104 protein-coding genes, 1 pseudogene and 1 riboswitch (2 of these 106 running past the window's edge) are annotated in these 114,685 nt (G+C 69.6%); of the genes and pseudogenes, 50 read left to right on the top strand and 55 right to left on the bottom strand.

Going from position 1 to position 114,685, the window contains the following annotated elements; genetic code table 11:
• Together H4281_RS07015 and H4281_RS07010 are read right to left on the bottom strand one after the other, a co-directional pair.
• A protein-coding gene (locus H4281_RS07015) for a class I SAM-dependent methyltransferase (RefSeq protein ID WP_182890015.1) crosses the window boundary here: on the bottom strand, positions 1–96 show its 5' end (the start). It extends 600 nt beyond the left edge of the window; only the first 96 of its 696 coding nucleotides appear in the window; the start codon lies at positions 94–96; the stop codon falls past the left edge of the window.
• Positions 93–2,057 (bottom strand): sensor histidine kinase, encoded by a 1,965-nt coding sequence (locus H4281_RS07010; protein WP_182890014.1) that lies wholly within the window; start codon positions 2,055–2,057, stop codon positions 93–95. The genes H4281_RS07015 and H4281_RS07010 overlap by 4 nt, the downstream gene beginning before the upstream one ends.
• A gap of 143 nt (positions 2,058–2,200) precedes the next feature.
• Between H4281_RS07010 and H4281_RS07005 the strand changes: the two genes are divergently transcribed.
• Positions 2,201–3,367, top strand: coding sequence for an alpha/beta hydrolase (locus H4281_RS07005; RefSeq protein WP_182890013.1), 1,167 nt, complete (start codon positions 2,201–2,203; stop codon positions 3,365–3,367).
• On the opposite strand, the gene H4281_RS07000 is transcribed toward H4281_RS07005, so the two are convergent.
• The 3 genes from H4281_RS07000 to H4281_RS06990 form a co-directional block, all read right to left on the bottom strand.
• A complete protein-coding gene (locus H4281_RS07000) occupies positions 3,346–4,026 on the bottom strand; it encodes a response regulator transcription factor (protein ID WP_182890012.1) in 681 nt (226 codons plus the stop codon). The two genes, H4281_RS07005 and H4281_RS07000, sit on opposite strands and share 22 nt — an antisense overlap.
• A gap of 118 nt (positions 4,027–4,144) precedes the next feature.
• Complete coding sequence (locus H4281_RS06995) at positions 4,145–4,753, bottom strand: alpha/beta hydrolase family protein (RefSeq protein WP_182890011.1); 609 nt, start codon at positions 4,751–4,753, stop codon at positions 4,145–4,147.
• Positions 4,750–5,505 (bottom strand): SOS response-associated peptidase, encoded by a 756-nt coding sequence (locus tag H4281_RS06990; RefSeq protein WP_182890010.1) that lies wholly within the window; start codon positions 5,503–5,505, stop codon positions 4,750–4,752. Before H4281_RS06990 ends, H4281_RS06995 begins: the two co-directional genes overlap by 4 nt.
• Before the next feature lie 63 nt (positions 5,506–5,568).
• Here H4281_RS06990 and rsgA point away from each other — a divergent pair, with 63 nt between their 5' ends.
• The 4 genes from rsgA (at position 5,569) to H4281_RS06970 (ending at position 9,632) form a co-directional block, all read left to right on the top strand.
• On the top strand, positions 5,569–6,639 hold the full coding sequence (rsgA, locus tag H4281_RS06985) for a ribosome small subunit-dependent GTPase A (protein ID WP_370648127.1): 1,071 nt from the start codon (positions 5,569–5,571) through the stop codon (positions 6,637–6,639).
• Positions 6,640–6,711: 72 nt separating this feature from the next.
• Positions 6,712–7,503: an SCO4651 family lipoprotein gene (locus H4281_RS06980; RefSeq protein ID WP_182890009.1), complete on the top strand. Its 792-nt coding sequence runs from the start codon at positions 6,712–6,714 to the stop codon at positions 7,501–7,503.
• 282 nt (positions 7,504–7,785) lie between these two features.
• Positions 7,786–8,682: an SCO4651 family lipoprotein gene (locus H4281_RS06975; protein ID WP_182890008.1), complete on the top strand. Its 897-nt coding sequence runs from the start codon at positions 7,786–7,788 to the stop codon at positions 8,680–8,682.
• Positions 8,683–8,834: 152 nt separating this feature from the next.
• Positions 8,835–9,632: an SCO4651 family lipoprotein gene (locus tag H4281_RS06970; RefSeq protein WP_182890007.1), complete on the top strand. Its 798-nt coding sequence runs from the start codon at positions 8,835–8,837 to the stop codon at positions 9,630–9,632.
• 35 nt (positions 9,633–9,667) lie between these two features.
• Here the strand turns inward: H4281_RS06970 and H4281_RS06965 are convergent, their stop codons facing one another.
• Both H4281_RS06965 and H4281_RS06960 read right to left on the bottom strand, forming a co-directional pair.
• Positions 9,668–10,159 (bottom strand): DUF6912 family protein, encoded by a 492-nt coding sequence (locus H4281_RS06965; RefSeq protein WP_182890006.1) that lies wholly within the window; start codon positions 10,157–10,159, stop codon positions 9,668–9,670.
• Positions 10,156–11,553 (bottom strand): WS/DGAT/MGAT family O-acyltransferase, encoded by a 1,398-nt coding sequence (locus H4281_RS06960; protein ID WP_182890005.1) that lies wholly within the window; start codon positions 11,551–11,553, stop codon positions 10,156–10,158. Before H4281_RS06960 ends, H4281_RS06965 begins: the two co-directional genes overlap by 4 nt.
• A gap of 34 nt (positions 11,554–11,587) precedes the next feature.
• Between H4281_RS06960 and H4281_RS06955 the strand changes: the two genes are divergently transcribed.
• The gene (locus tag H4281_RS06955; protein ID WP_182890004.1) at positions 11,588–12,352 is read left to right on the top strand and encodes a TrmH family RNA methyltransferase; all 765 of its coding nucleotides are present in this window, start codon (positions 11,588–11,590) and stop codon (positions 12,350–12,352) included.
• On the opposite strand, the gene H4281_RS06950 is transcribed toward H4281_RS06955, so the two are convergent.
• The gene (locus tag H4281_RS06950) at positions 12,345–12,728 is read right to left on the bottom strand and encodes an HAD-IA family hydrolase (RefSeq protein WP_043832906.1); all 384 of its coding nucleotides are present in this window, start codon (positions 12,726–12,728) and stop codon (positions 12,345–12,347) included. The genes H4281_RS06955 and H4281_RS06950 overlap by 8 nt on opposite strands.
• A gap of 182 nt (positions 12,729–12,910) precedes the next feature.
• On the opposite strand from H4281_RS06950, the gene H4281_RS06945 reads away from it, so the two are divergent.
• Positions 12,911–13,390, top strand: coding sequence for an Rv3235 family protein (locus tag H4281_RS06945; protein ID WP_220506773.1), 480 nt, complete (start codon positions 12,911–12,913; stop codon positions 13,388–13,390).
• Positions 13,391–13,875: 485 nt separating this feature from the next.
• Here H4281_RS06945 and secA read toward each other — a convergent pair.
• From secA to mtrA, 6 genes and pseudogenes are all read right to left on the bottom strand, one after another.
• Positions 13,876–16,432, bottom strand: a pseudogene (gene secA, locus H4281_RS06940) (preprotein translocase subunit SecA); the annotation flags it as partial.
• A gap of 262 nt (positions 16,433–16,694) precedes the next feature.
• Positions 16,695–17,378: a ribosome hibernation-promoting factor, HPF/YfiA family gene (hpf, locus tag H4281_RS06935; RefSeq protein ID WP_182890001.1), complete on the bottom strand. Its 684-nt coding sequence runs from the start codon at positions 17,376–17,378 to the stop codon at positions 16,695–16,697.
• 759 nt (positions 17,379–18,137) lie between these two features.
• Entirely contained in the window at positions 18,138–18,782 is a 645-nt protein-coding gene (locus tag H4281_RS06930; RefSeq protein WP_182890000.1) for a ComF family protein, read from the bottom strand.
• A gap of 62 nt (positions 18,783–18,844) precedes the next feature.
• Positions 18,845–20,602, bottom strand: a complete 1,758-nt coding sequence (locus H4281_RS06925) for an LpqB family beta-propeller domain-containing protein (protein ID WP_182889999.1) — start codon at positions 20,600–20,602, stop codon at positions 18,845–18,847.
• Complete coding sequence (mtrB, locus tag H4281_RS06920; protein WP_182889998.1) at positions 20,599–22,329, bottom strand: MtrAB system histidine kinase MtrB; 1,731 nt, start codon at positions 22,327–22,329, stop codon at positions 20,599–20,601. Before mtrB ends, H4281_RS06925 begins: the two co-directional genes overlap by 4 nt.
• A gap of 7 nt (positions 22,330–22,336) precedes the next feature.
• Positions 22,337–23,014, bottom strand: coding sequence for an MtrAB system response regulator MtrA (gene mtrA, locus H4281_RS06915; RefSeq protein WP_037355684.1), 678 nt, complete (start codon positions 23,012–23,014; stop codon positions 22,337–22,339).
• Positions 23,015–23,187: 173 nt separating this feature from the next.
• Between mtrA and H4281_RS06910 the strand changes: the two genes are divergently transcribed.
• The 3 genes from H4281_RS06910 to solA all read left to right on the top strand — a co-directional run bounded on the left by H4281_RS06910 (position 23,188) and on the right by solA (position 27,514).
• Complete coding sequence (locus H4281_RS06910; protein ID WP_182889997.1) at positions 23,188–23,973, top strand: IclR family transcriptional regulator; 786 nt, start codon at positions 23,188–23,190, stop codon at positions 23,971–23,973.
• A gap of 182 nt (positions 23,974–24,155) precedes the next feature.
• Positions 24,156–26,393 carry an FAD-dependent oxidoreductase gene (locus H4281_RS06905; protein ID WP_182889996.1) on the top strand — a complete coding sequence of 746 codons (2,238 nt, stop codon included), beginning with the start codon at positions 24,156–24,158 and terminating at the stop codon, positions 26,391–26,393.
• A complete protein-coding gene (gene solA, locus H4281_RS06900) occupies positions 26,390–27,514 on the top strand; it encodes an N-methyl-L-tryptophan oxidase (protein WP_182889995.1) in 1,125 nt (374 codons plus the stop codon). Before H4281_RS06905 ends, solA begins: the two co-directional genes overlap by 4 nt.
• Here the strand turns inward: solA and H4281_RS06895 are convergent.
• Positions 27,504–28,406 (bottom strand): SDR family oxidoreductase, encoded by a 903-nt coding sequence (locus tag H4281_RS06895; protein WP_182889994.1) that lies wholly within the window; start codon positions 28,404–28,406, stop codon positions 27,504–27,506. The two genes, solA and H4281_RS06895, sit on opposite strands and share 11 nt — an antisense overlap.
• 84 nt (positions 28,407–28,490) lie before the next feature.
• Between H4281_RS06895 and H4281_RS06890 the strand changes: the two genes are divergently transcribed.
• Positions 28,491–29,063 carry a TetR family transcriptional regulator gene (locus H4281_RS06890; RefSeq protein ID WP_182889993.1) on the top strand — a complete coding sequence of 191 codons (573 nt, stop codon included), beginning with the start codon at positions 28,491–28,493 and terminating at the stop codon, positions 29,061–29,063.
• On the opposite strand, the gene H4281_RS06885 is transcribed toward H4281_RS06890, so the two are convergent.
• On the bottom strand, positions 29,060–29,701 hold the full coding sequence (locus tag H4281_RS06885) for a dTMP kinase (protein ID WP_182889992.1): 642 nt from the start codon (positions 29,699–29,701) through the stop codon (positions 29,060–29,062). The genes H4281_RS06890 and H4281_RS06885 overlap by 4 nt on opposite strands.
• Before the next feature lie 26 nt (positions 29,702–29,727).
• Positions 29,728–29,988: a hypothetical protein gene (locus tag H4281_RS06880; RefSeq protein ID WP_237597180.1), complete on the bottom strand. Its 261-nt coding sequence runs from the start codon at positions 29,986–29,988 to the stop codon at positions 29,728–29,730.
• Between the two features lie 354 nt (positions 29,989–30,342).
• Here H4281_RS06880 and H4281_RS06875 point away from each other — a divergent pair, with 354 nt between their 5' ends.
• The gene (locus H4281_RS06875; RefSeq protein ID WP_220506772.1) at positions 30,343–31,305 is read left to right on the top strand and encodes a hypothetical protein; all 963 of its coding nucleotides are present in this window, start codon (positions 30,343–30,345) and stop codon (positions 31,303–31,305) included.
• 1 nt (position 31,306) lies between these two features.
• On the opposite strand, the gene H4281_RS06870 is transcribed toward H4281_RS06875, so the two are convergent.
• Positions 31,307–31,951 carry a TetR/AcrR family transcriptional regulator gene (locus tag H4281_RS06870; RefSeq protein ID WP_182889989.1) on the bottom strand — a complete coding sequence of 215 codons (645 nt, stop codon included), beginning with the start codon at positions 31,949–31,951 and terminating at the stop codon, positions 31,307–31,309.
• 104 nt (positions 31,952–32,055) lie between these two features.
• On the opposite strand from H4281_RS06870, the gene H4281_RS06865 reads away from it, so the two are divergent.
• Positions 32,056–32,835: a glucose 1-dehydrogenase gene (locus H4281_RS06865; RefSeq protein ID WP_182889988.1), complete on the top strand. Its 780-nt coding sequence runs from the start codon at positions 32,056–32,058 to the stop codon at positions 32,833–32,835.
• Positions 32,836–32,940: 105 nt separating this feature from the next.
• Here the strand turns inward: H4281_RS06865 and H4281_RS06860 are convergent, their stop codons facing one another.
• Positions 32,941–33,405: a YbaK/EbsC family protein gene (locus tag H4281_RS06860; protein WP_182889987.1), complete on the bottom strand. Its 465-nt coding sequence runs from the start codon at positions 33,403–33,405 to the stop codon at positions 32,941–32,943.
• A gap of 47 nt (positions 33,406–33,452) precedes the next feature.
• On the opposite strand from H4281_RS06860, the gene H4281_RS06855 reads away from it, so the two are divergent.
• Positions 33,453–33,995, top strand: coding sequence for a helix-turn-helix domain-containing protein (locus tag H4281_RS06855; protein WP_182889986.1), 543 nt, complete (start codon positions 33,453–33,455; stop codon positions 33,993–33,995).
• A gap of 184 nt (positions 33,996–34,179) precedes the next feature.
• Here the strand turns inward: H4281_RS06855 and ahcY are convergent, their stop codons facing one another.
• The gene (gene ahcY / locus H4281_RS06850) at positions 34,180–35,652 is read right to left on the bottom strand and encodes an adenosylhomocysteinase (protein WP_182889985.1); all 1,473 of its coding nucleotides are present in this window, start codon (positions 35,650–35,652) and stop codon (positions 34,180–34,182) included.
• A gap of 128 nt (positions 35,653–35,780) precedes the next feature.
• Between ahcY and H4281_RS06845 the strand changes: the two genes are divergently transcribed.
• Positions 35,781–38,018, top strand: a complete 2,238-nt coding sequence (locus H4281_RS06845; protein ID WP_182890261.1) for a hypothetical protein — start codon at positions 35,781–35,783, stop codon at positions 38,016–38,018.
• A gap of 268 nt (positions 38,019–38,286) precedes the next feature.
• Here H4281_RS06845 and H4281_RS06840 read toward each other — a convergent pair whose 3' ends face one another.
• From H4281_RS06840 to H4281_RS06805, 8 genes are all read right to left on the bottom strand, one after another.
• Complete coding sequence (locus tag H4281_RS06840) at positions 38,287–39,006, bottom strand: LPXTG cell wall anchor domain-containing protein (protein ID WP_182889984.1); 720 nt, start codon at positions 39,004–39,006, stop codon at positions 38,287–38,289.
• A 293-nt stretch (positions 39,007–39,299) separates the two neighbouring features.
• The gene (locus tag H4281_RS06835; protein ID WP_182889983.1) at positions 39,300–40,844 is read right to left on the bottom strand and encodes an amino acid permease; all 1,545 of its coding nucleotides are present in this window, start codon (positions 40,842–40,844) and stop codon (positions 39,300–39,302) included.
• 78 nt (positions 40,845–40,922) lie between these two features.
• Positions 40,923–41,837, bottom strand: coding sequence for a cation diffusion facilitator family transporter (locus H4281_RS06830; RefSeq protein ID WP_182889982.1), 915 nt, complete (start codon positions 41,835–41,837; stop codon positions 40,923–40,925).
• Between the two features lie 94 nt (positions 41,838–41,931).
• On the bottom strand, positions 41,932–43,164 hold the full coding sequence (manA, locus tag H4281_RS06825; protein WP_182890260.1) for a mannose-6-phosphate isomerase, class I: 1,233 nt from the start codon (positions 43,162–43,164) through the stop codon (positions 41,932–41,934).
• Positions 43,165–43,246: 82 nt separating this feature from the next.
• Positions 43,247–44,332 carry a hypothetical protein gene (locus tag H4281_RS06820; RefSeq protein ID WP_182889981.1) on the bottom strand — a complete coding sequence of 362 codons (1,086 nt, stop codon included), beginning with the start codon at positions 44,330–44,332 and terminating at the stop codon, positions 43,247–43,249.
• Between the two features lie 2 nt (positions 44,333–44,334).
• The gene (locus H4281_RS06815) at positions 44,335–44,562 is read right to left on the bottom strand and encodes a Trm112 family protein (protein WP_101437810.1); all 228 of its coding nucleotides are present in this window, start codon (positions 44,560–44,562) and stop codon (positions 44,335–44,337) included.
• 68 nt (positions 44,563–44,630) lie between these two features.
• On the bottom strand, positions 44,631–45,986 hold the full coding sequence (locus H4281_RS06810) for a phosphomannomutase/phosphoglucomutase (protein WP_182889980.1): 1,356 nt from the start codon (positions 45,984–45,986) through the stop codon (positions 44,631–44,633).
• 75 nt (positions 45,987–46,061) lie between these two features.
• Positions 46,062–46,415, bottom strand: coding sequence for a DUF3499 domain-containing protein (locus H4281_RS06805; RefSeq protein ID WP_037718335.1), 354 nt, complete (start codon positions 46,413–46,415; stop codon positions 46,062–46,064).
• 79 nt (positions 46,416–46,494) lie between these two features.
• On the opposite strand from H4281_RS06805, the gene H4281_RS06800 reads away from it, so the two are divergent.
• The gene (locus H4281_RS06800; protein WP_009083045.1) at positions 46,495–46,959 is read left to right on the top strand and encodes a metallopeptidase family protein; all 465 of its coding nucleotides are present in this window, start codon (positions 46,495–46,497) and stop codon (positions 46,957–46,959) included.
• Between the two features lie 106 nt (positions 46,960–47,065).
• On the opposite strand, the gene H4281_RS06795 is transcribed toward H4281_RS06800, so the two are convergent.
• Positions 47,066–50,368 (bottom strand): glycosyltransferase family 2 protein, encoded by a 3,303-nt coding sequence (locus H4281_RS06795; RefSeq protein ID WP_182889979.1) that lies wholly within the window; start codon positions 50,366–50,368, stop codon positions 47,066–47,068.
• A 453-nt stretch (positions 50,369–50,821) separates the two neighbouring features.
• A complete protein-coding gene (locus H4281_RS06790) occupies positions 50,822–51,145 on the bottom strand; it encodes a WhiB family transcriptional regulator (RefSeq protein WP_037355639.1) in 324 nt (107 codons plus the stop codon).
• A gap of 223 nt (positions 51,146–51,368) precedes the next feature.
• On the opposite strand from H4281_RS06790, the gene H4281_RS06785 reads away from it, so the two are divergent.
• Positions 51,369–52,127 carry a site-2 protease family protein gene (locus tag H4281_RS06785; RefSeq protein ID WP_182890257.1) on the top strand — a complete coding sequence of 253 codons (759 nt, stop codon included), beginning with the start codon at positions 51,369–51,371 and terminating at the stop codon, positions 52,125–52,127.
• A gap of 4 nt (positions 52,128–52,131) precedes the next feature.
• On the opposite strand, the gene H4281_RS06780 is transcribed toward H4281_RS06785, so the two are convergent.
• The 3 genes from H4281_RS06780 to mshB are packed head-to-tail and all read right to left on the bottom strand — an operon-like array spanning position 52,132 to position 54,141.
• Positions 52,132–52,923, bottom strand: a complete 792-nt coding sequence (locus tag H4281_RS06780) for a hypothetical protein (RefSeq protein WP_182889978.1) — start codon at positions 52,921–52,923, stop codon at positions 52,132–52,134.
• Positions 52,916–53,317, bottom strand: a complete 402-nt coding sequence (locus H4281_RS06775) for a hypothetical protein (RefSeq protein ID WP_182890256.1) — start codon at positions 53,315–53,317, stop codon at positions 52,916–52,918. The genes H4281_RS06780 and H4281_RS06775 overlap by 8 nt, the downstream gene beginning before the upstream one ends.
• The gene (mshB, locus tag H4281_RS06770; RefSeq protein ID WP_182889977.1) at positions 53,314–54,141 is read right to left on the bottom strand and encodes an N-acetyl-1-D-myo-inositol-2-amino-2-deoxy-alpha-D-glucopyranoside deacetylase; all 828 of its coding nucleotides are present in this window, start codon (positions 54,139–54,141) and stop codon (positions 53,314–53,316) included. The genes H4281_RS06775 and mshB overlap by 4 nt, the downstream gene beginning before the upstream one ends.
• Before the next feature lie 658 nt (positions 54,142–54,799).
• Between mshB and H4281_RS06765 the strand changes: the two genes are divergently transcribed.
• The 5 genes from H4281_RS06765 to H4281_RS06745 all read left to right on the top strand — a co-directional run bounded on the left by H4281_RS06765 (position 54,800) and on the right by H4281_RS06745 (position 60,790).
• The gene (locus H4281_RS06765) at positions 54,800–56,548 is read left to right on the top strand and encodes an ABC transporter family substrate-binding protein (protein ID WP_182889976.1); all 1,749 of its coding nucleotides are present in this window, start codon (positions 54,800–54,802) and stop codon (positions 56,546–56,548) included.
• Between the two features lie 187 nt (positions 56,549–56,735).
• Entirely contained in the window at positions 56,736–57,716 is a 981-nt protein-coding gene (locus H4281_RS06760) for an ABC transporter permease (RefSeq protein ID WP_182889975.1), read from the top strand.
• On the top strand, positions 57,709–58,668 hold the full coding sequence (locus H4281_RS06755) for an ABC transporter permease (RefSeq protein WP_237597182.1): 960 nt from the start codon (positions 57,709–57,711) through the stop codon (positions 58,666–58,668). Before H4281_RS06760 ends, H4281_RS06755 begins: the two co-directional genes overlap by 8 nt.
• Positions 58,665–59,762, top strand: a complete 1,098-nt coding sequence (locus H4281_RS06750) for an ABC transporter ATP-binding protein (protein ID WP_182889974.1) — start codon at positions 58,665–58,667, stop codon at positions 59,760–59,762. Before H4281_RS06755 ends, H4281_RS06750 begins: the two co-directional genes overlap by 4 nt.
• Positions 59,759–60,790, top strand: a complete 1,032-nt coding sequence (locus tag H4281_RS06745; protein WP_182889973.1) for an ABC transporter ATP-binding protein — start codon at positions 59,759–59,761, stop codon at positions 60,788–60,790. The genes H4281_RS06750 and H4281_RS06745 overlap by 4 nt, the downstream gene beginning before the upstream one ends.
• A 60-nt stretch (positions 60,791–60,850) precedes the next feature.
• Here H4281_RS06745 and H4281_RS06740 read toward each other — a convergent pair whose 3' ends face one another.
• Both H4281_RS06740 and typA read right to left on the bottom strand, forming a co-directional pair.
• Positions 60,851–62,554, bottom strand: coding sequence for an ABC transporter family substrate-binding protein (locus H4281_RS06740; RefSeq protein WP_370648229.1), 1,704 nt, complete (start codon positions 62,552–62,554; stop codon positions 60,851–60,853).
• 243 nt (positions 62,555–62,797) lie between these two features.
• Positions 62,798–64,729: a translational GTPase TypA gene (gene typA / locus H4281_RS06735; RefSeq protein WP_182889971.1), complete on the bottom strand. Its 1,932-nt coding sequence runs from the start codon at positions 64,727–64,729 to the stop codon at positions 62,798–62,800.
• A 188-nt stretch (positions 64,730–64,917) separates the two neighbouring features.
• On the opposite strand from typA, the gene H4281_RS06730 reads away from it, so the two are divergent.
• Positions 64,918–65,112, top strand: a complete 195-nt coding sequence (locus H4281_RS06730; protein ID WP_182890284.1) for a hypothetical protein — start codon at positions 64,918–64,920, stop codon at positions 65,110–65,112.
• Positions 65,113–65,464: 352 nt separating this feature from the next.
• Here the strand turns inward: H4281_RS06730 and H4281_RS06725 are convergent, their stop codons facing one another.
• Positions 65,465–65,767, bottom strand: coding sequence for a YciI family protein (locus H4281_RS06725; protein ID WP_182889970.1), 303 nt, complete (start codon positions 65,765–65,767; stop codon positions 65,465–65,467).
• Between the two features lie 173 nt (positions 65,768–65,940).
• On the opposite strand from H4281_RS06725, the gene trpS reads away from it, so the two are divergent.
• Complete coding sequence (gene trpS, locus H4281_RS06720) at positions 65,941–66,906, top strand: tryptophan--tRNA ligase (RefSeq protein ID WP_182889969.1); 966 nt, start codon at positions 65,941–65,943, stop codon at positions 66,904–66,906.
• Between the two features lie 52 nt (positions 66,907–66,958).
• On the opposite strand, the gene H4281_RS06715 is transcribed toward trpS, so the two are convergent.
• From H4281_RS06715 to H4281_RS06700, 4 genes are read right to left on the bottom strand one after another with little or no spacing between them, the layout of a single operon-like run.
• Entirely contained in the window at positions 66,959–67,381 is a 423-nt protein-coding gene (locus H4281_RS06715; protein ID WP_182889968.1) for a YfbO family protein, read from the bottom strand.
• Between the two features lie 16 nt (positions 67,382–67,397).
• Positions 67,398–67,790, bottom strand: a complete 393-nt coding sequence (locus H4281_RS06710; RefSeq protein WP_182889967.1) for a (deoxy)nucleoside triphosphate pyrophosphohydrolase — start codon at positions 67,788–67,790, stop codon at positions 67,398–67,400.
• Between the two features lie 23 nt (positions 67,791–67,813).
• Positions 67,814–69,139 carry a sensor histidine kinase gene (locus tag H4281_RS06705; RefSeq protein ID WP_182889966.1) on the bottom strand — a complete coding sequence of 442 codons (1,326 nt, stop codon included), beginning with the start codon at positions 69,137–69,139 and terminating at the stop codon, positions 67,814–67,816.
• Positions 69,136–69,846 (bottom strand): response regulator transcription factor, encoded by a 711-nt coding sequence (locus H4281_RS06700; protein ID WP_182889965.1) that lies wholly within the window; start codon positions 69,844–69,846, stop codon positions 69,136–69,138. Before H4281_RS06700 ends, H4281_RS06705 begins: the two co-directional genes overlap by 4 nt.
• A gap of 145 nt (positions 69,847–69,991) precedes the next feature.
• Here H4281_RS06700 and H4281_RS06695 point away from each other — a divergent pair, with 145 nt between their 5' ends.
• Genes H4281_RS06695 through H4281_RS06685 form a run of 3 tightly spaced genes read left to right on the top strand, consistent with a single transcriptional unit; the run spans position 69,992 to position 72,968 of the window.
• On the top strand, positions 69,992–71,089 hold the full coding sequence (locus H4281_RS06695; RefSeq protein ID WP_182889964.1) for a LolA family protein: 1,098 nt from the start codon (positions 69,992–69,994) through the stop codon (positions 71,087–71,089).
• Positions 71,086–72,093: an ABC transporter ATP-binding protein gene (locus tag H4281_RS06690; RefSeq protein WP_182889963.1), complete on the top strand. Its 1,008-nt coding sequence runs from the start codon at positions 71,086–71,088 to the stop codon at positions 72,091–72,093. The genes H4281_RS06695 and H4281_RS06690 overlap by 4 nt, the downstream gene beginning before the upstream one ends.
• Complete coding sequence (locus tag H4281_RS06685; RefSeq protein ID WP_182889962.1) at positions 72,090–72,968, top strand: ABC transporter permease; 879 nt, start codon at positions 72,090–72,092, stop codon at positions 72,966–72,968. Before H4281_RS06690 ends, H4281_RS06685 begins: the two co-directional genes overlap by 4 nt.
• A 9-nt stretch (positions 72,969–72,977) precedes the next feature.
• Here the strand turns inward: H4281_RS06685 and H4281_RS06680 are convergent, their stop codons facing one another.
• From H4281_RS06680 to H4281_RS06670, 3 genes are read right to left on the bottom strand one after another with little or no spacing between them, the layout of a single operon-like run.
• Complete coding sequence (locus H4281_RS06680; protein WP_182889961.1) at positions 72,978–73,985, bottom strand: ABC transporter ATP-binding protein; 1,008 nt, start codon at positions 73,983–73,985, stop codon at positions 72,978–72,980.
• Entirely contained in the window at positions 73,985–75,622 is a 1,638-nt protein-coding gene (locus H4281_RS06675) for an ABC transporter permease (protein ID WP_182889960.1), read from the bottom strand. The genes H4281_RS06680 and H4281_RS06675 overlap by 1 nt, the downstream gene beginning before the upstream one ends.
• Positions 75,598–76,665: a thiamine ABC transporter substrate-binding protein gene (locus H4281_RS06670; RefSeq protein ID WP_220506881.1), complete on the bottom strand. Its 1,068-nt coding sequence runs from the start codon at positions 76,663–76,665 to the stop codon at positions 75,598–75,600. Before H4281_RS06670 ends, H4281_RS06675 begins: the two co-directional genes overlap by 25 nt.
• Before the next feature lie 31 nt (positions 76,666–76,696).
• Positions 76,697–76,808, bottom strand: a riboswitch (TPP riboswitch).
• Between the two features lie 24 nt (positions 76,809–76,832).
• On the opposite strand from H4281_RS06670, the gene H4281_RS06665 reads away from it, so the two are divergent.
• On the top strand, positions 76,833–77,123 hold the full coding sequence (locus H4281_RS06665; protein ID WP_182889958.1) for a 4a-hydroxytetrahydrobiopterin dehydratase: 291 nt from the start codon (positions 76,833–76,835) through the stop codon (positions 77,121–77,123).
• Between the two features lie 383 nt (positions 77,124–77,506).
• Here H4281_RS06665 and H4281_RS06660 read toward each other — a convergent pair whose 3' ends face one another.
• Positions 77,507–78,484: a GlxA family transcriptional regulator gene (locus H4281_RS06660; RefSeq protein ID WP_312872073.1), complete on the bottom strand. Its 978-nt coding sequence runs from the start codon at positions 78,482–78,484 to the stop codon at positions 77,507–77,509.
• 102 nt (positions 78,485–78,586) lie between these two features.
• Here H4281_RS06660 and H4281_RS06655 point away from each other — a divergent pair, with 102 nt between their 5' ends.
• Positions 78,587–79,177 (top strand): cysteine hydrolase family protein, encoded by a 591-nt coding sequence (locus H4281_RS06655; RefSeq protein ID WP_182889957.1) that lies wholly within the window; start codon positions 78,587–78,589, stop codon positions 79,175–79,177.
• Positions 79,178–79,225: 48 nt separating this feature from the next.
• On the opposite strand, the gene H4281_RS06650 is transcribed toward H4281_RS06655, so the two are convergent.
• Together H4281_RS06650 and ychF are read right to left on the bottom strand one after the other, a co-directional pair.
• Positions 79,226–79,522: a hypothetical protein gene (locus tag H4281_RS06650; RefSeq protein WP_182889956.1), complete on the bottom strand. Its 297-nt coding sequence runs from the start codon at positions 79,520–79,522 to the stop codon at positions 79,226–79,228.
• 280 nt (positions 79,523–79,802) lie between these two features.
• Entirely contained in the window at positions 79,803–80,885 is a 1,083-nt protein-coding gene (gene ychF, locus H4281_RS06645) for a redox-regulated ATPase YchF (RefSeq protein WP_182889955.1), read from the bottom strand.
• Positions 80,886–80,987: 102 nt separating this feature from the next.
• Here ychF and H4281_RS06640 point away from each other — a divergent pair, with 102 nt between their 5' ends.
• Positions 80,988–82,397 carry a DNA-3-methyladenine glycosylase 2 family protein gene (locus H4281_RS06640; protein WP_220506769.1) on the top strand — a complete coding sequence of 470 codons (1,410 nt, stop codon included), beginning with the start codon at positions 80,988–80,990 and terminating at the stop codon, positions 82,395–82,397.
• Positions 82,398–82,410: 13 nt separating this feature from the next.
• The gene (locus H4281_RS06635) at positions 82,411–82,914 is read left to right on the top strand and encodes a methylated-DNA--[protein]-cysteine S-methyltransferase (RefSeq protein WP_182889954.1); all 504 of its coding nucleotides are present in this window, start codon (positions 82,411–82,413) and stop codon (positions 82,912–82,914) included.
• A 220-nt stretch (positions 82,915–83,134) separates the two neighbouring features.
• Here the strand turns inward: H4281_RS06635 and H4281_RS06630 are convergent, their stop codons facing one another.
• Entirely contained in the window at positions 83,135–86,098 is a 2,964-nt protein-coding gene (locus H4281_RS06630; protein ID WP_182889953.1) for an AAA family ATPase, read from the bottom strand.
• Positions 86,095–87,249: an exonuclease SbcCD subunit D gene (locus H4281_RS06625; protein WP_182889952.1), complete on the bottom strand. Its 1,155-nt coding sequence runs from the start codon at positions 87,247–87,249 to the stop codon at positions 86,095–86,097. The genes H4281_RS06630 and H4281_RS06625 overlap by 4 nt, the downstream gene beginning before the upstream one ends.
• 229 nt (positions 87,250–87,478) lie before the next feature.
• Here H4281_RS06625 and rmuC point away from each other — a divergent pair, with 229 nt between their 5' ends.
• A complete protein-coding gene (gene rmuC / locus H4281_RS06620; protein ID WP_037816668.1) occupies positions 87,479–88,393 on the top strand; it encodes a DNA recombination protein RmuC in 915 nt (304 codons plus the stop codon).
• Positions 88,394–89,621: 1,228 nt separating this feature from the next.
• Complete coding sequence (locus H4281_RS06615; RefSeq protein ID WP_182889951.1) at positions 89,622–90,527, top strand: DUF6542 domain-containing protein; 906 nt, start codon at positions 89,622–89,624, stop codon at positions 90,525–90,527.
• 300 nt (positions 90,528–90,827) lie between these two features.
• Here H4281_RS06615 and H4281_RS06610 read toward each other — a convergent pair whose 3' ends face one another.
• Entirely contained in the window at positions 90,828–91,838 is a 1,011-nt protein-coding gene (locus H4281_RS06610; protein ID WP_182889950.1) for a 4-hydroxy-3-methylbut-2-enyl diphosphate reductase, read from the bottom strand.
• 150 nt (positions 91,839–91,988) lie between these two features.
• On the opposite strand from H4281_RS06610, the gene H4281_RS06605 reads away from it, so the two are divergent.
• The 7 genes from H4281_RS06605 to H4281_RS06575 all read left to right on the top strand — a co-directional run bounded on the left by H4281_RS06605 (position 91,989) and on the right by H4281_RS06575 (position 96,873).
• The gene (locus H4281_RS06605; protein WP_182889949.1) at positions 91,989–92,621 is read left to right on the top strand and encodes a lipid droplet-associated protein; all 633 of its coding nucleotides are present in this window, start codon (positions 91,989–91,991) and stop codon (positions 92,619–92,621) included.
• The gene (gene xseA / locus H4281_RS06600) at positions 92,618–93,883 is read left to right on the top strand and encodes an exodeoxyribonuclease VII large subunit (RefSeq protein ID WP_182889948.1); all 1,266 of its coding nucleotides are present in this window, start codon (positions 92,618–92,620) and stop codon (positions 93,881–93,883) included. Before H4281_RS06605 ends, xseA begins: the two co-directional genes overlap by 4 nt.
• A complete protein-coding gene (locus tag H4281_RS06595) occupies positions 93,883–94,272 on the top strand; it encodes a hypothetical protein (RefSeq protein WP_182890252.1) in 390 nt (129 codons plus the stop codon). The genes xseA and H4281_RS06595 overlap by 1 nt, the downstream gene beginning before the upstream one ends.
• A 155-nt stretch (positions 94,273–94,427) precedes the next feature.
• Positions 94,428–94,661, top strand: a complete 234-nt coding sequence (locus H4281_RS06590; protein ID WP_182889947.1) for a hypothetical protein — start codon at positions 94,428–94,430, stop codon at positions 94,659–94,661.
• Positions 94,662–94,731: 70 nt separating this feature from the next.
• Positions 94,732–94,953: an exodeoxyribonuclease VII small subunit gene (locus H4281_RS06585; RefSeq protein WP_182889946.1), complete on the top strand. Its 222-nt coding sequence runs from the start codon at positions 94,732–94,734 to the stop codon at positions 94,951–94,953.
• Between the two features lie 89 nt (positions 94,954–95,042).
• Positions 95,043–96,101 carry a class II fructose-bisphosphatase gene (gene glpX, locus H4281_RS06580; RefSeq protein WP_043828132.1) on the top strand — a complete coding sequence of 353 codons (1,059 nt, stop codon included), beginning with the start codon at positions 95,043–95,045 and terminating at the stop codon, positions 96,099–96,101.
• 19 nt (positions 96,102–96,120) lie between these two features.
• A complete protein-coding gene (locus tag H4281_RS06575) occupies positions 96,121–96,873 on the top strand; it encodes a S1 family peptidase (RefSeq protein ID WP_182889945.1) in 753 nt (250 codons plus the stop codon).
• Between the two features lies 1 nt (position 96,874).
• Here the strand turns inward: H4281_RS06575 and H4281_RS06570 are convergent, their stop codons facing one another.
• On the bottom strand, positions 96,875–97,846 hold the full coding sequence (locus H4281_RS06570; RefSeq protein ID WP_182889944.1) for an NAD(P)/FAD-dependent oxidoreductase: 972 nt from the start codon (positions 97,844–97,846) through the stop codon (positions 96,875–96,877).
• Between the two features lie 112 nt (positions 97,847–97,958).
• Here H4281_RS06570 and H4281_RS06565 point away from each other — a divergent pair, with 112 nt between their 5' ends.
• Positions 97,959–99,356, top strand: a complete 1,398-nt coding sequence (locus H4281_RS06565) for a class II fumarate hydratase (RefSeq protein ID WP_182889943.1) — start codon at positions 97,959–97,961, stop codon at positions 99,354–99,356.
• A 3-nt stretch (positions 99,357–99,359) separates the two neighbouring features.
• Here H4281_RS06565 and H4281_RS06560 read toward each other — a convergent pair whose 3' ends face one another.
• Entirely contained in the window at positions 99,360–100,259 is a 900-nt protein-coding gene (locus tag H4281_RS06560) for a DMT family transporter (protein ID WP_312872072.1), read from the bottom strand.
• 88 nt (positions 100,260–100,347) lie between these two features.
• Here H4281_RS06560 and pdxR point away from each other — a divergent pair, with 88 nt between their 5' ends.
• The 5 genes from pdxR (at position 100,348) to H4281_RS06535 (ending at position 107,386) form a co-directional block, all read left to right on the top strand.
• Complete coding sequence (pdxR, locus tag H4281_RS06555) at positions 100,348–101,709, top strand: MocR-like pyridoxine biosynthesis transcription factor PdxR (RefSeq protein WP_182889942.1); 1,362 nt, start codon at positions 100,348–100,350, stop codon at positions 101,707–101,709.
• Positions 101,710–101,799: 90 nt separating this feature from the next.
• Entirely contained in the window at positions 101,800–103,479 is a 1,680-nt protein-coding gene (locus H4281_RS06550) for a PstS family phosphate ABC transporter substrate-binding protein (RefSeq protein ID WP_182889941.1), read from the top strand.
• 69 nt (positions 103,480–103,548) lie between these two features.
• Positions 103,549–105,165: an ATP-dependent DNA ligase gene (locus H4281_RS06545; RefSeq protein ID WP_312872071.1), complete on the top strand. Its 1,617-nt coding sequence runs from the start codon at positions 103,549–103,551 to the stop codon at positions 105,163–105,165.
• 157 nt (positions 105,166–105,322) lie between these two features.
• The gene (locus H4281_RS06540) at positions 105,323–106,627 is read left to right on the top strand and encodes a S53 family peptidase (protein ID WP_246411449.1); all 1,305 of its coding nucleotides are present in this window, start codon (positions 105,323–105,325) and stop codon (positions 106,625–106,627) included.
• A gap of 111 nt (positions 106,628–106,738) precedes the next feature.
• The gene (locus H4281_RS06535; RefSeq protein WP_182889940.1) at positions 106,739–107,386 is read left to right on the top strand and encodes a Pr6Pr family membrane protein; all 648 of its coding nucleotides are present in this window, start codon (positions 106,739–106,741) and stop codon (positions 107,384–107,386) included.
• Here the strand turns inward: H4281_RS06535 and H4281_RS06530 are convergent.
• Positions 107,346–108,566: an NADH:flavin oxidoreductase/NADH oxidase family protein gene (locus H4281_RS06530; RefSeq protein ID WP_182889939.1), complete on the bottom strand. Its 1,221-nt coding sequence runs from the start codon at positions 108,564–108,566 to the stop codon at positions 107,346–107,348. The two genes, H4281_RS06535 and H4281_RS06530, sit on opposite strands and share 41 nt — an antisense overlap.
• A 94-nt stretch (positions 108,567–108,660) precedes the next feature.
• Here H4281_RS06530 and H4281_RS06525 point away from each other — a divergent pair, with 94 nt between their 5' ends.
• Positions 108,661–109,284 carry an MBL fold metallo-hydrolase gene (locus H4281_RS06525; RefSeq protein WP_182889938.1) on the top strand — a complete coding sequence of 208 codons (624 nt, stop codon included), beginning with the start codon at positions 108,661–108,663 and terminating at the stop codon, positions 109,282–109,284.
• Between the two features lie 76 nt (positions 109,285–109,360).
• Here the strand turns inward: H4281_RS06525 and H4281_RS06520 are convergent, their stop codons facing one another.
• A complete protein-coding gene (locus tag H4281_RS06520; RefSeq protein WP_182889937.1) occupies positions 109,361–109,831 on the bottom strand; it encodes a DUF309 domain-containing protein in 471 nt (156 codons plus the stop codon).
• A 67-nt stretch (positions 109,832–109,898) separates the two neighbouring features.
• Between H4281_RS06520 and guaB1 the strand changes: the two genes are divergently transcribed.
• Positions 109,899–111,338 carry a GMP reductase gene (guaB1, locus tag H4281_RS06515; protein WP_182889936.1) on the top strand — a complete coding sequence of 480 codons (1,440 nt, stop codon included), beginning with the start codon at positions 109,899–109,901 and terminating at the stop codon, positions 111,336–111,338.
• 53 nt (positions 111,339–111,391) lie between these two features.
• Here guaB1 and phoH2 read toward each other — a convergent pair whose 3' ends face one another.
• Entirely contained in the window at positions 111,392–112,678 is a 1,287-nt protein-coding gene (gene phoH2 / locus H4281_RS06510; protein WP_093573301.1) for an RNA 5'-3' helicase PhoH2, read from the bottom strand.
• A 735-nt stretch (positions 112,679–113,413) separates the two neighbouring features.
• On the opposite strand from phoH2, the gene H4281_RS06505 reads away from it, so the two are divergent.
• Positions 113,414–113,662 (top strand): hypothetical protein, encoded by a 249-nt coding sequence (locus H4281_RS06505; protein WP_067576545.1) that lies wholly within the window; start codon positions 113,414–113,416, stop codon positions 113,660–113,662.
• 105 nt (positions 113,663–113,767) lie between these two features.
• On the opposite strand, the gene H4281_RS06500 is transcribed toward H4281_RS06505, so the two are convergent.
• The gene (locus tag H4281_RS06500) at positions 113,768–114,526 is read right to left on the bottom strand and encodes an isoprenyl transferase (protein ID WP_182890249.1); all 759 of its coding nucleotides are present in this window, start codon (positions 114,524–114,526) and stop codon (positions 113,768–113,770) included.
• Positions 114,527–114,631: 105 nt separating this feature from the next.
• Between H4281_RS06500 and trhA the strand changes: the two genes are divergently transcribed.
• Positions 114,632–114,685 carry the 5' end (the start) of a PAQR family membrane homeostasis protein TrhA gene (trhA, locus tag H4281_RS06495; RefSeq protein ID WP_199817900.1) on the top strand. It continues 621 nt past the right edge of the window, so the window shows 54 of its 675 coding nt (coding positions 1–54); its start codon is at positions 114,632–114,634; its stop codon lies beyond the right edge, outside the window.

Here is a 114,685-nt window from a genome sequence, read left to right as displayed (position 1 = left end):
GAGAATCGCGGGGCGCGTGTAGTAGGCGTTGATGAGACTGTGCTCGGTTTCGATCGCGTACGCCTCGCCGAACGTGTCGTAGTCGTTGGCAGTCATGGGATCCACCCTGGCACGGGCGCGCTTTCCCGGACCGGCAGCCGAGCGCGCACCGTAGTGCCCGAGTCCGGCCCGCTGACGATGGTCAACCGGCCGCCGACCGTGTCCGCGCGATCGTGCAATCCGGCCGGACGGGAATCCGGAGGGAAGCCCCGGCCGTTGTCGCGGATTTCGAGGCACAACTCCCCTGCCTGGAGCGAAAGCCGGATAGTCGCCTGCGTGGCCTGGGCGTGTTTGAGCATGTTGGCCAGCGCCTCGGAGACGATGAAGTAAGCGGCTTCCTCAAGGTCGACCGGGAACCGCGTCGTCCGCACCTCCGGATCGGCGTCGACCTCGACCGGAACCGGCATCCGGCGCGCACGGGATTCCACCGCGGTCGCCAAGCCCTGATCGGTCAGCTCGGCCGGGTGAATGTGGTGCGCCGCCTCGCGGACTTCCTCGACGACGCGGCACAGCGCCTCCTGCGCCTCGCCGAGTGCCGGATCGACCTGGCCGGGATCGCGCCGGAGCTGGTTGCGGGCAAGCCGAAGCGAGGTCAGCAGGACGATCAGCTCCTGCTGGATGCCGTCGTGCAGCCGTCGCTGGATCCGCCGCCGCTCGCTGTTCTGGGCGTGCACGATGCGGGCTCGCGACGCCTCCAGCTCACTGGCCTGGCGTTCGATCTGCTCCAGCCGGGCCAGGAGTTCGGCGGAAAGCCTGGCGTTGCGCACCGCCAGCGCGCTCTGCCGGGCGAGAGTGGCGACCAGTTCCTCGTCCGCGGCGGTGAACTCGCCCTCGGTTTTGGCACCGCATTCGAGCACGCCGAGGTCGTCGCCACTGTGCCGGAGGACGACTTCCAGCCGAGCAGTCGCACTTGGCTCGCCCGCGATCGCGACGACCGGCTTCGGCGACCGCAGGCGCACCCGTGCCCAGCTCAGGTCCAAGACCTCGCGCAGCCCGCCGGCCAGCTGATCGGCGAGCGCCGGCAGGTCGAATGCCTGCTCCAGCGTCCCGCCGAAGTGCACCAGGAGTTCGTAGCTGCTCGGGCGACGTCCGAACACCCGGCGAGCGGCGGCGCGGGAAAGCCGAGTCCGGATCGGCAGAACCGCCAAGGTCGCGGCAACGGTGACCAGCAGCGCGGGCCAGAGCGAGAGGAAACGGCTCGCGGCGAGGCTCAACCCGGCCACCACGCCGATGTACCACAACGCGATGAGCAGCCAGAGCAACCGGTACCGGGTCGAACGCCGGACCTCGACGCCGAGCATCCGGTAGCGAAAAGCCGCCACCGCCAGCGCGACCGGAACGGCCATCGTCGCCACCAAGACGAGGATCGGCGTGAGCTGCCCCGGCCCCAGCCTGCTCGCGGTGACCAGCGGCACCAGCACCGTCGCGCCGACGAGCACCGCCATTCCCAGCAGCCAGCGCAGGAGACGCCGTTGTGCCCTCGGCAGTTGGAAATACCTTGCGGCCAGCAGAATCGGTCCCAGCACGAGAAGCCACAGGCCCACCGGAATCGGGCTCACCGGAAGCGGTCCGCCCGCGTAGGTGAGCACCAGCGCGAACGGCACCACCAGCCACAGCGAACGCAGCACCGCCTTCTCGTAGACGAACCGGTAGCGCCCGTCCGGCAGCAACCCCACCAGCCGCACCACCGCCACGATGAGAACGGCCGCGATCCCGCCGATCAGCACTCGCCACATCCGGGGCAGCTGAACGAAATCGAACGCATTGCCCTCCGCCGCGGCGAGGAACGCGACTGCCGCCAGCATCGCGAACAGCACGCCGGTGGCCAGCGCCTGCCGCGCGACCGGATGCTGGGGCGCAAGCCGCCACGCGAAAACCCCGACCAGCCAGCTCGGCAGCGGCCCAGCGACCGCGACCGCCACCGTGAGCGAACTGTCCAGCACGGTCAGCGCCGCGACCACCGACCAGAGCACACAGATCGCGCCGAGCAGCGCGGACCCGCGGAGCAACCACCGCATGTTCCCTCCCCAGTGTCCACCATGGTCGCCGGGCCCGCCGCTAGAAGCAAACCTCCACCGGGAGGCCAGGCCTGCCGGATGTTCTAGGCCGCGGCGACCCGCGAGAGTTCTGGGCCGGACCCCAAACCGTTGCGGGAGAAGAAATGTTTCGTGGATTGCTCGCGTTCGTCACCGCGTCACTGCTCGCGGGAAGCACCGTCCCGCCCGCACAATCGCTCGTCCTCGATCTGCCAGCACCGACCGGTCCGCATCAGATCGGAGTCACCGCGCTCCACCTGGTCGACCGCACCAGAACGGACCCGTGGGACGCCAAACTGGGCTTTCGAGAACTGATGACCACCGTGTTCTATCCCGCCGCTGACACTCACGGCTACCCGCTCGCCCCGCAAATGACCCCTGCCGCGGCCGGGCTGTTCTCAGCAATAGACGTCCCCTACCTGCATCCAGAGCTGCCGCGCTCAGGGGTGGATTGGGCAGCCACGATGACGCACGCGTATACCGGCGCACCCGCCGAACCGGTCCGGCGGCCAGTAGTGCTCTACAGCCCGGGCTTCGGCGACCCGCGCACGCTCGGCACCAGCGTCGCCGAAGACCTGGCCAGCCACGGCTATGTGGTGGTGACCGTCGATCACCCAGGCGAGACAAGCGAAGTCGAGCTTCCCGGCCGGATGCGCACCATCAAGGAACTGCCTGCCGATCCGCGCACCAGTCCAGCAGTCTTCCGCACGATGCTCACCACGCGCTTCGCCGACCTCCGGTTCACCCTTGACGCGCTGGAATCCCTTGCCGCGGGCCAGAATCCGGACGCGGAGAAACGCACCCTGCCGCACGATCTCGGCCGCGCCCTGGACCTTCGGCGCGTCGGGATGTACGGCCACGGAGCAGGCGGTGCGGCGGCGACCGAGGCGTTGTACGAGGACCGGCGAGTCGATGCGGCCGCCGATATGGACGGGTACCTCGACTACCTGCCGGACTCTCCCGGCCAAGACGGCGAACTGCTCCCGGTGGCCGCACACGGCGTGCATCGGGCGGTGTTGCTGCTGGGCACAGCCGGATTCCGGGACGCACGGATCACCCGGACCTGGTCCGCGCTGCTCGCCCACCGGGGCGGTTGCACCCGCTGGTCGCAGATCGACGATGCCGCGCACTGGGCACTCACCGACTTCGGCACCGAAGCTCCCCAACTGGCAGCCGCAGGGCTGATGAGCTCTCCGGACCGGAACAAACTCATCGGAACCATCGCGGATGCCGAAACCGTGGTGCGTGATCGCGTGCTGTCGTTCTTCGATCAGCACCTGCGCGTCTCGTGACGAAGATAAGCCAGAACCGCCGCGACACGATGGTGCAAGCCGGGCTCCTCTGCCAGACCGAGCTTCGCGAAAGTCGAGTTCACATGCTTCTCGATCGTCGACTCCGCCAGCCCCAAGGACTCGGCGATGCCCCGGTTGTTCCGCCCCTCGGCCATGAGCCGCAGCACGTCGAGCTCGCGGGGAGTCAGCCGGGCCAGCGGCGAAGCGGTGCCACGCGCCCGGCTGTCCACGAGGACTTCCACAACGCGCGGATCGACCACCGACCCGCCCGCGGCGACTTCGCCGAGAGCACGGACGAGTTCGTCGACGTCGCCGATCCGTTCCTTGAGCAGATAAGCCAGCCCGGAGGTGCCGTGCTGGAACAGCGCGAACGCGTACTGCTCGCTGGCGTGCTGGGACAGCACCACGACCCCGATCCCGGGATGCCCGGCTCGGACGGCGTGCGCGGCGGTGATGCCTTCGAGGTGCTGGCCGGGCGGCATCCGGATGTCCGTGACGACCGCGTCCGGACGTTCGCGTTCCACGGCGGCGAGCAGGTCCTCGCCGGTGCCGACCGTGGCGAGGACCGTGACGCGGCCAGAGTCCTCGAGAAGCTTCCGGGTGCCTTCCCGGACCAGGTAGTGATCCTCGGCGAGCACGACGCGCAGCTGATCGGTCATGAGGCGGTCTCCGAATCTGCCCGGCGGCAGTTGCCCACAGGCTCGCGAACCTGTGGATAACTCAACTCAAGGAGCACTGACCTGCGGTTTTGCCGCGCCGAACTATCCACAGCCAGCGTCACAGATGCGGCCGGACAACCCGTCCCAGCCACTCCGCGGCAGCCCGCGCCACCGCGTCCAGATCGCTGGCCAGCGTGTGGTCCCCCGCCACCACGACGATCTCGTGGTGCGGAGCCGCCGAAGGCCGCCCGAACGGGTCCCGCTCCCCCTGGATCACCAGCGCGGGCACCTCGACCGCGTCCAGCTCCGCCTGCCGCGACTTCTCCGGCTTCCCCGGCGGATGTTCCGGAAAAGCCAGGCACAGCACCGCGACCGCCTGCCCGGCCGAAGCCGTCCGGCAGGCCACCCGCGCACCGGAAGAACGACCGCCGAACACCAGCGGCAGATCGTCGAACCGGGCGGAGATCTCGTCCGCCACCGTCAGCCACGCCGTGTCCAGTTGCTTGGCCGGAGCCGGGGCCCGGCGGCCGGCCACCCGATAGGGCTGTTCCACCAGCGCCACATGCATCCCGGCCGCCTTCGCCGCCTGGGCTACCGCGACGAGATCCTTCGCCCCGATGCCGCCGCCCGCGCCGTGGCCGAGCAGCAGCACCGCGTCGCCGTCGGGCGCGCAATGCAGTTCGGCTCGCGCGAGCCCGTGTTCGGTGTCGATCTCCAGCGTGGTCATGGCAGGTCGAACAGCGAATCGACGGGCTGTTCGGTTTCCGTGCGCCGCAACAGTTCCGGGCCGTTGTTGCGGACGTTGTTCACCAGGCTCGACACCGGCCGCAGCTCCAGCGATTCCACGACCGCGGGCGACGTCGGCGCCATCAGTTCGTCCACTTCGGACCGGTCCGGGTCGAGCCAGCCCGCCCAGTTCTCGTGCGGCACGATCAGCGGCATCCGGTGGTGGACGTCGGTGAGCTGCCCCGCGGCGTCCGTCGTCAGGATCGAGAAGGTGATCAGCGGTTCGGCGTCCTTGTCGTCCTTCGGCCGCCAGCTTTCCCAGATTCCGCCGAAGGCGAGCGATTTCCCGGAGGGATCCGTCATGTAGAACGGCTCCTTCTCCTTGCCGGTGCGCCGCCACTCGAACCAGCCGTCGGCGGGAACCAGGCAGCGCCGCGACGCCAGCGCACGTTTGAACGCGGGCTTCTCCTTCGCGGTTTCCGCACGGGTGTTGATCATCCGCGACCCGGCCGAAGGATCCTTGGCCCAGAACGGAACCAGGCCCCACCGCATGATCCGCAGCGAGCGCTCCGCCGGCTCGTCTTCCAGCACGAGCCCGTCGGCGTCGCGGGGATGCCGCTGCACCACGGTCACGACGTTCTTGGTCGGCGCGACGTTGTGGTCCACTCGCGCCCGGCCCTCGGTCAGGTCGACCGCGGCGAACTCCTCGACCAGCTTCGCCGGGTCTTTCGTCGCGGCGTAACGGCCGCACATGCCAACCTCCTCGGGGTGCCTCGCGGCCATCGTCGCACGCAAACCGGGCCCGGCGCGACTGGCATGGGATCATTCGACCAGGCAAAGGGCGACCGGGAGGACGTGGGCGGCTTGGGGCGAGGCGACTGGAGGCGGCTGGACGAATCCGACGTGCGGGTGCGTCCCGGCAAGGGCACCAGGCCACGCAGCAAGCGCAGGCCCGAGCACGCCGACGCGGTCACCGCGATGGTGATCGGCAAGGACCGCGGCCGCTGGACGTGCGCGGTCGACGCCGATCCGGATCGCGTCGTGATGGCCATGCGCGCCCGCGAAATGGGCCGTGTTTCAGTGGTCGTCGGGGATATGGTCGCGCTGGTCGGCGACGTGTCCGGCCGGCCGGACACCCTCGCCAGGATCGTCCGCGTCGACGAGCGCGCCAGCGTGCTGCGCCGCACCGCCGACGACACCGACCCGTACGAACGCGTGGTCGTCGCCAACGCCGCGCAACTGCTGATCGTCACCTCGCTCGCCGACCCCCTTCCCCGGCCCGGATTCATCGACCGCTGCCTCGTCGCGTGCTACGCCGGCGGCCTGGAACCCGTGCTGTGCCTGACGAAAGCCGACCTCGCCAGCCCGGATTCGCTGCTCGCCGGATACGCGGGCCTCGACGTCCCGGCCATCGTCACCCGGCACGACGAGGAACCCGAGGGCCTGCGCGAACGCCTCGCCGGCCGGATCACTGCCCTCGTCGGGCACTCCGGAGTCGGCAAGTCGACATTAGTCAACCGCCTGGTGCCCGCCGCCGAACTCGCGACCGGCGACGTCAGCTCGGTCGGCAAAGGACGGCACACCTCGGTCGCCGCGGTGGCGCTGCCGCTGGCGGACGGCGGCTGGGTGGTCGACACCCCCGGCGTCCGATCGTTCGGGCTCGCGCACGTGACCGCGGACGACATCGTCAACGCCTTCGAGGAGTTCGCCGAGGCCGCCGAGGAATGCCCGCCCAATTGCGGCCACCTCGGCCCGCCCGAGGACCCGGACTGCGCGCTGGACGACGTGGTCGCCGACGGAAACGCCGGAGCCGAGCGGCTCGCGTCGCTGCGCAGGCTCCTGGTGTCGCGCTCGGGCGGCGGCGGGGACATCCGCACCGAATCGTGACCTGAACGGCGTAACCCCTGGCCGCGGCTGGCGATACGGAGTGCGACAGCATCGAAGTCCAGGGGGAACTGAATGCGGCTCCGCGTTGGTGCCGCGGCCGTTTGCGCCGCGCTCGCGCTGGCTGGGTGCGGCGCGCCCGCGTCATCGGCGGCGAGCCCGTTCACCGATCTCGGGTCGCTCGCCGCGGCTGTCCGCCAGAGCCTCGGAAAGACCGGCACGGTGCGGCTGATCATGTCCTCGAAGAGCGGCAAAGGATCGGCCGACGTCGAGGTCGGCCTTCTCTACAACGGCCCGCACACCGCCGTCGACCTGCGCCTCTCCAACGACAGCGAAGTACGCATGACCGGGGAGACGCTGTTCTTCAAGCCGCCCAGCGCACAGTCCGATTCCGCTCGCCGGTGGATCCGGTTCTTCCCGCTCGCCGCCGACATGTACTCCAAAGCGTTCTGGACGCTTGCGAAGCAAACCGCCGAACAGACCGACCCGCTGCGCACCGTCGACCAACTCGTCCAAGCCGGCGAACTGACCGGGTCCGAGCAGATCGAACTCGACGGCCGCAAGCTCACGCACTACCGCGTGCAGCTGGATTTCGAGCGTGTCTCGAACCATCTGATCGGCTTCATCGCCGACGAATCGCAGTACCGGATCCGGACGCGCTTGGCCGGAAAGGGGGTCCGGATCCCGCTGGACCTGTGGCTGGACGATTACCAGCGACCGGTCAAGGTCGTCCTGGACCAGCGGCCGATGGCCCGGTTCGACCCCGACGAGACCGGCTCCGTGCTGACCGTCCAGTACCGCCGCTGGGGCACTCCGGTCGACGTCGCGGCACCGGCTGCGGATCTGGTGGACGACATGGGCGGATAAGATACGGTGCCGGTCATTGCCAATCCGACCACAGTCACGGCCTACTGGCTTCGCAGCAACGGTTACCGGCCGCGCGGGGGGGGGCGGCCTGCTTTGGCCGGATTGGCAAACCGGAAGAAACCTCTCCGACGGAGGGAACCTTTTCCCGCCGGACGGCGTCACAGAAGCAACCTCGCGGAGTCACCCCGCCAGTGGCCCGCGCGCCGGACCGCAAGGACGCGGCCCCAAGGCCGGCCGGCGACAACGCAGGTGAAAGACCGATTCCTTCCTAGGGGGAGAACCATGCGCAAGACCACGACGTTCGCTGTCGCCGCCGGTGCGGCGCTGGCGCTGGTGCTGACGGGCTGCGGCTCGAGCGCCGAGAACGGCACCGCGTCCCCGGCCGGGCAGTCCAAGGACGGCGGGTCCGGCCTGGCGTCGCCGTTCAGCGACGCGCTGAAGCTGGCCGACGCGGCCAAGCAGGGCACGGAGAAGGCCAAGTCGGCGAAGATGACGATGGAAATGATGGGCCAGAAGGCCGAAGGCTCGATGCGCTTCGACGGCGAGAACTCGTCCATGACCATGACGATGGACAGCCCGCAGGGCCCCACCGAAATGCGCTACGTGGACAAGACCCTCTACATGAAGGTCCCCGCCTCGCAGTCCAAGCAGTTCGGCAGCGACAAGCCGTGGCTGAAGATCTCGCCGGACGCCACCGACCCGATGTCGCAGTCGTTCAGCAAGATGATGTCGCAGTCGACCCAGCAGAGCGACCCGACCCAGATCCTCGACCAGGTCTCGAAGGCGGGCCGGATCGTCTCGGCCGATCAGGTCGACCTGAACGGCGAGAAGGTCAACCACTACAAGGTCGAGCTGGATGTCAGCAAGTCCATGGAGACCTACGCCAAGGGCATGCCCGAAGAAGTGAAGACCCAGATGAAGAAGATGCTCGACGGCAAGAGCATCCAGATCCCGGCCGAAATCTGGATCGACAAGGACCAGCTCCCGGTGCAGATCACCATGGACCAGACGGAGATGATGAAGCAGCTCGGCGCCTCGACCGGTTCGCCGGCGGCGGCCGCGGCAGGCGGCAAGATCGACGTCAAGTACAGCGACTGGGGCAAGCCGGTCGACGTGACCGCGCCGCCCGCCGACCAGGTCACCGACTTCGGCGAGCTGATGAAGAAGATGGGGCGCTGATCCCCGCCGCTTTTCGCGGGCCCCGAGCCGCTCCGGCTCGGGGCCCGTTTTTTGTGCGCTACTGCCGGTAGCACACGTTCCCCCGAACGGGGCGGACCCGCCCGTTGTGCTTGGCTTGAGGCACTTTACGGCCGGTCAGAGAGGGTTTTCGGATGCGCAGGACGGCCGTGGCGGGTGTCGCCGCGCTGCTGGCGATCGTCTCGGCGGGTTGTTCCAGCGCCCCGGAACCGCAGCGCTTCACCGACGCCCGTGCGCTCGCGGACGCCGCCTCGGCCGCGACTTTGGCCGGGCACACCGCGAAGTTCACCGCTGACGTCACCACCGGCACCCTCGTGTCCCACGGGCAGGGCCAGGCGAAATTCGACCCCGCCGGGACGTCGCTGTCGATGACGACGGACTACGTCGGCGAGCCGCTCGAGCTGCGCCTGGTGGACAAGACGCTGTACGCGAAGGTCCCGGAAAGCGCGCGTGACCAGGTCAGCGACCACAAAGCGTGGGTGAAGGTGTCCCCGGACGGCACCGACCCGCTCTCGCAGGTGCTGGGCGGCAGCCTGGCCCAACTGGCCGAGCAGAACGACCCGGCGCGCACCCTGGCGCAGGTCCGCACGGCGGGAACCGTGGCGTCCAGCGAGGAAACCACCCTCGACGGAGCCTCGGCCGAGCACTATCACCTGACCGTCGACCTGGCGAAACTCGGCTCCCAGCTGCCCGGCGGCCTCCCGGCCGAAGCACTGACCCGGCTCGGCGACCGCGGCAAGACGGTGCCGTTCGACCTCTGGCTGGATCAGCAGCACCGGCCGATGCAGCTGGTCCTGGACCTGACGCCGGTCATGCAGGCCACCGGCCAGACCGGCGTCGCCACGGTCAAGGCGCGCTACACGGACTGGAACTCCCCGGTCACCGTCAACGCCCCTGCCCCGGCGGAGATCGGCGTCCTCACCGGCGGCTGACCGCACCCGCGGCTTGGCCATGCCGTGGAGGATCGCTAAAGCAGCTCGAGCAGGAAGGGCAGCTCCTGCAGCGCGTACCAGGCCAGCTCGTGGTCCTCGGCGTCGCCGAGGGTGAACTCGGCGTCCTCGTCGCCAAGGTCAGCGGCGTCGATCACCGCCGCCGCGGCGGCCACCGCGTCCTCCGCCTCGGCCGAGTCTACGTGGATCGCCGCGATCTGGGACTTCGGCACCGGACCGGCAAGGCGCACGACGGCCGCGTCCAGGTCCGGCCGCAGCGTCGCGTCGTCGACGTCCACCGAGACCACGGCGCGCCGCGGCTCGGCCTTTTCCTCAGCCGCGATCAGGCGCAGCGAAGCACGGGCCGCGTCCAGCAAAGCCGCGTATTCCAGCTCCTCGTCGGACCCGCTCGCATACGCCTCGCGCAGAGCGGGCGTCAGCGCGAAACCGGTGCCGCTGCGAGCGCGGAACTCGCCATTGGCCTCCAGGTCGCGCAGCATCGCGATCGTCGCAGGCAGATAAACCCTCACCAGTGCGCACCCTTCAGCTCTTCCAGTGCTTCTTCGATCATCCCGCCGAGCAGCCCGACGTCGAACGCGGCCTTGCGGTCGCCGTTGAGTCCGAAGTAGACACCGCCGTGGTAGGAGGTGACCCCGATCGCCAGCGCCTGCGTGCGCATCAGCGGCATCACCGGGAACATCTCCACCAGTCTCGCCTCTCCGGCGTACATCGGCACCTGCGGGCCAGGCGAATTCGTGATCATCAGGTTGAAAATCCGCCCGGACAGCGATCCGCCTGCCCGCGCGCCGAGCGAATGCAGCGTCGCCGGCGCGAACCCGCTCACCTTCAGCAACCCGCGCGCGGCCACCGATCTTCCCGAATTCAGGTGCTCGGCCATCGCGTGGCCGATGTGCTGCAGCCGCAGCACCGCGCTCGGCTCGCCGACCGGCAGGTCGACCAGGTACGCCGCGACCTCGTTGCCGACCAGCGCGGGCGTCGCGAACTCGGCGGTTTCGGCGTCGGTGACCGCCATCGGCACGAGCGCGCGCACGGTCTCGGTCGGCGTGAGGTTCTCCCCGCGCGACAGCAGCCATTCCCGCAGCGCACCGGTGATCGCGGCGAGGATGACGTCGTTGACCGTGCCGCCGTGGTCCGCGCGGATCTTGCGGAAATCCTCCAGCCGCGTGCGCACGACCGAGAACACCCGGCCGCCGGACACCCGCACGTTCAACGGACCGGGCGGAGCGGGCCGCGTGATCGTCGCCGCGACGCCACCGAGCGTCTCGACGGCCTTGCTCACCGTGGTCACCGCGTCGCCCGCGATGGAGCGCACGTTCTCGATCAGCTCGCCGGGGCGTTGCACGGTCTCGCTCATCGCGTCGAGAACCAGTTGCGCACGGCTCGGCTCGCGCCGCGGCGCCCACATGTCCTCGAACGGCTCGGGCGGTTCCGGAGTCTCGTCGAGGATGAGCTGGCCGAGGTCGATCGTGCCGACACCATCCACAACGGACTGGTGCGTTTTCGTCACCATCGCGACCCGGTCGCCTGCCAGCCCCTCGACGAAATACGCCTCCCACAACGGGCGTTCCGGTGCCAGCCGCCGCGACATGAGCCGCGCGACCAGGTCGAACAACTGCTCGTCGCTGCCCGGCTGGGGCAGCGCGGAGCGGCGGACGTGGTAGTTCAGGTCGAAGTCGGCGTCGTCCACCCACACCGGGCGCGCGAGGTGCCCCGGCACGCCGAGCACGCGCTGCCGGTAGCGGGGCAGGAACGCCAGCCGCGCGCCGACGAGGTCGAGCACCTGCTCGTAGGTGAACCCGGACGACGGCCGTTCGAAGATCGCCACGCCCCCGACGTGCATCGGCGTCGTCTGGTCCTCGACGTACAGGAACGAGGCGTCCAGCGCGGACAGGCGGTCGGGCATGAGCCGATCCTTACACAATGCGAGACTGGCCGGTGTGGGTGATGAGCTGGCGGGTTCGCCGAAAGACCGCTTCCTGACCGTATACGGGCGCAAGCCCGTGCTGGAGGCGCTGGGCGATCCGGACCTGCGCGTGGACAAGGTGATCCTCGCCGACACCGCGCGCGGCCCCGCCGCCGCGGAGATCCAGCGCGCCGCGAAAGCCGCCGGGGTGCCGGTGCAGCGCGCGAGCGCACACCGGGTGAAAGTGCTGGCCGGCAACGGAAAACAAGACCAAGGCGTACTGGCCGACGTCGTCGCGCCGCGGATGCGCGCCCTCGCCGCGGCCCTGGACGACCGCCGCCCGCCTGCCCGGCTGCTGCTCCTGGACGGCATCACCACGCCGGCCAACGTCGGGATGATCCTGCGCACCGCGACGGCCGCCGGCTTGTCGGGCGTGATCGTGCCGCGCCGGGGCGTCGCCGCGCTGGATCCGATGGTGGTGAAATCCTCGGCGGGCGTTGCCTTCCGGGCACCGGTACTGCGCTGCGGATCGGCACGCGAGGCGGCGGAAATGCTGGTGGAAGCCGGATACAGCCTGTTCGCGCTCGGTGCCTCAGCGTCGACGTCGGTGTTCGACGTCGAGCTGCCGCAGCGTTCGGCGTTCGTGCTGGGCGGCGAGACCGAAGGCGTCGGCGAGGCTGTCGCCGAGTTGGTGACGGAGTGGGTGTCGATCCCGATGCCCGGAGACGTCGAATCACTCAACGTCTCCGCCGCGGCTGCCGTGCTGTCGTTCGAATTGGTGCGACGCGGGGTCAGCTGAACAAGGCCGCCAGCTCGTCGAGAGTTTCGGCGATGCTGCGGTGATGCACGCCGACCATGCCCGCGGCCACTGCCCCGCGCACGTTGCGCTCGGCGTCGTCCACGAACACACACCTCGGCGCGGCCAGCCCGATCCGCTCGGCCGCGACGAGGTAGATCTCGCGGTTCGGCTTGGCCACGCCGACCTCGCCGGAGAAGACGAGCGCGTCAAAGTATTGCGCCAGCTCAGTTTTCACCCCCGGGGCGGCTCCGGGCGCGTTCGAGACGAGCGCGGTGCGAGTGCCGTTCGCGCGAGCGTCGCGGAGGTATTCGTAGAGAAGCGCGGCGTCCGGGTCGGTTAGCACTCCGGCGTAGTCGACGAGCAAGCCTTTCAGCACTTCGCCAGCCTATCTGCTTGTTTGGGGCGGCAAGGCGGCGCGAAGCTCCCTTTAGCGCATCGGCCACATCCCGTCTGCGCCAATCTGCCCTTTTCGCCGGATCAGGCACTCAACGTCCCATCCTCCTGCTCCAGGACGCACTAACCCGCGGGTGGACGTCCATGTTTCGGGGAGGGAACTCAATGACGAACCACAGCCTCCGGCCGCTGGCCGCTGTTCCGGAGGTCAACGGCCGACGTGTGCATCGCCGCAGCCGGTGGCCGTCGCCGGATGACCTGCCGCCCGCTGGGCATCGGTTGGTGCGGCTGACTGACCCGCCTACCGGGCAGCGACTCACTCAGCGACTCAACGCCATCCTCGAAGTCCTCGCCGGACGGCGGGCGGCCGGGCAGATCCGTCCGCTCGTGGACGAGGCGTTGTTTTCCCGGCTCAGCAGCCAAGGGTTGCTGCCGGGCATCCGCCACCACGTCGCCGGGGACCTGCGGATCTGCCGTCCGGCGGAGACCGTGCTCGAGACCAGCACGATCATCCATTCCGGGCCTCGGGTGCTGGCGCTGGCGGCGCGGTTCGAGCGGACGCGGACGGGGTGGGTGTGCACGCGGTTTCACGTGCTCGCACCGCACGTCGAGATCGCGCAGTCCGGCCGGCACTCAGTGGCCTGAATCTGGCTGGGACACGCGTCCTAAAAGCTAGGACACCAGGTCCGTTATGGAGCCAAAAAGAACGGCAGCACGAGTGTTCTCGTGCTGCCGTTCTCGATCAAGCACAGTCCATAGTGGACAGCGTCAGCGACGCGGGCCCTTCTTGCCCTTCTTCGCCTGCGCCCGCTCAGCAGCCCGTCGTTCGCGGCGGGTGCCGCCCGCGGCTCCGGAGTCCGAGTCGTTCGCACTGTCCGAATGGGACTCGACGCCGCCGCCCTCGGAGGGGCCGGACATGGTCAGTCCGGATTGGACACCGCCGCCGAGTCCCTTGCCGCGCAAGGCGGACGGGACCGAATCGGAGTCGGTGGCCGGGGGCTGCGGCGGGGCCGGACGGGCGTGCTTGCCCTCGTCCTCGCTCTGGTTGCCGAAGGCGCCCGCGGCCGCGGCGGTAGCGGAGGTGACGCCGCCGGGAAGCGCCGACGGTTCCGGCTGCTGCACGGTTTCCGGCTCGGCGCGCTCGACCTGGAGGTTGAACAGGAAGCCGACGGCTTCCTCCTTCAGCGAGTCGAGCATCGCGCGGAACATGTCGAAGCCCTCGCGCTGGTACTCGATCAGCGGGTCGCGCTGCGCGAGCGCCCGCATGCCGATGCCCTCCTTGAGATAGTCCATCTCGTAGAGGTGCTCGCGCCACTTGCGGTCCAGCACGGTGAGCATGACCTGGCGCTCGAGGCGGCGCATCGAGCCTTCCTCGCCGACCAGTTCGTCGATCTCGGCCTCGCGCTTGGCGTACGCGTCGAGCGCGTCGTCGACCAGCGCCTGACTGAGCGATTCCGCGTCGAGGTCGCCGTCCTCGATCAGGTCGTCCCAGTCGAGGCTCACCGGGTACAGCGTCTTCAACGCGGTCCACAGCTGCTCGTGGTCCCAGTCCTCGGCGTAACCCTGGGAGGTCGCGCCCGAGACGTACGCCTTCACCACGTCGATGATCATGTGCTCGATCTGCTCGCGCAGGTCCTCGCCCTCGAGCACGCGGTGCCGCTCGGCGTAGATCACCTTGCGCTGCTCGTTCATGACCTCGTCGTACTTGAGGACGTTCTTGCGGGTCTCCATGTTGAGCTGCTCGACCTGGGTCTGCGCGCTCTTGATCGCCTTGGAGACCATCTTGTGCTCGATCGGCACGTCGTCCGGCAGCCGCATGGTGGTCATGATGCGTTCGACCAGCACCGCGTTGAACCGGCGCATCAGGTCGTCGCCCAGCGACAGATAGAACCGCGATTCGCCGGGGTCGCCCTGTCGTCCGGACCGACCGCGCAGCTGGTTGTCGATGCGCCGCGACTCGTGCCGCTCGGTGCCGAGCACGTAGAGCCCGCCCGCCTCGCGGACCTCGTCGGCCTCGGCGCGCGCCTCTTCCTTGATCTCCTCGAGCACCTTCGGCCACGCGGCCTCGTACTCCTCGGAGTTCTCGACCGGGTCGAGCCCGCGCTCGCGCAGCACCTCGTCGGCGATGATGTCCGGGTTGCCGCCGAGCACGATGTCGGTACCGCGGCCCGCCATGTTCGTGGCGACGGTGACCGCGCCCTTCCGGCCGGCGCGCGCGACGATCAGCGCTTCCTTGTTGTGGTACTTCGCGTTCAGCACCTCGTGCGGCACGCCCAGCTTGAGCAGCAGCTTCGACAGGTGCTCGGACTTCTCCACGCTCGTGGTGCCGACCAGCACCGGCTGGCCCTTTTCGTGCCGTTCGGCGATGTCCTCGGCGACGGCCTCGAACTTGGCCTGCTCGTTCTTGTAGATCAGGTCGGCGCGGTCCGCGCGGACCATCGGCCGGTTCGTCGGGATCGGCACCACGCCGAGCTTGTAGGTCTGGTGGAACTCGGCCGCCTCGGTCTCGGCGGTACCGGTCATGCCGGACAGCTTCTTGTAGAGCCGGAAGTAGTTCTGCAGCGTGATCGTGGCGAGCGTCTGGTTCTCCGCCTTGATCTCGACGCCTTCCTTGGCCTCGATCGCCTGGTGCATGCCCTCGTTGTAACGGCGGCCCACCAGGATGCGCCCGGTGAACTCGTCGACGATCATGACCTCGCCGTCGCGGACGATGTAGTCCTTGTCCTTGTGGTAGAGCTCCTTGACCTTCAAGGCGTTGTTCAAGTAGCCGACCAGCGGGGTGTTCGCCGCCTCGTAGAGGTTCTCGATGCCGAGCTGGTCCTCGACGAACCGGACGCCCTTCTCGGTGACCGCCACGGTGCGCTTCCGGACGTCGGTCTCGTAGTGGTACTTCGAGTTGATCAGGTTGGCCTTCTCGACCCGTTCGCGCGTGCCCATCGTGGTGGTGTCGATGCCCTGCATCAGCGGCGCGAGCCGGGCGAACTCGACGTACCACCGCGACGACTGGTCCGCGGGGCCCGAGATGATCAGCGGGGTGCGCGCCTCGTCGATGAGGATCGAGTCGACCTCGTCGACGATCGCGAAGTTGTGCCCGCGCTGCACGCATTCGTCGAGCGACCAGGTCATGTTGTCGCGGAGGTAGTCGAAGCCGAACTCGTTGTTCGTGCCGTAGGTGACGTCGGCGTTGTAGTGCTTGCGCCGCTCCTGCGGGTCCTGCTCGGCGACGATCACGCCGACCTCGAGACCGAGGAAGCGGTGGATGCGGCCCATCCACTCGGCGTCGCGCTTGGCGAGGTAGTCGTTGGTGGTGACGACGTGCACGCCGTCCCCGGGGATGGCGTTCAGGTAGGCCGCGAGGACACAGGTCAGCGTCTTGCCCTCGCCGGTCTTCATCTCGGCGACCTGGCCGAGGTGCAGTGCGGCCCCGCCCATGAGCTGGACGTCGTACGGCCGCTGGCCGAGCACCCGGTGCGCGGCTTCCCTGGCGACGGCGAACGCCTCCGGCAGCAGCTCGTCCAGGGATTCGCCCTTGCCGTACCGCTCGCGGAACTCGTCGGTCTTGGCCCGCAGTTCGGCGTCCGACAGGTCCTTCACGTCGTCTTCGAGGGTGTTGATGTGATCGGCGATGTTGCGCAGCCGCTTCACCATCTTGCCCTCGCCCGCGCGGAGCAGGCGGTTCAGCACCATCCGGTCGACCTCACTAGCTGATCATGATCGCGCCCAGGCCGTTCCCGGGCAGTAAATCGCCACGGCTGGCGCCCGTGTGCGCCGCCGCCGTCTCCCCCATCGTAGGGAACGCGGGCTGGTCCGCGCACGCACGTCGTCGCAGAAGGTCACGGAAGGTTTGCACAGGTCCCGACGAAGGTCGTGCCGCGGGTCGTGCTCCGGGCACGCGGACGGCCCGCACGCGTTCGCGTGCGGGCCGCCGGTGCTGTTGTCCCGGACTGGATCAGCCCAGCCGGATCACGCCGTAGTCGAAGCCCTTTCGCCGGTAGACGACACTCGGCCGGCCGGCCTCGGAGTCGTTGAACAGGTAGAAGTCGTGGCCGACCAGCTCCATCTCGTAGAGAGCCTGGTCCACCGTCATGGGGTCCGCGGCGTGTTGCTTCTCGCGGACGACGCGGCCGGGCTGATGGCCCAGGTCCTCGTCTTCCCATCGCCCCTGCCGGGGAATGTCGCCCGCACTCGTCGCCGCGAAACCGTTCACCATGGGTTCGGTCGCGTCGGGTGCGTCCAGTACGGCCGTGCCCATGGCGGGCCCGGCGACGGCATCGGATCCGCCGACCATCGACGTCGCCTCGGCGACCGATTCAGGACGGCTGCGTCCGTAATGCACGCGCCTGCGGTCGTGTGTCCGCCGGAGCCGGTTTTCCAGCTTGGTGACGGCGGAGTCGAGCGCTGCGTAGAAGTCGGCTGCGCTCGCTTCCGCGCGAACAGCCGGACCGCGGCCCTTCCCGGTGATCTCGACGCGCTGGCAGCTCTTGGCCTGCCTGCGGTTGGGCTCGTGGAAGAGCTCCACGTCGTAGCGGATGACCTTCTTGTCGTAGCGCTCAAGGCGGGCCAGCTTTTCGCTGACAAGCGCCCGGTAATGCTCGGGCACCTCCACGTTGCGGCCCTTAACGACGATGTCCATACACGACCTCCCTCGCTGAGGAAACTGCGAGCTGTTGTGTTCTCACGGCACCGGTACTGAACGGCTACTGCACGGGTTCGGCGGGCTGATAAAGAATTCGCGACCGGATCACGACGTCTCGTGGCGGTAGCGCGAACGCGGACTCAGCGGGCCGCCGGCGCCAGGGACATGGGCTGCACACCTCCCTGCCTGCGGGTTTTGCTGATAGCGGAGCACGTTAGCTTCATCACGCCGTCCGCAACAGCCCCCGAGCCGGGGGATGTCACGATCCGGGAACTCGTCACGCGGCGCAGTGAATCATGCGTGCGCAGCCCGGAACCGCCGCTCGGAAGGCCGAGCGCGCGTGCCCAAGTTTCACGCGGACGGCGCAACAAAGCGGCACCTCGGACGCCGAGGGTGACCGGCCCCTTCGGCACAGCCGCCACCTCGGTGGACTGCCCCGGTGCGGGGGTGATTCCGGCCCTGACCCTCATGCCCGGACAACGGGCGGCGAGGGCAGGAGGTTCCCTCTTGACATCACTCGTGTAGGTGACACCTGGCGGTAGTGGTCGTTCGAACGCGAGTTGCCTCCCTGGCGAGAAAGCGGGCGGAAGTTTTCGGGCGGACCGTTTTTGGAATCGTTCCGTTGTGGACAGGCGCGGAGCGGACGATCGGTTTCCGCGCAACCGGATTTCGGTTTCCGGGCTCGCGGGACTCGGTGCGCGGCGGATTCGCGGCGGCCAGGACGCGTTCGGGTTTCGGACGTGGGACAGGCTCCTTTCAGACTGTCGCCAGCAGGGCGAGTACCGCCACCACCGGCACGCCCGCGTTTTTCAACGCCGTGACGCAAGCGGCGGACGTGGCGCCTGTGGTGATCACGTCGTCCACCACCACGACCCGGGCACCTGGCGGCGGACGGCCTGCCGCGGCGAACCGCAGCCGCCCCTCCAGATTGGCCATCCGTTCCGCCCGGCTCAGCCCGACCGCGTCCCGTCCGCCCTTCAGCACCAGGGCAGGCGCGACATACGCCCCCGTCAGCCGGGCGGCTTCCGAAGCGATCCGCTGGACGTGTGGACCTCCACGCACCCGCGAAGCGACCCGCCGGCTCGGCGCCGGAACGAGACACCACGGACTCGCGCGAGGACCGCCAGAAGGCAACGCCATCAGCCCAGCCGCCAGCACGCGGCCCAAAAACGGGGCCACATCCCGACGGCGACGTTCCTTGCAGGCGATCAAGGTCCGCTTGGCGACACCCGCGTAGCGAGCCAGGGCATAGGCGGGAACCAAGGCCGCCAGCGGCGCGCGAAACACCGCAGTGGGGGACCCCCACGTCGTGGCGCATCCGGCGCACACGGCCGCGCCGCGGGTCTCACAGCCCGCGCAGTAGGTGGGCAGAAGCAGGTTCAGGAGCAGTCTCAGCAACATGACTCCGAGTGTGCACCCGACCACCGACAGTTTTCGGCCGTGCGGGCACCGGAGCCGGAGCATCACCCCGGATAGAACGGATCCGCGTTCTGCATCGTGTGTGCCTGCGGCCGCCACACCTCGCCCAGTTCGGTCGCCGTCCACAGCCCTCCGGCGTCCGCGACGACGATCGGCTGGCTCGGGGCGGACGCGACCGCCCGCACCGGCGCGGTGAGGTTCGAGCTGTTGTAAGCGTCCATCCGCCGTCCGTCGATCGAGAGCCGCTGGACCGGCTGCGAGGGCGAGGACGTCGCGGCCACCAAGGTGTCCGGCGTCGAGCCCCAGTCCACGTCCAGCACGTCGGTCAGCACGCCGGGCTGCAGCACCCGCGGCTCGCGCAAGGTGACTGTGTCGCCGCTGCGCACCACCGACGCCACGACCAGCTGGCCGTTCACCGTCGCGGCCACGCGAGCGCCGTCGCGGGAAAGCCGCAGGACACCGATCTGCCCCAGGGCCAGCAGATCGTTCGCGTTGACGCTCTGGCGCAGCCAGTGGCCGTTCGGATCAAGGACCATCCGCGCGATGATCGAATGGTCGACGACCGTCCACACCTCGTTCGACGGCCCGGCCCCGCTCTGCGCCGGACGCCAGGTCGGGCGGCTCAGCGAACCGCCGCCAAGCTCGACCGTCGGCAGGTCGCGGCCGAGGTCGCCGATGCGCAGCCGTACGCGGTCGCCGTCCTGCTCGACCACCGCGAGGCGTTTGCCGTCGATCGACTGGGCCGCGCTCACCACCGGGTACGCGCCGTTGCCCACCGCGCCCGCGATCGGCGCGCCGTCGCTGAGCGAGCGGACGCGGCCGCCGACTGTCATCAGGCCGTTCGGCGACGACGAAGCGTTGTACGAGGGCAAATCGCTGCCGCGCCAGTATTCGTGGCCGGCCACGAGCGGCGCGCCGTCGGCGAGCAGCCGGATCCGGGTGGACGTGACAGTCTGCATCGACAGCACGATCTGCGCGGCGATCAGCGACCGCGTCTCCGGGCCGACGCCGGCGAGCCCGCTCAGCTGCACGGTCAGCGAGCCGTCGTCGTTGGTCTTCACGTTGTTCTCGAGCGACACCCCGTCGCCGAACAGGTTTTTCACCGCGCCGGTGAGCCCTGCGGACGGGCCCTGGAGGATCAGGTCCATCACCCGGCCCGGCATGCCCGACTGCGGTTTCGCCGGGACGTAGCGCAGGTCCGGCACGAAGGATCCGGAGTCGGCGGAGTAGAAGCTCACCGAGACCGGGTTGTAGTTGCCGTCGAACTCGTCGTCGGTCACCAGCAGCACCGGCGGGGGCGGGCTGGAGATCCGCCATTGGCCGTCGGCCTGCTTGCGCACCTGGAAGGTCTGCTCGGCGGGGCCGCTGCCGGGGATGAACGCGGAGTCCGCGCTCAGCGTGCCGAGCACCGAACCGCGCACGGTGACCGTGCGGACGTTCGGGTCCGGCGCGCTAGCCGACGGAGTGGACGTCGTGGTGGCGCCGGTGCTGGCCGTGGGGTCGTAGACCGTGCTGAAGGTCTTGTCGATGATCGTGAACGAGCGGTTCGGCCGCCACGCGCCGCGCTGTTTGTCGTCGAGGAACGCCCGCGAGGCCGCGTTGCCCGACCGCGGATCGGCGTTGGCCTTGATGAACAGCCGCACGATGTCGAGCGGTTCGGCGTTGGCGGGCGGTTCCGGCGCGTTGTTGGCCTGCTGTGGCGCTTTTTCGACCGACACCACGACCGGCAGCGATTCCTGCGGAACGTTCGCGCAGCTCACGAGCACCAGTGCGCAGGCGAGGAATACGAGCACTCGCCTCACTGACCGACCTCCTCCCGGTCCGGAGCCGGATCGGCGAGGATCGCCTCCGGCGCGGGGTGCAGTTCGGCGACCGACGACGGCGACAGCGTGATCTCCGAAACGGCGTCCGGCGGCGGCAGCACCAGCGGGCTGTCCGCGATCGGCACGCCTTGCCTGCGCGGCACCACGAGCCGGAAGCACGCGCCGTGTCCCGGTTCGCCCCACGCGTCGAGGACGCCGCCGTGCAGCCGCGCGTCCTCCTGGCTGATCGCGAGGCCGAGCCCGGTGCCGCCGGTGCGCCGGTTGCGCGACGGGTCGGCGCGCCAGAACCGGTTGAACACCAGCTCGGCCTCCCCCGCCCGCAGGCCGACGCCGTAGTCCCGGACGGTGATCGCGACCGCGGACTCGTTCACCGCGACCGTCAGCACCACCGGTTTGCCCTCGCTGTGGTCGACGGCGTTGGCCAGCAGATTGCGCAGGATCCGTTCGATGCGCCGCGCGTCCACCTCGGCGGAGGTGTCCTCGTCCGGCAGCACCAGTTCGACCGCGCTGCCCGCGGTCCCGGCGAGCACCCGCACCTGTTCGACCGCGCGCGTCGCGATCGGCCGCACGTCGATGTACTCCGCGGACAGCTCCTCGACGCCCGCGTCGAGCCTGCTGATCTCCAGCAGGTCGCCGAGCAGCGCCTCGAACCGGTCCAGCTCGTCGACCAGCAGTTCGGTCGAGCGGGCGAGGCCGGGCGGGAACTGCTCGCGCGACGCGTGCAGCACGTCGGCGGCCATCCGCACGGTGGTCAGCGGGGTGCGCAGCTCGTGCGACACGTCGGAGGTGAAGCGGCGCTGGAGCCCGCCGAATTCCTCGAGCTGGCGGATCTGGTTCTGGATGCTGGCCGCCATGCTGTTGTAGGACACCGCGAGTTTGGCGAGGTCGTCCTCGCCCACGACGGCGAGCCGCTGGTCGAGGTCGCCGCCCGCGAACTGCTCGGCCGCCGCGACGGCTTGCCGGACTGGCCGCACCACCTGGCGGACCACCAGGTTCGTGATGCCGGCGAGCAACAGCAGCAGCACGATCCCGGCGACGAACAGCGTGTTCTGCACCGTCGACACGGTGGTCTGCTCGCTGGTGAGCGGGAACAGCAAATACAGCTGCAGCGGACTGGCCGCGGTCGCCAGCGGGGTGCCGACGATCAGGTACGTGGTCCGGACGCCGTTCTCGTCGACTGTGTGCTCAAGCCGCGCGAGGTGGTCGGCCTCGACGAACTGGCGCAGCCGCTCCGGCACCGAGGGGAACGGCCCGACGTACACCGGATCGGTGTCCGATTGGCCGCGGCCGACGCTGGCCAGCACCGGCTCGAAGGTGCCCGCGGTGGAACCCGCGCGCGACGAGGACGTGGTCGAGATCTTCTTGAGCGCGTTCTGCAGGCGCGTGTGCAGCGCCTCCGGGGACTCGCCGCCGATCCCGACCAGTTCGCGCGCGGCGGTGTCGGCAAGGGCCTGGGTCTGCTCGATCGCGGCGCGGCGCTTGGTGTCCAGCAGCCGTTCGGTGATCTGGTTCTGCAGGACCATGCCGAGCACGAACACCACGGCAGAGGACAGCGCGAGCGTCGAGATCGTGACGCGGAACTGCAGCGAGTGCTTCCACAGTTCGTTGAACGCCACCGCGCGGCGGCGTGCGAAAACCACGACCCGGGCCGACAGCCGAGCCGTGGCGCGGGCGGCGGCGCGAAGCCGCCCCGCGAAACCGGTCATCGCACGCTCACGGCGGGCCGGCCTTGTACCCGACTCCGCGCACCGTCAGCACCACCTCGGGGTGCTCCGGGTCCTTCTCCACCTTCGAGCGCAGGCGCTGGACGTGCACGTTCACCAGCCGGGTGTCGGCCGCGTGCCGGTAGCCCCACACCTGTTCCAGCAGCACCTCGCGGGTGAACACCTGGCGCGGCTTGCGGGCCAGCGCCACGAGCAGGTCGAATTCGAGCGGCGTCAGCGGGATCGCCTTGCCGTCGCGGGTGACCTCGTGTCCGGGCACGTCGATCGCCAGATCGCCGATGGTGAGCGATTCGGCGGGCTCGGCCTCGGTGCGGCGCATCCGGGCGCGCACGCGAGCGACGAGTTCCTTCGGCTTGAACGGCTTGACCACGTAGTCGTCGGCGCCCGACTCGAGCCCGAGCACGATGTCCACGGTGTCGCTCTTGGCGGTGAGCATGACGATGGGCACGCCGGACTCGGCGCGGATCGCCTTGCACACGTCGATGCCGTTCATGCCGGGCAGCATGAGGTCGAGCAGGACCAGGTCCGGTTTCAGCTCCCGCAGCGCGGGCAGCGCCCGCGAACCGTCCGCGACCACCGCGGTGTCGAACCCTTCGCCGCGCAGGACGATGGTGAGCATCTCCGCCAGCGCCGGGTCGTCGTCGACCACCAAGACACGTGCCTTCATGACCACATGTTCGCACTACCGCCCGCACCCGTGCGCACGACCCGCGCGTTTGACCACCGGAAAGATCAAGATCACCGACCCGGTTGGGCCATCCGGACGCCTCGCGCGTCCGGCCGCGACCGGATTCGCCCGCTCAGCCGAACAGATCGCAGCCGAACGGTTACTGTTGCGCTATGCGGAACCAGGACTCGGGAAACGCAACGGGAAGCGCGGTGCAGTCCGTCGACCGGGCGATCACCGTCCTGGAGCTGCTGGCTCGCAACGGCGAAACCGGCATCACCGAGATCGCCGGAGAGCTGGGCGTGCACAAGTCCACCGCGTCCAGGCTGCTGAGCGTGCTGGAGGCGCACGGGCTGGTCGAGCAGCTGGGCGAACGCGGCAAATACGCGATCGGATTCGGCGTCGTCCGGCTGGCTGGCGCCGCGACCGGCCGGATGGACCTGGCGAAGCTCGGCAGGCAGACCTGCCAGACGCTCGCCGAGGAACTGGGCGAGACGGTCAACATCGCGATCGCCGACGACGGCGTCGCGATCAACATCAGCCAGGCGCGCGGTTCGGCGGCGATCACCACGCAGAACTGGACCGGGCAGCGCACGCCGCTGCACGCCACGTCCAGCGGCAAGGTCCTGCTGGCCGCGATGGACGACGCCGAGCGCAAGCGGATGCTCGCGCACGAACTGGAGCAGTACACGCCGCGCACCACGGTCGACCGGGACGAGCTGGCGGCCGAACTGGACCGCGTCGCCGAGGACGGTTACGCGGCCTCCTTCGAGGAGCTGGAACTGGGCATGCACGCGGTCGCGGTGCCGGTACGCGGCCCCGGCGGCGAAGTCGTCGCGGCGATGAGCGCGTCCGGCCCGTCCTACCGGCTCTCGAAACAGCGGATCCGGCAGATCGTCGCGCCGATGGCGGACGCGGCCCGGGAGCTTTCCGCTCAGCTTGGCTACTTTTCCGCGTGAACCCGGCGGCCGCGGCGGCTCTCTTGACAGCACGCCCGCGATCCCGCAATTTGTGAGTTGCAGCAGACGGAACATCGATCTCCATCCGCAACGCGTCCGTTCCCCGGCGGGGGCGTTCCGGCATGCCTGTCTCGTCCCGAGCCGGGCCGTCGCGACGGCCGGCAGGCAGGAGGTACCTCGCGATGGCAGTGCGACCGCGGGTGGTTGTGCTCGGCGCCGGGCTCCTCGGCTGCGCGGTCGCCGACGAGCTGACCGAACGCGGCTGGACGGACGTCACCGTCCTGGAACCGGAACCGGCGATCGCTTCGGCCGGACCGGGGCTGCTCTTCCGCACGCACGCCGACCGCACGGCGTCCGAGTTCGCCAAGTACACCGCGGAGAAGTACAGCGGGCTGACCGTCGACGGCGGCTGGTGTTTCCAGCCGGTCGGGAGCCTGGAACTCGCGACCACGCCCGAGCAGCTTTCCCGGCTGCGGCAACGGCTTGGCTGGGCGACGTCGTCCGGCGTGCGCGGCTATCTGCGCGAACCGGGCGAATGCGCCCAGCTGCACCCGCTGCTCGACTCCGCGAAGGTGTTCGGCGGCCTGCACATTCCCGGCGACGGGCTCGTCAAACCGATCCGCGCGGCGCTCGCCCAGGCGCGCCGCGCGAAGGAGCGGGGCGCGAGATTCCTTACCGGACAAGAGATTGTCGAGATCGTGCGCACGGCGGGCCGGGTGACCGCGGTGGCGACCGCGACCGATCGGTTCCGCGCAGATGTGATCGTCTCGTGCGCCGGAGTGCGCGGACCGCAGTTCGGCCGGCTGGTCGATCTCGCCGTCCCGGTGGTGCCGATCGCCGTCGACCACGCACGCACCACGCCGTTGGCGCAGCTCGCCGGGGACAACGACCACTTCACCGAGGCGGACAAACCGATCCTGCGCGGAGCCGGGCTGTCGCTGCGGGAGCACGTCGACCGGCTGGGCATCAGCGCACTGGGCCCGGTCGAAACCGACGCCGCGTTCGCTCCGGCGGGCTTCGAGGAGTCGTGGACGGCCGCGCTCGGATTGGTGCCCGCGCTCGCCGACGCGAAGGTCGAGGAGGGCGTCCGGCAGCTGGTCCCGGGGACGCCGGACGGGTTGCCGCTGCTGGGCGAACATCCGGACCTCGACGGGTTCTGGGTCGCCGAAGCGGTGGACTGCGCGTGGTCCGCCGGGGTCGCGCGAGAGCTGACACGCTGGCTCATCGAGGGGCAAGCGCATCTCGACCTGCACTCCGTCGACCTCGCCCGGTTCGACCGGCTGCAGCTCGCACCCGGCCGCGTGCGGGAGCGGAGTTTGGCGGCGGCGGGCCATCAGCGACCGGTGACGGAACTGCTGCGGACCACGCCCTGTTACGAGCGCGAAGTCGCGCTGGGCGCGGAGTTTCGCGAGGAAGACGGCTGGGCACGACCGCAGCGGTACCCCGCGGGAGGACGCGCGGAGGCCGTCGCGGCTCGAAGCCGGGTGGCGCTGTTCGACCTGACCACGCGGCGACGGCTGGAGATCACCGGCCGCGGCGCGCTGCCGTTCCTGCAGACGATGACGACGAACCAGCTCGACCGGCCGTCCGGGTCGGTCACCACCACGTTGCTGCTCGGCGAAGACGGCGGGATCCGCAGCGAGCTGACCGTCGCCCGGCTCGGCGTGGAGCAGTTTCACGTCGCCGCGCACCATCATCGGGACGTCGCCTGGCTGCGCCGTCATCTGCCCGGCGACGGCTCGGTCCAGCTGCGCGAAACCACCGGCGGCACCTGCTGCCTCGGCTTGTGGGGGCCGCTCGCCGAACAGGTGCTGCCCGAACTGTCCACATCGGACTCCCGGGCGTGGCGGACGTACGTCGGCGACGTGCCGGTCACCGTGCTGCGCGTGTCTGACGTGGGCGAACCCGGCTGGGAACTGCACACCGGCGCGGATCTCGGCCGGTCGCTGTGGGACGCGCTCTGGTCGGCCGGGCAACCGTACGGGATCGTCGCGGCCGGCGAGGACGCGCTGCGCAGCCTCCGGATGGAGGAAGGGCACCGAACCTGCGGCATCGACGTGACCACCGAGCACGATCCGTACGAGGCGGGCCTCGGCTTCGCGGTGCGGATGGACAAGGGCTATTTCCTCGGCCGCGACACGCTTCTCCACCGTTCCCCCTCGACCGTCCGGCGGAAACTGGCGTGCTTGACCGTCGACAGCGCGCATTCGGTGCTGCGGGGCCGGGAGCCGGTGTACGTCGACGGCCGTCCGGCGGGATACGTCACGAGCGGCGCGCATGGCTACACCGTCGACAAAAACCTGGCCTATGCCTGGCTTCCCGTCGAGGACGCCCGGCCGCGGACGCCAGTGGAAATCGAGCACTTCGGGAAACGGCTCTCGGCGAAAGTGGCCGCGGAGCCGTTGAGGAGCAGCGAATGACGCACTACGACGTGATCGTGATCGGTCTCGGCGGCATGGGCAGCGCCGCCGCGTACCGGCTGGCGCGACGGGGCCAGAAGGTGCTCGGGATCGACCAGTTCGCGCCGGTGCACAACCTCGGTTCCAGTCACGGCGGTTCGCGGATCACGCGGCAGGCGTATCTCGAAGGTCCGGATTACGTACCGCTGCTGCTGCGCGCGCACGAGATGTGGGACGAACTCGAACGCGACTCCGGACGGTCGCTGTTCACCCGCTGCGGCGCGGTGATGGGCGGGCCGCCGGAGTCGCGCACGATCGCGGGCAGCACGCTTTCCGCGGAGAAGTTCGACGTTCCGCACGAAATCCTGGACGCGGCCGAGATCCGGCACCGGTTCCCCACCATCACCCCGGCCGAGGACGAGGTGGCGCTGTGGGAACCGGGCGCCGGTTTCGTGTCACCCGAGGGAAGCGTCGCCGCACACCTGCAACTCGCCGCGCGCCACGGCGCCGAACTGCACCACGAGGAGCAGGTATTCACGTGGACCAGCACGGAAACCGGCGTGCGCGTCGGCACCGCTTCGAGCTACTACACCGCCGAGCGGCTCGTGCTGTGCCCCGGCGCGTGGGCGCCCGTGCTGCTCGCGGACCTTGGCGTCGACTTCGAGGTGCGCCGCCAGGTCCAGTACTGGTTCGAACCAGCGGACGTCCGGCCGTTCGTCGATCATCCCGTCTACCTTTGGGAAACCGCTGAAGGCGGCCAGTTCTACGGTTTTCCCGCGCACACCGCACAAGGCGTCAAAGTCGCCGTGCACCTCGGCGGCACGCCGTGCACCGCCGACACGATCGACCGGCGGATCCACGACGACGAGGTACGCGCGGTCGCGGACGTCGTCGGCTCCCGGATCCCGGCGCTCCCGGCGGCCTTCCGCCGCGCGGCGACCTGCCTTTACACGAACACCCCGGACGAGCACTTCGTGATCGCCCCGCATCCGAAGCATCCGCGCGCAGTGGTGGCGTGCGGGTTTTCCGGGCACGGGTTCAAATTCGTGCCGGTGGTCGGGGAAATCCTCGCCGACCTGGTGGTGGACGGCGCGACGCGGCACCCGATCTCGCTGTTCGACCCGGCGAGGTTCACGCCGTAGCGAAGTAGTGCTCTTCAGCCAGGTCTTCAAGCAGGCCAGGGTGTTCCGGCTGCCAGCCGAGGAGTTCACGCGTGCGTGCGGCGGACGTCGGCGCGTCCGACTGCACCATCGGCGCCAGAAACGCGAAGTGCGCCGCGGCCTCTTCCGGTGCGATGGACTTCGCCGGGACACCGAGCCGCGCACCGATCGTCTCGGCGATCTGCCGAAGCGAGACGGCTTCGTCGCCGACGGCGTGCAGCATGGCCCCGGCCGGAGCCTTCTCCAGCGCCAGCCGGTAGAGCCGGGCCGCGTCGAGCGTGTGGCCGGCGGACCAGCGGTTGGCGCCCTCGCCGACGTACGGCGAAACACCGGCCGCGCGGGCGAAACGGATCATGGTCGGGACGAAGCCGTGCTTGTCGAGCGAACTGTGCACGGACGGCGGCAGCCGCACGACTGACGACCGGACACCGCGGTCAGCGAGCCCGAGCACATAGTTCTCCGCGTCCACGCGCGGGCCGCCGGGGAGCCGGTCGTCCTCGGTGCCGGCGCGGCCAAGTCCGGCGAACATCAGGGTTCCGGAGGTCGAGACCAGTGGCTTGCCGGTGCCGGCGAGGGCTTCGCCGAGCGCTTCGAGCGCGGAGAGGTCCGCGTCGACCGCGCTGGCGAACTCGCCGCTGGCCATCAGGTCGTGCTTGAACGCCAAGTGCACGACTCCGTCCGCCTCGGCGGCCGCCGCGCGCAGGCCGTCGAGATCGTCGAGGTCGCCGCGCCGTACCCGTCCGCCGCGTTCGGCGAGCGCCGCGGCGGAGGCGTCCGACCGGGCGAGCCCGACCACCTCGTGTCCGGCGGAGAGCAGTTCGGGAACGAGGGCCGAGCCGACGTGGCCGCTGGCCCCGGTGACGAAAACCCGCATGGGCTGTCCTTCCACAGTTGATGACACCTAGTGCCATCACCGTACGCCTGATGTCATCCGGTGTCATCACCTAGACTGGACGGCATGGGCCGCTGGGAACCGAACGCACGCCAACGCCTGGAGAAGGCCGCGCTCGACCTGTTCACCGAACGCGGCTACGACCTGACCACGGTCGCCGAAATCGCCGAACGCGCCGGGCTCACGAAACGGACCTTCTTCCGCTATTTCGCCGACAAGCGCGAAGTGCTGTTCGGCGGGCAGGAGGAACTGACCCGGCTGTTCTCCGAGGGCATTGCCGGGGCGCCAGCGGGCGCGACGCCGCTCGAAGCGATCGGCAGGGCATTGGATGCCGTGGCGGGGATTTTCACCGGCGAGCGGCTGGCTCAGGCCCGGGCGCGGCAGCCGGTCGTGGCGGCGAACAGCGAACTGCTCGAACGCGAATTGCTGAAGCGCACCAAGATGGTCCAGGCCATGCACGACGCACTCGCCGCGCGCGGAGTCAGCGAGCCGACCGCACGCGTCGCGGCGGAATTGGGCTGCCTCGCGTTCGGGACGGCTTTCCACCGCTGGGTCGAAGCAGGCAACCGACGGGAATTCGGCGCGCTCGCGGTCGAAGCACTCAGCGAATTGCGCACCGCGACCGCGGCCCTGGGCTAAGCGAGCAGGGATTTCGCCAACGTCGGCAAATCAACGCCAGCCACGCCGTCCAGCACATGCCACGGCGCGAGCCACGAAGCCGCGGCCAGTTCGTCGTACACCTCGGCACAACGCTGCTGCAGCGAATCGTCCGACTCGAAGGCGTCCCGCGCCCGCGCCGCGTCCGATTCCGCGCGGCGCACTGCCCGCTCGGCAGCGACCTCCGGACTCACCCGCAGCAACAGATGCGCGTCCGGCCGCGGCAAGCCGAACCGCGTCACCTCGAGGTCCCAAACCCACTGCACCACAGCGCCGTCCGCGTGCTCGCGCAGGCGCGCGGCGGCGTACGCGGCGTTCGAAGCGACGTAACGATCCAGCAGGACCACGTCGTTGGCCGCGAGCAGCGCGCGGATCTCGTCGGCCGCACCGCTGCGGTCGAGGGCGTAGAGCAGTGCCATCCCGTACACCGAGTCGGCGAGATCGCCGTGCCCGCGATGCAGCGCTTCCCGCACCAGATCGGCGTGCACGCTGCGGCCGTAACGCGGGAAGGCGAGACTGCCGACGCTCGCGCCGGCGTCTTCCAGCGCAGCAGTCAGCCCCTCGGACAGCGTCCGCTTGCCCGCGCCGTCCAGACCTTCGATTACGACCAGTCGCCCCACGCCGTCGAAGATACTTGGTGGCGCGCTCAGGCCGTCTCGCGGCGCGCTCGGACGTAGCCGAAGTAGCCCACCGGCACCGCGACCAGCAGCCCGGCGAGGCAGAGCAGCGGAATCCAGTCGTCGCCGTGCGGCTGCGCGGGCGTGCTCTGGCCGCCGTCCCTCGGCACCACCTCGCTGCGAGGTGCCGCCGTAAGGTGGGCGTTGCCGGTGTCAGCGGGCTGCGCCGCGCCCGCGCCCGGAGCCGACACCGGCAACGCCAGGCCCGTGAACGCCGTGAGGAGCAGCAAGCGTCCGACGTGCCTTCGGCAAGTGGTCGAGGACCGCCGGACCCGCCCGGCAGTGCTCTCCACGTGATTCGGTTTCCCTGTACCCACGACGCACCTCCCGCCTAGACGTGGCCAGTGGTGGTCACAACGGTGAACTGGTCGATCACTCCGAGCAAGATGCCCGTCCGGCAACGAGGGTGTTCCGGGTCGGCGGTGGAATACGGAACGGTTACCCTTCCGTGGCCAAGCACACCAAACGGGGGCCGGACCCGTGACCGCGCGCTGCTAACGTGAACGTTCCGCGGCATTCACGCCCAGCGCACGGGCGGCGTTGAAGGGACAGCGGTGGCACGAGACGGGGATGGCCCACTGATCATGGAACCTGGCCGGCGCGGCGCGAGTGAACTGCCGCCCGAGCTCGGCGAAGCACTGCGATCCGGAGAATTCCATCAGGCGCTGCGGCTCGCGATCGCGCATCGCGGCCTGTCGCTCGCCCGGCTGCGGGCGCATCTCGCGCTCCGCGGCGTCCACATCGGACAGTCGACGCTGAGCTACTGGCAGCGCGGACTGCGCCAGCCGGAGGTGCCGAAGGCGCTGCCCGCGGTCCGCGCGCTGGAGTCAGTGCTGCAACTGCCCGCGGACTCGCTCGTGGTGCTGATCGGCCCGCGCACGGCCCGTCCACGCGGGCACCAGGCCGCGGCGTCGTTCCACGACCTGCGCTCGGGCGAGATGGGCGCGATCGTCGAACAGCTGATGAGCGACCTCGGCGCGCCGCCGACGTCCCGGCAGTCGAACTCCGACCTGGAAATGCTGTCGGTGCACGACCAGATCACCATCGACGAACAAAAACATCAGGTGAAATTCCGGACCCGGCTGGTCACCCGCGCGCGGCGGCACGGACCGGACCGGTACGTCGCGGTCTACAACGGCGACCCCGGCTGCCGGATCGACGACGTCGAACTGATCACCGCGGAAGGCTGCCGCGTCGGGCGGATCCGCAGGCATCCGGCGCGCGAGACGATGGCGACGGAGCTGCTTTTCGACCGGAAGCTCGCCGAGGGCGAGATCCACGTTTTCTGCTTCGAAATCCACGACAATTCCGCCGTGACGTTCCCCGGGTACTACCGGATGCTGCGCGACCAATGCGCGAGCTATCTGCTGCAACTGCAGTTCGCGCCGACCGCGATGCCCGCCCGGATCACCCGCGAGGTTCGCGCCCGCGACGACGCCCTGCCGGTCGAGGCGGAGGAATTGCCGTGCGACACCGGCGGAGTGACGAGCGGGTATTTCCGCGACACCGGACCAGGGCTGGCCGGCATCGCGGTGGAATGGAACTGACTCAATCGCCGGCGGACGCGCCCGGTCCATTCACCGCGTACCGGGCGGCGGTGGTGCGGACGGCCTCGTCGACTACCTGAGCGACGCGTTCGGCGCTCACTTCCCAGTCCGGCACCAGAAGTGCCGGCCAGAAGACGTAGTTGGAGATCATGCCCAGGAACTGGGTGGCGGCGAGGTCCGCGTCCTCGATCCGCACCGTTCCCGCCTCGTGCTCAGCCAGCAGATAGCTGCGCACGGACTCGAAGCAGGGCATCTTGCCGCGCGAAAACTGCGCATGGGCCAGCTCAGGGAATCGCGGCAGCTCCGCGATGACGATCCGGAACAGGTCGGTCATCTGGGCCCGGCCCAGCAACTGGGCGTACCGGCGGCCGATGACGCTGAGCCCGTCGACGACGTTGCCCGCGGGCGGCGGATCCTCCTCGTCAGCGGTCGACCATGACTCGGTCACGATGGCGTCGAACAGCGCGGCTTTGCTCGGAAACTGCTTGAACAAGGTGGCCCGCGAAACGCCCGAGCACTCCGCGATCTTCGCCAGCGACGTCCGGTCGTAGCCCAGTTCGAGAAACAGCGCGGTCGCGGCCGCCACGATCAGCGCGCGCTTTTCCTCGGCGACGCGCTGGTGATACGTCGGCACGACCTTGTTCATGGGCCGAGCATACGAGGCGAGTGGCTTGACTCACCACTGCGGGCGGCCTAGCTTCAGAGTGGTGAGTCGACCGACTCACCACCCCTGCGCCGAAGGACCATCCGATGTCCCGCTTCGACAACCAGACCGTGCTCGTGACCGGTGGAGCCGGCGGCCAAGGCTCGAGCCACGTACGCGCCTTTCACGCGGAGGGAGCGAACGTGGTGATCGGCGGCATCGACACACAACGCGGCACCGCTCTCGCCGACGAACTCGGACCCCGCGCCCTCTTCACCCGCCTTGACGTAACCGACGAGAGTTCGTGGTCTGCCGCCGTGCTAGCCGCCGAAAGCGCCTTCGGCGCCTTGAACGTGCTCGTCAACAACGCGGGCGTGCAGAATCCGCCGGCCACAATCGAGAACACGGACCAAGCGACGTGGGCGCGCATCCTCGACGTCAATCTCACCGGGATCTTCCTCGGGATCAAGATCGCGACCCCCGCTTTGCGCCGCGCAGCGGGAGGAGCCATCGTCAATGTCGCCTCGATCATGGGCCTCGGCGGCACGGCGCACTACGCGCCGTACGTCGCCAGCAAGTGGGCCGTGCGGGGCCTCACCCGAACGGCTGCACTCGAACTCGGTCGCGACCGCATCCGCGTGAACACCATCCACCCCGGCGTGATCTCGACCCCCTTCATCCACGAACCAGCGGCAGGCGCCACCGCGGCGATCGCCGACTTCTACTCGCCCGAGCCGTTCGCCGTGCCCCGGCTCGGGGAGCCTGCCGACGTCACCCGGCTTCTCCTGTTCCTCACGTCATCGGACGCGTCGTTCGTCACGGGGTCGGAGTACGTCGTCGACGGCGGGCTCCTCCTCGGCCCCGCCCTTCCGGCCGAGGCCGCATGAGCAGTCCAGACACGACCGGGGCGAACGACTCCGCACGAGCCATCCGGCCGCGCCAGAAGCCTCTCAAGATTGGCGAGTTCAACACCCTGAACCGTGAAGAGCCGTTTACCCGTCCACCCGCTGCGGCGTGCCCTTGGTGATCCGCACCAGTTCGTCGAACGTCGTCGGAAAGACGGCGTTCGGCGTACCGGCCGCCGCCCACACCTCGCTGTACTGCCGCAATGCCTCGTCGACCACGGTCTCCAGCGGAGCCGGATGCCCGACCGGCGACACCCCGCCGATCACCTGCCCCGTGGCCGCGCGCACCTCGTCCGGCTTGGCCCGGCGGATCCGGCCGCGGTGGAGCCGCGCGGCGAGCGCTTCGACGTCCACGCGGTGCGCGCCGCTGGTCAAGACCAGCAACGGGGCGTCGTCGGCCATGAAGACCAGGCTGTTCGCGATCGCGCCGACCGGACAGCCCAGCGCGTCCGCCGCCTCCGCCGCCGTCCGGGTGGACTGCGGGAGAGTTCGCGCCCGGCCTTCGACGCCCGCCGCGTCGAGCGCGTCCTGCACGTTTTGCACTGCCGACATCTGCACACCTCCAGCTGTTCTGTAAATAGAACACTAGACTAGGCCCAATGTCGACGTCACCCGCCCCGGACGGCCGCGCCCTCGCCGCGGCGGTCGGTACCCGCATCCGGACGCTGCGCACCCGCGCGGGCGTCGGCCTGACCACGCTCGCCGCCGACAGCGGACTCGGCAAGGGAACGCTGTCAGAGCTGGAAAACGGACGCCGCAACCCGACCCTGGACACACTGTTCGCCATCGCCACCGCGCTCTCGATCCCGTTGAGCGACTTGCTCTTCGGCGACGACGGCGTAGCCGAGGCACACGGCGACAGCGTCGCGGCGACCCTCCTCGGCCGATGGGAGGACCCCGATGGCGTGACCGAGGTGTACCGGCTGACGATCCACGAGCGGGTTCAGGTGTCGCATCCGCACAGCCCCGGGGTGCGAGAGGTGCTGACCGTGCTCACCGGAACGGCGGAGGTGGGCCCGGCTGACGCGCCGGTGACGGTTTCCGCGGCGGGGACGCATACGTTTATCGCAGAAACGAACCATGTTTATCGCGGAATCGGCGGACCGGCGACGGCGGTGCTGACGATGCGGTATCCACGTTAGCTATTCAGGAGTTCAGCGACATTTGCCGGTCACCACTCGGCCCTGGTCCAGTCGAGTGCCTCATTGACCGCAGTGGCCCACCCGACGAGAGTCGCTCGCGCCCTCCGCAACAAAGCGCTCAAACTATTCCGTTGCAGACAAAGCCGCCCCGAAACGAATTTCGGGGCGGCTTCAGCGTCAGCGATCAGTAACGGTAGTGCTCCGACTTGAACGGGCCCTCGACGTCGACGTCGATGTATTCCGCCTGTTCCTTCGACAGCTTCGTCAGCTCGCCGCCCAGCGCCTCAAGGTGAATCCGCGCGACCTTCTCGTCCAGTTTCTTCGGAAGCCGGTAGACCTCCTTGTCGTACTCCTCGGTCTTCGTGAAGAGTTCGACCTGCGCGATGACCTGGTTCGCGAAGCTGTTCGACATCACGAAGCTCGGGTGCCCGGTCGCGTTGCCGAGGTTCAGCAGCCGTCCCTCGGACAGCACCAGGATGCTCTTGCCGTCCGGGAAGACCCACTCGTCGACCTGCGGCTTGATGTTCACGCGCCGCACGCCGGGGTAGCGGGCGAGGCCGGCCATGTCGAGCTCGTTGTCGAAGTGGCCGATGTTGCCGACAATCGCCTGGTGCTTCATCCGCGCCATGTGCTCGACCATCACCACGTTCTTGTTGCCGGTGGTGGTCACGTAGATGTCGCCCTCGTCCAGCACCGTCTCCAGGCGCTTGACCTCGTAGCCGTCCATCATCGCCTGCAGTGCGCAGATCGGGTCGATCTCGGTGATGATCACCCGGGCGCCCTGGCCGCGCAGCGATTCCGCCGCGCCCTTGCCGACGTCGCCGTAGCCGCAGACCACCGCGACCTTGCCGCCGATCAGGACGTCGGTGCCGCGGTTGATGCCGTCGATCAGCGAGTGGCGGATGCCGTAGCGGTTGTCGAACTTCGACTTCGTCACCGAGTCGTTGACGTTGATCGCCGGGAACAGCAGCTCGCCCGCGGCCGCCAGCTGGTACAGCCGCAGCACGCCGGTGGTGGTCTCCTCGGTGACGCCCTTGACGCTCTGCCCGATGGCGGTCCACTTGCCCTTGTCCGCCGCGACCGACGCGCGCAGCAGCTCCAGGAAGACCTTCCACTCTTCGGGGTCCTCGTCGTCGGCGGGCGGAACCACGCCCGCCTTCTCGTACTCGGTGCCCTTGTGCACCAGCATGGTGGCGTCGCCGCCGTCGTCGAGGATCATGTTCGGGCCTTCGCCCTCCCACGTGAGCATCCGCTCAGTGCACCACCAGTATTCCTCGAGCGTTTCGCCCTTCCACGCGAACACCGGGACGCCCTTGGGCTCCTCGGGCGTGCCGTGCGGTCCGACGACGACCGCGGCCGCGGCGTGGTCCTGGGTGGAGAAAATGTTGCACGAAGCCCAGCGCACCTCCGCGCCGAGCGCCACCAGCGTCTCGATCAGCACCGCGGTCTGCACGGTCATGTGCAGCGACCCGGCGATTCGCGCCCCGCGCAGCGGGTAAACCTCAGCGTATTCGCGACGCAGCGCCATCAGGCCGGGCATCTCGTGCTCGGCGAGCCGGATCTCCTTCCGGCCGAACTCGGCGGCCTCGAGATCGGCGACGGCGAATTCGATGCCGCCCCGGGTGTCGTGCCGCTTGACAACGCTTTCGGGGGTCATAGTGCGGTTCCTCCAAGGTTTGATGGCACCTGAACAGTACCGTTGTCGGCTCGACCCTGACTCGAACGGATGAGGAGAGAATCACCGTGCCCGCCCCGCTCCCCGGCCCTGACACCCGCATCGTCGAAATGAGGGTGTCCGGACTCGTGGGCACGAGCGGCGAGACGCTCCTCGACACGGTCCAGACCGTCGACGTCGCCGGCGACGAACTCGGCCGCGTGGTGCGCCCGGCCGACCGGCTGCGGCGCCCGGCTCCCGGTCCGGTGGTGCCCGCGCTCGGCCGGTCGATCCCGCGCACCGTCGAAGGCTACCTGTGGAGCGGCATGACGTCCGGCGGCGTCGCGAAGGCCGCCTGGGCGCTGCTGTTCCCGTTCTCGCTGGCCAACGTCGCGTTCTGGATGCTGCCGCCGGTCCACCGCGGCCGCTGGCTCGGCGGCCTGTGCCGCGGCCTGCTGCGGATCGCCTCGGTGCTGCTCACCATGCTGCTGGTCAGCCAGGTCGCGGCGGCGGTGCTGGACCTCGTGGCGACGCAATGCCTCGCTCCCGGACGCGCCTGTCTCACCTGGGTGACCCCGGAACTGCGCAAGGGACCGCTGCGGATCGGCGCCGGCGTCGCCGTGCTTCTCGCGCTGGTCTACGCCCTGCACCGGATCTCGTCGACGAACTGGCGCGTCCGCCAGCCCGAGCATCCCGGCCGCAAAGGCGTCCCGATGCGGTTGCGCGCCGATCCGGAAGCGCCCGGAATGTCCGCGACGCACGCCGTCGCCGCACTCGCCTGCATCGCCCTGCTTTTGCTGGGCGGACCATTCCACGTGCCCACGAAAATCCCGCAATTGATCGCGTGGATTTGCACCCTCGCCCTGGTCCTCGCGGTTTTGCTCGGAGGCGCGATCGGCAGCGACACCGGAGTCATCGCGCGCCGGAGCTTGATCACCTTCGCGACCCTGCTGGTCATCTACGCCACCGTGCTGGCCGCGCCAGTCGACAACCGGTTGCCCGGTGTCGACAACACCGTCGAAGGACTCGGCGGCTCTCTGCTCGTAGTCACCCTGCTCTTCGCGCTCGCGCTGATCCCGTCGGCACTGCTGGCCCGCCCAGCCTGGCGCGACCGCCCGCGCCGGCTCCGCCCGTGGCTCGGCGGCTGGGCAGCGGCCCCGGTACTCGCGCTCGCGGGCCTTCTCGGCGGCGGTTTCGGCGCCGGACTGGCGATCGCCGTCCGAAAACTGCTCCGCACCGAGAAGCTGGCCCTGCCGACGACGTACGACCTGGTCACCGTTCTGTGGGGCGGCGGACTGGGCCTGATGGCCTTGCTCGCCATCGCCGGATACGCCATCGCCGTCCCCCTGCGCCGCCGCCGACGCGGCGTCCCGCCCATCGTCGAACTGATGGAACACGACGAACAACAGGAACAGGACGCCGCCCGAGCCTGGGCACGCTCGGCTTGGGAACGCCGCCACCTGCACCACCTGGCCGTGATCGTCGCCCTCGGCCTCTGCGTCGGCGCGATCGCCCTGTTAGTCGTGCGGTTCGGCTTCAACCTGCAACCAGGCTGGTTCACCACGGTCTCGGCGATCGGCGTATTCGCGCTGGGCGCGCTGGCCGCAGGTCTGCTGCGAGTGGTCTACTCCGCCGCCCGCTCCCCCCAACGAAGCCGCCACCTGGGCGCACTCGCGGACCTGGTCTCTTTCTGGCCGCGCGCCGCCCACCCCGGCGTACCCCCTTGCTACGCGCTCAAGGTCGTCCCCGAACTGGCAGCACGAGTGAAGGAACACTTAGCCGAACCCGGCACCCGAGTCGTGCTGTCCGGCCTGAACCTCGGCAGCATCCTCACCGTGCTCACCGCGGCTCAACTCAACGCCGAACTCCCCCAGGACGAACGCGACCGAGTCGGCCTTCTCACCGCAGGCTCCCCCTTGCAGTGGGGCTACCAGCGCGCGTTCCCCGCAGTCCTGCCGCAGGACTCGCTGGCCGACTTGTTCTCCGCATTGGACGGCCGCTGGCGCGCACTGTGCCGAGGCACCGACATCTTCGGCGGCGGCGTGACCACCTGGCGCCACCAAACGAGCAACGGCCACCTGCTGGGCGAGGGCTACCTCCCCGAAGGCAAATGGGGAGCCCTGGAAACCACCCCGGACGACGCAGGAGTTCTCATCCTCGGCGGCGACCACTGGGTCCCCGATCCCCTGCGCGCCCCCGACGGCCGCAGCCGCTGGGCCCCCGGAGTCCTCAAACACACTGAATACCTGGCCGACCCGGAGTGGGACAACGCCGTAGCGATGGCCGCAGGCCTAGGCCGCCCCAACGGCCGCGCCAGAACCCTAGGCGAACAAGGCTCCCTGTTCGGCGACCTGCCCCGCCCCCGCTAGCTCCGCCGGCAGGGCAGTAAGCGCCACCCTCAGGAACTCAGATTCCCTCAGCCCTGAAACCGGCACCAGCGCACCCAGCGGACCCAAGCACCCACACCGCCCCCGCACCCCGATACGAAGCCTCCCTGCGGTCGGTGGGTGCTTGTCAAGGCATCTTTCCCGCCTTGACAAGCACCCACCGACCGTCAGCACAATCAAGCTTCGGGGTGCGGGGCCAACCCCAAGCGCAATGTCGCCCGCCAGGGCGACGAGCCGCCCCCGAGCGAGATCAGTTAGTCCCGCGACGCCGCACCTTCAGCAGCACCAGCAACGCGCCACCGCCAACGATCAACACCCCGCCAACCCAGAACAGCCAAGCGTTGTCGAACCCGGTGTTGGCCAGACCGCCCCCGGTCCCGTTCTCGTTCCCGGCCGGAACAACAGCCGGAGCACTGGTCGTGGCAGGCGCAGACGTCGCACCAGCCGGAGCCGAGGAGGTAGCCGAGGCACCAGGCGAAGTGGTCGGCGCCTCCGAGGTCGGCTGCGACGGAGTCGTGGTCGGCGTCTCCGAAACCGGCGGCTTGGTCGGCGCGGTCTTGGTGCCGCAGGCGAACCAGTGGCTGATCGTCGGCAGCTGCTCGCCGCGGTTGAACGGCGAGCGCAGCTTCTCCCACGGCGGCGTGGCCGACATGCCGCGCTTGCCCGGCACGTACACGTTGTAGCCAGGCCCGCCCTTGACCACGATCGCGGTGACCGTGACGCCCTCGCCCACCGCGGTGACGTTCAGGTATTTGTCCTTCTGCGTGCCGCCGGTGACGGTGAGGTCGCCCGCGCCGAGCAGGTCGCCGGACACCTTCGCCTCGACGCAGGTGGTCGCGTTGCCCTCGACCGGCTTCGCCCGGTCGTCGTCGGTGGTGCAGGCGAGCGCCGAGGTCGCGGTGCCGAGCAGGGCGAGTCCGGCCACCGCGGCGACCGTGAAACCGGCGCGCAATCTGGTGCTGATGGGCATGGAGTTACTCCTCAGGGAAAAATCCGAACGGGGGATAACACACGCGGAGAACTGCGACCCTCCGTAGGAACCCCGACCACTGTTCGTGCGAATTACCCGAGAGTGATTAACCCGTCAGAGGGAAGACGACGCGGAGGGTATCGCACCGCCACGAGTCCTTTCCCCCAGGGACCGGGTCGCCGCCCGAACCGAGATCCGCGAGTTGCGCATCCGTGACCACCGGTTCCCCGACCGCACGAAAACGGCCCGCCGTCCAAGGTGGACGGCGGGCCGCGGGAACGACGATGCGCGGGTCAGTCGGCGACCGGCGGCGCGGGTTCGGAAACCGCCCCGCCCTGCTCAACGCCCGACTGCCGCTTCCCGAGCAGCGAATGCCGCCGGCTGTAGGCGAAGTAGATGACCACGCCGATCACCATCCAGGCGACGAACCGCAGCCAGGTCAGCACGGTCAGGTTCAGCATCAGCCACAGGCACGCCAGGATCGCCAGCGGCGCGATGACCCACACGCCCGGCACGCGGAACGCGCGCGTCAGGTCCGGGCGGGTCTTGCGCAGCACCAGCACGCCCGCGGACACGAGGATGAACGCGAACAGCGTGCCGACGTTGACCATTTCCTCGAGCTTGTCGGCCGGGAAGAACGTCGCGCCCGCCGCGACCAGTGCGCCGACCACGAGCGTCGCGCGCTTCGGCGTACCGCGGTCGCTCGTCTTGGCCAGCGAACGCGGCATGAGGCCGTCGCGGGACATCGCGAAGATGATCCGCACCTGGCCGAGCATCAGGACCATGACGACGGTGGTCAGCCCGGCCAGCGCCCCGACGGAGATGACGTTCGCGGCCCAGTCGACGCCGTTCGCGGAAAACGCGGTGGCGAGCGTCTTGTGGCTGCCGTCGCCCGCCGAGGTCGACAGGTCGGTGTAAGGCACCATGCCGACGACCACGAGCGACACCGCGACGTACAGGACGGTCACGATCGCCAGCGAGCCGAAAATGCCGCGCGGCACGGCCTTCTGCGGGTTGCGGGTCTCCTCCGCGGTGGTCGCGACGATGTCGAATCCGATGAACGCGAAGAACACGATCGACGCGCCGGCCAGCAGGCCGAAGATGCCGAAGGAACTGCTGCCGCCGCCGGCGAGGAGCGAGAACAGCGACTGGTCGACGCCGCTCGACCCGGATCCGGCGGGCTTGCCCTCGGGAACGAAGGGCGTGTAGTTGCTCGACTTGATGTAGAAGAAGCCGAGGATGACCACGAACAGCACGACGGCGACCTTGATGCCGGTGATCACCATCGAGAACCGCGACGACAGCTTCGTGCCGAGCACCAGCAGCGTCACCAGCGCGGCCACGACGATGAACGCGCCCCAGTCGATGCCGAAACCGCCGCCGAGATCGATCGACGTCTTGGTTCCCTTGCCGAAGATGTACTCCAGCACCGTCTGCAGATAAGACGACCAGCCCTTGGCGACCGCGGCGGCGCCGACGGCCAGCTCAAGGATCAGGTCCCAGCCGATGATCCACGCCATGAACTCGCCGAAAGTGGCGTAGGAGAACGTGTACGCGCTGCCCGCGACCGGGACGGTGGAAGCGAATTCGGCGTAGCACAACGCGGCGAGCGCACAGGCGATCGCCGCGATCACGAACGCGACGGACACCGAAGGACCGGCGAAGTCCCCTGCGGTGCGCGCGGTGAGCGTGAAGATGCCGGCGCCGATGACCACCGCGACGCCGAAGACCGTGAGGTCCCAAGCGCTCAGGTTCCTGCGGAGTTTCGTCTCCGGTTCATCGGTGTCCGAAATGGACTGCTCGATTGACTTAGTGCGCCACAACCCAGTGCCGGGCAACGTTGACCTCCTGCGGTGACCTTCGTGGGGACCGGGCGCCACCCTAGCCTGTCAGTTGGGCGCCAGCTGTCCGGACAGTCAGCGCGTCTCGCGGTCGAGGTCGGGCTCCAGGTAAATCAGCGTCGCGACGGGGACTTTCGCGCGCACGCGGGCCTCGGCGTCGTCGATCGCACCGGCGATCGCGGCGGTGTCGAGACCGGGCACGAGCGCGAGCTTCGCCGCGACGAGCAGCTCGTCCGGGCCGAGGTACTGGGTGCGGATGTGGATGACGCGCTCGACCTTGCCCGCGGCCAGCTCGTCCACAATGGTCGCGAGATCGGTTTCGGTCGCACCTTCGCCGATCAGCAGGCTCTTCATCTCGACGATCAGGATGATCGCGATGACGCCGAGCAGCACCCCGATGAAGACGGTGCCGATGCCGTCGAACACCGGGTTTCCGGTCAGCACCGAAAGCCCGACGCCGAGCAGCGCGAACACGAGGCCGAGCAGCGCGCCGGAGTCCTCCAGCAGCACCACCGGCAGCTCGGGCTCCTTGGCCTGGCGGATGAACCGCCACCAGCTCGCGTTGCCCTTGATCTTGCGCGATTCGCCCATCGCGGTGAGGAAGCTGTAGCCCTCGAGACAGATCGCGACGACCAGAATGACCACCGCGACGACCGGCGTCTCCAGCGGCTGCGGCTCGATGATCTTGTGGATGCCCTCGTAGAGCGCGAACGCCGCGCCGAGGGTGAAGAGCATGAGCGCGACGATGAACGAGTAGAAGTACCGGTCCCGGCCGTAGCCGAACGGATGCTCCTTGGTGGCGCGCCGCTTCGAGGTCTTCTGCCCGAGCAGCAGCAACCCCTGGTTCGACGTGTCGGCCAGCGAGTGCACCGCCTCCGCCAGCATCGACGACGACCCGGTGACCAGGAAGCCGACGAACTTGGCCACCGCGATCCCGGCGTTGGCGGCGAGCGCCGCGATGATCGCCTTGGTTCCCCCGCCAGCTGACACTTCCCGCTCCCTGCTCCGCGCCCGAATTGCCCGGTGGGAGCCTAGAGGAGCCTCGATGGAGGGAAGCGCCGGGCCTGACAATCAGCTGGTCAGATCACAGCTCGCAAGCCCCGGCGGTAGCCCGGAACAGCTGCGACCGCTCCCCGCCCAACGGCCGCACCCGCACCGCGGGATCCGCGGCGGGCAGCCACACCGACTGCCCCCGGCGCAATTCCACCTGCTCCCCGTCCGAGGCGAGCACCAGAAGATCCCCTTCGGTGCACAACAGGATCTGCGGACCGGCCGAATCGACCTCGATCTCGGCGTCGTCGCCGGCCGCCCATTCCATTCGGGACAGTTCGAATTCCGGGGCGTCCGTGTGGTACACCGCCATCCGCTGGCCGGCGCATTCTCCGTGCTGCACCGGCATTTCTCCGCACGCGAAGTCGACCACGCGCAACAGCTCCGGCACGTCCACGTGCTTCGGGGTGAGGCCGCAGCGCAGGATGTTGTCCGAGTTCGCCAGGATCTCCACCGCGGTGCCGTGCAGGTACAGGTGCAGGTTCCCGGCGGGCAGGTAGATCGCTTCACCGGCGCGCAGGGTCAGGCGGTTGAGCAGCAGCGCGGCCAGCACGCCTGCGTCGCGCGGATGGGTCTCGCCCAGTTCCAGGATCGTGCGGCATTCCGTCGCGAACTCGCCGTGGTCCTGGACGTGCCGGACACACGCGTCGAGCACCTCCGGCAGCAATTCGTCCAGCGCGGACTGCGGCAGCGTGATCCAGGTGGTGAACAGCGCACGCAGACCGGCCGGATCCGGTTGGGCTTCCAGCAGGCCGGTGTACTTGCCCAGCCCCGGCGTCTCGATCGCCTTCAGCAGCTTGACCGTGCGGTTCGGGTCGCGGAACCCGGCGAGCGCGTGGAACTCCGTCAGCGCGCAGACCAGCTCCGGCTTCGCCGTCGGGTCGGGGTAGTTCCGGTTCGCGGCGTCGCGCGGGATGCCCAGCTTCTCCTCGCGGGCGTGTCCCTCCGCGGCCTGCGCCGCCGACGGGTGCGCCTGCATCGACAGCGGTTCTTCTGCGGCGAGGATCTTCAGCAGGAACGGCAGCCGGTTGCCCCAGCGCCGCGCGCAGTCCTCGCCGAGCTGGCCGACCGGATCGGCGTCGACGAGTTCGAGCAGGCTCAGTTCGGCGCCGTCCGGGCCGAGCACGTGCGACGGGTCCCCTGGGTGCGCTCCCATCCACAGCTCTGCCTCGGGGTGCGGCGCCGGCACCGGACGTCCCTGCAGCTGCGGGATGGCCGTTCGCGATCCCCAGGCGTAGGGCCGTACGGCGTTGCGCAACAGCTCCACTGTCAACTCCCAATCCTTCCCGTCGGCACTGGGCCGACGCACGCGGCGGCGGAACCGCCTGCCCGCGTTCCCCCCTGCTCCCTCAGGCGGAGGCCGGTTCGTATCTCCCGGCCCCGCCGATGCTGCCCGCCGCCAGCCCCAGGTACACCGCGGCCAGCTCGAACCGCAGCGCCAGCACCGCGGCGCGGACGATCTCGTCGGCCTCGATCTCCTCGGCGGGCGCGATCAGGTCCGCGCCCGGCAGGAACTCCTCGGCTTGGTACCGGGCCGCCTCGGTGGCCGGACCGGTCCGCACCGACAGCAGCAGCACCCGCGTCGCGACTCCACCAGGAGAGTCGTCCGGATCGGCGAAAATGTCTCGCTCCGCGCCGCCCGATTGTGCGACGCGGCGCAAAGCCGGCCGGGCCAGCGCCTGCCGGTAGTCCTCCACGTCGCACACCAGCGCGGCGTGCGCGGCGAACGCGTGCGCCGCGTGCTCGCCGACCGCCACCGCGACCGGGTCGAGCCCCCACAGCAGCGGCACCCGGTCCGCGACCCGCAGCGCGAGCGCTTTCGCCGGATTGGCGAACGACTCGCGAGCCAGGTAGTCCTTCTCCGCTTCGAGGTCGAGCTGGTCGGCGAGCGCCTGCACGTCCGCGACCAGCAGGCCGAGCGCGTTCGCGGTGAGCAGCCCGGCGGCGAGCCCGCGCGGGAACGCCAGCTCCGGCGGCACCGGCACGCGCGGCGCGAGCAGCACGCCCTTGCCCGCCACCGACGCCGCGACCGGTCCTTCGGCGGGCCCGGACAGCACCACCGACGCGCCGAACCGGGCGGCACGCTCCAGCGAAGCGGCCAGCTCGCGGTCGCCCGCGTCGTCGGTGTGCGCGAACACCACGTCCAGCGCGCCGATCCAGGCCGGAACCGATTCGGCCACCACGACCGGCACCGGGCACGACGGCGTGAGCAGCGCGGCCAGCAGCCGGGTGAGCGTGCGGCTCACCCCGGGCCGGTCGATGAGCACCAGCGAACGCGGCCGCCCGACGTCCAGCCGTTCGCTCAGCTCCAGTTCGGCCGCCGCCTCGGCGGTGGCCCGCACCTGCGCGCCCGCCATCGCGGCAGCACGCAGCAACCCCGCGCGGTCGGCGTCGGCCAGCCGCGCGGAGTCGTCGAGCAGGGAATCGTCAAGCATGGTCAAGCACTGTCGCCGTGGTCAGCGTCGGGCCCGGCCGAGCCGGGCAGCGTCGCCTCGTCGAGCAGCAGCACCGGGATGCCGTCGCGCACCGGGTACACCCGGCCGCATTCGGTGCAGGTCAACGCGTCGGCCTCGGCGTCGTCGGGCGTGCCGGGACGCAGCGGCGCGTGATCCGGCGACGGGCACGCGAGGATCTCCAGCAGCTGTGCGTCAAGCGTGATGGCCATAGTTCCTCCATACCACGCGTTGTTGGGGTGTTGAGGGCGCCTTCCGGACACAATCCGGCGCCAGCCGGTCAGGCCCGGACAATGGCCAGCACCTCGGCGGTGAGCGCCTCGACCGCGGCCCGGTCGGCGGCCTCCACGTTGAGCCGCAGCAGCGGTTCGGTGTTGGAGGGGCGCAGGTTGAACCACGCGCCGCCGGGCAGCTGCACGGTGAGCCCGTCCAGCTCGTCGATCTGGACGCCGGACTTGCCCGCGTACGCGTCTTTCACCGCGAGCATCCGCGCGACCTGATCGCTGACCGTCGAGTTGATCTCGCCGGACGCCGCGTAGCGCGAGAAGTCCTGGGTGAGCGCGGACAGCGGGCCGTTCTGCTCGCCGAGCGCGGCCAGGACGTGCAGCGCGGCCAGCATGCCGGTGTCGGCGCGCCAGAAGTCGCGGAAGTAGTAGTGCGCGGAGTGCTCGCCGCCGAAAATCGCACCGGTGCGGGCCATCTCGGCCTTGATGAAGGAGTGCCCGACCCGCGTGCGCACCGGCTTGCCGCCGTGCTCGGCGACGATCTCCGGGACGCCCTTCGACGTGATCAGGTTGTGGATGACCGTTCCGCCCGGCTCCTTGGCCAGCTCGCGCACCGCGACCAGCGCGGTGATCGCGCTCGGGGAGACCGGCTCGCCGCGCTCGTCCACGACGAAGCAGCGGTCCGCGTCGCCGTCGAACGCCAGCCCGGCGTCCGCGCCGACCTCGCGCACCTTGGCCTGCAGGTCGACGATGTTGGCCGGGTCGAGCGGGTTGGCCTCGTGGTTCGGGAAGGTGCCGTCGAGCTCGAAGTACATCGGCACGACCTCGATCGGCAGTCCCTCGAAGACGGTCGGGACGGTGTGCCCGCCCATGCCGTTGCCCGCGTCGACCACGACCTTGAGCGGCCGCGAGCCGGAAAGGTCGACGAGATTGCGCAGGTAAGCGGCGTAGTCGCTGAGGACGTCACGCTCGGAGACGGTGCCGCGCTGGCCTTCGAAGGCGGGGACGCCCTGCTCGACGGTGTCGCGGATCTCAGCGAGGCCGGTGTCCTGCCCGACCGGCGAGGCTCCGGCGCGGCACATCTTGATGCCGTTGTACTTCGCGGGGTTGTGGCTCGCGGTGAACATCGCGCCCGGCAGGTTGAGCGAGCCGGAGGCGAAGTAGAGCTGGTCGGTGCTGGCCAGGCCGATCGACACCACGTCGAGGCCCTGGGAGGTCACCCCGTCGGCGAACGCCGCGGACAGCTCCGGCGACGAATCGCGCATGTCGTGGCCGATCACCACGGCCGGCGCCTCGGGTTTGATGAGCAGCGCGAACGCGGCCCCGAAGTCCCGGACGAGGGCGGCGTCGAGCTGTTCGCCGACCACGCCGCGAATGTCGTAGGCCTTCACGATGCCCGAAAGGTCTGGCACGCCTTCTCCCCGCCGCTAGTTCCGTGGCGACGCCACTCGCGCCGCGGGCGAAAGCCTACCGGTCGGGGGGACGGCTCAGGCGCGCCCCGGGAGGACGCGCAGATGGCCGCGCCTGCCGGAGGGCCCTTCGGGCTCGGGCTGCGCGGGCGGGACGTCGGAGCGGCCGGCCTCGCGGACCGCCTCGGCCAGCGCGGTCAGCTCGTCGGCGGACTGCTCAGGAGCGGCGAAGGCCCCTTCGTGGCGGACGACTTCCCAGCCCTTCGGGACGGTCAGCCGCAGCGCGTGGGCCTCGCAGAGGTCGTAAGAATGCGGTTCGGAAGCGGTGGCCAGCGGCCCGACGACCGCGGTCGAGTCCTGGTAGGCATACGTGAGCGTGGCGACAGCGGGTTCGAGGCAACCCGTTCGCGAACATTTCCGTACGCTCCGCACGATCCGAAACGATAGCGCGTCGCCGCAAGCGAGTACCGGCGACACGCGCGTTCCCCTGGCGACCGCATAGACTTGGACGGTGGCGACGGCTCGTGACTACCGACAACGGCAGCGGCTGCGACGGGACCGGCACGGCCGGGGCCTGCGCGGAACGCTCTATCCGGCGTCCCTGCCCGCGGCCGCGAGCCGCGCGGAACGCTTCGACGCCCTGGTGCTGGACGCCCTGGAGCCCATCGAAGCCCGCTGGCGGCACGAGCTGACGAAACTGGACGTAGCGGTAGACGACGTCCCCGAAGTCCGCATGGACGGCCGAGCCCCCGCAGACGGCGTGCTCCACGACGGAGCAGTCCCCCTGTCCCGCCTGGTGCCCGCCGGAGTCGACCGAACCGGCCTGCCCACGCGCGCCCGCATCGTCCTCTACCGCCGCCCGCTCGAGGCCCGCGCCAAAGACCCGTCCGAACTGGCGGACCTAGTCCACGACGTCCTGGTCGAGCAGGTCGCCGGCTACCTGGGCGTAGAACCAGACGTCATCGAAGGCGACTGACCCTCCGCCTACGGACCGCAGCCGATCCGAAGCCGCCCAGCGCAATCAACCTTCGGGGTGCCCCACGCCCACCCGGGTGCAATGTCGCTGCCATGCGACGAGCCTCTCAGTCCCGCCGCCGAGACGGAATAGCCGTCAACGCCGTAAACAACACCGCAGCCAACTGCACCAACAGCAACAACCCCCGCTCAGTCCCAGGAAACGTCACCGACACCTCTGAAGACTTCGCAGGCACAGACACCGCGACCTGGTGCCCCCAGGCAGGCACGATCGGCACAGCCTTCCCGTCAACGCTGGCCTGCCACCCGGCCTCCTGCTCAGCCGCCAGCACGAGCAACCGCCCAGTCGGCCCCTCAGAAGCCCGCACCCGGACGTCCGGCAACCGAGCAGCCACCGGTGAAATCCCCGGGTTGGTCCCCGGCGCACCCCCACCGGTCACCGCCTGCTTGGCCAGCTCCGGCGAGATCAACGCCACCTCCCCGGACTTGGGCAGCAACCGCAACGTAGGCCGCCCGTCCGACATCGGCGCAGCCACCGCGGCAAGATCACTGGCCGCAGCAGCAAACGCCCGAGCATCCGTCCCCGCGGGCAACACCACGTACTGCACGCCTGAAGCCGCAGCAGCCGCGTACACCCGCTTCAACGCCGCGACATCCCCTTGTCCCAGCCCACGCCGCCACTCCGCCAACCGCTCCGGGGTTCCCTTGACCGGCGCGAGCTCGTCATCCCCAAAGAGCGCCAACCGCCCCCCGGTCTGCCGAACCTGCCCAGCACTGACGTCCAGCACCGCCCGTCCGGTAGCCGCGACATCCGCCGCCACCTCAGGCGCGAGCTGCGGCCGCGCCGCCGCCGTCAACGGCCCCTCCGAACCAGTCGCGACCGCCCCGGCAGCCAGCGCAGCCACCACTACAACCCCAGCAACCGCCAGCACCTTCGGCAGCCACGCGGCAGGCATCGCCGAGCCACCCCGCTGCCAAGTCGCCAGCACGGCCCACAACAGCCCAGCCCCAACGACGAGCAACGGCACCCCGGCATACCCGGACGCAGGCGCCCCGCCCTGCATCGGCGTCAACTGCACCTGCCGCACCAACACCACGCCGATCAGCCCCAGCACCGCAAGCGCCAGCCCGCCAACGACCTGCTTCCGCGGCCGCACCACGAGCGCGACAAGCGTCGCCGCGAGCACCACGACCCCGATCGGCCACGCTCCCGGCCCGCCCGGCGTGAGCCCAGCGAGATCCGTAGCCGACGCAGGCGCCGCCGGACCGCCGAGACCTTGCAGCAGCAGTTCCGGATGCCGCAGCAGCACAGTCGGCCAGGGCAGCAGCAGAACCAGCGGCAACAGCACGACAATCCCGACCGACGCCACCCGCCGAGCCAGCCCGGACGGCGCGGGCAACACCACGAACCCGACGAGCAGACCCACCAGCGCAAGCCCATGCGCGAGCGGCGAAAACGCCCCAAGCAACGCGACGCCGAACGCCGACAGCGCTGAGACGTGCAGCCACCGCGTCCCCGGCCGAGTCAGCAACCGAACGATGCCCGCCACCACGAGCGGCAGCACGAGATGCACTACAACCACATCAAGCCGCCCCTGCGCGACCGACGCCGTGGCGGCAGGAAGCAACGCGTACGTCGCGGCAACAGCAGCGCGCACCCAGCGGCGCACAGCGAGCTTGCGAGTGGCGACGTACGCGCTGAGCGCGGCGAGCGGGATGTCGCCGATGAGCAAGATCGCCACGAGCGCGGCCGGGCCGCCGATCGGAGCGAAGATCGCGCCGATCGTGCCCAGCACCGGCAGCGTGGCGGGAGCGGGCGCGCCGGTGCCGCCCGCGACCGAATGCCACGGCGACAGGTACGTCGACCAGATCTCGCCGAGCCCGCCGACCGGCAGCAGTTGGCCGCCCCACAGGTCGAGACCGAGCCGTCCGCGGTTGAGCACCAAAGCCAGCGCGGTGAGCAGAACGACCAGCACCACCGGCGGCGCGAAGACGGTCGCGGCGAGCACCCGTCGCCGGTTGACCTCCACGAACACCAGATCCGGTTCCGGCGCGGCCGGTTCCGGACGAGGTGACGGCGACGGCTGGGCCGTGGTCTCCTCGACCGGCTCAGTGTCCTCTTCGGACACCGGGGCTTCCGGCAGGGTGACCGCGACGACCGTGCCCGGACGGCGCAGCCCCCGGCCGCGAGTGCTCAGCCCGCGCAGCGCACCGGCGGGCAAGGCGTCCGGACCGACCGGACGCGCGCCGGACGCGGCGAGCGCCTCCGGCGGAATCCACGCCGACTCCTGCTCGACGCTTTCCGGCACCGTCCCGAGTGCTACATCGCTCTGTACCCCGCGCCGGACGAGTCCGACCACCCCGGCGCTGATCGCGTTGCGCAGCCTCGCGATCCGGCTCGTGAAGAGCCCGCGGACGGTGCCCGGCCGCGGCTGCTCGCGCCGCCACGCACGGGCCGTGCGGAGATTTCCCTTGCCCCCGCACAGGTATCCGAGCGCGGCCAGTTCCGCGCCTGCTTCGGTGGTGCGCCGCAGCACGAAGAACACGAACGCGCGCAGCACCAGCATGACCGGCAGCCGGACGAGCCCGAACCAGAACGACGGGGCCGAGCAGTTCACGAGAAAGACGCGTACGCCGTGCGAACGGTTCAGCGCGGCCAGCGGACGGCCGGCGGCGTCCGGGGTGCGCTGCCCGGTGGACAGGGCGCGAGCGTGCCGGACGCGCGCGGAGGGCACCGACAGCACGAGCGAGCCCGCCGCGTTGGCGCGCCAGCCGAAGTCGAGATCCTCGCGCAGCAACGGGAAGTCCTCGTCGTAGCCGCCGAGTGCGTCCCAGAGTTCCCGCTGCACCAACGATCCGGCGCTCGGGACGGCGAGGACCTCGCTGGGTTCGCCGTCCGGCGCGGCCATCTGCTGGCGGTGCCCGGAGGCGTCGGTGGACAGCCCCGCCTCGACGATCAGCCGCGGATCGGTCCAGTCGGTGCCGAGCGGCCCCAGCACTTTCGCGGACGGGTTTTCCTCCGCGGCGCGGACGAGCTGGTCGAGGCAGTCGGGTTCGGGGGCGCAGTCGTCGTGCAGCACCCACAGCCAGGTTCCCGGGTCGCCCCACCGTTCCACCGCGTGCGCGACGCCCGCGGCGACCGCCTCCGCGAACCCGGTTTCACTCGTCAGAGTGACAACTCCGGACAGCACCGGCTCCTCGGCGGCCGCTCCCGGCTGCGCTGCGTCGGCGAGCAGTTTCGCGGTACGGTCGGTTGATCCGGTGTCCACGGCGAGCACGTGCCGCGGACGGACTGTGCTGCGCCGCAACGCGGAAAGCGCCAGCGGCAGCCATTCTTCGCCGTCGTGACAGACCACAATGGCCAGAACGGGCAACGTCCGCACAGCGGGCGGAACGACAGTGCGAGGCAAGAACGGCTCCTGCTCGGACGGGACGATGGGTGCGGTCACCCTACGGCCTGCGCCGAAGGGCGGGCACCGGCCCACGCCGCGCGTCCGGCGGATCCCACCGCGTGGACGAACCGAGACAAAAGAAATTCCGCGAGTGCCGAACCCGCACTCAAGCGAGCGACCGGCGGCACCCGATTCGGCCGCGAGATCCGCGGCGTCCCGGGGGTTCCGGCGCGGAAGACGAAGATCACAAAGAGAACCGCGGCACAGCACCGATTTTCCGGCGGCCGTGACGGCACTTCCGCCCTCACGCTCGCCGCCGGACCGGGCCGCGTGAGTCTGGCGAATGTGCCCGGCACCACCTCGGCGAGGACTCCCATCCCGCCGTGGCGCACCGGCCGCAGCACTCGCTCGCCGCCAGCCGGCGACGGGGCGCGCCCCCGGTCCGCGTGGACCGGGGGAGCCGAAACCCGTTTAGACGGCCCGTTTCTTCAGCTTGCGACGTTCCCGTTCGGACAGTCCGCCCCAGATGCCGAAGCGCTCGTCGTGCGCCAGCGCATACTCGAGACAGTCGTCCTTGACCTCGCAGCCAAGGCAAATCCGCTTGGCCTCGCGGGTCGAGCCGCCCTTCTCGGGGAAGAACGCCTCCGGGTCGGTCTGCGCGCACAGGGCGCGCTCCTGCCAGTCCTGCTCCTCGGGGACGTCGAAAAGGTCGGTCAGATCCCCGAGCTGCTGCTCCGGGTTCTCTCCCCAACCCACGACGTGCCCCCATTCCCTGTTGTCCGCTTCCAACCGCACGTCCGCCTCCTCGCTCCTACGCACTCCCCAGGCTGGCGGTGGTGAAACGACACCCGCTGCCCCCTCCGACAGCGAATGACATCACTGTGATTACACCTGTGTAGTGCGGCCAGGTCAAGCCGAGTAGCGAGTTCGGGGGATCTCTGTGCCCGGGTGCGCAAGGGGACACGCCGAAGACTTCACACCGGGCATACGGAAGACTGGTGGGGTGCAGAGATCAGCAGTGCGTCCGAGCCCGATCTTCCTCGGCATCCTCGCCGTCGCCGTCGCCGGTGGTTTCCTGGCTGCATACGGTGATTCCACGACTCTTCTCGGTTCCCGCGATCCGATGTTCATCGCGGGCGTCGTGCTCCTCGTCGCGGGCGGCTGGATGACGTCGCTGACGCTCCACGAGTTCGGGCACGCCTTCGTCGCCTTCCGCGGCGGTGATCACGAGATCGCTCACAAGGGGTACCTCTCGCTGGACGTCCGGCGCTACGCCGACCCCGTCCTGTCCTTCGTGCTTCCGCTCATCTTCTTGCTGATCGGCGGCATCCCGCTGCCCGGCGGCGCGGTGTGGATCAACCGCGGCGCGCTGCGCAACCGTGCCACCGCGTCGTGGACCTCGCTGGCCGGCCCGCTCAGCAACCTCGCCGTCGGCGCCGCGCTGTGTCTCGCGACGATGCTGATCCCGATGGCGTCCGGCCTCTTCTACGCGATGTCGTACCTCGCGCTGCTGCAGATGATGACCTTCCTGATCAACATCCTGCCGGTGCCGGGACTGGACGGCTGGGGCGCGCTGGAGCCGTACCTCTCACCGCAAGCCCGGGCGTTCGGCGCGCGGGTGCGGCCGTGGGCTCCGCTGGTGCTCTTCGCGCTGTTCTTCCTTTTCCGGCCGGTGTCGGATCTGCTCTGGACGATCGCCGGGGCCATCTACGAACCGCTCGGCGGCAACGCGATCGCGGCCGCCGTCGGGCAGAAGGCGTTCCTCTTCTGGCACTGAGGGCTCAGGCCCACTCCCGGTGGGCCATGAGCCACGCGTGCGCGCGCTTCCAGACCTTTTTGAGCCCGGAGCGCTCGCCGAGGTAGTCGCCCGCCGCGCCGACCACCGGCAGCATCCCGAGCACCCGGTGGAACCATCGGCCGCGCGGGCGCTTCTCGAGTTCGCCGGTGATCCCCCACAGCGATTTGCCGAGGTGCCAGAGCGTGCTGGCGACGGCTTTCGCGGTCACCTTGCCGTGTTTGCGGTGGGATTCGTCGAGGTCCTCGGTGAGCCGCGCGGTCTCACTGTCCTCTGCGGACTTCGCGGACTTGTCATGGCTCGCGCCCGCCGCGAGGTCGGCGTCGATGTCGCGTTCGAACAGCACCGAGGCGATCAGCCGGACGCGGCTGCCGACGTCGGTCACGCCGTACTCCCCCGCGATCGCGCACAGCACCAGTCCCTGCGACGCCGCGCCGAGGGTGTCCTGCACCGGCAGCCGGTCGGCGAGCGCGCCGCCGAGTCCGGGGATCGACGTCAGCAGCGAGGTGAGCCTGCCGACGCGGTTGACCCACCAGCTCGCGCGCTGGTCGATGTCCATCGCCGCCCATCCCGCGGTGCCGGGCACCTTCACCGTCGTCAGCGCGTGGAGCATTTTCTTCTTGAAGCCCGCGTCGGAGAATTCGCCCTCGCCGCGCCGGGCCCGCGCCTGCAGGCCGAACGGGTCCGCCTCGCGCAGGGCGTCGATCATCGGCGCGCAAGCACGGACGAACGGGCGCAGGATCGCGACGACCTGACGGTCCGAAATGGCCTCAGACACGGGCGCCTCCCTTCGCCGCGGCCCGGCCGAGCCCGCCGCCGAGGACCAACGCGGCGGGCAAGGCACTCGCGCCGAGCAGCAGCAGCGCGCGCCAGTCCTGGACCAGCACGACATCGCCGCCCGGACCGAACAGGCCGACCCCGAACACGACGAGTACCCACACCAGCAGCGGTACGAACGAGAGCCCGGGGCGGACGAGCTTCGCCGCGGTCAGCACGAGCCACGGCGTGGTGACCGCGCCGACCACCGCGGTGATCGGGAACGGCACCTCGCCGAGCGGGCCGAGCCGCAGCGGGAGGAAGAACAGTTCGAGCAGCGCCAGCACGACCGCGTCGAACGCCAGCAGCACCAGCATCAGCCACTGGTCGCGAGTGAGCGGGGCGGACACCGTCACCACCCGCCGAACAGGTCGGTCCCGGCTCCGGCGGCGTCGCCGTGGGCGAGCACGAAGTATTCGGCGGACGGGATCGGCTGCGCGATGTTGTTGGTCAGCGCGAAGTGGCTGACCGCGCCGTCGACCACGGTCAGCTGGGTTTCGTGCGCGCGCAGTGCGGCCAGCTTCGTCTGCCGGTGCGCGGAGATGTCGACCACAGTGGTGATCTTGCCGTCCGGAGTGGACGGAAGCTCGCCGTCGGCGGCCACCCGGAACGGTGAAGTTCCGTCGGCGCGCAGTTCGGCCAGGCCGACGGTGAGCGCGGCTTCGGACTGGACCACGTGGAAGACCCGCTGGACAGACGGGGCGTCCGGGGCCGCCGCCATGGTGATCTCGTGCGCGCGGATGTGGTCTGGGTGGCCGTAGCCGCCGAAGGAGTCATAGGTGACGACTACCTGCGGGGCGAAATCGTCGATCAGTTCGCGCAGCTGAGCGGTCTGCTCCGCCGCCGGCCCGCCGGTGAACGCCCTCGGGTGCGCGGCAGCGGGCGTGCCCGCCATGCCCGAATCGCGCCAGCGGCCGATGCCGCCGAGGTACTCGTGGCGCGCGAGGCCGAGCGCGGCGGCCGCTGCGGCCATTTCCCCGGATCGGTATCCGCCGAGCTGGTCGGCCTCCGCCGCGACGAGCCGCGCGAGCCGGGGCGGGACGATTTCGCCCTCTTCGCCGAGCGTGCAGGTCACGACGCACACCTCGGCGCCTTCGGCCGCGTAACGCGCGATGACCCCGCCGGTGGCGATGCTTTCGTCGTCCGGGTGCGCGTGGACCAGCAGCAGCTTCCGCTTCACGCCCTCAGGTTAATGACCGGTGGGTCCGTGGCCGGGAGGCCGACCCCCGGCGCGGCGTTCGGAGGCCGCGAACCCGCGGCGTGCACGGGAAAATGCATTCGCATCCCACGACGTCGGACCAGCGTCCCGGACCGTGGGCGTTCCCTTCCGCGGAACGTTCCGCGGTTCGGAATGCGCGGACGAGGACGCAAGATGCTCGGAACACCCACCGAGTACCGGTCGCCGTCCGGGCAGTCCTGCCCGTGCCCGGCGGCGGGCGCATTGTTTCGCTTCACGAGATCGGACCAATTTCTTGTCACTTCGGGTTCGTCGCGGCCACGTGACTGCTCCATTAGCTGGGGTACCGCGTACGGAACGGGGCGGTTATTGTCCGCCGGGCCTATTGGCCCACTGGACCGAACTGCCACCCGAACTGGTTCCGAATTTCCGTGATCAACTACTAACCGTAGTCGATCAAGTGCGGAAACCACGGTGCAACCAGGGGGCACGAGATATCTGTTCCGCAACGATCTCACTGAGAGTGTCCGGATCGATAGGTTTGCCGTCTGTCCAATGCCTAAGTTTCACGGCTACGGTGAGCAACGCGATACCGATCGGTGCTTGCGCGTCAGGAAGAGCCGCCTCGCAAACCCGCGACGGCGTCGAGCAAGGAGAATGAATGTTAGTGACGACTAGGTCGCGTGCCGCGAAACTCGGCGCGTTCGTCGCGGGCGCGGCCCTTCTGCTCTCCGCATGCGGTGGTGGCGGAGGCGGCAACAGCGCGGTGCAGACCGGGCAGGCATTCGCCGACTGCGACAAGAACCCGAACACCTGCAACGCGGCACAGGCCGATCAGCTGACGCAGGGCGGCGACGTCACCTACGCCATCGAGAAGAACGTCCCGAACTGGAACGTCATCTCGGCCGAGGGCAACGTCTTCGAAACCGGCGAGGTCACCAAGGGCCTGCTGCCCTACACCTTCTACGCGACCCCCGACCTCAAGCCGGTCCTGAACAAGGACTTCGTCGAGTCGGCCGAGGTCACCAGCACCAGCCCGCAGACGGTGGTCTACAAGCTCAACCCGAAGGCCCAGTGGTCGGACGGCACGCCGTTCTCCGCCGACGACTTCATCTACAACTACAAGGTCCAGAACGGCAAGGACTGCCCCGACTGCGCCGCGGCCAGCACCGCGGGCTACGACCAGGTCAAGTCGGTCACCGGTTCCGACGGCGGCAAGACCGTGACGGTCGTGTTCGACAAGCCGTTCACCGACTGGAAGCTGCTCTGGAGCTCCGGCGGCGCGATGTACCCGGCGCACCTGGCCAAGCAGCACGGCGACACCAACACCCCGGCCGGCCTCGCGTCGTCCTTCAAGTGGTTCGGCACGACCGTCCCGACCTGGTCCGGCGGCCCGTGGAAGATCTCGAAGTTCGTCAACAACCAGTCGGTCACCGAGGTCCCGAACGAGAAGTACTGGGGCGCGAAGCCGAAGCTGAACAGCGTCATCTTCCGCGTCATCACCGACGCGACGCAGGAGCCGACCGCACTGCAGAACAACGAGGTGCAGGTCATCTACCCGCAGCCGCAGGTCGACCTGATCAACCAGGTCAAGAACATGCCGAACATCTCCTCGTTCATCGGCCTCGGCCTGACCTGGGAGCACTTCGACTTCAACCTGAAGAACCCGGCGCTGGCCCAGAAGCCGCTGCGCCAGGCGCTGTTCACCGCGGTCAACCGCAAGGACATGATCGCCAAGACCGTCGGCCAGTTCACCAACAAGGTCGAGCCGCTCAACAACCACAACTTCGTGCCGCAGCAGACCGGCTACAAGGACACGGTGAGCGCGACCGGCCAGGGCTCGGGTGACATCGAGAAGGCCAAGAAGATCCTGACCGACGCGGGCTACAAGCTGGCCAACAACCAGCTGAGCGACCCGAGCGGCAAGCCGGTTCCCGAACTGCGCATCCGCTACACCGTCGGCAACCAGATCCGGCAGAACGAGTGCGAGCTGTTCGCGCAGACCGCGGCTCAGCTGGGCGTCAAGGTGAAGGTCCAGTCCACCGACGACCTCGGCCAGACCACCACCAGCGGCGACTACGACGTCATCGTGTTCGCGTGGGTCGCTTCGCCGTTCCCCTTCGGCGGCGCGATCCAGAACTGGGGCACCGGGCAGGGCAACAACTACGGCAAGTACAGCAGCCCGCAGGTCGACAGCCTGATGGCGCAGGCCAACGCCGAGACCGACCAGACCAAGGCGGCGGACCTGCTCAACCAGGCCGACCAGATCATGTCCGAGGACGCGTACGTGCTTCCGCTGTACCAGAAGCCGACCTTCATCGCCTCGTCGGACAAGATCGCGAACATCCGCAACAACTCGACCCTCGACGGGCCGGTGTACAACATGGCGGAGTGGGGCATCCGGAAGTGATCAACGACCGGTAGATTCCCGCAGGAGCACCGGTGAAGGGCCGGCCGCAAAGCCGGCCCTTCACCGTATCCGCGAACGATTGCCCTTTTAGTTCCCGAACACCACGATTGCCCCGTTACGTCGCCAAGGCCCTGCCACCACGAGCGGCGGGCGCCGGCAGAACACCGTCCAGAGCAGGAAGACCTCCATGCTTGCCTTCGCACTGCGCCGGCTTTTCGTCTCGGTGCCGATCCTCATCGTGTCGACGTTCGTCGTCTTCGTGATGGTGTCGCTTTCGGCCAACCCGTTGACCCCGCTGATCGCGAGAAACCCGCCGCCGCCCCCTCGCACCATCGAGCTCGAACGCATCCGGCTGCATCTCGACCAGCCGATTCTCGAGCGATACTGGCACTGGATCACCGGCGTGCTGCACGGTGATTTCGGCCCCTCGGTCCAGTCCACCATGAACATCGGCAGCGAGGTGTTCGGCCGGTTCGGCGTGACGCTGCGGCTGATCGTGCTCGCCATGGTGGTGGCGCTGATCCTCGCCGTGCTGATCGGCGTGATCAGCGCGTCGCGGCAGTACTCCAAGTTCGACTACACCGCGACCTTCTTCGGCTTCCTCTTCCTGTCGATGCCGTCGTTCTGGTTCGCCCTCGTGCTGAAGCAGATCGGCATCTCGATCAACACGACGGTCGGCGACCAGGTCTTCTACACCATCGGTTCCTCGTCGGTGGTCGCCGCGGGCGGGTTCTGGGCCCAGTTCGGCGACGTGCTCGGCCACTTGATCCTGCCGACGATCTCGCTCGCGCTGACCAGTTACGCGGCCTGGAGCCGCTACCAGCGCGCGTCCATGCTCGAGGTGCTCAACAGCGATTACGTCCGCCTCGCGAGGGCCAAGGGCCTGCCGCGCTGGACGGTGACGCGCAAGCACGCGCTGCGCAACGCGCTGATCCCGCTGACCACGGTGACCGCACTCGACATCGGCTCGATCCTCGGCGGCGCCGTGGTGACCGAGACCGTGTTCCAATGGCAAGGCGCGGGCGCTTTCCTGCTGGACGCGATCAAGCGAAGCGACGTGTACGCGGTGGAAGCCTGGCTTCTCATCGCCGCCACGTTCATCATCCTGCTCAACTTGGTCGCCGATCTGCTCTACGGCCTGCTCGACCCGAGGATCCGCTATGCCTAACGACGTATTCGACACCCCGCCCACCACCCTGGGCGGTGCTCGGTTCGCTCCGGACGACCCGCAGACCCCGAAGGGTGCGCCGGAACGCGAGTTCACGGTCAAGGAGCGCAGCCAGGCTCAGCTGGTCTTCCGGCGGTTCCTGCAGCACCGGCTCGCGATGATCAGCCTCGTCGTGTTCGTGCTGATCATCCTGTTCGCCTACGTCGGAGCCGCGATCTGGAAGTACAACGCGGCCGACATCACCGAGCAGAACTCGGCCCCGCCCTCGGGCGACCACCCGTTCGGCACCGACGCGGTCGGCCACGACACCCTCGCGCAGGTGATGCGCGGGACGCAGATCTCGCTGCAGATCTCGATCCTCGTCGCGATCTTCGCGACCGTCGTGGGCACGGTCTGGGGCGCGGTCGCCGGTTATTACCGCGGCTGGCTCGACACGGTCCTGATGCGCATCGCCGACCTCGTGCTCACGCTGCCGCTGCTCGCGGTGGCCGCGGTGCTGGGCCACCAGTCCGGCGGCACGTGGTGGCTGATCGCGGTCGTCATCGGCGGGCTCTACTGGGCGTACGTGTCCCGGGTGGCCCGCGGCGTCGTGCTTTCCTTGCGCGAGAAGGAGTTCGTCGAGGCGTCCAAGGCGCTCGGCGCGAGCGACAGCCGGATCATCTTCCGGCACCTGGTGCCCAACGCGCTCGGCGCGATCATCGTCAACCTGACGATCCTCGTGTCCATCGCCATCCTGCTCGAGACGGCGCTGTCGTTCCTCGGCTTCGGCGTGCAGCCGCCGGACACCTCGCTCGGGCTGCTCGTGAGCAGCGCGCAGACCGCGATCGACACGCGGCCGTGGCTGTTCTACTTCCCGGGCATTTTCATCATCCTGATCGCACTGACGATCAACTTCATCGGGGACGGCCTGCGGGACGCGTTCGACCCCCAGCAGACGAAGGTGCGCGCATGACCCAGAACGGCTCGCAAGGACGCGGCGGCGATCCCGTCCTCGTCGTTGAGGACCTGACCGTGCAGTTCCCGACCAGCGAGGGCGTGGTCAGCGCCGTGCGCGGCGTGAACTACCAGCTTCGCCGCGGCGAGGTGCTCGGCATCGTCGGCGAATCGGGCTCCGGCAAATCGGTGACCTCGCTCGCGGTGATGGGCCTGCTGCCGAAGACCGCGAAGGTGTCCGGCTCGATCCGGTTCGGCGGGCAGGACCTGCTGAAGTCGAACGAGAAGGAACTGAACAGGGTCCGCGGCAAGGGCATCGCGATGGTCTTCCAGGACCCGATGACCTCGCTGAACCCGGTGTACACCGTGGGCGACCAGATCGCCGAGGCGATCACCGCGCACCACGACGTGCGCAAGGACGTCGCGAAGAAGCAGGCGATCGAACTGCTCGACCTGGTCCGCATCCCGAACCCGAAGCAGCGCGCGGACGAGTACCCGCACCAGCTGTCCGGCGGCATGCGCCAGCGCGTCGTGATCGCGATCGCGATGGCCAACAACCCGGACGTGATCATCGCGGACGAGCCGACCACCGCGCTCGACGTGACGGTGCAGGCGCAGATCCTCGAAGCACTGCAAGCCGCGCAGAAGGAAACCGGCGCGGCGATGGTGCTGATCACGCACGACCTCGGCGTGATCGCGGGCCAGGCCGACCGGGTGCACGTGATGTACGCGGGCAAGGTCGTCGAGTCCGGCACGGTCGACGACATCTTCTACAACCCGCGGATGCCGTACACGCTGGGCCTGCTCGGCAGCCTCCCGCGGCTGGACGTGAAGACCGAACGGCTCACGCCGATCACCGGTTCGCCGCCCGCCACGCAGAACATGCCGCCGGGCTGCCCGTTCAGCCCGCGCTGCCCGCTGTCGCAGCCGATCTGCGACGAGGAGGAACCCGAGCTCGTCGCGGGTCCGAACGGCCAGCACGCGGCCTGCCACTTCACCGAGCAGGTCGTCGGGAAGGACCCGGCCGAGCTGTTCAGCGCCACCTCGGCCGACGCGGCAGCCGTCCCGGTCGCCGTGGACGCCATCGCGACCGACACGGAGACGAACCAATGAGCGAGGCCACGGCGGGACAGGCCCCCGTCCTCTCCGCGCAGAACCTGGTCAAGCACTTCCCGATCCGCGGCGGCGGCATCCTGCGCCGCGTTTCGGGAGCGGTGCAGGCGGTGTCGGACGTGTCGTTCGACATCTACCCGAACGAGACGCTCGCGCTGGTCGGCGAATCCGGCTGCGGCAAGTCGACCACCGCGCGGGTGGCGCTGGCGCTGCAGCCGCTCACCGGCGGCAAGGTGACCTACGAGGGCAAAGACCTCGCTTCGATGAGCAAGCGCGAACTGCAGCGGCTGCGGCGCAGCATGCAGATCGTGTTCCAGGACCCGTACGCCTCGGTCGACCCCCGGCTGCCGGTGAACGAGATCATCGCCGAACCGCTGCGCATCCACGGGCTGTACGAGAACGGCGGCAAGCAGCAGGTCCGCGACCTGATGAAGACCGTCGGGCTGCGCCCGGAGCACGGCAACCGGTTTCCGCACGAGTTCTCCGGCGGTCAGCGGCAGCGCATCGGCATCGCCCGCGCGCTCGCGTTGAAGCCGAAGGTGCTGGTGCTGGACGAGCCGGTGTCCGCGCTGGACGTCTCGATCCAGGCCGGCGTGCTGAACCTGCTGAAGGATCTGCAGGCGGAACTCGGTTTGTCGTACCTGTTCGTGTCCCACGACCTTTCGGTGGTGCGGCACGTGGCGGACCGGATCGCGGTGATGTACCTCGGCAAGATCGTGGAGACCGCGCCGTCGGAGGAGCTGTTCGAGAATCCGGCGCATCCGTACACCCAGGCGCTGATCTCGGCGATCCCGGTGCCGGATCCGCGCAAGGAACGGACGCGGCAGCGGATCGTGATCACCGGTGACGTGCCCAGCCCGGCCAACCCGCCGTCGGGCTGCCGGTTCCGCACCCGGTGCCCGAAGTTCGCGAACCAGCTGGACGACGCCGGCCGCGAAAAGTGCAAGACGGAAGAGCCCGCCTTGATCGACCGGGGGCACGCGCACCCGGTGGCGTGCCACTTCGCGGAAAGCCTGCAGCTGATCTGACGCAGCATCGGAAAGGGGCCTCGCACTTCACCGTGCGGGGCCCCTTTTTCGCGTGCCGGATCAGGTCGCGCCGCGAGTCCAGTTCACCGCGGAGCCGAACGGGCCCTGCATCGGCGGACCAGGCGTCAGGCCGGAGATTCCCTTGCCCACCGCCAAAGTCTCGGCTTCCTGGAACAACGGGATCACGACGTTTTGGGACCACAGCTGCGGTTCCAGCGTCTTGAGCGAATCGGTGACAGTCGCCGAACCGGTAAGGGCCGAGTCGATTGTCGCCTGCAAGCCTTGGTCGCACATTCCCGCGGGATTGGCCGGGATCACGGGCTTCGTCTTGTCCACCGGCGCGGGTTCGGGGGCGCAGCCGTAACTGGACGCCAGTACCGTCGCCGGGTCGCCGCCGACGGGCTGGCCCACGACCGCGATGTCGACGCCGACGGTGCTGTTCGAATCCGGGCTCGCCTGCTGTTTCCCGTTCACCACCGGCATCGCCAGCAGCGACGAATACAGATCCCGCGGCTGCGGTTTGATCTGGTTGACCTCGATGCCGCCCGCGACCAGCTCCGACGCCAGTTCCTTCGCGACGGACGCGTACGGTTCCTGTTCGCCGGGCGACGCGAGCACGATCGACAGCGTCTTGTTTCCCTTGCGCCACACGCCGGCTTCCTTCTTGTACCCGGCGGCGGTGAAGTACTGCTCGGCCTTGGTCGCGTCCGGCGCGGCGGGCGGACCGGCCGGAATGGTCGCCGCGTAACCCTTCGCCGAAGGCGGCAGGACCTGGGCGTCCGCTTTGAGCGTCGCGGACGGGCCGCCCTTCGCCCCGGTCGTGATCAGCTTTCCGCGGTCCAGCAGCGCGGCGATGCCCGCGCGGACCTGGGGATCGGAAAGCGTGGCGCTCACCGGGCGCAGCAGCACCGACGCGGTCAGCGGCCGCGGCACCGTGTGCAGTTTGACCGCCGAGCCCAGGTCGTTCAGCAGTTGCAGACCGGTGGAATCGGTGCGGGTCAAGGAGAACTGGTCGTTGCCGCTGCGCAGTGCGGTCGCGATGCCGGACGCGTCGGAGCGGCGCAGGATCAAGGTGTCGACCGCGGCCGGCTTTTCCCAGTACCGGTCATTGCGCTGGAGAGTCGCTTCGCCGCGAGCGGTGTCGATCGTTTTGATCGCGAACGGTCCGGCGACCGCGGGGAAGCTCGTCGCGAGGGCGTTCGTCCAGCCGCCGGGCGAGTCCTTGAGCAGGTGCTGCGGCAGCAGATTGTCGAACAGCGTCTGCCAGGCCGGATACGGTTTGCTGAAGGTGACCTCGACGCCCTTGCCGCCGTCGCGGGATTCGATGTCCGAGATCAACCGGTAGCCTGCCGGGTCGATCACGCCGGGATTCGTCTTCATCGCATTGGCGAGATAGATGAAGTCCTCGGTGGCGATCGGGGCGCCGTCGGACCACGAGGCGTCCGGGCGGATCACGTACTTGACCGTGAACGGCACCTGCGAGACCACCTCGGCCGAAACCATCAGCGTCTTGTCGAGCGTGCGCGTGCCGTCGTCGGACTGCCGGAACACCGAGGGCAGCAGCAGTTGCGACAACGCGGTGGTGATCGTCGACGAGTCCGCGATGCTGTGCGGGTTGTAGCCGCCGACCACGTCGTCCACGCCGACCACGATCTGCGACTGCGACGCCGCGCTGGTCGTGCTCGACGGCGGGGCCGACGTGACCACCGGGGGCGGCGGGGTGTTCGAACACGCGGCGAGCAGTACTCCCGCCAGCGCCAGCACCGGCCCCAGCCGGCGTCCGAATCGCACGCTCGTCCTCCTGAAAGTTCCCGCCGCGCTCCGTGGTCCGAGCGGACATGCTGCCATGCCAGGGCGGGGGCCGGCATCGAGATTCCCACATCGGCCGCCGCTCCGTGACATCGGAGCGGGTACCGCCATAAGAGTGGACGCGCGAACCACCGTCGCGGTTCACGCGAAAGGGCGCCTCCCGGGAACGGGAGGCGCCCTTTTTCACCTGCGAGAGGTTCAGCTGTTGTTGTCGCGGCTCTTGGCCCGCGAGCGCTCCTTGGCGCGGGTGTTGATGTCGAGCGTGACCTTGCGGACCCGCACGACCTCCGGTGCGACCTCGACGCATTCGTCGCTCGCGCAGAACTCCAGCGCCTCTTCGAGGCTGAGCTTGCGCGGGCGGGCCAGCGTCTCCATCACGTCGGCCGAGGACTGCCGCATGTTGGTGAGCTTCTTTTCCTTGGTGATGTTGATGTCGAGGTCCTCGAACCGCGGGTTCTCGCCCACGACCATGCCCTCGTACACCTCCGCGCCGGGCTCGACGAAGAACGTGCCGCGGTCGGCGAGCTGGATCATCGCGTACGCGGTGATCGGCCCGGACCGGTCGGCCACCAAGGATCCGCTGTGCCGGGTGCGGATCTCGCCCGCCCACGGGAAGTACCCCTCGAACACGTGGTTCGCGATGCCGGTGCCGCGGGTTTCGGTGAGGAAGTCGGTGCGGAAGCCGATCAGGCCGCGCGAGGGCAGCACGTAGACCAGCTTGATCCGGCCGGTGCCGTTGCCGCTCATGTCCTCCATGCGGCCCTTGCGGGACGCGAGCAGCTGCGTGATCGCGCCGAGGTGCTCCTCGGGCGAGTCGATGTACAGGCGCTCGAACGGCTCGTGCAGCTTGCCGTCGATCGTGCGCAGCACCACCTGCGGCTTGCCGACGGTCAGCTCGAAGCCCTCGCGGCGCATCTGCTCGACCAGGATGGCCAGCGCCAGCTCGCCGCGGCCCTGCACCTCCCAGGTGTCCGGGCGCTCGGTCGGCAGGACGCGGATCGAGACGTTGCCGATCAGTTCCTGGTCGAGGCGGGCCTTGACCAGCCGCGCGGTGACCTTGTCGCCGCCGTTGCGCCCGGCCAGCGGCGAGGTGTTGACGCCGATGGTCATCGAGATGGCGGGCTCGTCCACGGTGATCCGGGGCAGCGCGACCGGGTTCTCCGGGTCGGCGAGGGTGTCGCCGATGGTGATGTCCGGGATGCCCGCGATCGCGACCAGTTCGCCCGCGCTGGCCTCGGCCGCCGGGACGCGGGTGAGCGCCTCGGTGACGAGCAGCTCCGAGATCCGGACGTTCTGGACGGTGCCGTCCTCGCGCATCCAGGCCACGGTCTGGCCCTTGCGCAGCTTGCCGGCGTGGATGCGGATCAGCGCGATGCGGCCGAGGAAGTTCGACGCGTCGAGGTTGGTGACCAGCGCCTGCAGCGGGGCGTCCAGGTCCGCGGCCGGGGCCGGGACGTGCTGGAGCAGGGTCTCGAACAGCGGGTCGAGGTTTTCGCTGTCGGGAAGGCCGCCGTCCTCGGGCTGTTCCAGCGACGCCTTGCCCGCGCGGGCGGAGGCGTAGACGACCGGGAGGTCGAGGATCGCGTCGAGGTCGGCGTCCTCGATGTCGCCCGCCAGGTCGAGCAGCAGGTCGTGGGTCTCCTCGACGACCTCGGAGATCCGCGCGTCCGGCCGGTCGACCTTGTTGACCAGCAGGATCACCGGCAGCTTCGCCTCGAGCGTCTTGCGCAGCACGAAGCGGGTCTGCGGCAGCGGGCCCTCGCTCGCGTCGACCAGCAGCACGACGCCGTCGACCATGGAGAGGCCGCGCTCGACCTCGCCGCCGAAGTCGGCGTGACCCGGGGTGTCGATCACGTTGATGGTGACCGTGCCCTCGGGGGTCTGGCGGTGGATGGAGGTGTTCTTCGCGAGAATGGTGATGCCCTTTTCCCGCTCGAGTTCACCGGAGTCCATCACGCGGTCGACCAGCTCGGCGCGTTCGGCGAAGGCGCCGGACTGGCGGAGCATGGCGTCGACCAGAGTGGTCTTGCCGTGGTCGACGTGGGCGACGATCGCGACGTTGCGCAGGTCGGGCCGGGTCTTGCCGGACGCGCGGCCGGTTTCGACCGCGGTGGCGCTGGCTGCGGGCACGCGAAGACTCCTGAACTTCGAAGAAAAAAGGCGGGTGGCACCGCGCGGCGGATCGGGATGACGGGCACCGGACACTGCGACCGGCTCTCGCTGACCGGCTTTGGCCACACGCGGACTTCAACCAGGATACCTGTTGGGTTGGTGTGAGGAGCGCCACGCCCTATGATCGGTTAGGCTCACCTAACCTTGTGAGTGTTCTTGACGGCCGGTTTGAGGAGTACGCGGTGGGGAAGAAGCACGCGGATGATCCTCGGGCTGTGGTGCGGAAGCTGATGAAGGCCGGGAAGGTCAAGAAGAAGTGCTGCCGGTCCAAGGATCGGTGCAAGAAGTGTCCGGTGTTGGCGTTGAAGAAGGCTAAGAAGCAGGTGGCCAAGGCTGCTTGAGGCTTTTGGGCCTTGGCTCGTCGCCTGGCTGCGACATCGGCCGGGGGGTTGCTTGGGGCACCCCGAAGTTTGATTGTGCTGACGGTCTGAGGGTGGTTGTCAAGGCGGGAAAGATGCCTTGCCAACCACCCTCAGACCGCAGGGATGCTTCGTATCGGGGTGCGGGGGTGGTGTGGGTGCACCTCGAGTTGGGTGCATCGGCCGCGGTCCGCGGGTGGCGGGGCTAGCGCCCCAATGTGGCATTGGGTGCGTGGGATGCACCCAATGTGGCGTTCGGTGCGTGGGACGCACCCAATGCCACATTGGGGCGCGCCGGAGGCGGGGCGGCGAGAGCGGCCCTCACGGGATTTCGCTAGTTGTTGTCCAGGAGTTCGTTCACCAGGTTCAGTTCCGGGGCTGTTCTGGTGGGCTGGAAGTGGATGATTTCGTAGGTGGCCAGCTGGCCGACGGCGAAGGGGTCGGTGGCCAGGATCGCGTCGAGCTGCGCGCGCTCCATGGGGCGGGTGACGATGACGCCGCCGGTGCGGGGTTTTTGGCCTCCGGAAGCCAGGAAGTGGCCGTCTTCGTACTGCTTCGTGAGCCACTCGTTGTGGGCCGGGAGGGCGCGGTCGATTTCCTCTAGCGGAACGATGTACGTGAGCACGACGACGAACATGGTTCGAACCGTAGTCCGGTGCTAGGCTCGCCGCATGCGTTTCCAGAGCACTCAGTGGTGGCCGCCCGTTGGCGGCCCCGAAGCTCTGCGCTGAAAAACCAGCGAAGGCCGCCCCGGTGGGCGGCTTTTTTTGTGCCTGCTCCCGGGGTCCGACTCATCCAGGGAGCGAAACCATGGTCCAGCTGTCCGGCATCACCCCGTCTGGGCACGTTCAGCTCGGCAATCACCTCGGTGCGCTGCGCCGGTGGGCGGCCGAGGGCGGGCCGGACGATTTGTACTTCGTGTCCGATCTTCATGCGATGACTACCGCGCACAATCCGGCGAAGTTGCGGTCCTTGGCGACTGAACAGCTCGCCGTGTTGGTGGCTGCGGGGATCGCGCCGGAGCGGGTGTTCGTGCAATCCGATCTTGCCCGGGAGCTGGGGGCGCTGACCTGGGTCCTGGAATGCACGTGCTCGTACGGCGAGGCGGCGCGGATGATCCAATTCAAGGAGAAGTCCAAGGGGCAGGCCGGGGTCCGGCTCAGTTTGCTGACTTATCCGGTGTTGATGGCGGCCGACATCCTGTTGCAGGGGGCGGACGAGGTTCCGGTCGGCGAGGATCAGCGGCAGCATGTCGAACTGGCTCGCACGCTTGCCCGGCGGTTCAACTCCACGTACGGCGAGGTGTTCGTCGTACCGGAGGCGACGCTGCCGCCAGCGGGGGCGCGGGTGAAGGATTTGGCTGAGCCGACGCGGAAGATGTCGAAGTCCGCGCAGGATTCGGCGGGCGTGGTGTTCGTGCTGGACGAGCCGGATCAGATTCGGCGCAAGATCCGAAAGGCTCGCACGGACGGCGACTCGGTGCCGGCGTATGACCCGGAAAACCGGCCGGGGATCTCGAACCTGCTGGAGATCCTGGCTGCATGCGTGGGCGGCGAACCTGCGGAGCTGGCCGAGAAGTACCCGTCCTACGGCGTGCTCAAGGACGCTGTCGCGGATGCGGTGATCGAAGAGTTGCGTCCGGTGCGGGAGGGCACGCGCGCGTTGCTGGACGATGTCGCTGAGCTGGAGCGGGTTCGCAAGGCGGGGGCGGAGCGGGCGATCGATCGCAGCTCGCACCGGGTGTCGGCGGCGCTGCGGATGGTGGGCGCGGCTTGAAGGGCCTCGTGAGTGCTGATCACGGTTCTAACCGTGATCAGCACTCACGACGTCAATCCCAGCTGAGCGTCACCACTCGATGCCCATCCGGGACCGCCGGCTGGTCGCAGAACTCGTCCTCGTCGTACGAGAGTCCTTCCCACACCGGCTCTGCGGCGAGATCTCCGAGCCGTGCGTCGACGTCCTCGTCGCTCAGCTCGGTGCAGATCGCCACCGATTCGGCGGCGACCCCGTCGTATCCGTCCTCGAACATCTCCTCGTGCAGCTGGACGCGCACCCAGGCCACCGCGGGATCGGCCTCCAGCGCGGTCAGGCGGGCAGCGATCTCGGCAAGCTCCGGCCGGCCGTCCCCGACCTGGTTCGGCGCGATCGAATCCTCGTCGGCGTTCCCGGCGAAGAATTCGCCGACGGTCAGCAGCGGGATGCGGTCGTCGCCCGCGGCCGAGCGCTCGCGGATGGCGGTGCGAGTCAGCATTCAGCGAGCTTAGCGATCAGCCGCGCACTAGTTCGTGCAGCGCGGGCAGCAGGTCCCGGTCCGCCGGAAGCCAGTCCAGATCGTTCAGTTCGTCGTGGCCGACCCAGCGCAGTGCGGTGTGTTCGACGGCGCGCGGCTCGTCGCCGGGAGACAGCAGCGCGGCGGAGTACACGCGCAGGACTTTTCCGCCCGGCAGCGGGATTTCCGGGCCGACCCGGTCGCCGACGGTGACCACCACGTCCAGTTCCTCGTGGCATTCCCTGGCCAGCGCGAAGGCCTCGGTCTCGCCCTCCTCGACGCGCCCGCCCGGCAGTTCCCACTGGCCTGCGTGATGCGGCGGCCAAGCCCGTTGCTGGGCAAGAAGCTTGCCGTCGCGCACCAGTGCCGCCCCGACGATGACCGCGTCCATGCGCTCAGTCTCCCCCACCGGATTCACCGGTCCGCGCCCGCCCGCCAGGTGACCTCGAACCGCGCGCCGCCGTCCGGGGATTCGCCGACCCGCACTTTGCCCCCGCGACGGCGCACCGTTTCGGCAACCATCGCCAGGCCAAGGCCGGTTCCGCCGGACGAGCGCGCCCGGTCGTCCGACACCCGGTAGAACCGGTCGAACACCTTGCTCCGGTGCTCGGGCGCGATGCCGGGACCGTCGTCGTCCACTACGACCCGCACCTTCGAACGCGAGGCCAGCACGGACACCACGATCTGCCCGGAGGCGTACCGGCAGGCGTTGCGCAGCAGGTTGTCCAGCACAAGCTCGACCTCCTGGTGCGCCGCCGACGCCCAGGCCTGCGCCACCGCGCTGCTCACGCGTGTGTCCGGCGCCCCGGACGGCAGCCGCCGCACCGCCGCACGGACCTCGGACACCACCTCGACCGGTTCCGCGGGCGGCACCTCGCCAGCGTCGGAACGGGCCAGTGCGAGCAGGCCGTCGAGCAGGCCGGACAGTCGTTCAGACTCCTCGAGGATGTCCGAGAGCGTCTCCTGTGACAGCTCTGGATCGGGATTCGTCACGGCCACCTCGGCCTGCACCCGGATCGACGCGACCGGTGAACGCAGTTCGTGCGCCGCGTCGCCGGTGAACCTGCGCAGCCGCTGGCTGACCTCTTCCTGACGTTCGAGCAGCGCGTTGAATTCCTCGGCCAGCGCGCGCATTTCGTCGTGCGACGTCGGCAGCGGCAGCCGGGAACCCGGCGGCAACGCGCGCACCAGTCCGCGCATCCGCGCCACCGGGCGCAGCGCGAGCCGCACGACCAGCCAGGTCGCCAGGCCCGCCACCAGCGCGCCGACCAGCGCGACCACGACCAGCCACAGCCCGCCGTAATGCACCGCGGCGGCGAAGCCGACCAGGCCGGCCCCGGCGACGACCAGCCGCTGGCTGCCGTTCGGCGTGCTGACTACCTGGCCGCGCCAGCGCGATCCGTCCGACTGCACCGGCAAACCCGCCTTGAGCTGCGAGACCTCGTGGCCGGTCAGCTTGGGCCGTGCCTGGCCGTCCGCCGGAGCCCCGGAAATGTCGAGCACCCGCACCGAAACCGGGTCCGCCGAGGTGAGCGGCGTCCCGGCGGAAACCGCGCCGGCGGCAGGCACGAGCGCGGCGGTCAGCTCCTTGTCGACCGAATCAGTGAGCAGCGGGTCGAGCTTGTTCGCCGCCAGCGCGGCGAGGCCCAGCAGGCAGCCGAGGGTGATCGCCGCGGCCAGCACGGTGATCCGGACCTGCAGCGAACGGCGGCTCCACCATGACGACGGCGAGCCGGTCACCTGACCTCGTCGAGTTGGTCGTCGGAGGCGAGATAACCGTGTCCGCGCACCGTCCGCAGGATCGAGCCGGCGCCTACCGCGTCGAGCTTGCGCCGCACGTAACCCACATACACCTCAACGAGATTCCGCGTGACGGCCTGTTCTTCACCCCACACGGCGCGCAGCAGCTCGTCCTTCGTCACGACCGTCCCCGCGCGCCCGACAAGCACCTCCAGCAGGCCGAATTCGCGCGGGCTCAACGGCACTTCGTGACCGTCCCAGCGCACCTGCCGCAGCGCCCGGTCGACCTCCAGCGCACCGAGTTTCAGCGCGCCGCGCGACGCGTCCGGCCCGGCGCGGCGCAACACCGCCCGCACCTGCGCGACCAGCACGACGAACGAGAACGGCTTCACGAGGTAACCGTCCGCGCCGAGGTCGAGGCCGTCGGCCTGGTCGATCTCGCCGTCCTTCGCCGACACCAGCAGCACTGGCGTGGTCACGTTCTCCGCGCGCAGCCGTTCCAGCACGCGATAGCCGGACAAGCCGGGCAGCATGATGTCCAGCAGCACGACGTCGAACGAACCGGTGCGCGCGAGCTGCAACCCGGTCGGCCCGTCCGCGGCGGTGACCACGTCCATGTCCTCCGCGCGCAGGCCGCGCTGCAGCGCCTTGCGCACACCAGGTTCGTCGTCGACCACCAGCACCCGAGGTTTCACGATCCTCATCATGGCCGGTTTGTGCAGCTGACGCGCGTACTCTCAGTGCCATCTCAGCTGAACGGGCCGAACATTCAGGGGTATCTCAGCCTCGGCAGTGGAACGTCTGCACCGGGAGCCGGGCCCGCCAAAGCCCGGGAACACAGGGAGAGACGAGATGGATCCGAAGAAGAAGGCCATCACCGCGGCCGTCGTCGGCACCGCGCTCGGCGTGGGCGGACTGGTCGTGGTGGCGATGCCTGCCTCGGCGGGGGACGCGCCGAAGCTGCCTCAGGTCAGCGCGGAGGAACTGGTCCAGTCGGTGGTCGCCGCGAAGCCCGCGCCGTTCGACGGCACGGTGACGGTGAGCAACGACCTCGGCCTGCCGAAGATGGCGACCGGCGCGGTCCCGGGGGCGAGCGCGCTCGGCATCGACTCGGCGCAGGTGTTCAGCGACGGCGCGGGCAAGACGAAGGTGTCGCTGACCAAGGGGCAGACGCAGGAGACGCTCATCCACAACGGCAACACGTTGTGGGACTACGACTCCAAGACCAACAGCGTGACCAAGACCACCATCCCGGCGGACGTCGCGACCAAGCACAAGCCGGTCGAGGGCCAGACCGCCGACCCGGCCACCGCGGCCAAGGAACTGCTGGCCAAGGTGCGCGAGAGCAGCAACGTCGCGGTCGACGGCACCGCAACGGTCGCCGACCGGCCCGCGTACGAACTGGTCCTCACGCCGAAGCCGACCGAGCGCACGCTGCTGCGCGAGATCCGCGTCGCGGTCGACTCGCAGACCCGGATGCCGCTGCGGCTTTCGGTGCTGAGCAACGGGACCACCGCCCCGGCGCTGGAGCTGGCGTTCAGCAAGATCGAGTTCGCCGACCAGTCGGCCGATCTGTTCGCCTTCACCCCGCCCAAGGGCGCGAAGGTGACCGAGAAGCAGGCCAAGATCGACGAGCGCGACAAGGCGCTGGCGAACGAGGCCAAGCAGGACACCAAGCTCGTCGGCGACGGCTGGGACACCGTCGTCACCGGCAAGGTGCCCGCCGACCTGATGAAGAGCAAGCAGCAGGCGCAGGGCGAGAACGGCGAGAACAAGGGCGCTGACATGCAGAAGATGCTGAGCCGGTTCGCCAAGCGGGTCAACGGCCCGTGGGGCAGCGGCTACCTCTTCACCACGAAGGTGGGCGGCGCGGTCCTGACCGACGACGGCCGGTTCGCCGCCGGCGCGGTTCCGGAGCAGGTCCTCTACGAAGCGCTGGGCGCCAAGTGACCAGCACCGCGGTCGAAACCGGGGCGGGCATCTCGGACGAGGTGCCCGCCCCGGCGGTCCCGCTGGCCGCGCGCACCCGCGGGCTGCGCAAGGTCTACCGCAGCACGGTCGCGGTGGACCACGTGGACCTGGACGTGCCCGAAGGCGCCGTACTCGGCATGCTCGGGCCCAACGGTTCGGGCAAGACGACCACGATCCGGATGCTGCTCGGGCTCGTCCGCCCGACCGCGGGCGAGGTCGAACTGCTCGGCCGGAAGATGCCGGAGGAGTCCGCGCACGCGCTGCCGGACGTCGGCGCGCTGGTCGAGGGGCCGGGGTTCCACCCGTTCCTTTCCGGACGCGACAACCTGCTGCGGTTCGCGGCGGCCGAACCGCGGCTGGCGTCGCAGGCGATCCCCGGCGCGGTCGACGCCGCGCTGGACCGGGTCGGGCTCTCCGCCGCCGCGCGCCGCCGGTACAAGGGCTATTCGCTCGGCATGAAGCAGCGGCTCGGGTTGGCGAGCGCGCTGCTGGTGCCGCGCCGGATGGTCGTGCTCGACGAACCCACCAACGGTCTGGATCCGGCGGGTACCAGGGAGATCCGCCGTATCATCGCCGATCTGCACGCCGACGGCGTGACCGTGGTGGTCTCCTCGCATCTGCTCGCCGAGGTCGAAGCGACCTGCACGCACGTGGCGGTGTTGCAGGCAGGCACGGTGGTCGCCCAGGGCGAATTGGCCGACCTGCTGGAATCCGGGAACGCGGCGCTGCTGGTGCGCACCCCGGACGCCGAGCAGGCGGTGGAAACGTTGCGGGAGAACCGGATCGGGGTCCGGCTGACCCCGGACGGCGTCCGTGCCGACCTCACCGCGACGCCCGCGCCGCGAGTGCTGCAGGTGCTCGTGCAAGCGGGGGTCGAGGTGCACGAGGCGACCCGGGCGCGGACCGGGCTGGAGGACCTGTTCGCGCGGCTGACCGAAGGGGAATCGGCGGCCGGCGACGAATCCGAGGGGGAAGCGTCATGACTGCCGCTGCTGTTGCCGTGCCGGTGAGCCGGACCGGGCACGACACGGTGCCGTTGTTCCGGCTGTTCGCGGCGGAGCTGCGCTGGATCTTCCGCAGGCCGCGCACGCTCGCCGTGCTGGGGTTGCTGGCGCTGGTGCCGATCGTGGTCGGGATCGGCCTCACGCTGGTCGGTCAAAGCACCGGGAGCGACGCGCCGGACGACAGCGGCGGCGCGCTGCTGGCGTCCGCGGTGAACAACGCGTTCGTGCTGCCGATCGCCGCGATGGTCATGACGCTCACGCTGCTGCTGCCGCTCGCCTCAGCGATGGCCGGTGCGGACGCGATCGCGGGCGAGGCCGCGCACGGCACGCTGCGCGGCTGGCTGATCGCGCCGGTGAGCCGGGGACGGCTGCTGACGGTCAAGGCGTTCGGCGTGGCGACGGTCTCCGTGGTCGCGGTGCTCGCGATGTGCGTGACCGGCGTGGCCACCGGGTTGATCATCAACGGCACGGATTCGCTGTTCACGCTGTCGGGCACCACGTTGTCGCTCGGCGAGGCGCTGCTGCGGATCCTTCTCGTCGGCGGATGGATCGTGCTGCAGCTGTGGGCGATCGGCGCGGTCGCGCTGGCGGTGTCGAGCTGGACCGAGCACCCGATGCTCGTGGTCGCCTCGGTGCTGGCGATGAACATCGTCTTCACCATCCTCGGTTTCCTGAGCTCGCTGAAGTGGCTGCATCCGTTCCTGCTCACCGAAGGCTGGACGATGGCCCCGGCCGCCGTCCTCCAGGATCCGATGGTGCTGACGAGGCTCGGCGAAGGCGCGGTCCGCGCGGCCTGCTACATCGTGGTCGGCCTGTCGCTTGCCTACGGACGCCTCGTCACCCGAGACGGCTGACCTGGGGGTTCAGCCCACCACGGCGATCCCGTCCGGGTCCGGCTCGAGCCGGACGGGATCGCCCGCCCGGAAGTCCGCCCCCGCCGGGGCGATCGCGTCCACAGTGGACTCTCCGCATCGGACGAGCAGCCGCAGATGCTCCCGCCGGTGCACCGCCGCGGTCACTTCGCCGGGCACGCCTTCGCCGGACACCTTCAAGCCGTGCGGACGCAGTCCGAGCCTGACCGGGCCGTCGTCCACTCCGGACAGTGCGACGGTGCCCAGCTCGGTCCGCACCACGCCGTCGGCTGCCTTGCCGTCCAGGAACGTGGTGACGCCGAGGAAGCGCGCCACGTCGTCGTCCACCGGCTTGTTCCACACCGACCGAACCGCTCCCTCCTGCCGGATTTCCCCGGCGTCGAGGACTGCCACGCGATCGGCGAGCGTGAACGCCTCCTCCTGATCGTGCGTCACCAGAAGTGCGGTGATTTTGCTGCGCCGCAACAGATCCGCCAGGTCGATCGCCAGCTGCTCGCGGAGTCCGGCGTCCAATCCGGACAGTGGCTCGTCCAGCAGCAGCAACCGCGGTTCCGGCGCCAGCGCGCGAGCCAACGCGACCCGCTGTGCCTGCCCGCCGGACAGCTCAGTCACGCGTCGCCGTTCGTAGCCTTCCAGACCGACGAGCTTCAGCAGCTCCTCGACGCGCGCCGCGTGCCGTTCGCGAGGCACACCGTGCATCCGCAGGCCGAACGCGATGTTCGCGGCGACGTCGCGGTGCGGAAACAGCTGTCCGTCCTGGAACACCAGACCGAATTCGCGCTTGTGCACCGGCACCGCGGCGAGATCAGCGCCGTCCCACGACACCGAACCGGACGACACCGGCTCCAGTCCGGTGATCGCGCGCAGCAACGTCGACTTGCCCGAACCGGACGGGCCGAGCAGCGCGAGCACCTCGCCGTCGGCGATGTCCAGCTTCGCGTCGCGGACCGCGGCGAACGATCCATAGTGGACAGTCAGATCCCGTACCGTCAACGCCATCAGAACTCCCCGACCGTGCTGCGGCCGCGGACCGAGCCGAACCGGTCGATCAGCGCCACCGCCACCACAGTCACCACCATGAGCAGGGCGCACGAGGCGTACGCCATCTGGTTGTTCAGCTCTCCCGGCCGGCTGATCAGCGTCGCGACGGCCACCGGAAGCGTCGGCGCGTCCGGCCGGGCGAGGAAGCTGGTCGCGCCGAACTCGCCGAGCGCCACGACGTACCCGAAGCCCGCCGCGGCCACCACCGACCGCGCGACCAGTGGAAAGTCGATCTCCCGCCACACCCGCGCCGGGCTGGCGCCGAGCGTCGCGGCGGCCTGGCGCAGCCGGACGTCGACCGCGCGCAGCACCGGCAGGATCATCCGCACGACCAGCGGCATGATCACCAGCGCTTGCGCGAACGGCACCAGCAGTGGCGAGGTGCGCAGGTCGCCGGGCAGCGCGTCGAGCGTCACGAGATAGCCGAAGCCGACGGTTACCGCGGAGACGCCCAGCGGGAGCATCAACACGACGTCCATGGTCTCGCCCATCCCGCGCGCGAGCAGTCCGGGCGAACGGCGAAGCGCCACCAGCACGACGCTGGCGATCAGCCCGACGGCCATCGCCAGCAGCGTCGCGTCAGTGGCCGCAGCGAGCGAGTTCTGTGCTGCGATCCAGCCTGACACCTGCAACGCGTCGTTCTGCCCGACGGTGTTCAGCGCCCGGTATCCGGCGAGGCTCCATCCGTCCGAGCTCGATACTGATTCGACGAGCAGCGAGACGATCGGCGTCAGCAGCAAACCGAGCACCACGACCGCGGCACCGACCGTCCACCACTCCCCGCCGCGCGGCCGACGCGCGGTGACCTGCGCGGACCGCAGCTTCACCGCGTTCTCCCGCTTCCGGCGCGCCATCGCCCCGAGCACCAGCGCCGCGACCACGGCCGCGAACTGGATCAGCGACAGCGCGGCCGCACCGGAGAGGTCCAGCAGGTCGACCGTCCGCAGGTAAATCTCGGTCTCGAGCGTCCGGTAGCTCCCGCCGCCGAGGATCAGCACCACACCGAAACTGGTGGCGCAGAACAGAAACACCACCGCGGCAGCGGATGCGACAGCCTGGCCGAGCGCGGGCAGCGTCACCGATCGGAACGCTCGCCACGGCGACGCTCCGAGCGCCCGCGCGGCCTCGGTCGCTCGCGGATCGAGGTGCGCCCACAGGCCAGCAACCGTGCGCGCGACGACGGCGACGTTGAAGAAAGCGTTGGCCAAGACGAGCGGCAGCACGCCGCCGTCCGGCCAGATCGCCCGGAAAGCCAAGCCGACGACGACCGTCGGCAGTACGAACGGGACCAGCACGATCGTCCGCGCGAGCCCGACCCCGGGCAACCGCACCCTCGCCAGCAGGTACGCCACCGGCAGCCCGGCGAGCACCGCGACCACGGTCGACGCGGCCGCGCTGGCCAGCGTGAACCCGGCGAGCCGCCACGTCCGCGGGTCGCCGAGCACGGTGTCGACGCCGCCCGCGGAGAACCCCCGGCCGACGATCGCGACGACCGGCCAGGCGAAGAACACCACCAGGAACGCGACCGGCAGCAGGCCGAGCAGCGTGAGCCCGATAGTGCGCGCGGGGATCACGCGCCCATGAGCGAGCGCCATTCCCCGATCCACTTCTCCCGGCCTGCCTGCACCTTGTCCGCGGGCATCGTGGCCGGTGCCTGCGGCAGCGGAGCCGCGGTGGCCCAGCCAGCGGGCAGTTCGACGCCCTGGCGCGCCGGGTAGACGTACATGTTCGCCGCGACCGTCGTCTGGAACTGCTGTGACAAGAGGAAGTCGACGACCTTCTGCGCCTGCGGGATCTGCTTGCCGTTGGTGAGCACGCCCGCGTACTCGACCTGGCGGAAACAGGTGTCGAGCAGCGCCTTGGTACGCGGCTTGCCGTCCTCGCCGAGCTCGGCGGCCGGCGACGAGGCGTAGGACACGACGATCGGCCGCGGCCCCTTGCCCGACGAGCCGGAGAAGTCCTTGGTGTAGGCCTCCTCCCAGCCGCTGACGGTCTTGAGGCCGTTGTCCTTCAGCTTCTGCCAGTAGCCCTGCCAGCCGGTCTCGCCGTACTTCGCGACCGTGCCGAGCAGGAAGGCCAGCCCCGGCGACGCGGTGGCCGGGCTCTCCGCGACGGTCAGGTCCTTGTACTTGGGGTCGGCGAGGTCGTCGTAGCTCTTCGGCTCCGGAAGGCCCTTGCTCGCGAAGTACGCCGGGTCAATGTTCACGCAGACGTCGCCGAGGTCAACCGCCGCCAGCCTGTGCTGCGGGTCGACGGAGTAGCGCTGCGGGCCGCGGTCGGCCTCCGGGCTGGTGTAGGGCTGGAAGACGCCCTCGCTGAGCGCACGGGAGGCGAAGGTGTTGTCGACGCCGTACGCGACGTCGCCGATCGGGTTGCCCTTGGTGAGCACGAGCTTGTTGGTGAGCGCGCCGGCGTCGCCGGACTTGAGGATCTTGAGCTTGATCCCGGACTGGCGCTGGAAGGCGTCGAGCACGTCCTGCGGTGCGGCGAACGAATCGTGCGTGACCAGCGTGACGGTCGGCGTCTGCTGGTCCTGGCTCGCGGACGAGCCGCCCGAGTCGCCGCTGGACAGCGAGCAGGCGCTGGCGAGCATCGAGACTCCGGCGAGGCCTGCCACCGTGCGGACGGTCCGCGACATCATTCTTCCCCTCCTGCACTGCGCCGGATGAGGGAGAGCGATACGGCCTCCCTACGCCGGCATGATCCGGATCCAGGTGCGAACGGTCGCGGGTTGACAGCCCGCCTCTCAGCCCGGCGTACCGGACTCCCGTGGCAATGCCGCAGCGTAGCCGACACCATGGAGTGATGACGCAGCTATTGAACGACTCAGCGGTGGAGCAGGCCCTCGGCACCGTCCCGGAGTGGCAGCGCGAGGACGCCGTCATCGTGCGGACGACCGAACTCCCGTCCTTCCCGGCGGCGATCGAGGTGGTGGACCGGGTGGCCGAACTCGCCGAGGAAGCCGACCACCATCCGGACATCGACATCCGCTGGCGCACCCTGACCTTCCGCCTCAGCACCCACTATCTCGGCGGGCTCACCGAACGCGATTTCGCGCTGGCCCGCCAGATCGACGAGGTCCTCGCGGCTCGCTGACCAGGTGTGATGTCGGCAACCCTGGCAACATGCACGGCCCCTTCGCGCGTCTTCCGGAGAGACGCTCAGGAAGGAGGCCTCATGGTTCAGGCACTCGTGGTGGGAATGGGTTCGTTCGGCCTCATGGTGGCCGCCGCGGGAGGCGTGCTGTGGCACACCGCGCGCAATCGACGTGACCTTGATCACAAGCGGTAACAGTGAGCTAGATCAAGGCGCTATCCCAGCGGTAATCATCGGCACTCGCCCCGCTAGGACCCGCCATGAACAGCACATCCGCCCAGCTCACCGCCGCACAGCGCACGTGGGTCGCGGTGTTCTCGACCGCTGTCGTCCTCCTGTCGATGGTGGTGCTCGGCCTGCTCGGCTGAGCGTCACGGCAGCGGTCAACCGATCCGGAACCGCTCCCGGTATTCGTTAGGCGTCGTGTTCAGCGTCCGCCGGAAAGACCGGTTCAACGTCGACACCGTGCCGAATCCGCACGCCCCGGCGATCCGCGACAACGTCTCGTCGGTCGTCTCCAGGCGATGCCGCGCAGCCTCGACGCGCGCGTGCTCGACGTAGGCGGCAGGGGTCATGCCCAATTCCGCCTTGAACACGCGCGTGATCTGCCGATCCGTCACGTGCGCGTGCGCGGCGAGATCGGACACCGTCAGCGGGTCCGCCAGGTGAGCGGCGATGTACTGGCGCAGCTCGTCGACCCGCCGGGTCGCGGACGCGGGCTCCAGCGACACGCTGAACTGGCTCTGCCCGCCAGGCCGCCGCAGGAACATCACCAGCTGACGAGCCACCCGCGAGGCTGATTCCGGACCGAAGTCGTCGGCTACCAGCGCCAGCGCCAGATCGAGGCAGGCGCTCAGCCCGGCCCCCGTCCATACGGACCCGTCGCGGATGAAGATCGGGTCCGCGTCGACGGTCACCGCCGGATGCTCCGCGGCCAGCTGCCGCGCCGTCGACCAGTGCGTCGTGGCGCGTTTGCCGTCGAGCAGCCCGGCTGCGGCCAGTATGTGCGCGCCCACGCAGACGGACGCCACCCGGCGCGTCTGCCCAGCCAGGCGGCGCACCTCCTCGACCACCGCCGGGTCGCACTGGGCGACGATCTCCCCGTACTCCCCTGCCGTCACTGCCCCCGGGACGATCAGGGTGTCGATCGCCTTCCTCGCCAGCTCAGCGAACGTCACGTCCGGCAACACGCGCACCCCGGCCGACGTGGTCACCGGGTCCAGCGTTTCGGCCGCGAGCACCACCTCGTAGCCCGTCGGACGGTCCATTTCCCGCTGCAGCAACGAAAACACCTCAGCGGGACCGGTCACGTCAAGCAGGTCGATCCGATCGAACAGGACGACGACCACCAGTCTCTTCACGCACATCTCCATGTCGGTTTCTGCGCTTTGCATGTCATTGCCGACATCCGGAGCCGAGTCTAGCGTCGACCGTGCGGAACAGAAACGAGAGGAAACCCCACCATGGCAAGGAAAACGCTGCGGGAGCTGAACGGTTTCGACCAGACCCCGGCAACGCTGGCCGACGCGACGCTGATCCTGGTCGACTACCAGAACACCTACACCCGCGGCGTAATGGAGCTGGAAGGCTGGCGTCCGGCGTTGACCGCGGCTCAAGGCTTGCTGGCCAAAGCCCGCGCCACCGGAGCGACAGTGATCCACGTCGTCAACGACGGCGGCGAGGGCACGCCGTACGACATCCGAGCCGATATCGGCAGCATCCATCCGGACGTCGCCCCGATCGAGGGCGAGCCGGTCGTCGTCAAGGGCGCACCGAACTCTTTCGTCGGCACGGATCTGGGCGAACTGGTCGACGCGGCCGGGCATGAGAACGTGGTGATCGCCGGATTCATGACCAACATGTGCGTCACGTTCACCACCGAGGGTGCCTTCCTGCGCGGCAACCACCCGACTGTCGTCGCTGACGCCTGCGCTACCCGCCCGCTGCCGGCTCCGGCCGGGGAAGTCAGCGCGGATCAGCTGCACCACAGCGCACTGGCGACCATCGGGGACCTTTACGGTGTGGTCGTTCCGAGTGTTGCCGAGCTGAACTGAGCCCAAGGCCTCTGGCCTCGGCAGGCCTGTCCTGCCGAGGCGGGCGATTCAGAAGTCGATGAACCCCGCGACGACCTCGCGCACAATCCCGTCGGCCCCCGGAGTGCCGTAAAAGTAGACCGGCCCGTAGCCCCAGAGGTATTCCTCGATGACGTCCTCGAGCTCACCCGCGACCGGCCAGCCCTCTTCGTTGACCTGAAAGAGAAACTGATGCCCGTCCGCGCGTACGGCGTCGGCGTAGCTGGGCTCGTTTGAATCAGCACCGGTTCGTCCCCGAACTGGACGAGTGCTGGCTCGTCGTCGTCCGCCGTCTCGGAGAGAGCCGCCGAACGGAGCCCAGGCCACCCGAGGTCGGCTCGCTCACCGCGCGGCGAGGGCGGGTGCACCAGCGCGCGCATCGCCATGTCCGGGTATTGGAGGTCGCTGTCGCCGATGTCGAATCCGTTGCGCAGCACCACTGAAACCTCATAGCCCGGGGACCATGGCGCTGCGGGGACTGTCAGCAGGGGTGAAGAGCACGGACATATCCGGATCTTACGAACCCGGACCGACAATTTCGCGCCCGTGCTCCCCCGGCGATCAGTCGAAGATTGACGACCGGGGAAGCGTCCAGCTGCGAAACCGGTCAGACGTTGAAGCGGAACTCCACGACGTCGCCGTCCGCCATCACGTAGTCCTTGCCCTCCATGCGGACCTTGCCCGCCGAGCGCGCGGCCGCCATCGAGCCCGCCTCGACGAGGTCCTCGAACGACACGACCTCCGCTTTGATGAAGCCGCGCTCGAAGTCCGTGTGGATGACGCCGGCGGCCTGCGGGGCGGTCGCGCCCTGCGGGATCGTCCAGGCGCGGGATTCCTTCGGACCGGCCGTGAGGTACGTCTGCAGGCCGAGCGTGTGGAAACCGGCGCGAGCCAGCGCGTGCAGGCCCGGCTCCAACTGGCCGACGGACTCCAGCAGCTCGCGCACGGACTCCTCGTCGTCCAGCTCCAGCAACTCGGCTTCGACCTTCGCGTCGAGGAACACCGCGTCCGCCGGCGCGACGAGCTTCGCCAGCTCCTCGCGGCGCGCCTCGTCGGTCAGCACGGACTCGTCGGCGTTGAAGACATACAGGAACGGCTTCGTGGTGAGCAGGCTCAGCTCGCGCAGCGCCTCGCCGTCGATGTCCTTCTGCGCCTGGAACAGCGTGCGCCCGGAGTCGAGGATTTCCTTGGCCTTCTGGGCGTTTTCGAGCGCCGGTCGCGCTTCCTTCTTGGTACGCGCCTCTTTCTCCAGCCGCGGCAGCGCCTTCTCAAGCGTCTGCAGGTCGGCGAGGATCAGCTCGGTGTTGATCGTCTCGATGTCGGACATCGGGTCGATCCGGCCGTCGACGTGCACCACGTCCGGATCGTCGAACACGCGGATGACCTGGCAGATCGCGTTGGCCTCGCGGATGTTCGCGAGGAACTTGTTGCCGAGCCCCGCGCCCTCGGACGCGCCCTTCACGATGCCCGCGATGTCCACAAAGGACACCACGGCGGGCACGGTCTTCTCCGACGAGAAGATCCCGGCCAGCCGGTCCAGCCGCGGGTCCGGCAGCGGCACGACGCCGACGTTGGGCTCGATCGTGGCGAACGGGTAGTTCGCGGCGAGCACGTCGTTGCGCGTCAGCGCGTTGAACAGGGTGGACTTGCCGACGTTGGGCAGGCCGACGATACCGAGGGTGAGACTCACGGCCGGTAAGTCTACGTGCTGCGCGCGGACCGTCGCCGACCCGGTAACGTCGTGTCGATTTTCCGCCAGTCAGGGCTCTCACCTGCTGGCATCATCGACCACATGGCTACCTCGACCATCCCGATCTGGCGCGACACCGAGCGCTGCTACCGCGCGGTGACCGCCCGCGACCAGCGGTTCGATGGCCAGTTCATCATGGCGGTCCGCACCACGGGCATCTACTGCCGCCCGTCCTGCCCGGCGCTCACGCCGAAGGCGCAAAACGTCCGCTTCTACCCGACTTCGGCCGCCGCACAGGCCGGTGGTTTCCGCGCCTGCCGCCGCTGCCTCCCGGACGCGGTCCCCGGTTCACCGGACTGGAACGTGCGCGCCGACCTGGCCGCCCGCGCGATGCGGCTGATCTCGGACGGCCTGGTCGAGCGCGAAGGCGTGCCCGGCTTGGCCCGTCAACTCGGCTACTCGGAACGCCAGCTCGGACGGGTTTTGACGGCCGAACTGGGCGCAGGCCCGATCCGCCTCGCCCGAGCCCATCGCGCCCACTCGGCGCGCTTGCTGATCGAGATGTCGCAACTGCCGCTCACCGACGTCGCGTTCGCAGCCGGGTTCTCCAGCATCAGGCAGTTCAACGAGACCATCCGCGAGGTGTTCGCGACGACGCCATCACAGCTTCGGGCAGCCTCGCTCCGCCGCGGAAACCGCAACGAACCCAGCGGCGCGACCCGGCTCAGCCTTCGCCTGCCGTTCCGTGCCCCGTTCGACGCCGCGGGCGTGCTGACCTACCACGCCTCGCGCGCGCTGCCAGGCATCGAAGCCGTCTCCGAGGTCGGCTACGGCCGCACCCTGCGCCTCCCGCACGGCCCGGCGTCAGTGTGGGTCAGTCCGCGTGCCGGTTACGTGCAATGCGACCTGGCTCTCTCAGACCTGCGCGACCTGAGCAGCGCCGTCAGCCGCGTACGACGGCTGCTGGACCTGGATGCCGACCCGGAAGCCGTCTCACGCGCACTCTCCGCCGACGAGGCCTTGGCCCCGCTGGTCGCCGCCACCCCAGGCATCCGCGTGCCAGGTGCTGTCGACGGCCCGGAAGTCCTGCTCCGCACCCTGCTCGGCGAGGACGTGGCCGACGTCGTTGGCCTCGGTGAATCAGTACCGCCCGCCGACCCGCCCATGGACGCTCTGACAACCCTCTTCCCGACCCCGTCCACCATCGCCGAGGCGGCCGTAAAACCGCTGGTCAAGAAGGTTGCTGCGGCAATCGTCAGCGGCGACCTGGACCTGCACGTAGGCCGCGACGCCGACGAACTCCGCGCCGAAATGCTCGCGGCAGGCGTCGATCCCGCCACCGCCGACTACGTCGTGATGCGCCTGCTAGGCGCCCCCGACGTCCTGTTGACCGCCGACCCAGCCGTCCGCCAAGGCGCGGCCGAGCTGGGCATCGACCTGGCGACGTCCGCGCGCGGCTGGCAGCCGTGGAGTTCGTACGCCAGCCGCTATCTCAGTTCCCGAACCGCTTGAGGAGACTTTCCCCGTGCCCACCGCCTTCTGGTCCACTTTGGACACCAAAATCGGCCCGTTCACCGCAGTGGTGACCGGCGACGGCGCCGTTCTGGCCTCCGGCTGGACCGCCGACGTCGCCGAGCTGACGCCCCTCATCTCGCCGTCCCTGGCCCCGTCAGCCATCACTGAACGCCGCGACCTAGGCCCCGTGACGACCGCGATCCGCCGCTACCACGGCGGCGACCTCGACGCCGTCGCCGACATCGAGGTACGCCAACGCTCAGGCCCGTTCCGCGAGCACGCGTGGGAAATGCTGCGCAAGGTCCCAGCAGGCAGCCCAGTGAGCTACGCGGAGTATGCCGCCCTGTCTGGCAACCCGTCGGCGGTCCGCGCCGCAGCAACCGCCTGCGCCCGCAACGCGGCGGCTCTGTTCGTGCCCTGCCACCGGGTGGTGAGGACCGGAGGAGCGATCGGCAACTTCCGCTGGGGCGTGGACGCCAAGCGGTGGCTCCTGCACCACGAAGAGTCCGCCTGACGGCCCGCGTGGGTTGGGTCGGTCGGGTCGGGTTCGCTGGGCGAGGTCCGCTGAGCCGGGTTCGCCGGTCGGCCGGGCCGCGCGCTCGCTGGTCGACTGGGCTGGATTGGCTCGGTCGGGTCGAGTTCGCCCGTCGGCTGGGCCGGGGTTCGCCGGGCCGGGCCGCTGGGCCGGGTTGGCCGACGCGGCGAGCGAGGTCGAGGCACCAGGCCTGCTCTCGTCAGGCCATTTGCAACTCCACTCTCGACCCGGTGCGGGACTTCCGCACCCGCAGCCGCGTGGGGATGCGCTGGCGGAGTTCCTCGACGTGCGACACCAAGCCCACCACGCGGCCGCCGGCGCGGAGTTCGTCGAGGATGCTCATCACCACGTCGAGCGTTTCGGCGTCCAGGGTGCCGAAACCCTCGTCCACGAAGAGGGTGTCGAGCAGCGCGCCGCCGGTTTCGCCTGCCACCACATCGGCCAGGCCCAGTGCGAGCGAGAGCGACGCGAGGAACGACTCGCCGCCCGACAGCGTTTTCGCTGGGCGCACCGCGCCGGAGTAGTCGTCCAGCACGTCGAGGCCGAGGCCGCCCCTCGTGCCGCGTGCGCCGGCCGCGTCCGAGTGCACGAACGAGTAGCGGCCTTGGCTCATGGTTCGCAGTCGCGCGGTCGCCGCGAGCGCGACCTCTTCCAGCCGAGCAGCCAGGACATACGAGCGCAGCGACATCTTCCGCGCGTTCTGCCCTCGTCCATTGACCACTTCGGACAGCGCCCGGAGTTCGGCGTGTTCCTCCTCCAACGGCGCCAGCTCCGCCAGCGCTTTGCTCAACCGCCCGGCCAGCTTGACCAGTTCGCGGTGCTGCGCCGAAACCGCTTGCTGCGCGGCGAAAGCGGTGTCCGCGCGAGCCCGCGTCTCCTTCGCCCGCTCGGCCAGCGGCGCGACGTCCACCGCATCGTCCGGCGAGATCCCGAACAGTTCCGGTTGCGCGAGCATCTCCCGCGCACCGGCGGCGGTCGCTTCCGCCTCGGCGAGGCCCTGTTCGAGCTTCGTGATCTGCTCGTCGGTCCGGACGGCGGCGCGCATTTCCTCCAGGGTCGAGAACCCCTTGGCATGCAACGAGATTTCCACCAGATCCCGTTGCTCCGCGAGCCGGGCCTCCGCTCCGGACACCGCGGTGTGCGCCTCCGCCGCCAAGTCGAGCGCGCCGGCGAACGTGAGCAGATGCTGCCGCCTCGCGGGAACGTCCGGGAACTCTCCCCGGCCCGCGACCAGCCGCTGCTCGCGTTCGGCCATTCGCTCGTCCAACGCCCGGATCTCGCCGTTCGCCTCGGTGACCGTCTGCTCGGCGAGGCGCCGCTGTTCGGCCAACTGCTCAGCACCGCGCTCCAGTTCGGCGACCTTCGCGTTCAGTTGGTCCTTGCGCTGTGCCTTCCCGGAGAGTTCCGCGACGAGTGCCCGGGCTTCGGTCAGCGCGGTCGCGATCTCCTCCGCGGTGCGTCCGTCCAACCGTTCGCGCAGGGAGACAACCCGCGCCTTGGCCTCCTCCAACGCGGACACCACTCGCTGGCGCAACGCCGACGCCTTCTGCTCGGCTTCTTCCGCAGCACGTTCTTCGGCCGCGTCCACCAGTGGTGCGTCATGGTTCGCCGGTGCCGGATGTTCGGCCGACCCGCACACCGGGCACGCCGTTCCCTCGGCCAAGCCAGCAGCCAGCTCTGCTGCCATGCCGTCGAGACGCCGTTCGCGGAGATCGAGCCGGCGTTGCCGAGCCGCCTGATGCTCGTCGACCACTTCGCGCAGTTTCGCTTCTCCGCGCTCGACTCTGGCTTCAGCTGGCGGCAACTCCTCGGCTGCACGAGTGAGTACCGTCAGCTCTTCGACGCGGGCTTTCGCGCCGTCCAGCTTCGCCGCTGCTTCTCCGGCTACCGTCGCTTCGGTACGCGCAGCGGCAATCCGGCCGGGCAGCTCGGTCAACCGCTCCGCGAGCCCAGCAACTTGCCCGGCGGCTTTCTCGACGGCTTTTTGCCGCTCCGCACGGCGTTGCTCGTCCTTCTTCTGCTGGTCGGCTTCCGCGGCCAGCTCGGCGAGAGCACCCGCCTCCTCGCGTACGGATCCCGCACGCTCGCGCAGGTCCCCGACCGCGAGCCCGACCGCGTCGAAACCGAGGTCGGCGAGATCTCGGATCCGGTCGGCCACCAGCACCTGTGCATCGCCGAGTTCGGCCGTGCGCCGGTCCATCAACTCGGTCTCGGGAACCACCGCGGCAGCGCGCCGAGCCGCCGCGATTTCTTCCGTCCACTCAGCACGTTCGGTCGCCTGTTCGGCGATCTGCGTCAGCCGGGTGTGCGCGGTGCGGACCCGGCGGATCTTGTCCGCGTCCTCTTCCGCTTCGCGCAGCGCGACCTCAGCGGACTTCGCCGCCGAACGTGCTTGCGCTGCCTCGGTTTCCGCCGCCTCGGCCCGGGCGGCGACTTCGGCCAGCACAGCCTCGACCCACTCCGGCTGCTTTTCCTCCGGCGGTTCCTGCTGCGCCTCCTGAGCGTAGCGGGCGAGCAACTCGCGGACCTCCTGCTGCCGCTTTTCCAGCGCACGGCCGCGTTCCGCGCGAAGGTCCGCGAACCAGCGTTCGACGTCGGAGAACCGTTCGGTGCCGAAAAGCCGTTCCAGCAGCTTCTCGCGCTCCGTGGTGTCACTGCGGAGGAACTTCGCGAATTCTCCTTGCGGCAGCAACACGACCTGGAAGAACTGCGGTGCCGTCATGCCCAGCAGCCGCTCGACGGTGCGCGCCACCTCGTCGATGCGGATGCTCCCGTCCGGCGGCAGCCCGGCGGGCGGTTCGCCGACCCAGGTCAGCGAAACGCGCGCCTGCTGCGTGGTGAATCCGTCGCCGCGTTTCTTCGGCCGCTGGTACTCCGGGCTGCGCACGATCCGCAACCGCTGACCCTGCACGGTCAGCTCCAGCACGACCTCCGTCTGCGAATCCGGTTCGGCGAGATCGCACCGCAACCGCTTGACGTCGCCGCGCGCGCCCGGCACCACGCCGAACAACGCGAACGCGATCGCGTCGAGCAGCGTGGTTTTGCCCGCTCCGGTGTCGCCGTGGAGAAGGAAGAGACCGTCGGTGCCCAAGGCGTCGAAGTCCACCACCTCCCGCCCCGCGTAGGGGCCGAAGGCTTCTACCTCCAGCAGATGCAGTCTCACAGTTTCTCCACCGCCGCCCGGTTCGCCGCTTCGAGCGCCAGGTGCACGAGCCGCTCCTCGCGTTCGGTCGGCGGAGCACCACGGCAATCGTCGAGGAAGCTGCGCGCGATCTCGATGTCGCTGCGCCCGCGCACCGCCTCGGCGTACTTCAGTTCGGTGCCGGCGACCCCGCCGTCGGGCCGCCAATCCATGTGCACTGCATAGGGAAAACGGTCCTGCAGCAACCGCATCGCGTCGATCGGGCGCACTCGATCCGTGACCGTGATCGAAAGGAAATGCTCGCGCCATTGCTCGTGTTCCGGGTCTTCGAGCAAACCGGCGAGCTCGCCGGAGAGCGTCGCGAGCGGCCGCGGCACCGGCAACTCGTGCCGGCGGACCTCGGCCAGGCCGGCCGCGTCGAGATCCACGAACCACACCGATTTCCGTTGCCGCGATTCGGAAAACGAGTACGCCAGCGGGCTCCCCGAGTACCGGAGGTGTTCCGCGAGCGTCTGCGGTCCGTGCAGGTGCCCGAGCGCGACGTAGTCCACGCCGTCGAACACCGAGCCGGGAACCTGCTCGACTCCGCCCACCGCGATGGTGCGTTCCGATTCGCTGGCCTCGCCGCCGGTGACGAATGCGTGTGCCAGCACTACGGATCGAGTTCCCGGACGACTGGCCAGGTCGTCCCGCACCCGCCGCATCGCCTCGCCGAGCACGCCGGTGTGGCCGCGCGCCTCCGGCACGCCCAGCGCGTGCCGCGACGGCTCGGGTTCGAGATACGGGATGCCGTAGAACGCGACCGCGCCGTGTTCGTCGTGCAGCACAACGGGTTCCGCGATGCCTTCGACGGTCGCGCGGACGTGCAGCCCGCCCGCCGCCGCGAATTCGGCGAACGCGCCCAGCCGCGCGGCCGAATCGTGGTTGCCGGGCGTGACCACGAGTTCCGCGCCTGCCCGGCGGATCCGGGTCATCGCGGCCGTGGCGACGCGGACAGCTTCGGCGGACGGCACCGCTCGGTCGTAGATGTCACCGGCCACCACCACGACGTCGACCGACTCGCGGTCGACGAGTTCGGCGATGTGCGTGAGGGCGGCCTCCTGTTCGGTAAGCAGATCGGCGCCGTGGAACGTGCGGCCGATGTGCCAGTCAGACGTATGGAGGACTCTCACGGCGACCACGTTAGGAGCAGACCCCGACGAAATCCGGGAGGCACGCCGACACCCCACTCGAACGTGTGTACGAAGCCGATCAGGTCCACTGCGGACACGCCCAGCCTCGAATTTGGAAAGTCGCAGGTCAGCTACGCAGCGCGACCGCGGGTGCCGGTTTTTGTCGGTGGGGTCCGCCATGATGTCTCGCGTCCGGACACCCGCCGGACCCGACGGAGAGGAGGACCGGGTGGAGACGGTGATCACCACCGCGGCCGTCGTGCTCGCGCTGCTCCTGTGCGTCGCGGTTGTCGCGCTGTGGCGGCTGTACAACGACGGAATGCGCCGCGCCGACGCGGCCGCGCGGCTCGTGGCGGCGGAGCGCGCGAAAGGCGACCAGCAGCAGCTCGCGCTGCGCCGGTACGAGGTGGCGTTCGCGTCGATCCACGGCCGCGGCGAACTCGGCGAACAGGTGCTTGTGGAAACCGCGCGCGCACTCGGACTGCGGGAGGGACTGCACTTCACCCTGCAGACCGATTTGGGCGGCGGCGGAAGCGCGAAGCCCGACCTGGTGCTGAATGTCGGCGGCGGCCGGGCGGTGCCGGTCGACGCGAAGGCGAGCATGGCCATCTGGGCGGAGGCGGTCGAGACCGACGATCCGGAAGAACGGCTCGACGCGCTGCGCGTCCACGTCCGGCAGCTGCGCTCCCGCGCGGCGGAGCTGGCGGGCAAGGGCTACCAGCGCTGGGCGGACGCGATCTACGGAACCATCATGTTCGTCCCGTCCGACGCGGCCGTGGTCGCCGCGCTCGACACCGACCCCGAACTGCTGCGCTGGCTGATCGACCGCCGCGTCTTCCTGTGCGGCCCCACGGGATTCGGGGTGCTCGCGTCGGCAGCGCTGTTCGCTGCCAGCGACCGGGCTCTCGTCGAAGACGTCGAGCAAGTGCGCGCGGGCGCCGCCGCCGCGCACCGAGCCGCGGGCAATGCAGTGGAGGCGCTGAACCTGTCCTCCACGCACCTGCAGCGCTTCGTCTCGGCCCGCCGCCGGGAACTTGAGGCACTGGAGTCGTTCCGTGCGACGGTCGCGCCGCTCACCGACGCGTCAGGCAGTCCGGCGCCGGTGCCGCAGCTTCGGAAGGGAGACGAGGTGGCAGCTGGTTGAGGTCGCGGCGCGATGGCCGCGGGCTCGACAGTCGCGATCGGATGATCGACGGCACCCTCTTGCGGGACGGGTCTGGAGCGTGGCTTGTTGCCGCCAGGACTACGGCCCTTGCGATCACCGGAAGTGGGCTGATGCTTGAGGCCTGACAGCGCTGTTGGGTGGGGCGAGGTTTCGGCTAGCCAGTCTGGTGACGCGACGTCCGCGCCCTTAGTGGGCGCAGGCGTGGTGGCACAGGTTGGCGGCAGGAGACTGGGGCCCCGGTCCGGCAGCGCGATCCTAGGCGGGCCCGGTCCGGCGCAACGAGCCCTGCGGCGCGGTCTGGCGGAGCAAGCCAAGACGGCGCGGGCGGTCGGCCGTGGGCCTCGGTGGTGCGATCCGGCGGGCAAGGGTGGTGCTCTCGACGCGGAGCGCCATCCGGCGGGCGAGGGTGGTGCTCTCGACGCGGAGCGCGCGATCCGATGGGCGAGCTTCGACGATGCGAGCGGGTTCGGCGCAGTCTGGCGGGCGTGAGCTTGGCTGCGGGACCCGCCGGGCGTCCTGGCGCGCTCTGGTTCGGACGCCCTGCGGTCTAGCGTGGAGAGCGCGGTCTCGCTCGGACGTTGCCGTGAGCGGTGATGTGGCGAGTGCCCGCGGCCAACTGAGCGCCGTCCCGGTGAGCGGTGATCCGTGAACATGTGTCGGGCGGTCAAGGCGATGCTGCGGTCCGCGCGGTCGTGGCCTGCCGATGCCGAGAGCGTCCGGCCGCGGCTCTCGGCCGGGTGCGGCGGCGCAGGTCGGACGGGACAGGCACCGAAGTCCGGATTGCCCGGAACGAACGGCGAAGTCCAGGTTGGACACTGCCTCCGGAGCGAGCGAAAGGGCATGGTTCCGACGTCGCGCGGGCAGGATCCGGACGCTCAGGCGGCTCACGGGAACGTCAATTCCCGGTCAAGTTCCAGAACGGCGAATGTTCCGGAACAGGACCGGTGGCGCCGCCGTCGCGGGCGGCGGCTGGTGGCATAGCCTGGGGTCAGCGCAGGGCCGGGAAACGGGCAGCTGGACCATACCGTCGGTATCACCGCTGGTCAGAGGTCTGGTCCACTGGTTCCCCGTCCGGCGGAGCGGTGCGGGCAGGCCGTACCGCGGGTACCGCTCGACCGTACGAAATGTCATGCGGTCGAGTGGCTGCTTCATGCTGTCCTCGGCAGTGCCAACAAGATCGTGACAAGTACGGGCTACGGTGTGCCTCGTGACCGCGATACGCGATCGCCAGAGCGATCCCGATGCCGATGACGCCCCCGTGCCGTGGGACGAGCGTCTCGTCGTCGGCACGAGGCGCGGCCTGCCCTGGTGGGCGGCTGTGCTCGTGGGCTTCGGCTTGGCAGTGCTCGGCGCCATCATCGACGAGAAGTCCACCGGCAGCCTCGGTTTTGTTTTCAAGGCGGGCTACTTCCTCGGGGCCGTGATCGCGGTCGGCGCGGTGCAAAGACGCGGGCTGTTCGGTCCGATGGTGCAGCCGCCGCTGGTGCTCGCCGTCACCGTGCCGGGTGTGGTGCTGCTGACCGGCGGGGGTCCGGAAGCCAGCGACACTCTGTCGAAGCTGCTCAACATCGGGACGCCGCTGATCAAGGGCTTCCCGACAATGGCGGTCACCACCGGTGTCACGCTGCTGTTCGGCTTCTTCCGCATCTACCGCGAACGCGACCCGGACGCGCCGGTCAAGATCAAGGACGGCAAGCTTCCGCGCACTCGGGACGAGGACGACGACAAGGCCGCCAACCGTCCGCGCTCGCGGCCGCCCGCCGGTCGTGCTGGCCAGTCTGGTCAGACGCCGCCTCCGGGCAACCGGCGCCGTCCGCCGCGGGATCGGGATCTCGACGCTCCGCCGCCGCGACGGCCGCGGCCGCCTGGTGAGCCGGGTGCCCGTCCGCGGCGCGAGCCGATGGACCCGAACGCTCCGCGAGGCGGCCGCAAGCCGCCGCCGGAGGGGCGTCGTCCGCGGCCGCCGGAGGGCGACCCTCGCCGTCGCGATCCGCGGGGTGACGCACCGCCGCCGCGTCGTCGGCCACGTGGGGACGAGCCGCCGCCTGGGCGTCCGCGGCCGCCTCGCCGGGAACCGCCGCGCCGTCAGCGTCCTTGGGAAGACGAGGGCTGACCGAGCGCGTCGTAACTGGACGACAAGGCGAGGACTGACCGAGCCCCCCCAAGTCCAGGCAACGCAAGGCAAACGAGAAAGGCCGCCGATCCCCGCGCTGGGGGTCGGCGGCCTTTTCGTTGCGGCTAAAGGGATTGTCCGGAGCCGTGGCTCAGCACGAAATACGGCACAGCAGTCAAGCCCGTCGAGTGCGGATCAGTTCTCACGACTCCGCGATACAGGCGGCGCGCTCCAGACACCCCGCCCAATACCGCAAGGCACCTAACGAAAGTCCGCGGCAAGGCAAGCGGCAACCAAGCCTCAGGACTCCGACTTAGCAGCCTTCCGAAGCTCCTTGGGCAACGCGAACGCGATCTTCTCGTTCGCCGTGGTCACCTCGTCCACCTGTCCGTACCCGCGCTCGGCGAGCCACTTCAGCAGGTCCATCACCAACACGTCCGGCACCGAGGCCCCCGACGTGACCCCGACCGTCGACACGCCTTCCAGCCACGCCTCGTCGACCTCCGAAGCGAAGTCGATCAGATGCGAAGCCGACGCGCCGGCCTTCAGCGCGACCTCCACCAGCCGCTTCGAGTTCGACGAGTTCTTCGAGCCGACGACCAGCACCAGATCGCATTCCGGGGCCATCGCCTTGACCGCGACCTGACGGTTGGTGGTGGCGTAACAAATGTCGTCGCTGGGCGGGTCGGCCAAGGTCGGGAAGCGATCGCGCAGCTGGTCGACGCGCTCCATCGTCTCGTCCACCGACAGGGTGGTCTGCGACAGCCAGATCACCTTCGACGGATCGCGCACGTCGACCTTGTCGACATCCTCGGGCTTGTCGACCAGTTGCACCTTGTCCGGTGCCTCGCCAGCCGTGCCCTCGACCTCCTCGTGGCCTTCGTGACCGATGAGGAGGATGTCGTAGTCGTCCTTGGCGAAGCGGTTGACCTCTTTGTGGACCTTGGTGACGAGCGGGCAGGTCGCGTCGATGGTGCGCAGGTTCCGCTCGGCGGCCTCGGCGTGCACCGCGGGCGAGACGCCGTGCGCGGAGAACACCACGAGCGCGCCCTCGGGCACCTCGGACGTCTCGTCGACGAAAATCACGCCGCGTTCGCGCAGGGTCTCGACGACGTGCCGGTTGTGCACGATTTCCTTGCGCACGTACACCGGCGGCCCGTACAGCTCGAGCGCCTTCTCGACGGCGACGACCGCGCGGTCAACGCCTGCGCAATACCCGCGCGGCTTCGCGAGCAGCACGCGTTTGGCGGCGCCGGACCGGGAAATCGTCGGGGTACCGGCGGGTTCGGTTCCGGGACTCGCAGAAGTCATGCCTCCAGGGTACGGGCAGTGCCGATCCGGGGTTGAAGTCCTCGTTCGGATGATGGCGGCGGCCATTCAGGCTGTGCCGGGCGTCACGTCCGGTGCCCCTGGCCACCCGTTCGGTTGGGCAGAACAGCCCTGATACGGCACGCTGGACCCATGAAGCCACTCCCGCTCCCCCTCCGGGTCGCCGCGGGCCTCGCCGTCACCACCGCCGAGCGGGTTCGTGAGCTCCCGAAGCAGCTCACCGGCCTGCCGGTCACCGTTGTCAGCCAGGTGCTGCAGCTGTCCATGCGCGTCCAGCAGCAGGTCACCGAGCTGGCCATCAAGGGCGACGACGCGCTGTCGATGCTGCGCCCGGTCGAAGACACGCCCAGCTGGGCCACGTTCGACGAGGACGCCGAACCCGAGTTCGCCCCGTCCCGGCCCACGCTCGTACCGGTCGACGACCTGCCCGAGCCGCGTACCAACGGCCACCGGACGCAACCACCGGACCTCGCCGCGGAAACCATCGACGATCCGTGGGTCGAGGAGACCCGTGCGCTCGCCGAGGAGCACCCCGAGGGCGAGAACGACAGCTCCGGCCCGGCCGGGCTCGGCAATTACGACGAGCTGACCCTGCCGCAGCTGCGCGCCCGGCTGCGCCGGCTGACCGTGCCGCAGCTGGAAGAACTGCTGGAGTACGAGAAGGCCAACGCCGACCGCGCGTCGTTCGTCGGCATGCTCGCGCGGCGGATCGGCAACGCGCGCAAGGCGGAGGAACAGCCGGGCGACCCCGCGGAAGGCCAGTGAGCAACGACCCCGCCACCAGCGCGGAGAACCCGTGGCCGGTCCGCACCGTCGCGCGCAAGATCGGCGACTGGGTCCACCGGCTCGGCGACGTCTGGGTCGAAGGCCAGGTCACGCAGATGAACGCGCGGCCCGGCACGCAGACCGCGTTCCTGACCCTGCGCGACCCGTCCGCGGACGTCTCGATGTCCGTGACCTGTCCGATGTGGCTGGTGCGTGAACTGCCGACGCCGCTGCGCGAAGGCGACCGCGTAGTCATCCATGCCAAGCCGTCGTTCTTCTTCGGCCGTGGCACGCTGAGCCTGCGCGCGGACCAGATCCGCGCGGTCGGCATCGGCGAACTGCTCGCGCGGATCGAACGGCTGCGCAAGCTGCTGGCCGCCGAAGGCATGTTCGCCCGCGAACGGAAGCGGCCGATTCCCTTTCTGCCCAAGGGAATCGGACTGATCACCGGACGCGCGTCGGCGGCTGAGCGGGACGTGCTGGCGAACGCGCAAGCACGCTGGCCGCACGTGTTGTTCAAGGTGCTGAACACCGCCGTGCAGGGTTCGCAGGCGGTCCCGCAAATCCTTCGCGCACTGTCCATTTTGGACAAAGACCCGGACGTCGACGTGATCGTCATCGCCCGCGGCGGCGGCAGCGTCGAGGACCTGCTGCCGTTCTCCGACGAAGCGCTGTGCCGGGCGGTCGCGGCCGCGGGCACGCCGATCGTCAGCGCGATCGGGCACGAGCCGGACACTCCGCTGCTCGACCACGTCGCCGACCTGCGCTGCTCCACTCCGACCGACGCGAGCAAGCGCATCGTGCCGGACGTCCGCGAGGAGACCGCGCGGGTGCGGCAGATGCGCGACCGCGGCCGTCGCGCGCTGCACGGCTGGGTCGACCGGGAGACGCGGCTGCTGACCCAGCTGCGCAGCCGTCCGTCGCTCGCCGATCCGCTGGGCCCGATCGAACGCCGCCTCAGCGACGTCGAGATGCACCGCGAACGCGGCCGTCGCGCGATGCTCAGCCTGCTCGCCAAGGATCAGGCCGAAGTCGCGAACGCGCGGGGCAAGCTGGCCGCGCTCGGCCCGGCGGCCACGATGGAGCGCGGATACGCCGTCGTCCAGTTCACGGATTCCGCAGGCAACCTCCACGTGCTCCGCTCCGTCTCCCAGATCGAGGACGGAGCGCAGTTGCGCGTACGGGTCGCCGACGGGGCGGTCCACGCGGTGGCCGAGTCCGTCGAGCCGACGACGCCCGCACCGGAAGGAGACCGGCCGTGATGCACCGGGCCCCGGCGTTCCTCCCGCTCACGGTGGACGCCGCCGCTCGGCTCAACGCCGGTCTCCTGCTGCGGCAGGCCCTGGTCACCGACCGGGCCGCCGACGAATGCTGGACAGCCCTGCTCGCCGGCTGCGGTACCGCGGCCAGGCGCGGGCTGGCACCGCAGCTCAGGCGACTGTCCGAGGCGACGTCCGAGCACGTCGGCGTCCGGTGGTGGTTCGCCGAAGGGACCGGGCATCGGCGACGCGTGGCGAGCGCGCAGGAAAACCTCGAGGACGCCATCGCGGACGGTGACGGGCAGGAGTTCGCACTGGCTTTCGTCGGATACGACCATGCGATGGCCAGCGCGGTGGTCGCTTGCCCGCGGCGAGCGCGTTCACCTCGTTAGCGGCTGCTCGATCGGGATCCAGCGGCAGGTCACCCGATGTAACAGCCTGACTGATCAACACGTCTATTCGCTCATTCACGACGAAGAGAGCGGGACAGGACGATGACAGCCGACCCGGGCACAGATCCGCAACCAGTTCCGGCGAAGGCGCGCAGGTGACCCTCGTAGACGAGACTGGCCGAGTCGTAGCCACCACAGCTTTGCATCGCAGCGGAGGTGCGTCCGACATCGTCGACGGCGTCTGGGTGCGGACCTTCACCTTCGAATTCACCGATGTCCCCAGCGCCGAGCGTTACGGCGTGCATTTCGGCAACGACCACCGCGCCACGATGTGGAAGGACGCGGATGACGCCAAGCGCAACGGCTGGCAGCTGAGTCTCGGAAACTGACCCTCCCCGGAATGTCGGCCGAACGCGGTAGTCTGCGCCGACAGCCCCGTGCACCACAAGGTCGGAGAACGTGAGCGAAGCAGACACCGCCGGACTCGGTTACGAGCAAGCCCGCGATCAGCTCGTCGAGGTCGTGAAGGAACTGGAAGCCGGCGGGCTTTCCCTGGAGCAGTCGCTTGAGCTCTGGGAGAAGGGCGAGCAGCTCGCCAAGGTGTGCGAACGGCATCTGGAAGGCGCCCGCGAGCGGATCGAGGCCGCGCTGGCCTCGGTGGAGACCGACGACGCAGAGTGACGTGCACCATGCGTGGCTGAATCGGTCAGGTGGTTCCGGGATCTGACAGACTGGGCACCCGCTGACGAACCGTGTTCCGGGAGGCCACCATGACCACCGCCAGTGACCGCAGCCGACGCGAAGCGCCTGATCGCAACCTCGCCATGGAACTGGTGCGGGTGACCGAGGCAGCCGCGATGGCCGCCGGCCGCTGGGTCGGCCGAGGCGACAAGATCGGCGGCGACGGGGCGGCCGTCGACGCGATGCGCCAGCTCGTCTCCACCGTCTCGATGCGCGGCGTCGTCGTCATCGGCGAGGGCGAGAAGGACGAAGCGCCGATGCTGTTCAACGGCGAAGAGGTCGGCAACGGCGACGGCCCGGACTGCGACGTCGCGGTCGACCCGGTCGACGGCACCACGCTCATGGCGAAGGGCATGCCGAACGCGCTGGCCGTGCTCGCGGTCGCCGAGCGCGGCGCGATGTTCGACCCGTCCGCGGTGTTCTACATGGAGAAGCTGGCCGTCGGCCCGGACGCGGCGGGCAAGGTGGACATCTCCGCCCCGGTCGCGGAGAACATCCGGCGGGTGGCGAAGGCGAAGAACTCCAGCGTCAGCGACGTGACGGTCTGCATCCTCGACCGGCCGCGGCATGAACAGCTGGTCAAAGAGGTCCGCGAGGCGGGAGCCCGGATCCGGTTCATTTCGGACGGCGACGTCGCCGGCGCGATCGCCGCGGCCCGGCCGACCACCGGCGTCGACATGCTGCTCGGCATCGGCGGCACGCCCGAGGGCATCATCGCCGCGTGCGCGATGAAGTGCCTCGGCGGCGAACTGCAGGGCAGGCTGTGGCCGAAGGACGACGCGGAGCGCGAGAAGGCGCTCGCCGCGGGCCACGACCTTGACCGGATCCTGCTCAACGACGACCTGGTCACCGGCGACAACGTGTTCTTCTGCGCGACCGGCGTCACCGACGGCGACCTGCTGCGCGGCGTCCACTATCGGGCGGGCGGCGCGACGACGCAGTCGATCGTCATGCGGTCCAAGTCGGGGACGGTCAGAATGATCGACGGCTACCACCGGCTCGAGAAGCTGCGGGCGTACTCGTCCGTCAACTTCGACGGCAACCTCGACCTCGACGAGGACGAGCGCGCGGTGCCTCCGCTGCCCTGATCTGCCAAGGAGTTCCCCGGTGTCGAAACGGCTGTTCGCGCTGGTGCTGACTGTCCTCACCGGAGTCGTGCTCAGCGCGGGCACCGCTTCGGCGGGCTCTTCGATCGTCGGCGGGACCGATGCGGACCAGCCGTACCCGTTCGCGGTGTCCCTGCACACCTCGGGCGGCGCGCTGTTCTGCGGCGGCTCGCTGATCACGCCGACTTGGGTGGTCACCGCGGCGCACTGCCTGTCCGCGAAGGACCCGGCGACGATCGGGTTGCGCGTCGGCAGCAACGACGCGGACGAGGGCGGGGAAACTCCGAAAGCGGCGGAATTCGTGCTGCACCCGCATTTCAACGCCGAAACGCAAACCGGCGACGTCGGCCTGATCCGGCTGACCGCGCCGGTGAAGGCCGCGCCGATCGCGATCGGCGGTTCGGCGTCGCCGGGCACGGCGGTCCGGGTGATCGGCTGGGGCCAGACGTGCGCGACGCCGAACTGCGGCCCGGTCTCGAAGACGCTGCGCCAGCTCGACACACACCTGGTGCCGGGCGCGAAATGCCCGGCGACGTTCGACGGAACCTCCGAGCTGTGCACGGAAAGCCCCGGCGGATCCGGTTCGTGCTACGGCGATTCCGGCGGTCCGGAACTGATCCGCGACGGCGACCGGTGGCTGCTGGCCGGCATGGTCAGCCGCCCGGGCAACCGCTCGTCGACGTGCGGATCGGCTCCGTCGATCGCGACCTCGGCGGTGGCGTATCAGCCTTGGCTCGCGGAGAAAACCGGCTGATTCACTCGACGTTGCTCGAATGCCCGGGGAACAAATGCGCCTCGGGATTCAACGCCACCGCGATATTGTTCACCGCCGTAGCCGCCTCCCCGAATCCCGTCGCGATCAGCTTCACCTTCCCCGGATACGCCGCCACGTCGCCCGCCGCGTAAACGCGGGGCCGGGCCGTCGCCATCGTCGAGTCCACCGCAATCGCGCGGTGATCGATTTCCAGTCCCCAGCTTTCGATCGGCCCCAAATCCGCGGTGAACCCCAACGCCGCGACCACAGCGTCCGCGCGCAGCTGCTCGTCCGCGCCGCCCTTCACCGTCACGTCGACCGCAGCCAGCGAACCGTCCGGGGCTTCGACAAACCGGGCCACCTCAGCGTCCGTGACCAGCCGCACGCCCAGCTCCCGCACCTGCCGCACGATCGATTCCGCGGCCCGGAACTTCGCGCGGCGGTGCACGAGCGTCACGCTCGCCGCGACCGGATGCAGCGCCAGGCACCAGTCGAACGCCGAATCCCCGCCGCCGACCACGACGACGTGCTGTCCGGCGTGGGCAGCGAGTGTCGGGACGAAATGGACCATCCCGCGGCCTAGCCAGCCGTCTCCGGCAGGCAGCGGACGGGGCGTGAACTCGCCGATTCCCGCCGTGATCAGGACCGCGCCCGCGCGCAGGACGTCGCCGCCGTCGAGGGTCAGTTCGAGACCGCCGTCGACGCTCTCCAGCTTCTCCGCCTTGCGGCCGAGCAGGTAGTCCGGCTTCCACGGCGCGGCCTGGTCCACCAGTCCCTGCACGAGATCCCGGCCGCGGACCGCGGGGAACCCGCCGACGTCGTAGATCATCTTCTCCGGATACATCGCGGTGACCTGGCCGCCCGGTTCGGGCAGCGAATCGACTACGGCCATCGACAGGCCGCGGAATCCCGCGTAGTAGGCGGCGAAGAGGCCGGTGGGACCGGCTCCGATGACGACGAGGTCGTAATCCATGAGGCTCGCTCCATGCCAGTGGTGGGTGGCGGTGATCGAGAACACAACCGAGCGTACCGGGGTGGGCGACAACACCCGGCCGGTTGCGCGAAACGGGGCCAGAATCGGGGGTATGGCTGAACAGGAATACCGGATCGAACACGACACGATGGGTGAGGTCCGCGTCCCGGTCGACGCGCTCTACCGCGCGCAGACCCAGCGTGCCGTCGAGAACTTCCCCATCTCCGGCCGCGGTCTCGAGCGCGCCCAGATCCGCGCGCTGGGCCTGTTGAAGGCCGCCGCCGCCCGCGTGAACGCGCGCCTCGGCGTCCTGGACGCCGACGTCGCCGACGCGATCGCGAAGGCCGCGGACGAGGTCGCCGAGGGCAAGCACGACGCGCACTTCCCGATCGACGTCTTCCAGACCGGCTCGGGCACGTCGTCCAACATGAACGCGAACGAGGTCATCGCGACGCTGGCCACTCGCGCGCTCGGCCGCGATGTGCACCCGAACGACCACGTCAACGCGTCGCAGTCGTCGAACGACACCTTCCCGACCACGATCCACGTCGCCGCCACCGAGGCCGTCCTCACCGACGTCATCCCGGCGCTGGAGCACCTCGCCGGCGCGATCGAGGCGCGCGCCGAGGAGTGGCAGGACGTCGTCAAGTCCGGCCGCACGCACCTGATGGACGCCGTGCCGATCACGCTCGGCCAGGAGGCGGGCGCGTGGGCCGCCCAGATCCGGTTCGGCATCGAGCGGCTGCAATCTGGCCTGCCGAGGCTGGGCGAACTGCCGATCGGCGGCACCGCGGTCGGCTCCGGGTTGAACGCGCCCGACGGCTTCGGCGCGGCCGTCTCGGCCGAATTGGCGCAGATCACCGGGTTGCCGCTCACCGAGGCACGCAACCACTTCGAGGCGCAGGCGACGCAGGACAGCGTGGTCGAGACGTCCGGGCACTTGCGTACGGTCGCGGTGTCGCTGAACAAGATCGCGAACGACCTACGGTGGCTGGGTTCCGGCCCGCGCACCGGCTTGGCCGAGCTGGCTTTGCCGGACCTGCAGCCGGGTTCGTCGATCATGCCGGGCAAGGTCAACCCGGTCATCCCGGAGGCGACGCTGCAGGTCGTCGCGCAGGTCGTCGGCAACGACGCGGCGGTCGCGTTCGCCGGCGCGGCGGGCAACTTCCAGCTCAACGTGAACCTGCCGGTCATCGCGCGCAACGTCCTCGAGTCGGCGCGGCTGCTCGCTGCTGTCTCGCGGTTGCTGGCGGACAAGGTGTTCGCCGGGGTCACCGCGAACGTCGAGCGCGCGCGGCAGTACGCCGAGGGGTCGCCGTCGATCGTCACGCCGCTCAACAAGTACATCGGCTACGAGAAAGCGGCCGCGGTGGCGAAGCAGGCGCTCAAGGAGCTCAAGACGATTCGCGAGGTCGTGCTGGAGCGCGGGTACGTCCGCGACGGCAAGCTCACCGAAGCGCAGCTGGACGAGGCACTCGACGTGCTGCGGATGGCGCGCGGCGGCAAGTAGCGTTCAGCCGGTCGCAGTGGCTCGTTCGGACAATTCCGGGCGAGCCGCTTCGCGTTTCCACAGTCCACATGCGACTCCCGCGGCGACCAGGGTGACGCCGGCCAGATCCTTCAGCTCGAACTGCTGCGCACCAATCAACACCGCGACCGCCAGTCCGGATACCGGCATCAGCCCGATCAACACGCCCGCCCGGTCCGCGCCCAAGTCGACGACACAGCTGTACCAGAGCACGAAAGCCACTGCGGTCACCACGACCGCCAGCAACAGCAACGCGACGAGTTCGCGCGCGTCCGGCCACCGCCAGGCTCCCGCCGGATCGACCACCGTCCCGACCACGGAACCGCTTGCCGCAGCCGTGAAACAGCCCCACGTCGAGGTCGCCAACGGCCCGAGCCGGCGCAGCAATCCCACCGCGAGCAGGGTGAACGACGCCTCGCACAACATCGCCAGCGCAGCCAGCAGCAGTCCTGGCGCGGAAGCGGATCCGCCGCCGGACAGCACCACGATGCCGAGCCCGGCGAGCACCGATCCGAGAACCGGAGCAGCGGACGGACGGCGACCGTCGAGCAGCGGGGCGAGCAACGCGAGCACGAGCGGACTGGCCCCCAGAAACGCCGCTACCGCACTGGGTTCCGCGTAGCGCTGCGCCAGCAGCAGACAGGCCTGGAATCCGATCATCCCGGTCGCGGCGAGGCCGAGCAGGGTCGGCAGATCGCCCAGTTTCGGCCGCGGCAGCGGACTGCGCGTGACCTTCGCCCAGCCCAGCAGCAGAAGGCCGCCGAGCGCGTACCGCAACGCCTGCCCGGTGATCACCGGATATCCGTCCAGCATGCCGGTGACCGGCACCGATCCGCCGACCAGCACCGCGCCGGCCACCCCTGAAAGCACCATCGACCGTTTCACGCCGCTCAGTCTTCAGCGGCGAGTGGTCTATTCAGAAGGACCACTCCACCCTGGTCTAATTGGACCACTTCGCCGTACTGTCGTGCCCGTGGAAACCATCCGCGAGTTGCTCCTGCCCGCCGCCACCGGAGGACGCCGGGGCCGCTCCGTCGAAGCCGCGTTGCGCGACGCGATCCGCACCGGACGGCTGGCGGTCGGCACCCGACTGCCATCGAGCCGCGATCTCGCGCGTCAGCTCGGCGTCGCTCGCGGCACCGTCACCGCCTTGTACGAGCAACTCACCGCAGAGGGCTACCTGCTGAGCAAGCACGGGTCGGGCACTCGCGTCGCGCCGATCGACGGTGCTGCGCCGAATCCCCGGGTCAGTGCGGCGAAAAAGCCGACCTGGGAGTTCGATCTGCGTCCCGGACTGCCCGCGTTGTCGGCGTTCCCCCGGGCCGAATGGCTTGCCGCCGAACGAGAAGCCCTGAACGCGACGCCCGACCTCGGTCTCGGCTACCCGGACCCGACCGGCCATCCGGCCTTGCGTGCGGAACTGGCCGCCTACCTCGGACGCGTCCGGGCGTTGCCGACGAATCCGGACGACATCGTGATCACCAGCGGAGCCGCGGAAGCGTTGTCGTTGCTGGCCGACGCCTTGCCGGACCAGCGCATCGCCGTCGAAGACCCGAGCCACCACGGCCAAGCGAACCTGCTGCGCGACCACGGACTCGCCCCAGTCGGAATCCCGGTCGACGACAAGGGCATCAACGCCGATGCACTGTCCACTTCAGACTGTTCCGTTGTGCTGGTGACCGCTGCGCACCAGTTCCCGCTCGGCGTCGCGTTGCATCCGGAACGCCGTCGGCAGCTGCTGTCCTGGGCGGCGGAAACCGGCGGGCTGATCCTCGAAGACGACTACGACGCCGAGCATCGCTACGACCGTCCCGCGCTGGGCGCGATGCGCGCGCTCGCACCGGACCACGTCGCGTACATCGGCAGCGTCAGCAAAGTACTCGCACCAGCGCTGCGGATCGGCTGGCTCATTCCGCCGCGACGATTGCGCGACGCCGTGGCCCGGGTCAAGGAAATGCACGACCTCGGCTGTCCGCCGCTCCCGCAAGCCGCGCTCGCGCACCTGATCGCCACCGGCGGTTACGACCGGCATCTGCGCCGCACTCGACGGCTGTATCGCGCTCGTCGTGACGCGCTTATCGACGCCCTGACCCAACGTCTTCCACAGTGGCAGCCGGTCGGGATCGCCGCCGGACTGCACCTGGTCGTCCGGCTCCCGGACGGCACTGACGACGTGCGGCTGCAGGAAAAACTCGCCGCGGCGGGCGTGCACGCCCCGGCCTTGTCGACTTATTCCCATACCTCCTCCGGATATCCGGGCCTCGTGCTCGGGTACGCCGCACTTCCGCCGGACCGGCTCCGCGCCGCCGTCGAGCGGATCGCGTCGGCCGGTTGAACCGCTGGTGAACACCTGGTGCACCGGGGAGGGGTCCCTCGGCTGACGCTTAGGGTTGGCCTTCTCGGGAGCGGCAAGGGGGAGGCGACCGTGAGCTTCGGGGAAATCGTGCGAACACTCGCCGACGTGCTCACGTCCAGCCGCGGCATGGTGCCCATCGCCGTCGTCGCGGGCGCGACAATCCTCGCCCCGATCATCGACCGTTACGTCGTCCGCCGCAGGCGCGTGATCTACCGGGAGCTCTACAACTCCAAGATCGGCCTCAACCCGGTCACGCTCAGCGACTCGCACAACGGCGCGGTGCAAGCGGATCCGGAGCTCGTGCGCACCGTGCAGCTGCTGGAACCGCTCAGCGTGGTCGTGATCCGCATCCGCAACACCGGCAGCTTCGACATCGGCCCCGACGACTGGGAACACCCGCTGCAGTTCACCTTCGGCAGGCGGGTGGTGTGGGACGCGCGCGTGTCCGACGCCAAGGACGGGTTGCGCGAGGTGGTCCGGAACGGACTTGAATTCTTTACTCATGATCAGCCTACGCCGGAAAACGGAACCGCGCGACTGTCCGGCGTGCGAGCGTTGCTGCCGCAGCGGCTGACCGCGCTGCTGCGGCAATCCGACACACCGGCCGCCGCGGCACCGCAATGGCACGGCGTCCGCCTTGAACAGCTTTCGCTGAAGCGACGGGAAAAGTTCAAACTCGTCGTCGTGCTGCGCGAGCCGGACGACTGGCGCGGCGGGCCGTTGTCCAAGGAACTGGACGTCACCGGACGGCTGAGCGGCGGGCGGATCAAGGACGAACGCAAACAGCGCTGGCTGTCGTGGCCGGTGGTCACAGGAGCGATCGGAGTACTGCTGACCGGGGCGTTGCTGAGCATGCTCCTGGTCGCCGTATCGCGCGGCTCCGAACCCGGCTGCGGCACCGGATCCCTTGCGGTGCACGGATCCAGTGCGTTCGCGCGGATCATGAACAGCGTCGCTGCCGAGTACCAGAAGCTGTGTCCCGGTGCGACGATCACGACCCAAGCGGACGGAAGCGTGTCCGCAGTGCGCGAACTGGGGCCGTTGCCCGCGGAACAAAAGGACAGCATGGCAGTGCTTTCCGACGGTAAAGCTTCCGACGCCGGGCCGGATCTGGTCACACAACCGGTCGCGGTGCTCGTGTACAGCTTGGCAGTGAACAAAGCCGTCGGCGTCGACCGGTTGAGCGGCGAGCAGGTCCGCGGCATCTTCAGCGGGAAGTACACCGACTGGGCGCAACTGCGCGAGGGTCCGTCGATCCCGATTCGGGTCGTCGGACGCGGGCAGGAATCGGGGACGCGCAAGACTTTCGAGGAGAAGGTGCTGGGCGCGGCCGAGCCGGGACTGTCTTCAGACGACTGCCGGACGCCGACCCGCGACCCGCACGCCACAGTGGTGCGCTGCGAACGCGGCAAGACCGACGAACTGCTGCGCGCCGTCGGCGACACCCCCGGAGCGATCGGCTACGCGGACGTGCCCGCGGCCAAGATCGCCGCGGTGCAAGGCCGGGTCGCGATGGCGAAGCTCGACGACCGCTATCCCGATGTGACCAGCATCGACGCCGGCTATCGCTTCTGGACGGTGGAGTACCTCTACACCAAGGGCGTGCCGGAGAACGATTCGCTGCTGAAGCAGTTCATCGACTACCTGCGCAGCAGCACGGCGCGGGCGGAACTGCAGGACGCAGGGTACACGCCGTGTGTGACAAAACAGGGGCTGCTGGACCAGTACTGCACTCGTCCGGATGCCTGACCAGCTCTTTTTCACCCGGTCGAGGCTGGGGCGGGGGTTTTTGTCGGTGGCGGGGGCGATGATGGCCGGGTGTTGTTCACCGACCTCGTCACCGCCTCCGCCGAACTGGCGGCCACGCGGTCACGGAAAACGAAAATCGCCGTGCTGGCCACCGTGCTGCGTGCGGCCGAACCCGGCGAACTGCCCGCGGTGATCGCGTATCTCACCGGGCAGACCGCGCAGGACCGGCTCGGAGCCGGCTGGCGCACGCTCGCCGACCTCGCCGTCGAACCCGCGGCTGCCCCTGCCGTCTCGGTGGCGGAGGTCGACGTCGCGCTCACGGAGGTCGCGGCCGCGGCGGGTGCGGGTTCGGTGAAGCGACGAGCGGAGGCGCTCGCCGCGTTGTTCTCCCGGCTGACCCGTGCCGAGCAGGAGTTCGTGTTCCGGCTCGTCACCGGGGAGCTGCGGCAGGGTGCGCTGGAAGGCGTGATGGTCGACGCGGTCGCGGCGGCGGCCGAGGTGGAAGTCGACCAGGTGCGGCGCGCGTTCATGCTGTCCGGGCGATTGCCGGTCACCGGACAGGCGGCGTTGACCGGGGGCGCGGCGGCGCTCGCGGAATTCGGACTGGAGCTGGGCCGTCCGGTGCGGCCGATGCTCGCGTCGCCGGCGGAATCGCTGGAGGAAGCGGTGACAGAGCACGGGAACGCGATCGTCGAGTACAAAATGGACGGTGCGCGGATCCAAGTGCACCGCCACGATGCGGAAGTGCACGTGTACACGCGCACGCTGCGGGAAATCACCGGCAGCGTAGGCGAATTGGTCGAACTGGTGCGGGCGCTGCCGTGCGAATCGGTGGTGCTGGACGGCGAAACGCTCGCGCTCACCGACGAAGGGCGGCCGCGGCCGTTCCAGGAGACGATGAGCCGGTTCGGCAGCACGCGGGACGAACAGGTGCGGGCGTTGCTGCTGCGGCCGTACTTCTTCGACTGCCTGCACCTGGACGGGGTCGATCTGCTCGACGCGCCGTTGTCCGAACGCAACGAGGCGCTGCGCCGGGTGGCGGGCGAGCACGTGATCCCCGGTTCGATCCGGCCGGAATCGCCCGCGGCGGTGCTCGACGCGGCGATGGACGCCGGGCACGAGGGCGTGATGGTGAAGGACCTCGACTCGATCTACGCGGCCGGGCGGCGCGGGCGCGCGTGGCTCAAGGTGAAACCGGTGCACACCATCGATCTGGTGGTGCTGGCGGCGGAATGGGGACACGGGCGGCGCACCGGGAAATTATCGAACCTGCACCTCGGCGCGCGCGATCCGGACGGCGGGCCGCCGATCATGGTGGGCAAGACGTTCAAGGGCCTCACCGACGAGTTGCTGGCCTGGCAGACCGAGCGGTTCCAGGAGATCGAGACGCATCGCGACCGGTGGACCGTCCACGTGCGACCGGAGACGGTGGTCGAGATCGAGCTGGACGGGGCGCAGGTCAGCACGCGGTATCCGGGCGGGCTGGCGCTGCGGTTCGCGCGAGTGGTGCGGTACCGGCCGGACAAGGATCCCGGCGAGGCCGACACCATCGACACCGTCCGGGGGCTGCTGCGCGGCAGCCGTCCGGCGGAGCGCACCGCGGCCGATGGTTCCGCCGCGCAACCCGCTCCCCCGGCGTGGACCGGTCCGGAAGATCAGCCCGGTTCCGAGGAGGAGTCCGGATGACGCTCGCCGGGCATCGCCCCAGGATGAGTGGGCACATTACGGACATCGGGCAGCTTTCCCCGCTGTACTCGGGAAAACGCCCGACGAAAGTCGATGTCGCACCCGTGGCCGCGTACCCGAGAGTGGGGGCACTGGCCTGCGTCGATAGGAGAAAAGCATGACGTTCCGGGTGAAATCAGCCGTCCGGCGATTCGGGCGGCCGATGACCCTGCTGGCGGGCGTGGCGCTCGCCGCCACCGTGGTGGCGGCACCGGCCAGTGCCGCGCCAACGCCGCCGCGGCAGCCGTCGCGACACCACTTCTCGGCTGCCGCACAGTCGTTCGTCGGCGCGACCACGGTGCAGGATCGGGTGGCGCGGCTCAACGCGGCGATGGCCAAGCTGCCGAAGGAAAGTGGCGCGTACAACGCCACGAAGCTGTGGAACCAGGGCATCACCGGCGCTGGGTCCACTGTGGCCACGCTGGTGTCCTTCGGCGACGACAAGGTCAAGCAGGTGCTGGACGAGTACTCCCGGCAGCACGGTCTGCCGCCGGCGAACGTCGAGGTGCTGCAGCCGTCCGGCGCGGTGCCCGCGTGCACCGATCCTGGCGTGGACACCGCCGCCTGCCAGTCGTGGGGCGGGGAGACCGATCTCGACGTCACGATGATGCACGCGATGGCTCCGGGCGCGAAGATCGTCGTCGCCGCGACCCCGGTCGCCGAGACCCAGGGCTTCGCCGGTCTGCCGGAAATGATGCACGCCGTCGACTACCTGACCGAGCACCGGATCGCGGACGTGGTCTCGATGAGCTTCGGCACCACCGAGGAGAACTTCCCGTCGTTCGAGTCGATCAAGACCCTCGACCCGGCGCTGGAGCGGGCGAGCAAGGCGGGCGTCACGCTGGTGGCGTCGTCGGGTGACGACGGCCCGACCGGGGCGTACCTGCAAGGCCCCGGCCGGTATCCGTACCGCGTGGCGAGCTGGCCCGCCAGCGACCCGAACGTCACCGCGCTCGGCGGCACCCAGCTGCACCTGGACGCGAACGGCGTCCGCACCCAGCCGGACGACCTCGTCAACGCGGCGGACAACGGGTTCAGCGAAGGTGCGGGCGTGTCGAAGGCGTACGCGCGGCCGTCCTGGCAGAACCACGTCAAGAAGATCACCGGCAGCACGATGCGGGCGTACCCGGACATCAGCATGGAAGGCGTCCAGGGCACGTCGCAGTCGGCGCCGTTGTTCGCCGGGGTGCTGGCGCTGGCGGTGCAGGCCAAGCACGGGCGGCTGGGCCAGATCAACCCGGCGCTCTACTCGAAGCTGGGCCCGCAGGGCACCGCGGCCGGGATCGTCGACGTCACCAAGGGCGACAACAGCCAGTGGGACGTCGAAGGCTTCAAGGCCGGTTCGGGCTACGACATCGCGAGCGGCTGGGGCACGATCGACGCGTCGGTCTTCGTGCCCGCCCTGGTGAAGGCGGTGCGGTGATGCGGTAGTCGCCAACCCGCGCCGCGGACGGGCAAGTTCACCCGGCCCGGCTCGACCGGTCATGGTCGTGTCGGGCCGGGCGGGCCGCCCCGGAGCCGTACTGTCAGCGGCATGTCCTCGAAAGCGTTGGCCCGGCTGTGGTTCGGGGTGACCGCGGTCGTCGTGCTGGCCGCGCTCGTGATCCAGATCGTCGCGCTGGTGCCGCCGCAGGGACGGTACGTCAGCTTCGGCGGACGAGTGGCGAACCTGTTCACCTATTTCACGATCATCTCGAACGCCCTCGTTCTCGTCACCAGCGCGGCTTTCGCTCGCGGACGCGGCACCTCGCCGCTGATGCGCGTGCTGTGGCTCGACGCGCTGGTCGGGATCGTGGTGACCGGCGTCGTCTACCAGGTCGCGCTCGCCGGGCTGTACGAGTTGCACGGGCTGAGCCTCGCCGCGGACATCCTGCTGCACCGCGTCACCCCGGTGCTGTGCGTGCTCGGCTGGCTGCTCTTCGCGCCGCGGGTGCTGGAGTGGCGCACCGTGTGGTGGTCACTCTGCTACCCCTTGGCGTGGCTGGTTTTCACGCTCGTCCGCGGGGCGATCGACGGCTACTACCCGTATCCGTTCGTCAACGCCGACAACCTCGGCTACGGACAGGTCGCGCTGAACTGCCTGCTCATCGGCGTTTTCTTCATCGCGCTCGCCAGCGGTGCCCGAATCGCCGACCGGCGGCTCACGCGCGCACCCGGCGAAACGCGTTCAGCGGATCGCTGAGCCCGGCCTGGGCCAGCGCCCGCCACGCGCCGCGCTTCAGGTCCACCGGTTTGCCCGCGGCGACGCGGTGCATCTGCTGGGTGTGCCACTGGATCTCGAGCAGGCTGTCGGCGAGCCGGATTCCCGTGTGCGGGCACCGGCGTTCGGCTCGCACGTCCTCGCCCGCGAGCAGCCGTCCCGGCAACGCGGGGTCCACAGTGAACGGACGACCGATCCCGATCACGTCCAGGGCACCGGACTCCAGCGCCTCCGCCATCCCCGCCGCCGTGGTGAACCCGCCGGTGACCATCAACGCGACGTCGCTGATCTGGCGGGCTTTCGCAGCGTAGTCCAGGAAATACGCTTCCCGCCGCTGCGTGCTCGCCCGGCCGGACCCCATCATCACGGCCCGTTCGTACGTGCCGCCGGAAATCTCCAGCAGGTCGATCCCTGCCTCGCCCAGCGCACGGACGACCTGCAACGACTCGTCCTCGTCGAAGCCGCCGCGCTGAAAGTCCGCGCTGTTGAGCTTTACCGAAACCGGCACGCGATCGCCCACCGCGCCCCGAACCGCCCGCACCACCTCAAGCAGGAACCGGCTGCGGTCGCGCCCCCACTCGTCGTCGCGACGGTTCACCAACGGCGACAGGAACTGCGAAATCAGGTACCCGTGCGCGCCGTGAATCTGGATCCCGGCGAACCCGGCATCGACGAACGTCCGCGCCGACAACGCGAACCTCGCCACCACCGCTTCGATCTCGTCCCCGGTCAACGCCCGCGGCGCCGCGAACGCCGTCCGCACTCCTCGATCGCCGAACGGCACCGCAGACGGCGCGACCGGCTGGCGCGACAAATACCGAGGACTCTGCCGTCCGGGATGGTTGAGCTGCACCCACAACTGCGCGTCCGTGCCGTTCACGGCCTGCGCCCACGACCGGTACGCCGCCGGGTCGGGCTCGGCAGGCACCGCGACGTTGCGCGGTTCGCCGAGCGCGGTGGGATCCACCATCACGTTGCCGGTCACCAGCAGGCCCGCGCCCCCGCGCGCCCAGGTCCGGTACAGCTGCGCGAGTTCGGCGGACGGCGCGTTGCGACGGTCGCCGAGTTGCTCGCTGAGCGCCGACTTCGCGAGCCGATGCGGCAGCACGGCCCCGCATTGCAGTTTGAGCGGTTCGGCGAGCAGGTCCCGAGGGTCGGTCATGAGCAGTCCCGTCGTCGCAGCTAACTTACCGCGAGTAAGGATACTCGAAAGTAGGTACCGGCGGTATGCCTCGCGGGCCACTAGGGTCTGCGGCATGACGGCCATAGTGCAGAACCTGGTCACGTCGGGCGTGTTCGAGCTCGACGGCGGCAGCTGGGACGTGGACAACAACGTCTGGATAGTCGGCGACGGCTCCGAGGTGATCGTGATCGACGCCGCGCACGACGCGGACGCCATCGCGGACGTGGTCGGAGACCGCACGGTCCGCGCGATTGTCTGCACCCACGCGCACAACGACCACGTCAACGCCGCCCCCGCGCTGGCCGACCGCACCGGCGCCCCGATCCTGCTGCACCCGGCCGACCGCGTCGTCTGGGACCTGACCCACCCGGACCGCGCCCCCGACGGCGACCTGGCCGACGGACAGGTCATCACCGTCGCGGGCACCGACCTCACCGTGCTGCACACGCCCGGCCACGCCCCCGGCGCGATCTGCCTGCACAGCCCCGACCTGGAAGTCCTCTTCACCGGCGACACCCTGTTCCACGGCGGCCCCGGCGCGACCGGCCGCTCGTACTCCGACTACCCGACCATCGTGAAGTCCATCCGCGACCGCCTCTTCCCCCTCCCCGACGCGACGATCGTCCGCACCGGCCACGGCGAAGCGACGACCATCGGCAAGGAAAAGGCCGGATCGGCGGACTGGCCCGCTGCCTGACCGTTGCGGCCCTCGTGAGTGTTTATGCCGGTTCTAACCGGCATAAACACTCACAACGGCCACCATCGCCCCGCGCCTACCCGGCGGCCAGCCGAGGAACCTCCGGAACCACCCGCACCCGCTCCCGGGCCTCCGCCGCAAGCGCTTGCGCCCACTGCTGCAATCCGGCCACGTCCACCCCGTGCGGCGGCTCCTCCCGGAACGGCGCGATGTTCTCCGCGCCCCGCTCCAGCAGCGCGACCGCCCCGTTCCCGTTCCCGCGCAACGCGTGCGTCAGCCCCACTGCCAGCTGGGCCAGGCCGCGCCACAGCTCACGCTCCGGCCCGTCCGTCGCCTTCCAGGCGTCCTCGAAGACCTCGTGGGCGTGGAACGGGCGGCCGGCGTCCAGCAGGTCCTGCGCCTCGGAGAGGGTCTCCTCCGGGGTCCGCTGCACGCCTTCGGGCTGACGCGGCACGCCGTCGGAGCCGTACGGCAGCGGGCGGCCCAGACCATCACGAGGACGGGCGTTGCGGGCTCGTCCCTGGTCGTCGCGATCACGGCTGTCCACCTGGCCATTGTCCCACGCGCCACGCCGGGTTAGCGTCTCGCGCGCAAGCCACGTAGCCTGGTGACTCGTGCGCTTTCTGGATGGGCACGTGCCCGCTCACGACCTGACCTACGACGACGTGTTCCTGCTGCCGAACCGTTCGGACGTGGAATCCCGCTTCGGCGTCGACTTGTCCACTGTGGACGGCACTGGTGCCACGATCCCCTTGGTGGTGGCCAACATGACGGCCGTCGCCGGGCGGCGGATGGCCGAGACCGTCGCTCGCCGCGGCGGGCTCGTCGTGCTTCCGCAGGACGTCGACACGGCCGCGGTGGCCGAAATCGTCTCCTGGGTGAAGTCCCGCCACGCCGTCTGGGACACGCCGCTGGTCCTCACCGGCGGCGACGCGGTGGCCGACGCCCTCAACCTCGTGCACAAGCGAGCACATGGCGCGGTCGTCATCGTCGACGGCGACGGCAAGCCGGTCGGCGTCGTGGACGAGGCCGCCTGCGCTGGTGTCGACCGCTTCGCGCGACTGGCTGACGTCGCCGAACCCGCCGTCGTCACCGTGCCGCTCGACACCCCGCCGCGCGAGGTCTTCGAACTCCTGCACAGCCACGGCGGACGGCTCGCGCTCGGCCTCGACGCCGAGGGGCGCCTCGCCGGCGTCCTGACCGCGGTGGGCGCGTTGCGTTCGGAGATCTACACCCCAGCCGCCGACGCACAGGGCAAGCTGCGCGTCGCCGCCGCGGTCGGTGTGAACGGCGACGTCGCGGCGAAGGCCGAAGCGGTGCTGGCCGCGGGCGTCGACACGCTGGTCGTCGACACCGCGCACGGGCACCAGGAAAAGATGATCGCCGCGCTCAAGGCGGTTCGTTCGGTGTCGCCGAAGGTGCCGGTCGTGGCGGGCAACGTCGTGACCGCCGAAGGCACCCGCGACCTCATCCACGCGGGCGCGGACGTCATCAAGGTCGGTGTCGGCCCCGGCGCGATGTGCACGACGCGGATGATGACCGGCGTCGGCCGCCCGCAGTTCTCCGCGGTCGCCGAGTGCGCCGCTGCCGCCCGCGAACTGGGCAAACACGTCTGGGCCGACGGCGGTGTGCGGCACCCGCGCGACGTCGCGCTTGCCCTGGCCGCGGGCGCGTCGGCGGCGATGGTCGGCTCGTGGTTCGCCGGCACCCACGAATCCCCCGGCGACCTGCGCTACGACGAGCAGGGCCGGCCGTACAAGGAGTCGTTCGGGATGGCGTCGAAGCGCGCCGTCGGAGCTCGCACGCGCACGGACAACGTCTTCGACCGCGCCCGCAAGGCGCTGTTCGAGGAGGGCATCTCCACGTCGCGGATGGCGCTGGACCCGGCCCGGCCCGGCGTCGAAGACCTGATCGACTCGATCTGTTCGGGCGTCCGCTCGTCCTGCACGTACGCGGGCGCGCGCACGATCGAGGAGTTCCACGAGCGTGCGGTGCTGGGCGTGCAGTCAGCGGCCGGGTTCGCCGAGGGACGTCCGCTGCCGGCTGGCTGGTGAGACCTCGTGAGTGGCAATCACGGTTAGAACCGTGATTGCCACTCACGACCAGATCAGCCGTGGTCCTCCAGCATTTCGGTCACCAGCGCCGCGATCGGCGAGCGCTCCGAGCGGGTCAGGGTCACGTGCGCGAACAGCGGGTGTCCCTTCAGCTTCTCGATCACCGCCGAGACTCCGTCGTGCCTGCCGACGCGCAGGTTGTCCCGCTGGGCCACGTCGTGCGTGAGCACCACCCGCGACGCCGAGCCGAGCCGTGACAGCACGGTCAGCAGCACGTTGCGCTCCAGCGACTGCGCCTCGTCCACGATCACGAACGTGTCGTGCAGCGAGCGGCCCCGGATGTGTGTCAGCGGCAGCACTTCGAGCATGCCGCGGTCGAATACCTCGTCCAGCACGTCCTGGCTGACCAGCGCGCCCAGCGTGTCGAACACCGCCTGCGCCCACGGCTGCATCTTCTCGCTCTCGGACCCGGGCAGATAGCCGAGATCCTGACCGCCGACCGCGTAGACCGGGCGGAACACCACGACCTTGCGGTGCTGCTGGCGTTCCATCACCGCCTCCAGGCCCGCGCACAGCGCCAGCGCCGACTTGCCGGTGCCCGCGCGCCCGCCGAGCGAGACGATGCCGACGTCGGAGTCCAGCAGCAGGTCGAGCGCCACGCGCTGCTCAGCCGAGCGGCCGTGCAGGCCGAACGCCTCGCGGTCGCCGCGCACCAGCCGCACCCGCTTGTCCGCCGTGACCCGGCCGAGCGCGCTCGAACTGCCCGCGAGCAGCCGCAGCCCGGTGTGGCACGGCAGTTCGCCCACCTCGCCGAGGCCGAATTCCGCCGGATCCGCCGAACCGCCCGAGAAGAGCGCGTCGATCAGTTCCTGCGGCGCGTCCACGTCCGCCATGCCCGTCCAGCCCGACGGCGTGACCTCCTGCGCCCGGTACTCGTCCGCGGTGAGCCCGACCGCACCCGCTTTGACCCGCAACGGGATGTCCTTCGTCACCAGGGTGACCGCGGGCTGCTCCGTCGCGAGGTTGAGCGCGCACGCGAGGATGCGGTGGTCGTTCGAGTCGGTACGGAAGCCCACTGGGAGGACGGACGGATCGGTGTGGTTCAGCTCGACCTGGAGGGTGCCGCCCTGGTCGCCGATCGGGATCGGGGCGTCGAGCCTGCCGTGCTTGAGCCGGAGGTCGTCCAGCAGCCGGAGGGATTCCCTGGCGAACCAGCCCAGTTCGGAGTGGTGGCGCTTGGCCTCCAGTTCGCTGATGACGACCAGCGGGAGCACCACCGCGTGTTCGGCGAACCGGGTGACCGCCCACGGGTCGGAGAGCAGCACCGACGTGTCGAGCACATAAGTGATGCGTGGGGATTCGGGCGAGATCGAGGCTTTCTCCGGCGCTTGAGCACCGGTCGAAGAACGGCCTGAGGCCTTGCGGGGTGAACGCTGCGCAGTCACGACGGCATCTCCCTCGAGGGCGTGTGCACCCCACGCCCGCACTCGCTGGGCCGGGCACCTCCCTGGCTGGGTCCGCACTCCCTGACGCTGGCTGCGTCAGGCGGCACGGCCACGAGGGCCGGGTGCCGGCCCCCTCGTGCATCTCGTGGGCGGCTGAGCCGCCCCCTCGATCAACGCCACGACCAGGGCCTCCCGCGAGAACCCGCACGGAACGCGAGCCCTCTATCCCGGAAGGTACCTACGTCCGCCCCGTCGTGCAGGCAGCCACACAGGTGATTCGCCGATTCGTCATCCCACCGTCGGTCGCCCGCAACAGAGTGTCCACAGTGCTCACTCAGCGTCACGAGGTCCGGCGATCGGGGGGTCGCACAGAAGGATGATCATGGAAAATTAATCACCGAGTGCAGGCAATTCCCAGGTAAAGGGCCTTGTACCACGGGCCAGACCGGAATGCATTTCGCGTCCTGGACACTGAACCGTACCGAGTGAACTGGGCCTTCAAGCGCTCACACAATGGGCGTACGCACCATTCGCTAGAGGCCATTCGGGGGTAATTTCCTTACTGCGGGACACACCACCGGAACACTCCGGTGCCCCGAATCCCAGTATCTCTACCTAGGAGTGTGCGAAGTGCTGAAGAAGGCTGGAATTGTCGCCGGTGCCGCCGCGGGTCTGATGATGATCGGCGGGACGGCGTTCGCTTCCCCGGCCGCGACCCAGGGCGCTCCGGACCCGACGTTCGGCGACGCCTACGCCACCTTCATCGAGGGCGGCGGCGCGCTGGGCTACGGCGCCGCTTCGCTGGTCGCCGGCGCCTACACCGGCGTTGCGCTGACCCCGGCGCTGGTGGCCCACTCGATGGAGCACCACCACGGCTGAGCCGTCTCGCGCGAAGGCCCCGGAGCCCTGCTTCGGGGCCTTCGCGGCGTTCGCGGCCGGGTCGACCGGCCCGGCTGGGTGGGTCCGCCGGGCCGGTTCGCCGCGTCAGGCCCCGAACCGCCGGTGCCGCCAGGCGTAGTCGCGCATCGCGCGGAGAAAGTCGACGCGCCGGAATGCCGGCCAGTAAGCCTCGGTGAACCAGAATTCCGAATGCGCGGACTGCCAGAGCAGAAATCCGGAAAGCCGCTGTTCACCGGACGTTCGGATAATCAGATCCGGATCCGGTTGACCGGATGTGTACAGATGTTCCGAGATGTGGTCGACATCGAGGATTTTCGCGAGTTCGCGAATCGAAGTGCCCTCGTCGGCGTGTTGCAGCAGCAGCTTGCGGACGGCGTCGGCGATCTCCTGCCGCCCGCCGTAGCCGACCGCGATGTTCACCTCCATGCCCGAGTGGTTCTCGGTCCGCGCCGCGGCGGCGGTGAGCTTCTGCGCCACCTCGAGCGGCAGCAGGTCGAGCGCCCCGACGATGCGCAACCGCCACGGCATCTCGGCCCCGGCGAGCTCGTCGGTGACGTCGGTGATGATTTTCAGCAGCGGGGTGAGCTCGTCCGGATCGCGGTTGAGGTTGTCGGTGGAGAGCAGCCACATCGTCACGACCTCGACCTCGGCCTCCTGGCACCAGCTCAGGAAGTCGGCGATCTTCTTGGCCCCGGCGCGGTGCCCGTCGGCCACGTCGGCGAACCCGGCCTCGCGCGCCCAGCGGCGATTGCCGTCGAGCATGATCGCGATATGCCGCGGATGACGGCCCGCCGACTGCTGGATCAGACGGCGGCTGTAGATGCTGTAGACAACGTCGGACATGAAGGACCGGAGGCTCACGCCGCCCGAGCGTACGCACCCCTGCGTTAGTGGTGTGACGCGCCACGGGGGCTGGCAAAAAACCTACGGTCCCGTAGCCTTGGCTCGGTGAGCGTGACGATCGAGCCCCCACCCGTCCCCGAGGACACTCGCCCCCGGCTG

The organism is Amycolatopsis dendrobii (assembly GCF_014145675.1).
Classification (GTDB): domain Bacteria; phylum Actinomycetota; class Actinomycetes; order Mycobacteriales; family Pseudonocardiaceae; genus Amycolatopsis; species Amycolatopsis dendrobii.
Note: the sequence above shows the minus strand (reverse complement) of the source record. Positions and strands in the feature narration are given on the sequence as shown.

What these genes read in the sequence shown, in the direction of transcription:
- H4281_RS06570 (WP_182889944.1), bottom strand. Translation starts at nt 97,846, where the DNA reads ATGGATTACGACCTCGTCGTCATCGGAGCCGGTCCCACCGGCCTCTTC.
- H4281_RS06760 (WP_182889975.1), top strand. Translation starts at nt 56,736, where the DNA reads ATGCTTGCCTTCGCACTGCGCCGGCTTTTCGTCTCGGTGCCGATCCTC.
- trpS (WP_182889969.1), top strand. Translation starts at nt 65,941, where the DNA reads ATGGTCCAGCTGTCCGGCATCACCCCGTCTGGGCACGTTCAGCTCGGC.
- mtrA (WP_037355684.1), bottom strand. Translation starts at nt 23,014, where the DNA reads ATGAAGGCACGTGTCTTGGTGGTCGACGACGACCCGGCGCTGGCGGAG.
- H4281_RS06865 (WP_182889988.1), top strand. Translation starts at nt 32,056, where the DNA reads ATGTCCCGCTTCGACAACCAGACCGTGCTCGTGACCGGTGGAGCCGGC.
- H4281_RS07000 (WP_182890012.1), bottom strand. Translation starts at nt 4,026, where the DNA reads ATGACCGATCAGCTGCGCGTCGTGCTCGCCGAGGATCACTACCTGGTC.
- rsgA (WP_370648127.1), top strand. Translation starts at nt 5,569, where the DNA reads ATGGGATCATTCGACCAGGCAAAGGGCGACCGGGAGGACGTGGGCGGC.
- H4281_RS06750 (WP_182889974.1), top strand. Translation starts at nt 58,665, where the DNA reads ATGACCCAGAACGGCTCGCAAGGACGCGGCGGCGATCCCGTCCTCGTC.
- H4281_RS07005 (WP_182890013.1), top strand. Translation starts at nt 2,201, where the DNA reads ATGTTTCGTGGATTGCTCGCGTTCGTCACCGCGTCACTGCTCGCGGGA.
- H4281_RS06855 (WP_182889986.1), top strand. Translation starts at nt 33,453, where the DNA reads ATGTCGACGTCACCCGCCCCGGACGGCCGCGCCCTCGCCGCGGCGGTC.
- mtrB (WP_182889998.1), bottom strand. Translation starts at nt 22,329, where the DNA reads ATGACCGGTTTCGCGGGGCGGCTTCGCGCCGCCGCCCGCGCCACGGCT.
- H4281_RS06610 (WP_182889950.1), bottom strand. Translation starts at nt 91,838, where the DNA reads ATGACTTCTGCGAGTCCCGGAACCGAACCCGCCGGTACCCCGACGATT.
- H4281_RS06500 (WP_182890249.1), bottom strand. Translation starts at nt 114,526, where the DNA reads ATGTCCGACGTTGTCTACAGCATCTACAGCCGCCGTCTGATCCAGCAG.
- H4281_RS06695 (WP_182889964.1), top strand. Translation starts at nt 69,992, where the DNA reads ATGGATCCGAAGAAGAAGGCCATCACCGCGGCCGTCGTCGGCACCGCG.
- H4281_RS06870 (WP_182889989.1), bottom strand. Translation starts at nt 31,951, where the DNA reads ATGAACAAGGTCGTGCCGACGTATCACCAGCGCGTCGCCGAGGAAAAG.
- H4281_RS06980 (WP_182890009.1), top strand. Translation starts at nt 6,712, where the DNA reads ATGCGGCTCCGCGTTGGTGCCGCGGCCGTTTGCGCCGCGCTCGCGCTG.
- H4281_RS06535 (WP_182889940.1), top strand. Translation starts at nt 106,739, where the DNA reads ATGTCCTCGAAAGCGTTGGCCCGGCTGTGGTTCGGGGTGACCGCGGTC.
- H4281_RS06540 (WP_246411449.1), top strand. Translation starts at nt 105,323, where the DNA reads ATGACGTTCCGGGTGAAATCAGCCGTCCGGCGATTCGGGCGGCCGATG.
- H4281_RS06970 (WP_182890007.1), top strand. Translation starts at nt 8,835, where the DNA reads ATGCGCAGGACGGCCGTGGCGGGTGTCGCCGCGCTGCTGGCGATCGTC.
- H4281_RS06685 (WP_182889962.1), top strand. Translation starts at nt 72,090, where the DNA reads ATGACTGCCGCTGCTGTTGCCGTGCCGGTGAGCCGGACCGGGCACGAC.
- H4281_RS06525 (WP_182889938.1), top strand. Translation starts at nt 108,661, where the DNA reads ATGACGGCCATAGTGCAGAACCTGGTCACGTCGGGCGTGTTCGAGCTC.
- H4281_RS07010 (WP_182890014.1), bottom strand. Translation starts at nt 2,057, where the DNA reads ATGCGGTGGTTGCTCCGCGGGTCCGCGCTGCTCGGCGCGATCTGTGTG.
- H4281_RS06820 (WP_182889981.1), bottom strand. Translation starts at nt 44,332, where the DNA reads ATGCTTGACGATTCCCTGCTCGACGACTCCGCGCGGCTGGCCGACGCC.
- H4281_RS06640 (WP_220506769.1), top strand. Translation starts at nt 80,988, where the DNA reads ATGGCTACCTCGACCATCCCGATCTGGCGCGACACCGAGCGCTGCTAC.
- H4281_RS06930 (WP_182890000.1), bottom strand. Translation starts at nt 18,782, where the DNA reads ATGTTGCTGAGACTGCTCCTGAACCTGCTTCTGCCCACCTACTGCGCG.
- H4281_RS06890 (WP_182889993.1), top strand. Translation starts at nt 28,491, where the DNA reads ATGGGCCGCTGGGAACCGAACGCACGCCAACGCCTGGAGAAGGCCGCG.
- H4281_RS06960 (WP_182890005.1), bottom strand. Translation starts at nt 11,553, where the DNA reads ATGCCCGACCGCCTGTCCGCGCTGGACGCCTCGTTCCTGTACGTCGAG.
- H4281_RS06670 (WP_220506881.1), bottom strand. Translation starts at nt 76,665, where the DNA reads ATGTCGCGGACCGTCCGCACGGTGGCAGGCCTCGCCGGAGTCTCGATG.
- ahcY (WP_182889985.1), bottom strand. Translation starts at nt 35,652, where the DNA reads ATGACCCCCGAAAGCGTTGTCAAGCGGCACGACACCCGGGGCGGCATC.
- H4281_RS06875 (WP_220506772.1), top strand. Translation starts at nt 30,343, where the DNA reads ATGGAACCTGGCCGGCGCGGCGCGAGTGAACTGCCGCCCGAGCTCGGC.
- H4281_RS06530 (WP_182889939.1), bottom strand. Translation starts at nt 108,566, where the DNA reads ATGACCGACCCTCGGGACCTGCTCGCCGAACCGCTCAAACTGCAATGC.
- H4281_RS06725 (WP_182889970.1), bottom strand. Translation starts at nt 65,767, where the DNA reads ATGTTCGTCGTCGTGCTCACGTACATCGTTCCGCTAGAGGAAATCGAC.
- H4281_RS06990 (WP_182890010.1), bottom strand. Translation starts at nt 5,505, where the DNA reads ATGTGCGGCCGTTACGCCGCGACGAAAGACCCGGCGAAGCTGGTCGAG.
- H4281_RS06595 (WP_182890252.1), top strand. Translation starts at nt 93,883, where the DNA reads ATGCACCGGGCCCCGGCGTTCCTCCCGCTCACGGTGGACGCCGCCGCT.
- H4281_RS06905 (WP_182889996.1), top strand. Translation starts at nt 24,156, where the DNA reads ATGGCAGTGCGACCGCGGGTGGTTGTGCTCGGCGCCGGGCTCCTCGGC.
- H4281_RS06715 (WP_182889968.1), bottom strand. Translation starts at nt 67,381, where the DNA reads ATGCTGACTCGCACCGCCATCCGCGAGCGCTCGGCCGCGGGCGACGAC.
- H4281_RS06605 (WP_182889949.1), top strand. Translation starts at nt 91,989, where the DNA reads ATGAAGCCACTCCCGCTCCCCCTCCGGGTCGCCGCGGGCCTCGCCGTC.
- H4281_RS06840 (WP_182889984.1), bottom strand. Translation starts at nt 39,006, where the DNA reads ATGCCCATCAGCACCAGATTGCGCGCCGGTTTCACGGTCGCCGCGGTG.
- H4281_RS06680 (WP_182889961.1), bottom strand. Translation starts at nt 73,985, where the DNA reads ATGGCGTTGACGGTACGGGATCTGACTGTCCACTATGGATCGTTCGCC.
- hpf (WP_182890001.1), bottom strand. Translation starts at nt 17,378, where the DNA reads ATGGACATCGTCGTTAAGGGCCGCAACGTGGAGGTGCCCGAGCATTAC.
- H4281_RS06700 (WP_182889965.1), bottom strand. Translation starts at nt 69,846, where the DNA reads ATGATGAGGATCGTGAAACCTCGGGTGCTGGTGGTCGACGACGAACCT.
- H4281_RS06975 (WP_182890008.1), top strand. Translation starts at nt 7,786, where the DNA reads ATGCGCAAGACCACGACGTTCGCTGTCGCCGCCGGTGCGGCGCTGGCG.
- H4281_RS06710 (WP_182889967.1), bottom strand. Translation starts at nt 67,790, where the DNA reads ATGGACGCGGTCATCGTCGGGGCGGCACTGGTGCGCGACGGCAAGCTT.
- H4281_RS06665 (WP_182889958.1), top strand. Translation starts at nt 76,833, where the DNA reads ATGACGCAGCTATTGAACGACTCAGCGGTGGAGCAGGCCCTCGGCACC.
- H4281_RS06675 (WP_182889960.1), bottom strand. Translation starts at nt 75,622, where the DNA reads ATGGCGCTCGCTCATGGGCGCGTGATCCCCGCGCGCACTATCGGGCTC.
- H4281_RS06945 (WP_220506773.1), top strand. Translation starts at nt 12,911, where the DNA reads ATGACGAACCACAGCCTCCGGCCGCTGGCCGCTGTTCCGGAGGTCAAC.
- H4281_RS06910 (WP_182889997.1), top strand. Translation starts at nt 23,188, where the DNA reads ATGCGGAACCAGGACTCGGGAAACGCAACGGGAAGCGCGGTGCAGTCC.
- H4281_RS06745 (WP_182889973.1), top strand. Translation starts at nt 59,759, where the DNA reads ATGAGCGAGGCCACGGCGGGACAGGCCCCCGTCCTCTCCGCGCAGAAC.
- H4281_RS06860 (WP_182889987.1), bottom strand. Translation starts at nt 33,405, where the DNA reads ATGTCGGCAGTGCAAAACGTGCAGGACGCGCTCGACGCGGCGGGCGTC.
- H4281_RS06755 (WP_237597182.1), top strand. Translation starts at nt 57,709, where the DNA reads ATGCCTAACGACGTATTCGACACCCCGCCCACCACCCTGGGCGGTGCT.
- solA (WP_182889995.1), top strand. Translation starts at nt 26,390, where the DNA reads ATGACGCACTACGACGTGATCGTGATCGGTCTCGGCGGCATGGGCAGC.
- H4281_RS06655 (WP_182889957.1), top strand. Translation starts at nt 78,587, where the DNA reads ATGGCAAGGAAAACGCTGCGGGAGCTGAACGGTTTCGACCAGACCCCG.
- H4281_RS06565 (WP_182889943.1), top strand. Translation starts at nt 97,959, where the DNA reads ATGGCTGAACAGGAATACCGGATCGAACACGACACGATGGGTGAGGTC.
- H4281_RS06895 (WP_182889994.1), bottom strand. Translation starts at nt 28,406, where the DNA reads ATGCGGGTTTTCGTCACCGGGGCCAGCGGCCACGTCGGCTCGGCCCTC.
- H4281_RS06765 (WP_182889976.1), top strand. Translation starts at nt 54,800, where the DNA reads ATGTTAGTGACGACTAGGTCGCGTGCCGCGAAACTCGGCGCGTTCGTC.
- H4281_RS06995 (WP_182890011.1), bottom strand. Translation starts at nt 4,753, where the DNA reads ATGACCACGCTGGAGATCGACACCGAACACGGGCTCGCGCGAGCCGAA.
- H4281_RS06845 (WP_182890261.1), top strand. Translation starts at nt 35,781, where the DNA reads ATGAGGGTGTCCGGACTCGTGGGCACGAGCGGCGAGACGCTCCTCGAC.
- H4281_RS06815 (WP_101437810.1), bottom strand. Translation starts at nt 44,562, where the DNA reads ATGGCCATCACGCTTGACGCACAGCTGCTGGAGATCCTCGCGTGCCCG.
- glpX (WP_043828132.1), top strand. Translation starts at nt 95,043, where the DNA reads ATGACCACCGCCAGTGACCGCAGCCGACGCGAAGCGCCTGATCGCAAC.